The 115,343-nt window shown below is 68.6% G+C and carries 94 protein-coding genes and 1 tRNA gene (1 of these 95 running past the window's edge); 54 read left to right on the forward strand and 41 right to left on the reverse strand.

Features of this window, described 5'->3' with window-relative positions:
• Positions 1–307 precede the first annotated feature (307 nt).
• Positions 308–643 carry a hypothetical protein gene (locus ASE86_RS12650; RefSeq protein WP_056427550.1) on the forward strand — a complete coding sequence of 112 codons (336 nt, stop codon included), beginning with the start codon at positions 308–310 and terminating at the stop codon, positions 641–643.
• A gap of 44 nt (positions 644–687) precedes the next feature.
• Positions 688–2,490 carry a DUF885 domain-containing protein gene (locus ASE86_RS12655; protein WP_056427799.1) on the forward strand — a complete coding sequence of 601 codons (1,803 nt, stop codon included), beginning with the start codon at positions 688–690 and terminating at the stop codon, positions 2,488–2,490.
• Positions 2,491–2,766: 276 nt separating this feature from the next.
• On the opposite strand, the gene ASE86_RS12660 is transcribed toward ASE86_RS12655, so the two are convergent.
• The 4 genes from ASE86_RS12660 to ASE86_RS12675 form a co-directional block, all read right to left on the reverse strand.
• The gene (locus ASE86_RS12660) at positions 2,767–3,111 is read right to left on the reverse strand and encodes a PilZ domain-containing protein (RefSeq protein WP_056427553.1); all 345 of its coding nucleotides are present in this window, start codon (positions 3,109–3,111) and stop codon (positions 2,767–2,769) included.
• An 11-nt stretch (positions 3,112–3,122) separates the two neighbouring features.
• The gene (locus ASE86_RS12665; protein WP_056427556.1) at positions 3,123–4,754 is read right to left on the reverse strand and encodes a pilus assembly protein TadG-related protein; all 1,632 of its coding nucleotides are present in this window, start codon (positions 4,752–4,754) and stop codon (positions 3,123–3,125) included.
• On the reverse strand, positions 4,751–5,191 hold the full coding sequence (locus ASE86_RS12670) for a TadE/TadG family type IV pilus assembly protein (RefSeq protein ID WP_082441908.1): 441 nt from the start codon (positions 5,189–5,191) through the stop codon (positions 4,751–4,753). The genes ASE86_RS12665 and ASE86_RS12670 overlap by 4 nt, the downstream gene beginning before the upstream one ends.
• A gap of 101 nt (positions 5,192–5,292) precedes the next feature.
• Positions 5,293–5,949 (reverse strand): hypothetical protein, encoded by a 657-nt coding sequence (locus ASE86_RS12675; protein WP_056427562.1) that lies wholly within the window; start codon positions 5,947–5,949, stop codon positions 5,293–5,295.
• A 277-nt stretch (positions 5,950–6,226) separates the two neighbouring features.
• Between ASE86_RS12675 and ASE86_RS12680 the strand changes: the two genes are divergently transcribed.
• Positions 6,227–7,378 (forward strand): hypothetical protein, encoded by a 1,152-nt coding sequence (locus ASE86_RS12680; RefSeq protein ID WP_056427566.1) that lies wholly within the window; start codon positions 6,227–6,229, stop codon positions 7,376–7,378.
• Positions 7,379–7,504: 126 nt separating this feature from the next.
• Here the strand turns inward: ASE86_RS12680 and ASE86_RS12685 are convergent.
• The 3 genes from ASE86_RS12685 to ASE86_RS12695 form a co-directional block, all read right to left on the reverse strand.
• Positions 7,505–7,578 (reverse strand) — tRNA-Gly (locus ASE86_RS12685).
• A gap of 144 nt (positions 7,579–7,722) precedes the next feature.
• Positions 7,723–10,035: a putative bifunctional diguanylate cyclase/phosphodiesterase gene (locus tag ASE86_RS12690; RefSeq protein ID WP_082441909.1), complete on the reverse strand. Its 2,313-nt coding sequence runs from the start codon at positions 10,033–10,035 to the stop codon at positions 7,723–7,725.
• A gap of 5 nt (positions 10,036–10,040) precedes the next feature.
• Complete coding sequence (locus ASE86_RS12695) at positions 10,041–10,649, reverse strand: hypothetical protein (protein ID WP_056427569.1); 609 nt, start codon at positions 10,647–10,649, stop codon at positions 10,041–10,043.
• Between the two features lie 103 nt (positions 10,650–10,752).
• Between ASE86_RS12695 and ASE86_RS12700 the strand changes: the two genes are divergently transcribed.
• The 4 genes from ASE86_RS12700 to ASE86_RS12715 are packed head-to-tail and all read left to right on the forward strand — an operon-like array spanning position 10,753 to position 14,249.
• The gene (locus ASE86_RS12700) at positions 10,753–11,628 is read left to right on the forward strand and encodes a DUF3034 family protein (protein ID WP_056427572.1); all 876 of its coding nucleotides are present in this window, start codon (positions 10,753–10,755) and stop codon (positions 11,626–11,628) included.
• Positions 11,629–11,655: 27 nt separating this feature from the next.
• Positions 11,656–12,144 (forward strand): group I truncated hemoglobin, encoded by a 489-nt coding sequence (locus tag ASE86_RS12705; protein WP_056427575.1) that lies wholly within the window; start codon positions 11,656–11,658, stop codon positions 12,142–12,144.
• 51 nt (positions 12,145–12,195) lie between these two features.
• Entirely contained in the window at positions 12,196–13,485 is a 1,290-nt protein-coding gene (locus ASE86_RS12710) for a M20/M25/M40 family metallo-hydrolase (RefSeq protein WP_056427578.1), read from the forward strand.
• 38 nt (positions 13,486–13,523) lie between these two features.
• Positions 13,524–14,249: a metallophosphoesterase family protein gene (locus ASE86_RS12715; RefSeq protein WP_056427581.1), complete on the forward strand. Its 726-nt coding sequence runs from the start codon at positions 13,524–13,526 to the stop codon at positions 14,247–14,249.
• A gap of 72 nt (positions 14,250–14,321) precedes the next feature.
• Here the strand turns inward: ASE86_RS12715 and ASE86_RS15765 are convergent, their stop codons facing one another.
• The 4 genes from ASE86_RS15765 to ASE86_RS12730 form a co-directional block, all read right to left on the reverse strand.
• Positions 14,322–14,687, reverse strand: a complete 366-nt coding sequence (locus ASE86_RS15765) for a bleomycin resistance protein (RefSeq protein WP_082441910.1) — start codon at positions 14,685–14,687, stop codon at positions 14,322–14,324.
• A 351-nt stretch (positions 14,688–15,038) separates the two neighbouring features.
• The gene (locus tag ASE86_RS12720) at positions 15,039–16,460 is read right to left on the reverse strand and encodes a methyl-accepting chemotaxis protein (RefSeq protein ID WP_056427583.1); all 1,422 of its coding nucleotides are present in this window, start codon (positions 16,458–16,460) and stop codon (positions 15,039–15,041) included.
• A gap of 63 nt (positions 16,461–16,523) precedes the next feature.
• Entirely contained in the window at positions 16,524–17,585 is a 1,062-nt protein-coding gene (locus tag ASE86_RS12725) for a glycosyltransferase family 2 protein (protein ID WP_056427586.1), read from the reverse strand.
• The gene (locus tag ASE86_RS12730; protein ID WP_056427589.1) at positions 17,582–20,062 is read right to left on the reverse strand and encodes a DegT/DnrJ/EryC1/StrS family aminotransferase; all 2,481 of its coding nucleotides are present in this window, start codon (positions 20,060–20,062) and stop codon (positions 17,582–17,584) included. The genes ASE86_RS12725 and ASE86_RS12730 overlap by 4 nt, the downstream gene beginning before the upstream one ends.
• 131 nt (positions 20,063–20,193) lie before the next feature.
• On the opposite strand from ASE86_RS12730, the gene ASE86_RS12735 reads away from it, so the two are divergent.
• Positions 20,194–21,621: an amino acid permease gene (locus tag ASE86_RS12735; RefSeq protein ID WP_082441912.1), complete on the forward strand. Its 1,428-nt coding sequence runs from the start codon at positions 20,194–20,196 to the stop codon at positions 21,619–21,621.
• 16 nt (positions 21,622–21,637) lie between these two features.
• Here the strand turns inward: ASE86_RS12735 and ASE86_RS12740 are convergent, their stop codons facing one another.
• From ASE86_RS12740 to ASE86_RS12765, 6 genes are all read right to left on the reverse strand, one after another.
• Entirely contained in the window at positions 21,638–23,242 is a 1,605-nt protein-coding gene (locus ASE86_RS12740) for an ATP-binding protein (RefSeq protein WP_056427808.1), read from the reverse strand.
• Between the two features lie 173 nt (positions 23,243–23,415).
• Complete coding sequence (locus ASE86_RS12745) at positions 23,416–24,174, reverse strand: TIGR02186 family protein (protein ID WP_056427592.1); 759 nt, start codon at positions 24,172–24,174, stop codon at positions 23,416–23,418.
• A complete protein-coding gene (locus tag ASE86_RS12750; protein WP_056427594.1) occupies positions 24,171–25,085 on the reverse strand; it encodes a sulfite exporter TauE/SafE family protein in 915 nt (304 codons plus the stop codon). Before ASE86_RS12750 ends, ASE86_RS12745 begins: the two co-directional genes overlap by 4 nt.
• 48 nt (positions 25,086–25,133) lie before the next feature.
• The gene (locus ASE86_RS12755) at positions 25,134–26,084 is read right to left on the reverse strand and encodes a hypothetical protein (RefSeq protein ID WP_056427596.1); all 951 of its coding nucleotides are present in this window, start codon (positions 26,082–26,084) and stop codon (positions 25,134–25,136) included.
• A gap of 65 nt (positions 26,085–26,149) precedes the next feature.
• On the reverse strand, positions 26,150–27,529 hold the full coding sequence (locus ASE86_RS12760) for a glycosyl transferase family protein (RefSeq protein WP_056427598.1): 1,380 nt from the start codon (positions 27,527–27,529) through the stop codon (positions 26,150–26,152).
• A 253-nt stretch (positions 27,530–27,782) separates the two neighbouring features.
• Positions 27,783–28,241, reverse strand: coding sequence for an outer membrane protein assembly factor BamE (locus tag ASE86_RS12765; RefSeq protein WP_056427601.1), 459 nt, complete (start codon positions 28,239–28,241; stop codon positions 27,783–27,785).
• A 137-nt stretch (positions 28,242–28,378) separates the two neighbouring features.
• On the opposite strand from ASE86_RS12765, the gene ASE86_RS12770 reads away from it, so the two are divergent.
• From ASE86_RS12770 to ASE86_RS12780, 3 genes are read left to right on the forward strand one after another with little or no spacing between them, the layout of a single operon-like run.
• The gene (locus ASE86_RS12770; RefSeq protein WP_235524104.1) at positions 28,379–28,882 is read left to right on the forward strand and encodes a ubiquinol-cytochrome C chaperone family protein; all 504 of its coding nucleotides are present in this window, start codon (positions 28,379–28,381) and stop codon (positions 28,880–28,882) included.
• On the forward strand, positions 28,879–29,415 hold the full coding sequence (locus tag ASE86_RS12775; protein WP_056427603.1) for a YceD family protein: 537 nt from the start codon (positions 28,879–28,881) through the stop codon (positions 29,413–29,415). Before ASE86_RS12770 ends, ASE86_RS12775 begins: the two co-directional genes overlap by 4 nt.
• A complete protein-coding gene (locus tag ASE86_RS12780; RefSeq protein ID WP_056427606.1) occupies positions 29,412–30,002 on the forward strand; it encodes a hypothetical protein in 591 nt (196 codons plus the stop codon). Before ASE86_RS12775 ends, ASE86_RS12780 begins: the two co-directional genes overlap by 4 nt.
• Here ASE86_RS12780 and ASE86_RS12785 read toward each other — a convergent pair.
• On the reverse strand, positions 29,999–33,133 hold the full coding sequence (locus ASE86_RS12785) for a helicase-related protein (RefSeq protein ID WP_235524105.1): 3,135 nt from the start codon (positions 33,131–33,133) through the stop codon (positions 29,999–30,001). The genes ASE86_RS12780 and ASE86_RS12785 overlap by 4 nt on opposite strands.
• A gap of 124 nt (positions 33,134–33,257) precedes the next feature.
• Between ASE86_RS12785 and ASE86_RS12790 the strand changes: the two genes are divergently transcribed.
• Positions 33,258–33,500 (forward strand): DUF6894 family protein, encoded by a 243-nt coding sequence (locus tag ASE86_RS12790; RefSeq protein WP_056427609.1) that lies wholly within the window; start codon positions 33,258–33,260, stop codon positions 33,498–33,500.
• On the forward strand, positions 33,497–34,282 hold the full coding sequence (locus ASE86_RS12795; RefSeq protein WP_056427612.1) for a Crp/Fnr family transcriptional regulator: 786 nt from the start codon (positions 33,497–33,499) through the stop codon (positions 34,280–34,282). The genes ASE86_RS12790 and ASE86_RS12795 overlap by 4 nt, the downstream gene beginning before the upstream one ends.
• Positions 34,283–34,285: 3 nt before the next feature.
• Here ASE86_RS12795 and ASE86_RS12800 read toward each other — a convergent pair whose 3' ends face one another.
• From ASE86_RS12800 to ASE86_RS12845, 10 genes are all read right to left on the reverse strand, one after another.
• Entirely contained in the window at positions 34,286–34,621 is a 336-nt protein-coding gene (locus ASE86_RS12800) for an L-rhamnose mutarotase (protein WP_056427617.1), read from the reverse strand.
• Positions 34,622–34,715: 94 nt separating this feature from the next.
• A complete protein-coding gene (locus ASE86_RS12805) occupies positions 34,716–37,790 on the reverse strand; it encodes a TonB-dependent receptor plug domain-containing protein (protein ID WP_235524106.1) in 3,075 nt (1,024 codons plus the stop codon).
• Between the two features lie 65 nt (positions 37,791–37,855).
• On the reverse strand, positions 37,856–38,890 hold the full coding sequence (locus ASE86_RS12810; RefSeq protein ID WP_082441914.1) for a N(4)-(beta-N-acetylglucosaminyl)-L-asparaginase: 1,035 nt from the start codon (positions 38,888–38,890) through the stop codon (positions 37,856–37,858).
• Positions 38,891–39,025: 135 nt separating this feature from the next.
• A complete protein-coding gene (nagE, locus tag ASE86_RS12815; protein ID WP_235524107.1) occupies positions 39,026–40,717 on the reverse strand; it encodes an N-acetylglucosamine-specific PTS transporter subunit IIBC in 1,692 nt (563 codons plus the stop codon).
• Positions 40,714–43,182, reverse strand: coding sequence for a phosphoenolpyruvate--protein phosphotransferase (gene ptsP, locus ASE86_RS12820; RefSeq protein WP_056427619.1), 2,469 nt, complete (start codon positions 43,180–43,182; stop codon positions 40,714–40,716). The genes nagE and ptsP overlap by 4 nt, the downstream gene beginning before the upstream one ends.
• Positions 43,179–46,058: a beta-galactosidase GalA gene (galA, locus tag ASE86_RS12825; protein WP_414881287.1), complete on the reverse strand. Its 2,880-nt coding sequence runs from the start codon at positions 46,056–46,058 to the stop codon at positions 43,179–43,181. Before galA ends, ptsP begins: the two co-directional genes overlap by 4 nt.
• Positions 46,055–47,191 carry an N-acetylglucosamine-6-phosphate deacetylase gene (gene nagA, locus ASE86_RS12830; protein ID WP_056427622.1) on the reverse strand — a complete coding sequence of 379 codons (1,137 nt, stop codon included), beginning with the start codon at positions 47,189–47,191 and terminating at the stop codon, positions 46,055–46,057. Before nagA ends, galA begins: the two co-directional genes overlap by 4 nt.
• Positions 47,188–48,222: an SIS domain-containing protein gene (locus ASE86_RS12835; protein ID WP_056427625.1), complete on the reverse strand. Its 1,035-nt coding sequence runs from the start codon at positions 48,220–48,222 to the stop codon at positions 47,188–47,190. The genes nagA and ASE86_RS12835 overlap by 4 nt, the downstream gene beginning before the upstream one ends.
• A gap of 8 nt (positions 48,223–48,230) precedes the next feature.
• Positions 48,231–48,971 carry a GntR family transcriptional regulator gene (locus ASE86_RS12840; RefSeq protein WP_056427628.1) on the reverse strand — a complete coding sequence of 247 codons (741 nt, stop codon included), beginning with the start codon at positions 48,969–48,971 and terminating at the stop codon, positions 48,231–48,233.
• Positions 48,972–49,055: 84 nt separating this feature from the next.
• Positions 49,056–49,814 (reverse strand): copper homeostasis protein CutC, encoded by a 759-nt coding sequence (locus ASE86_RS12845; protein WP_056427633.1) that lies wholly within the window; start codon positions 49,812–49,814, stop codon positions 49,056–49,058.
• 249 nt (positions 49,815–50,063) lie between these two features.
• On the opposite strand from ASE86_RS12845, the gene ASE86_RS12850 reads away from it, so the two are divergent.
• The 9 genes from ASE86_RS12850 to ASE86_RS12890 all read left to right on the forward strand — a co-directional run bounded on the left by ASE86_RS12850 (position 50,064) and on the right by ASE86_RS12890 (position 68,972).
• The gene (locus tag ASE86_RS12850; protein WP_056427636.1) at positions 50,064–52,784 is read left to right on the forward strand and encodes a TonB-dependent receptor; all 2,721 of its coding nucleotides are present in this window, start codon (positions 50,064–50,066) and stop codon (positions 52,782–52,784) included.
• A 208-nt stretch (positions 52,785–52,992) separates the two neighbouring features.
• Complete coding sequence (locus ASE86_RS12855) at positions 52,993–55,338, forward strand: beta-N-acetylhexosaminidase (RefSeq protein WP_056427637.1); 2,346 nt, start codon at positions 52,993–52,995, stop codon at positions 55,336–55,338.
• Positions 55,335–57,902, forward strand: a complete 2,568-nt coding sequence (locus ASE86_RS12860) for a beta-mannosidase (RefSeq protein WP_056427641.1) — start codon at positions 55,335–55,337, stop codon at positions 57,900–57,902. Before ASE86_RS12855 ends, ASE86_RS12860 begins: the two co-directional genes overlap by 4 nt.
• Positions 57,899–60,415 carry a glycoside hydrolase family 3 C-terminal domain-containing protein gene (locus ASE86_RS12865; RefSeq protein ID WP_056427644.1) on the forward strand — a complete coding sequence of 839 codons (2,517 nt, stop codon included), beginning with the start codon at positions 57,899–57,901 and terminating at the stop codon, positions 60,413–60,415. Before ASE86_RS12860 ends, ASE86_RS12865 begins: the two co-directional genes overlap by 4 nt.
• Positions 60,412–61,842, forward strand: a complete 1,431-nt coding sequence (locus tag ASE86_RS12870; protein WP_056427647.1) for a glycoside hydrolase family 125 protein — start codon at positions 60,412–60,414, stop codon at positions 61,840–61,842. Before ASE86_RS12865 ends, ASE86_RS12870 begins: the two co-directional genes overlap by 4 nt.
• Positions 61,839–64,151 (forward strand): GH92 family glycosyl hydrolase, encoded by a 2,313-nt coding sequence (locus ASE86_RS12875; RefSeq protein WP_082441915.1) that lies wholly within the window; start codon positions 61,839–61,841, stop codon positions 64,149–64,151. The genes ASE86_RS12870 and ASE86_RS12875 overlap by 4 nt, the downstream gene beginning before the upstream one ends.
• Positions 64,148–66,244: a hypothetical protein gene (locus ASE86_RS12880; RefSeq protein ID WP_056427652.1), complete on the forward strand. Its 2,097-nt coding sequence runs from the start codon at positions 64,148–64,150 to the stop codon at positions 66,242–66,244. Before ASE86_RS12875 ends, ASE86_RS12880 begins: the two co-directional genes overlap by 4 nt.
• On the forward strand, positions 66,241–68,157 hold the full coding sequence (locus ASE86_RS12885) for an alpha-L-fucosidase (RefSeq protein ID WP_056427655.1): 1,917 nt from the start codon (positions 66,241–66,243) through the stop codon (positions 68,155–68,157). The genes ASE86_RS12880 and ASE86_RS12885 overlap by 4 nt, the downstream gene beginning before the upstream one ends.
• On the forward strand, positions 68,157–68,972 hold the full coding sequence (locus tag ASE86_RS12890) for a hypothetical protein (RefSeq protein ID WP_056427658.1): 816 nt from the start codon (positions 68,157–68,159) through the stop codon (positions 68,970–68,972). The genes ASE86_RS12885 and ASE86_RS12890 overlap by 1 nt, the downstream gene beginning before the upstream one ends.
• A gap of 7 nt (positions 68,973–68,979) precedes the next feature.
• Here ASE86_RS12890 and ASE86_RS12895 read toward each other — a convergent pair whose 3' ends face one another.
• Positions 68,980–69,996, reverse strand: a complete 1,017-nt coding sequence (locus ASE86_RS12895) for a DUF1176 domain-containing protein (protein ID WP_056427661.1) — start codon at positions 69,994–69,996, stop codon at positions 68,980–68,982.
• Between the two features lie 65 nt (positions 69,997–70,061).
• Between ASE86_RS12895 and ASE86_RS12900 the strand changes: the two genes are divergently transcribed.
• From ASE86_RS12900 to egtD, 5 genes are read left to right on the forward strand one after another with little or no spacing between them, the layout of a single operon-like run.
• On the forward strand, positions 70,062–71,021 hold the full coding sequence (locus ASE86_RS12900) for a glutamyl-Q tRNA(Asp) synthetase (RefSeq protein ID WP_056427664.1): 960 nt from the start codon (positions 70,062–70,064) through the stop codon (positions 71,019–71,021).
• A 9-nt stretch (positions 71,022–71,030) separates the two neighbouring features.
• Positions 71,031–71,264, forward strand: coding sequence for a twin transmembrane helix small protein (locus tag ASE86_RS12905; protein WP_056427667.1), 234 nt, complete (start codon positions 71,031–71,033; stop codon positions 71,262–71,264).
• Between the two features lie 40 nt (positions 71,265–71,304).
• Entirely contained in the window at positions 71,305–71,859 is a 555-nt protein-coding gene (locus ASE86_RS12910) for a cob(I)yrinic acid a,c-diamide adenosyltransferase (RefSeq protein WP_056427670.1), read from the forward strand.
• Positions 71,860–71,904: 45 nt separating this feature from the next.
• Positions 71,905–73,164, forward strand: a complete 1,260-nt coding sequence (gene egtB, locus ASE86_RS12915) for an ergothioneine biosynthesis protein EgtB (RefSeq protein ID WP_056427673.1) — start codon at positions 71,905–71,907, stop codon at positions 73,162–73,164.
• Position 73,165: 1 nt separating this feature from the next.
• The gene (gene egtD / locus ASE86_RS12920) at positions 73,166–74,143 is read left to right on the forward strand and encodes an L-histidine N(alpha)-methyltransferase (protein WP_056427676.1); all 978 of its coding nucleotides are present in this window, start codon (positions 73,166–73,168) and stop codon (positions 74,141–74,143) included.
• Positions 74,144–74,344: 201 nt separating this feature from the next.
• On the opposite strand, the gene ASE86_RS12925 is transcribed toward egtD, so the two are convergent.
• From ASE86_RS12925 to ASE86_RS12950, 6 genes are all read right to left on the reverse strand, one after another.
• Positions 74,345–75,196, reverse strand: coding sequence for an IclR family transcriptional regulator (locus tag ASE86_RS12925; protein WP_056427678.1), 852 nt, complete (start codon positions 75,194–75,196; stop codon positions 74,345–74,347).
• Between the two features lie 10 nt (positions 75,197–75,206).
• Positions 75,207–76,487 (reverse strand): L-fucose:H+ symporter permease, encoded by a 1,281-nt coding sequence (fucP, locus tag ASE86_RS12930; RefSeq protein ID WP_056427680.1) that lies wholly within the window; start codon positions 76,485–76,487, stop codon positions 75,207–75,209.
• A gap of 52 nt (positions 76,488–76,539) precedes the next feature.
• Positions 76,540–77,292, reverse strand: a complete 753-nt coding sequence (locus ASE86_RS12935; protein ID WP_056427683.1) for an SDR family oxidoreductase — start codon at positions 77,290–77,292, stop codon at positions 76,540–76,542.
• Positions 77,289–78,566: an L-fuconate dehydratase gene (locus tag ASE86_RS12940; protein ID WP_056427686.1), complete on the reverse strand. Its 1,278-nt coding sequence runs from the start codon at positions 78,564–78,566 to the stop codon at positions 77,289–77,291. Before ASE86_RS12940 ends, ASE86_RS12935 begins: the two co-directional genes overlap by 4 nt.
• Positions 78,567–78,568: 2 nt before the next feature.
• Entirely contained in the window at positions 78,569–79,309 is a 741-nt protein-coding gene (locus ASE86_RS12945; protein ID WP_056427688.1) for an SDR family oxidoreductase, read from the reverse strand.
• A 132-nt stretch (positions 79,310–79,441) separates the two neighbouring features.
• On the reverse strand, positions 79,442–80,788 hold the full coding sequence (locus ASE86_RS12950) for an MFS transporter (RefSeq protein ID WP_056427827.1): 1,347 nt from the start codon (positions 80,786–80,788) through the stop codon (positions 79,442–79,444).
• A 147-nt stretch (positions 80,789–80,935) separates the two neighbouring features.
• On the opposite strand from ASE86_RS12950, the gene cyoA reads away from it, so the two are divergent.
• The 14 genes from cyoA to ASE86_RS13020 all read left to right on the forward strand — a co-directional run bounded on the left by cyoA (position 80,936) and on the right by ASE86_RS13020 (position 98,436).
• Positions 80,936–82,081 carry a ubiquinol oxidase subunit II gene (cyoA, locus tag ASE86_RS12955; RefSeq protein ID WP_235524108.1) on the forward strand — a complete coding sequence of 382 codons (1,146 nt, stop codon included), beginning with the start codon at positions 80,936–80,938 and terminating at the stop codon, positions 82,079–82,081.
• Between the two features lie 9 nt (positions 82,082–82,090).
• Complete coding sequence (cyoB, locus tag ASE86_RS12960; RefSeq protein ID WP_056427693.1) at positions 82,091–84,097, forward strand: cytochrome o ubiquinol oxidase subunit I; 2,007 nt, start codon at positions 82,091–82,093, stop codon at positions 84,095–84,097.
• Positions 84,094–84,738 carry a cytochrome o ubiquinol oxidase subunit III gene (gene cyoC, locus ASE86_RS12965; RefSeq protein ID WP_082441916.1) on the forward strand — a complete coding sequence of 215 codons (645 nt, stop codon included), beginning with the start codon at positions 84,094–84,096 and terminating at the stop codon, positions 84,736–84,738. The genes cyoB and cyoC overlap by 4 nt, the downstream gene beginning before the upstream one ends.
• Positions 84,735–85,121 carry a cytochrome o ubiquinol oxidase subunit IV gene (cyoD, locus tag ASE86_RS12970; protein WP_056427696.1) on the forward strand — a complete coding sequence of 129 codons (387 nt, stop codon included), beginning with the start codon at positions 84,735–84,737 and terminating at the stop codon, positions 85,119–85,121. The genes cyoC and cyoD overlap by 4 nt, the downstream gene beginning before the upstream one ends.
• Positions 85,118–85,810 (forward strand): SURF1 family protein, encoded by a 693-nt coding sequence (locus ASE86_RS12975; RefSeq protein WP_056427832.1) that lies wholly within the window; start codon positions 85,118–85,120, stop codon positions 85,808–85,810. The genes cyoD and ASE86_RS12975 overlap by 4 nt, the downstream gene beginning before the upstream one ends.
• Positions 85,807–87,102 carry an ATP-binding protein gene (locus tag ASE86_RS12980; protein ID WP_056427699.1) on the forward strand — a complete coding sequence of 432 codons (1,296 nt, stop codon included), beginning with the start codon at positions 85,807–85,809 and terminating at the stop codon, positions 87,100–87,102. The genes ASE86_RS12975 and ASE86_RS12980 overlap by 4 nt, the downstream gene beginning before the upstream one ends.
• 2 nt (positions 87,103–87,104) lie before the next feature.
• On the forward strand, positions 87,105–87,635 hold the full coding sequence (locus ASE86_RS12985) for a response regulator transcription factor (RefSeq protein ID WP_200911550.1): 531 nt from the start codon (positions 87,105–87,107) through the stop codon (positions 87,633–87,635).
• Positions 87,636–87,848: 213 nt separating this feature from the next.
• The gene (locus ASE86_RS12990; protein WP_082441917.1) at positions 87,849–90,659 is read left to right on the forward strand and encodes a TonB-dependent receptor; all 2,811 of its coding nucleotides are present in this window, start codon (positions 87,849–87,851) and stop codon (positions 90,657–90,659) included.
• Positions 90,656–91,681, forward strand: a complete 1,026-nt coding sequence (locus tag ASE86_RS12995; protein ID WP_082441918.1) for a phytase — start codon at positions 90,656–90,658, stop codon at positions 91,679–91,681. Before ASE86_RS12990 ends, ASE86_RS12995 begins: the two co-directional genes overlap by 4 nt.
• Before the next feature lie 68 nt (positions 91,682–91,749).
• Positions 91,750–94,452 (forward strand): hypothetical protein, encoded by a 2,703-nt coding sequence (locus ASE86_RS13000; protein ID WP_056427705.1) that lies wholly within the window; start codon positions 91,750–91,752, stop codon positions 94,450–94,452.
• Positions 94,449–95,639 (forward strand): rhamnogalacturonan acetylesterase, encoded by a 1,191-nt coding sequence (locus tag ASE86_RS13005; protein WP_056427708.1) that lies wholly within the window; start codon positions 94,449–94,451, stop codon positions 95,637–95,639. The genes ASE86_RS13000 and ASE86_RS13005 overlap by 4 nt, the downstream gene beginning before the upstream one ends.
• On the forward strand, positions 95,629–96,585 hold the full coding sequence (locus ASE86_RS13010) for an alpha/beta hydrolase (protein WP_056427711.1): 957 nt from the start codon (positions 95,629–95,631) through the stop codon (positions 96,583–96,585). The genes ASE86_RS13005 and ASE86_RS13010 overlap by 11 nt, the downstream gene beginning before the upstream one ends.
• A 61-nt stretch (positions 96,586–96,646) precedes the next feature.
• Complete coding sequence (locus tag ASE86_RS13015) at positions 96,647–97,654, forward strand: aldo/keto reductase (protein ID WP_056427714.1); 1,008 nt, start codon at positions 96,647–96,649, stop codon at positions 97,652–97,654.
• Between the two features lie 32 nt (positions 97,655–97,686).
• Positions 97,687–98,436: a phosphatase PAP2 family protein gene (locus tag ASE86_RS13020; protein ID WP_082441919.1), complete on the forward strand. Its 750-nt coding sequence runs from the start codon at positions 97,687–97,689 to the stop codon at positions 98,434–98,436.
• Here ASE86_RS13020 and galE read toward each other — a convergent pair.
• On the reverse strand, positions 98,387–99,382 hold the full coding sequence (galE, locus tag ASE86_RS13025; RefSeq protein WP_056427717.1) for a UDP-glucose 4-epimerase GalE: 996 nt from the start codon (positions 99,380–99,382) through the stop codon (positions 98,387–98,389). The genes ASE86_RS13020 and galE overlap by 50 nt on opposite strands.
• A gap of 71 nt (positions 99,383–99,453) precedes the next feature.
• On the opposite strand from galE, the gene msrA reads away from it, so the two are divergent.
• The gene (gene msrA / locus ASE86_RS13030) at positions 99,454–99,996 is read left to right on the forward strand and encodes a peptide-methionine (S)-S-oxide reductase MsrA (protein WP_056427719.1); all 543 of its coding nucleotides are present in this window, start codon (positions 99,454–99,456) and stop codon (positions 99,994–99,996) included.
• Between the two features lie 78 nt (positions 99,997–100,074).
• A complete protein-coding gene (locus ASE86_RS13035; RefSeq protein ID WP_056427722.1) occupies positions 100,075–100,344 on the forward strand; it encodes a hypothetical protein in 270 nt (89 codons plus the stop codon).
• Between the two features lie 5 nt (positions 100,345–100,349).
• On the opposite strand, the gene ASE86_RS13040 is transcribed toward ASE86_RS13035, so the two are convergent.
• Positions 100,350–101,330, reverse strand: a complete 981-nt coding sequence (locus tag ASE86_RS13040) for an L-threonylcarbamoyladenylate synthase (protein ID WP_056427724.1) — start codon at positions 101,328–101,330, stop codon at positions 100,350–100,352.
• 53 nt (positions 101,331–101,383) lie between these two features.
• Between ASE86_RS13040 and ASE86_RS13045 the strand changes: the two genes are divergently transcribed.
• Complete coding sequence (locus tag ASE86_RS13045) at positions 101,384–103,081, forward strand: acyl-CoA dehydrogenase (RefSeq protein ID WP_056427727.1); 1,698 nt, start codon at positions 101,384–101,386, stop codon at positions 103,079–103,081.
• Between the two features lie 12 nt (positions 103,082–103,093).
• On the opposite strand, the gene ASE86_RS13050 is transcribed toward ASE86_RS13045, so the two are convergent.
• Positions 103,094–104,860, reverse strand: coding sequence for an ABC transporter transmembrane domain-containing protein (locus tag ASE86_RS13050; protein WP_056427730.1), 1,767 nt, complete (start codon positions 104,858–104,860; stop codon positions 103,094–103,096).
• 164 nt (positions 104,861–105,024) lie between these two features.
• On the opposite strand from ASE86_RS13050, the gene ASE86_RS13055 reads away from it, so the two are divergent.
• Both ASE86_RS13055 and ASE86_RS13060 read left to right on the forward strand, forming a co-directional pair.
• Positions 105,025–106,257 carry a polyhydroxyalkanoate depolymerase gene (locus ASE86_RS13055; protein ID WP_056427845.1) on the forward strand — a complete coding sequence of 411 codons (1,233 nt, stop codon included), beginning with the start codon at positions 105,025–105,027 and terminating at the stop codon, positions 106,255–106,257.
• 76 nt (positions 106,258–106,333) lie between these two features.
• The gene (locus tag ASE86_RS13060; protein WP_056427848.1) at positions 106,334–106,756 is read left to right on the forward strand and encodes an OsmC family protein; all 423 of its coding nucleotides are present in this window, start codon (positions 106,334–106,336) and stop codon (positions 106,754–106,756) included.
• Between the two features lie 147 nt (positions 106,757–106,903).
• Here ASE86_RS13060 and radC read toward each other — a convergent pair whose 3' ends face one another.
• Positions 106,904–107,596 carry a RadC family protein gene (gene radC / locus ASE86_RS13065; RefSeq protein ID WP_056427733.1) on the reverse strand — a complete coding sequence of 231 codons (693 nt, stop codon included), beginning with the start codon at positions 107,594–107,596 and terminating at the stop codon, positions 106,904–106,906.
• A gap of 59 nt (positions 107,597–107,655) precedes the next feature.
• Here radC and ASE86_RS13070 point away from each other — a divergent pair, with 59 nt between their 5' ends.
• The 8 genes from ASE86_RS13070 to ASE86_RS13100 all read left to right on the forward strand — a co-directional run bounded on the left by ASE86_RS13070 (position 107,656) and on the right by ASE86_RS13100 (position 114,152).
• On the forward strand, positions 107,656–110,796 hold the full coding sequence (locus ASE86_RS13070) for a YdbH domain-containing protein (protein WP_056427736.1): 3,141 nt from the start codon (positions 107,656–107,658) through the stop codon (positions 110,794–110,796).
• A gap of 56 nt (positions 110,797–110,852) precedes the next feature.
• Positions 110,853–111,023: a YnbE family lipoprotein gene (locus ASE86_RS15770; RefSeq protein ID WP_156347174.1), complete on the forward strand. Its 171-nt coding sequence runs from the start codon at positions 110,853–110,855 to the stop codon at positions 111,021–111,023.
• Position 111,024: 1 nt separating this feature from the next.
• Positions 111,025–111,405: a YdbL family protein gene (locus ASE86_RS13075; protein ID WP_056427739.1), complete on the forward strand. Its 381-nt coding sequence runs from the start codon at positions 111,025–111,027 to the stop codon at positions 111,403–111,405.
• Positions 111,406–111,571: 166 nt separating this feature from the next.
• The gene (locus ASE86_RS13080) at positions 111,572–111,889 is read left to right on the forward strand and encodes an AtpZ/AtpI family protein (protein ID WP_056427741.1); all 318 of its coding nucleotides are present in this window, start codon (positions 111,572–111,574) and stop codon (positions 111,887–111,889) included.
• Between the two features lie 70 nt (positions 111,890–111,959).
• Positions 111,960–112,721, forward strand: coding sequence for a F0F1 ATP synthase subunit A (locus tag ASE86_RS13085; protein ID WP_056427851.1), 762 nt, complete (start codon positions 111,960–111,962; stop codon positions 112,719–112,721).
• A 37-nt stretch (positions 112,722–112,758) separates the two neighbouring features.
• A complete protein-coding gene (locus ASE86_RS13090) occupies positions 112,759–112,986 on the forward strand; it encodes a F0F1 ATP synthase subunit C (RefSeq protein WP_056427744.1) in 228 nt (75 codons plus the stop codon).
• Between the two features lie 67 nt (positions 112,987–113,053).
• On the forward strand, positions 113,054–113,545 hold the full coding sequence (locus ASE86_RS13095) for an ATPase (RefSeq protein ID WP_056427746.1): 492 nt from the start codon (positions 113,054–113,056) through the stop codon (positions 113,543–113,545).
• Positions 113,538–114,152 carry a hypothetical protein gene (locus ASE86_RS13100; protein WP_056427749.1) on the forward strand — a complete coding sequence of 205 codons (615 nt, stop codon included), beginning with the start codon at positions 113,538–113,540 and terminating at the stop codon, positions 114,150–114,152. Before ASE86_RS13095 ends, ASE86_RS13100 begins: the two co-directional genes overlap by 8 nt.
• A gap of 87 nt (positions 114,153–114,239) precedes the next feature.
• On the opposite strand, the gene ASE86_RS13105 is transcribed toward ASE86_RS13100, so the two are convergent.
• Together ASE86_RS13105 and ASE86_RS13110 are read right to left on the reverse strand one after the other, a co-directional pair.
• Positions 114,240–114,416, reverse strand: a complete 177-nt coding sequence (locus ASE86_RS13105; RefSeq protein ID WP_200911548.1) for a hypothetical protein — start codon at positions 114,414–114,416, stop codon at positions 114,240–114,242.
• Positions 114,417–114,497: 81 nt separating this feature from the next.
• A protein-coding gene (locus tag ASE86_RS13110) for a hypothetical protein (protein WP_056427756.1) crosses the window boundary here: on the reverse strand, positions 114,498–115,343 show its 3' end. The gene runs 1,515 nt beyond the window's last position; only the last 846 of its 2,361 coding nucleotides appear in the window; its start codon lies off the right edge, out of view; the stop codon is at positions 114,498–114,500.

The raw sequence follows: 115,343 nt of genomic DNA on the forward strand, positions 1-115,343 counted from the left end.
CCCGGTAGCTCGTCAGGCTCATAACCTGAAGGTCACAGGTTCAAATCCTGTCCCCGCAACCAAACCAAAACATCACAAAAGCCCCGAACGCACCAGCGCTCGGGGCTTCTTTGCGTTTCCGACGCCGGGCGCTGCATCAATGGATGGCAACAGCACGCCGCATCGACCAGCCCGCTCCGGATGATCCACAAGCAGACGGCGATGACGATGATGCTGACCGGTTGCAACGCGTCGATCGGGCGTTACCCTCAACCCCGAGCCTCCCCGGCATCGGGCCGAGAGGAGGGCACTGCGAGGATTCCCTGCGATGACGCTCAGCCTTTCTCTGGTCGCTGCGACCGCCCTGTCGATGTCGGTGCCGACGCAGGACACGGCCACGCCGGCGGCCCCGACCGTTACCAGGGCGCCAGCCGCCGCGCCTGCGGCGGCAGCCCGATTTTCGCTCGACACACCGGTCGAAACGTTGGTGGCCGATGCCCGAGCGAAGGCGGTCATCGATGGCGCCGTGCCGGGCATCGCGGCGCATCCGATGTATGAGCAGTTCAAGGGCATGAGCTTCAACCAGCTTGCGCCGATGGCCCCGGGCCAGCTGACCGCGGAGACCATGGCGAAGCTGAAGACCGGCCTGGACGCGGTCAAGTGAGCGACGGACGCTCGGCAATGGCGGAGATGGCGGGCGCCGGTGGCATCGATCGTCGGTCGATGCTGAGGGCGGGCGGAGCGGTTGCCGCGACGGCGGTGGTGCCCGCCGCGGTGATCGCGCAGGCGCCGGCCGGGTCTGGCGATGCGGCGCTGCGGGCCCTGCTCGACCGGTTCTTCTACGACCGCTTGGCCGAGCGTCCCGAACAGGCCACCGCGCTCGGCCTCGATACGGGCGAGCGCGCGGGGCTGCGGTCGCGGTTGGGCGACGAGACGCGCGCCGGCGTGCAGCGCTCGCTCGCGCGTAGCCGCGCCGAACAGGCGGCCTTGCGGCGGATTGACCGCGCAACGCTCTCCGACAGCGCGGCGATCGATTACGACGTCGTCGATTACCAACTGAAGCTGGCGATCGCGCGCGGTGCGTTCGACTATGGATCGGGCAATTCGCCCTATGTCCTGTCGCAGCTGTCGGGACCGTACCGGTCGATCCCCGAATTCCTGGATGGCCAGCACCGCGTCGCGAGCCGTGCGGATGCCGACGCCTATCTTGCGCGCTTGTCCGCATTTCCGCGGGCGATCGACCAGAGCGTCGAGCGCGCCCGCGCCGATGCGGCGAAGGGCGTCGCGCCGCCCGATTTCGTGCTCGACCGCATGGTGCTGCTGCTTGCCGAGCTGCGCGACAAGCCAGCGGCGGAGACGACGCCGGTCAAGGGCTTCGTCGCCAAGCTGAAAGCGGCCGGGCTGCCGCCGGCGCTGGGCGTGCAGGCCGAGGCGATCATGACGAGCGCCGTGTTCCCCGCGCTCGACCGCCAGCGCGCTTTGGTCGGCGATCTGCGCGCAAAGGCGACGCACGAGGCGGGATGCTGGCGGTTGCCGCAGGGCGATGCGCTCTACGCCCATCTGGCCGAGGCCTCCAGCACGGTGCCGCTGTCCGGCGACGAGATACACCGCCTGGGGCTGGCGCAGGTCGCCGAGATCGGCGCGCGGATCGATACGATCCTGAAGGCGCAGGGGATGACGAGCGGGACCGTCGGCGAACGGCTGGTCGCGCTCAACCAGCGACCCGACCAGCTCTTCGCCAATACCGATGCGGGCAAGACCGCGCTGGTCGCTTTGCTCGACACGCAGATCGCGGCGATGGCCAGGCGCCTGCCCGAACAGTTCAGCTATGTGCCGAAGGCCGAGGTCGTCGCGCGTCGCGTGCCGCCGGCGATCGAGGCGGGCGCGCCGGGGGGGGATTACCAGGCGGCGACGCTCGATGGATCGCGCCCGGGCGTCTATTTCATCAACCTGAAGGACACGTTCGACCGGCCGAAGTTCGGGCTGGCGACGCTCAGCCATCACGAAGCGGTGCCGGGGCATCATCTGCAGGTGATGACCGCGCTGGAGAGCAAGGACATTCCGCTCATCCGCCGCCGCAGCGGATTCAGCGGCTATAGCGAGGGGTGGGCGCTGTATTCGGAGCAGCTGGCCGACGAGATGGGCATGTTCGACGGGGATCCGCTAGGGCGGGTCGGCTATCTGCAATCGCTGCTGTTCCGCGCCACGCGACTGGTCGTCGATTCCGGCCTGCACGCCAAGCGCTGGAGCCGCGAGAAAGCGACCGACTACCTGATGGCGACGACCGGCATCGCGCGCAACCGCAGCCAGAACGAGATCGATCGCTATGTCGTCTGGCCGGGGCAGGCGACCAGCTACAAGATCGGCCACACCAAATGGGTCGAGCTGCGCGACGCGGCGAAGGCGAAGGCCGGCGCCAACTGGGACCCGCGGCAGTTCCATTCGGTCCTGCTGCTGGGGGGGATGCCGCTCGCGGTGCTGGAGCGCGTGGTCAGGGCGCGGATTGCTTAGCGGCGCCTGAAGGACCTGTACTCAGTCAGGACGGGGTCGTGACGGAGCCGATTTCGGTTCGGGGCAAGAGGTGAGAAGCGGAGCGATGCTGATGCATCGTGACCTCAGGACTTTCTTGGCTCGCGACGCCGCCCCGGGGAAAAATCGGCCCGCGGCGGCAGGAAGGCGCTGGTCGTCATCGCTTGCTTGCAGGTAGCGCCCTACGCGCTGCGCTACACTCCTCGCCAGCGCCTTCCCGCGGGCGATCACGATCCCCGTCCTGACTGAGTCCAGACCCTAAGCCGCGTCGCTGCGTTTCGCGCGGTATCGGGCGGCGAGGTGGTAGAGCACCGATGGATGGATCGGGTGAGTGAAGCGCAGGCCGACGTGCCAGTCCTCGCTCCACTCGATCGTCGTCGCGACGGCCGCGAAGCCCGGCAGGCGCAGCTTTGCCGCCCGACCCGGTCGCACGCGGAAGCCGGTGTGCATCCGGCACCCGGCCGCCGACAGGTCGAGCACCGTGACCGGCAGCCAGCACGATCCCGCCTCGAACATCTCGGCGGCGATCTCGACCGGCCAGCGGACCGGTTCCCATTCTGCCGTGGCGGTCTGCCGGTGATCCCGGCGGCGATCGTTACCCACAGTCCCGTCCCTCATCCGACCAGTACCGGCACGCCGCAGCGCACGCCGTTCACGCGCACATCCGCCTCGCCCAGGCGCAGCCCCGCCAGCGACAGCGTCGCGTCCAGCAAGGTGTCGAGCGCCGGCGCCGCCAGCGACAGGGTCGTGCCGAGCGTCGCGGTCAGCAGGCCCGCGGACAGCCCGAGGCCCAGCACCGACACGCGGATGTCCGCAGTTCGCAGCAGCGATGCCGCGATTCCGCCGACGATGTCGTTGGTCTGCACCGACCTGACGCGCCCGGCCGCCACGTCGTCCGCGCTGAACCGCACCGATTGCGCGGCGACCCCGCCCAGCCGGATGTCGGCAAGCACCGTCGCGTTGACCAGCGGCAGGCTTGCGACGGTCGCGCGCCGCAGCGCCAGCGGTGTCGTGAAATCGGAAAAGTCGCTGCCGTCGATATCGGCGATCGCGACCCGCCCGAGGGACGGCAGCACGTCCAGCGTCGCCGCGGGCCCCATCGCGCGCGAACAGTCCACCCGCGTCAGCCGCGCCTCCGCCGATGCCAGTTCGGCGACGATCGGCACGCGGATGGTGCCGAGGCCCAGCGGCGCGCTCGCCAGTTTCGTATCGAGCAGGATTCGCGCCTGCGCGGTGCGGACGGTCACCTGTCCGGCACGGCCGACCGCAATCCACGGCGACGACGCGGGCCGCTCGCCGATCTCCACGCGATAGGTGGCCGCAGCCAGTCCGGCGATGCCCGGCGACAGCGCGATATCGACCTGTCGCGCCTGACCGCCGATCAGGATCGCCTCGCGCAACAGCGATAGCGTCCCGACGGTGATCGGCCGGGTCGGATCGGCGCTGGCGCTTTCGGCCAAGGGGCCTAGAGCGATGACATCGCGCAGCCGCACCGTGCGGTTCGCCAGACGCCCGACCAGCCCACGCAGGATGCGGGCGGCGTCCGGGCTGGACGTCGTATCGGCCAGCGCCCCGACCGCATCGGCCAGCTGGACGTCGGCGGCGGCAAGTTCGCCGAAGGTGCCGATACCGACACCCGCCCGGCTGTGCAGCGCTTCGAACCAGCGGAGCAGATCGACATCGGCGGCGGCAAGGGCATTATAGTCCATCACCGAGAGCGACAGGTCGCTGCCGCCCAGCGCCGACAGGACGGCATTGGCGATCCCGCCGTCGACGCCTGCCAGCCGCGACCCGACCGAGATGGCGGCGGTGTCGATCCGCGCGGCGGTGGCGGTCGCGGTGATCGCGACATTGGGACCGATGCCGAGCACACGGCCGAAGATCGTCTGGCTGCCTCCTTCGATCGTGACGCGCGCGGCGTCGGGCGCGATCCAGTCGGTCTGGAAGCGCGCCTCCACCGCCACGCGCGGATCGGCCAGGTATTTGCCGGGCGTGACCGACACCAGCGTCGCTCCGGCATTGGGCGGCAGCGCCAGTACCGCGCGAGCGCCCTCCTGCCCGGTCAGCGGCGCGGCGGCGGCGGCCATCGCGGCGGCATCCGCGATGCCCTGGACGCGGCGGCGTTCGAGGAACAGGTTGGCGGTGTCGATGCCCAGCGCGCCGACCGCAGTCAGCATCGTCAGCCCGCCGGCCATCAGGATCGAAATATTGCCGCGCGTGTCGCGCCAGACCCGCAGCCGCCTCACGGCCGGCTCACCAGGATGGCGGCGGTCCTCGCGATCCGCGTCGGCGGCTTGGGAATCAACGGCATCGCGAGCAGCGCGTTGCCGGTCGCATCATAGGCGACGGTGACGGCCAGCGTGCTGCCGTCGTCCGCCACGGCGACGGCGACGCGGCTGGCCGGGATTTCATAGCTGCGGCCGAGCGTCGTCGTCGCGGTCTGCTGCGCCAGCGTCGCGCGTTCGCCCGCGGTCAGCCCGGCAACCGCGGCGCGCGCGGCTTCGTTGGCGCTCTGCTGGACGACGTTGGCGAGCGAAAGCCACGACCCGTAGGAAACGATCGCGAACAGCAGCATCACCAGGATGGGCAGCGCCAGCGCCATCTCGATTACCGCGACGCCGCGCTGGTCACGCCACACATGCCGGATCGCTCCGCCGCCAAGCAAGGTTCTGGTCCCACCCATGACCGGCAGGATGACGAAACTTCGTAAGCAATCCGCGGATCGCAGCGGACCGTGGAAATGCGTATTTTGCGATAAGTTTCCGGAATTTATAATCGTGGTCGTCAGGCGCAGGCGAGGGGTTTGTCCCGCGATGCGTCGATGGCGCGGTCCAGCGCCTCGCGAAAGGCGGCAACGGCGATCATGCGGGTGTCGCCGAAGACACGGACGTCACCGCACCGGCGGCGGGTCGATCCGCGGTTCATCGCCCAGCGCAGGGCGACGCTGGAACCGTCGTTCAGGATGACGCCGTCGATCAGCGGCTGGTCGGCGCTGGTCATCGATGCGCGCATCTCGATCGCCAGATCGTCGGCGAGCGCCGCCGCGACCGGATCGCCGCCGCCACGGATCATCAGGTTGGCGGGCCGCGCGACCGATGTCGCCGTAACGACCGGCGCCGGTCCACCGGTTCCCGCCGATTGCGCCACCGACCGTTCGACCGACCGCAGGCCCAGCAGGTCCGTGGCCGCGACCACCGTCAACGTCGCGGTCAGCGTCGCCACCGCCAGCATCGCCTTGGCCGGCATCGGCATCTGCGCGCGCACGATCAGGGGCAGGGTGACGATCGCGATCACTCCCGCGCCCAGCGCCAGCGGCGTCCCCGCCGCGCCGTGGACCAGGATGGCGACTGCCAGCACCCCCTGCACGAAGACCGCTATCGCCAGCGCCTTGGCCGGCCCCGACCAGTCCGGTGCCGCATCGGGGGTGTAGGGCAGATACATGACGGACGGCCTTGCAGACGAGTGAGCCACCCATCTCTAGCTGTCCGCGATGATCGGCCCGCCTATGACCCGAAACCGCCGATCCGCGAAAATATGTAATTCGCATCGGCGGCTTTGGCTGTCCGCGAATAGAAGGAGATGCTGCTGAAGATATGCTGTTCCAGGTTGGACCGACGTCAGGTGGAGCCAGATCATGACAGCGGCGCGGTGTAGAGGCCGCTGAAGTGGACGGCGCGTCGGTCGTAGGGGATGGCGAAAGGATGCCTCGGACGCGTATATGGGCGGGTTGCTCGATCGGTTGCTGGATAACCATACCGCGGTCGGTGGGCACGCGCTGTTGCTGTCGGCGACACCCTATCCGGCGCTGTCGGGACGCGGAGCGCCTCCGCGTCCGGCGACGGGTGGCACGCGCGGTGACAAGCGCGTGCGGGTCGAGAGCGTCGGGCTGATCGCCGATCCGCAGGCGGTCGCCGACCGCGCGGTCGCCGCCGCGCGGGCCGGGGCCGCGGTACTGGTCGTGCGCAATACCGTGACCGACGCGGTGCCGGTCGCGCAGGCGGTGGCGGCGATGGCGCCCGACCTGGCGTTCGAGGTCGCCGGCGTGCCGACGCTCCACCATAGCCGGTTCGCGCGGGATGATCGCGAACGGCTCGACCGCCGGGTCGCGGCGCTGTTCGGCAAGGGACGCACCGCCGGCGGATGCGTGCTGGTGGGCACGCAGACGCTGGAACAGTCGCTCGACATCGATGCCGACCTGCTCCTCACCGACGTGGCGCCGATCGACGTGCTGCTCCAGCGCATCGGGCGGCTGCACCGGCACGCGCGCGCGGATCGCGGGGCGTTCGCCGACGCGCGCGTCGTTCTGCTGCGCCCGGCGGAGCGGGACCTGTCGGCGCTGCTCGGCCGGGCGGGACGCCACGGGCTGGGCCGCGTCTATCCGAACCTCGTCCGGATCGAGGCGACGCTGCGGCTGCTGGAGGCGACGCCCGACATCGCCATCCCGCGCGACAATCGCCGGCTGGTGGAAGGCGCGCTGCATCCCGATATCCTGGCCGCGATCGTGCGCGACCTGGGTCCGGACTGGGAGAATCACGCGAATCGGCACGCCGGGGCGGTGTTCGCCGAAGGCCAGTCCGCGCGCCAGGTCGCGCTCGACCTGTCCCGGCGCTTCACCGACCTGCTCTACGCCGACGACATGACGGCGGTGACGACCCGCCTCGGCGCGCGCGACCTGCTGATCGACCTCGACCCGCCGCTTGCCGGACCGTTCGGCCACGCCGTTCGCCGCATCGCGATCCCCGGCTGGATGGCGCATGATATCCCCGCCGACGCAAAGCCCGAACGGACCGGCGACCGCGACTTCCGACTCGGGTCACACCGCTTCCACTACGACCAATGGGGCCTGCGACGAGTGGCGGACGGCGCGTGATGTGCTCCGGGCCGCCGGCAAGGTTCTTGGAAGCGCTGGAGCGTGTGAAGGGAATCGAACCCCGAGCGCAGCCCGGCAGGGCGAAGCGCCATCAAATCAACGAGGGTTCGCCACTTACGGCAAAGGTGGAGCGGGTGAAGGGAATCGAACCCTCGTCGTAAGCTTGGGAAGCTTCTGCTCTGCCATTGAGCTACACCCGCATTTCAACGGCTTGGCGTCGAAACGGCATCTGCTGGCCGCCGGGCCGAACGGCGGGCGTCGAGCGTCTGCGAGGGGCGCAATGACACGGGGGCCGTCCCGTCGTCAACACTCATGGCGGCGGACCGGCGCGGCCGCGGTCCGGGTCAGGCCCGCAGGCGGGCGAAGTCGTCCTGCGTCGTGTTCAGCATCCGGTGGACTTCGGTGTTCGAGATCGGCTTGCTGAAATAATAGCCCTGGATGTGGCTGCAGCCCTGTTCGCGCAGGATGTCGAGCTGGTCGGAATTCTCGACCCCTTCGGCGGTCGTCTCCATGCCCAGCGCCTCAGCCAGCGTCGTGATCGACTTGATGATCGCGGTCGCGCCGCCGCCGCCGTTCAGCAGGTCGATGATGAAGCTGCGGTCGATCTTGATCTTGTCGAACGGGAACGCACGCAGATAGCTGAGCGAGGAATAGCCGGTGCCGAAGTCGTCGAGCGCCACGCGTACGCCCAGCGCGCGCAGGCTGTGCAGCGACGCCAGCGTCGATTCGGGATTGTCGATGAACAGGCTCTCGGTGATTTCCAGCTCCAGCCGCTGCGGCGGCAGGCCGCTTTCGGACAGGGCCTGGAGGATGACCGCGGACAGGCCGGGGTTGCGGAACTGCACGGGCGAGACGTTCACCGCGATGCGGACGTCGTCGGGCCAGTTGCGCGCGGTGCGGCACGCCTCGCGGATCACCCATTCGCCGATCGGCACGATCAGGCCGGTATCCTCGGCCAGCGGGATGAAATCGACCGGCGACACCATTCCGCGGGTCGGGTGGTTCCAGCGCAGCAGTGCCTCGAACGCCGAAATCCGCGTTTCCGCCAGGTCGAACAGCGGCTGGAACATCAGCGATAGCTGCCCCTCGGCGATGGCGTCGTGCAGGTCGAGCTCCATCTGCCGGCGCTTGCGGGCCTCCGCATCCATCGCGGCTTCGAAGAAGCGATAGCCGCCGCGCCCGTCGTGCTTGGCGCGGTAGAGCGCCAGGTCGGCGTTCTTGGCCAGCGTCACCGGGTCGCTGCCGTCTTCGCCCAGGATGGCGATGCCGACGCTGGTGCCCGGCACGATGCGGTGGCCGTTGACGATACAGGGTTCGGCGACGACGCGGATCAGCTCGTGCGCCATTCGGTCGAACGTGCGGTGATCCTCGAACAGGACGAGCGCGAATTCATCGCCGCCCAGCCGCGCGACGAAGCCTTCGCCGGCGAAGTCGGTCAGGCGGCGCGCGGTGTCGCAGAGCAGGGCATCGCCGGTCGGGTGGCCCAGCGTGTCGTTGACGACCTTGAACTGGTCCAGGTCGAGGCAGAACAGCGCCTGGCGCCGGGCGGTGCCGTCGCGGGCGAGGGCAGTGCCGAGATATTCGCGCAGCAGCACGCGGTTGGCGAGGCCGGTCAGGCCGTCGTGCAGCGCCATGTGGGTGATCTGCCGCTCGCGCGCGCCGATGTCCTCGACCATCCGGTTGAAGCTGGCGGCAAGCGCGCCGATCTCGTCGCGGGTCGTCACCTCGACCTGCGTATAGTCGCCCTTGGCCGCCGATCTGGCCGCCGCCTTCAGCGCGATGATCGGGCGGGTGATGCGCCGCGCCAGCAGGAAGCTGCCGGCGCCGGCCAGGCCGACGCCGACGATGCCGCAGCCGAGCAGCAGCCAGAGCATCGGGCGATAGTCGGCCAGCGCCCTGGTCACGCTGTGCTGGAGCAGCAGCATCTGGGGTTCGCCCGCGCGGAAGGACGCGATGGGCGACGCCTGGACCAGCATCCGCGTGCCGCCGACGACCTGTTCGGTGGCGATGCCGCTGCGCTGGGCGGCGGTCAGCGTCGTTGCGGGCACGATCCGCGGGGCGAGATCGATCGACGACAGTTTCGCCAGCCGCGCCATCTCGCCCGCATCCAGCGCGTTGCCGAATACGACCCAACCGATCGTGACCGGCGCCTTTACGGCGGACGCTGCGGCATTGAACTGCCGCGTGCCGATGCGCAGGACGCCGCGCGTGCGGCCGTCCTCCAGCGCCTCCAGCAGGTCGTTTGCGTCCCCCGCCGACAGCGCGCCGCGATAGCCGACGATCGTACCGTCCACGCCGACGAAGAATGCCTGGTCGAGGTTCAGCCGGCTGCGCAGCGATTCGAGCGCCGATCCGATCGTCGGCGCGTCATCGGTCGCGACCGCGCTGCGAAAGCCGAAATCGGCCGCCAGCACGGTGCTCGCATCGCCCAGTTGCGCGTAACGCATCGCCGCCACGCGATCGAAGACCTTGGCGCTGGCGGTCATCTCGCTGCGGATCATGTGTTCGGCGTAGCGGCTGATCCCCGCCTTCGCGCCCGTCAGGATCAGCCCGACCGCGACCGCGAACAGCGCGCTGTAGAACAGCGTCAGCTTGGCCGACAGCGATCCGCGGACCAGTGCTGCGACACGCGGCAGGGAGGGGCGACGCGGGACCATGGTGCTTACCGCAGCGTCACGGCGATGCGCTTGGCGATGTCGCCGGCCACAGGCACGTCGAGGGCAAAGGTTGCTTCGTTCAGCCGCGACTTGAGCCGCGGGTGCCAGACCGTCAGCACCGCCCGCCCGCCGGTCACGCCGGCGATGCGCGTGTCGCCGGCCGCCGCCGTCTTGCCGGCGAACGGCGTGTCGACGACGCGGATGAAGCCCGACATCGAATCATGGATGTTGCAGCCGAGCGCCACCGTGCCCGGCGTCGTGAAGGTATAGGTGCGGCTCTGGTCCTGGCCGAACAGCTTCAGCTCGAACTTCGCCGGCTTGGAAAAGCTGTAGACATGGTGGCGCACCTTGTCCTGGTTGGGGAAGGCGACGGTCGCGCCGACCGGCACGATCAGCGTGCCCGGATTGAACGCGATGTTCTTCTGCACCATCGCATTTGCCCAGGGAAAACGGATCGGGCCGGCGGGCACGCCTGTGCCCGGGTGGATGGTGACGACCGCGTCGGGCACCGGCTGGCCCGCGGCATCGACGATGCGGACGGCGACCGTCCCGGCCTCGGCCGACATCGGTGCCAGGACTGCGCTCGCCGCGATCAGGAAAGGGAGGGGCTTCATGCCGCCCGCTCTACGGCGTGATGCGTCAATTACGGGTTAAAGCCGGAATGGCAGCGATTCCGCCTTAGGGCGATATTTACCAGAACCGGGGGATAGGCGGGCCATGCGCTTCTCGACCGCCACCTCGCTCTACGTATTTTGCGCAACCCTGGTCGCGACGCCCGCCGCCGCACAGGATGTCGGCGCGCCCGGCAAGCTGTTGCTGACCAACGGGATCGGCACGATCGAGGGGGCGGCCGGCGGCGGGCTGACGCCTTGGGCGGTGATCGCCGGCAATGCGACCAAGGACGGTGTCGGCGGCCAGGCGAGCGCGACGATCGTGGCACTGCCCGATTACGACGTCGCCGCCCTGTCGGGTGCGATCGGCGGCTGGAACCGGATCGAGCTGAGCTTCGCGCGCCAGATCTTCGACACCAACCGCGTCGGCGGGGCGCTGGGTCTCGGCAACGACTTCAAGTTCGACCAGAATATCTTCGGCGCCAAGGTCCGGGTGGCCGGCGATGTCGTCTATGGTGCGACATGGATGCCGGCGATCGCGGTCGGTGTGCAGCACAAGGACAGCCTGGACGATGCCGTCGTCCGCGCAGTCGGGGCGAAACACGGCGCGGGCACCGATTATTATGCCAGCGCGACCAAGCTGTTCCTGAACTGGTCGCTGCTCGCCAACGTCACCGTCCGCGCGACCAAGGCCAACCAGAACGGCCTGCTGGGGCATGGCGGCACGCTGGGCGACACGCACCGCGTGCAGATGGAAGGATCGCTGGCGTACCAGCTGTCGCGCCGGCTGGTCGTCGGCGCCGAATATCGCAGCAAGCCGAGCAACCTGGCCATCGCGCGCGAGGACGACTGGGCCGACGCGTTCGTCGCTTACGGCGTCAATCGCCACGTCACCGCGACGGTCGCCTATACCGACCTGGGATCGATCGCGACGTTTGAAAAACAGCGCGGTGTGCTGTTCCAGTTACAGGGCGCGTTCTAGACTCATCGCTTTCGGAGCCGACTTTCCATGTTTCTCGCTATCGCCCTGGCCCTCGCCGCCGCCCCGCAGGACCTGCCCGCCCCGCACCACATGCCCGGCGAGGAATCGGTCGACCCGTATACGCCGTCGCCCGCCAATGCCGGGGCGACGCCGTTTTCGGGCGACGGCATGGCCCGCGCCTTCCACGGCCAAGACGGCATCCGCCGCATCGTCGACCGCTTCGTCGCGAGCAATTTCGCCGACCCGCGGATCGGCGAGATCTTCGCCAACCAGGACAAGGTCCGGCTGAAGCGGACGCTGTTCGAACAATTCTGCTACATCCTGAACGCCGGCTGTTCCTACACCGGCCGTGACATGAAATCGGCGCACAAGGACATGGGCGTGCAGCAGGCCGACATGAACCGGCTGGTCGAAAACCTGCAGGCGGCGATGCGCGCCGAGGACGTCGGCTTCGCCGCGCAGAACCGCTTTCTGGCGAAACTGGCGCCGATGCGCCGCGACGTGGTCGGGCGATAAGCCGGGCGGCCGGGGGTTGCCCGGCATCGCCGCGGTCGTCATCGTCGGGAGATGACATCCAGCACGATCGCCGCCCTCCGCCAATTGCCCCTCGTCGTCGCCCTGCTCGCCGCGCCCCATGCCGCCGCGCGTGAGGCGACCGTCGCCACGGTCGCCGGCGGCACACCCTATCGCACGGCGATGGCTGCGATCGATCGCGACCACGACCGCTTCGTCGCCGAACTGATCGAACTGACGCAAATTCCTGCGCCCCCGTTCAAGGAAGCAGTGCGAGCCCGGGCCTATGCCGAGAAATTCCGCGCGCTGGGTCTGAGCGATGTCGCCATCGATGCGGAGGGCAACGTTACCGGCCTGCGCCCCGGCACCGATCCGCGCGCGACGCTGGTCGTCATCTCCGCGCATCTCGACACGGTGTTTCCCGAAGGCACCGACGTGACCGTGCGGCGCGACGGCACGAAGCTGATGGCGCCCGGGGTCGGCGACGACACGCGGGGCCTGGCGACACTCCTCGCCTATATCCGCGCGCTCGATGCGGGCAAGGTCCGGACGACGCGGCCGATCCTGTTCGTCGGCACGGTGGGGGAGGAAGGGCGCGGCGACCTGCGCGGGGTCCGCCACCTGCTGACCAAGGGTGCCTACAAGGACCGGGTGGGCGCGTTCTTCTCGCTCGACGGAGCGGACCCGGCGCACGTCGTCAACGGCGGCGTGGGGTCGAAGCGCTACCGCGTCGTGTTCAGGGGGCCGGGCGGGCACAGCTACGGCGCGTTCGGCATCGTCAACCCGATGGCGGCGATGGGTGCGGCAATCGCCGAAATCTATCGCCTCCAGCCGCCGGCGTCGCCCAGGACGACCTATTCGGCGAGCGTCACCGGCGGCGGCACGTCGGTCAACGCGATCCCGTCCGAAGTGTTCGTAGACATCGATATGCGCTCGGAAGATGCCGGCGCGCTCGCGACGCTGGAAAAACAGGTGCTGGCGATCGTGGCGAAGGCGGTCGTCGATGAGAACGCCGCGCGCTCGACGCGGGTCGGACAGGTGACCGCCGACCCGCAACCGATCGGCGACCGCCCCGCCGGGCGCACGCCGGCCGATGCGCCGATCGTACGCGTCACGCAGGATGCGGTGCGTGCAGCGGGCTTCACCCCGACGCTGGATGCGTCGTCGACCGATGCCAACACCGCGATGAGTCTCGGCATCCCCGCCGTCACGATCGGTGCCGGGGGGTCGGGCGGGCGAGCGCATGCGCTCGACGAATGGACCGATGTGTCGAAGCCCGAAAGCGTGAAGGGGATGGGTGTCGGCCTGCTCGCGCTCATGACGATGGCGGGAACCGTGAAGTAGGCGCGAACCCGTCCGGCGTCTCGCGCGTTGGCCTGCCCATGATCCGCCTGTTCCACGTTAGCGACGTCCATTTTGGGGCCGAGGACCGCGAGGCCATCGCCTGGTTCGACGCCGCCGTCCATGCCGAGCGGCCCGACGCGATCATCATGACCGGCGACCTGACGATGCGCGCGCGCAGCGAGGAATTCGCCGCAGCGTCGGCCTGGCTGGAAGGGCTCGAACGACCGGTGACGGTCGAGGTCGGCAACCATGACCTGCCGCTGTTCAACCTCTTCGCCCGGCTGTTCCGCCCCTATCGCCGCTATCTGAAACTCGAGTCGATGATCGAGAAACCCCTGACGCTGCCCGGTGTCGCGATCGTGCCGCTGAAGACGACGACACGGTTCCAATGGCGCAACTGGTCGAAGGGCAGTGTCAGTGACGGTTCGCTCGGCCGCGCGCTGGCCGTGGCGCACGCGGCGGATCCGCACGCGCTGACGATCGTCGCCTGCCATCACCCGCTGATCGACATGGGCACGCACGCGACCGCGCGGACGCAGGGCGGGCAGGGCGCGCTGGCGGCATTGGCGGCGGCGGGCGCCGACGTCGTGCTGTCGGGCCATGTCCACGACCCGTTCGACGAAGTGCACCACGTGGGCGATCGCACGATCCGCCTGGTCGGTGCAGGAACGCTGTCGTGCCGCACGCGCGACACGCCGCCGGGCTTCAACGAACTGCGGATCGACGGGCCCACGCTGAAGGTCATCCACCGCACGATGGATTGAGCGTGATCCAGACCGTAAGCCCACAAACGACCGCTTACGGCGCGAGCGTGAATGGCTGATATTGGTGGACGTTCAGTCCGGGACTTGAACGAGACGAATCAATGTTCCGTCTGGATCGATCAGTGCTCCGACGACGCCTCCCCATGGCTCTGGTTTTGGCTTATGCGCTCGCGGCCAACCGCTTCGTTTCTCTGAGACGCCAGCGGCCAAGATAGCGGTATAGAACGCGCTGACGTCATCCAGTCGGAAGCAGCAGCTAAACGAACTGCTAGCGGGATCGAGGTCGGGATACGGAAAAAACTCTAGCGTTATTTCGCCGTGTTTCAGGATCATCCAGTTCGCGTCGCGCCATGTCTCGTTGAAGCCCAGCTTCCCGAAAAATGTAGCCGTCTCCTCGAAGTTTCGTGACGGCAGATTGGGGGTAGCGATGTCCGGCAAAGCACAGCACTCCGTTGGCGATGACGCGTGTCATCATACTACACAGGCGAATGTCCACAATTGGGCGATAGCGGACGCGCGTTCAGTCCTTTGTTGGAGTAATGTTGGAAAATATCGCGTAGGGGTCGAACGACCGGTTCTTTCCCATCGCTGATCTTCCCGCGGCTGCGCCAATCCGCCGGCGGGCCGCTGGGACGAGGAATTGCGGTCGTCATAGTGTGACCCTCGTGTGACCTTAGCCACGCCCGCTCGTATCGAGCAGGATCGACTCGACCGCGCCACGCTTGTGAAAACCGCGCCCACGCCTGCAACCGGGCGATTGCGGACCGACCGCTTTTCTCAGTCCACGCTTTAGTCGATGTAGCCGAGTTCGAAATTGCCCCAGCGTCGCCCGGTAATCCACAGCGGCACGAAGATGCTCTTGACCGTGCGGTACCGCCCCTGGCCCAGGTCCTGGCGGTAGGCGGCGAGCAGGTAGTCGCCTTCGAACGCCAGGGCGCGCGCGGTGATGTCGTCCATGAAGTTGCGGCGGTTGCGGCAATTGACCGCGTTCCACGCCGGATCGCCTGCCCGCTGCGGCAGCGATTTGGCCGACAGGTGGGTCGGCAGGTATCCGTTGCGATCGACGATCGCCGCGCCGATCACGCGCTGGCTGTCCATGTCGCGAAGCCGGTCGAGCAGCGGGCGGATGTGACGGTCGGCGAAATCGTTGAACCGCGTGCTGTGCTGCACCGGGTCGGTGCCGGGGATCGGCTGGTACGCCACGTCGAACACCGCGTCGCGGGAGACTTCGCCGCGGGCGATGCCGTCCTCGATCATCCGCTGGACGACCGTCACGTCGCGCAGCATCGCGTCGATAAAGCGGGTGTCGTCGATGGCGATGCCCGAGTGCGCCAGCTGGTCGAGCATGGTGTTCGACAGCAGCTCCAGCTTTTCCATCCGCTCGTGCGCGCTGGTCAGGGTCTGCCCGCTCTCGCGCGCCTGGGCACCGAACAGGTCGAGCGTCTCGCGCACCCGGCCCACGCCGTGGGTCGTCACTTCGGTCGATCGCGCGATCGTGTCGGTGATCGAATCGACGCTGGTGACCAGGTCGGATACCTCGGCGACGGTCTGGCTGATCTGTGCGACGCCGCGTTGGGCGCGCTCGCCGGCCTTCACGCCTTCGTCGATGTCGTGGATGACATGGCCGGCCTGCGCGACGAACGTCTCCATCGTCCGGTTGATCTCGTCGGTCGCCTGGCGGGTTTCGAGCGCCAGTTTCTTCACCTCGGCGGCGACGACGGCAAAGGTCCGGCCGGCGTCGCCCGCACGCTGCGCCTCGATCGTGGCGTTCAGCGCCAGCAGGTTGGTCTTGGCGGCGATCGCGTCGATCGCGCTCGATACGCGCTGGACCTGTTCCATCGCCGCGGCGAAATCGGTCATCCGGGTGCCGAGGGTCGCGACCAGGTCGGTCAGCGTGCCGCATTCGGCGACGGCGGAGGCGATCTGCGCGCTTTCGCGGGTGAGCGTGTGGCGTGCCTGTTCGGCCAGCCGGCGCGCCTCGCCGGTCGATCGCGCGACGCCGCTCTGGTCGGCGTGGAGTGCGGCGGTGACGGTTTCGAGATCGCCGAGCGCGGTCAGCTGGCGGGCGATACCGTCCGACACGCCCGCGACATAACCCGCCGCATCGCTGCACCCGACCGCCAGTTCGCCGCAGCGCCGCGCGACGGTGCGGATGGCGTCGTAGCCGCGTTCGGTCTGCGGTGTGGCGGCAGGAAAAGGCTGGGTGGCCAAGCGGCGGCTTTCGCTGTGGATCGATGACCGATCAGGGGTAGCCCACAAGGGCTTAAGAGGTCGCTAAGCTCGTTTGCGCCGCGCCAGCACCGACCGCGCGCCACCGACCAGGCCCGACATCATCAGGTCGTCGATCCCCGCATAGCCAAGACCCAGGTGATCGGGGCGGACCGTCATCGCATCGGTAACGGGGACCGCGCCCGATCGCACGGAATGACGCAGGATCCGCCACCACAGTCGCGCGGTTTCCCATTTGATCAGGCGGCGGCTCTCGCTGTCGTGCGCAATGGCCGCGAGGTAGGTCGATTGCAGCGCGCTGAGCGTCGCGCCGACGCGGACCAGCGTCGCGCGATCCTCGCACGCCTCGCCCGCGGTCACATATTGGGCGAGCAGCCGTGCCGCGTCGCCGGCATCGTCGCCCAGGTGCGGCGCCCACGCGCGCTCCAGCACCGCGCCACTGTTGGCCAGCATCGTGTCGCGGTAGCGGTTGGACGCGCCGCCGGGATGGTCGCGGTAGCGCAGCAGCGGCCGGTCGATCCGTGCCACGTCGCCGTGACCAAGCAGGCGGTGATAGAGGTCGAAATCCTCGGCATACAGGCAGTCGGGCCGGGTGAACGGCTCCAGCCGCTGCGCGACGCTCGCGCGCGTCATCGTCGTCGACCAGACCAGCGGGTTCTTGACGTGGAGCAGCCAGCGGATCAGCGCGGGCGTCGAATTGGTCGCCTGTTGCGACGCGCGTTCCCTGGCGCCTTCGAACGTGATCGCGGTGGCCGCGACCAGCACGGTCCGCGGGTGCGCGTCGAGATGGGCGACCTGGGTCGCGAAGCGGTCGGGCAGGCAGATGTCGTCCTGATCGAGTCCCGCGATATAGCGTCCGCGCGCCTGCGCAAACGCCAGGTTGCGCGCGCGCACCGGGCCGCCGTTGACCGGCGCCTCGATCAGGCGGACGCGGGGGTCCGACCAGCGCCGGACGACCGTGCGCGTGTCGTCGGTCGAGCAGTCGTCGACCACCAGCACTTCGAAATCGTCGAGCGTCTGGTCACGCACGCTCGCCAGCGTCTCCTCGATCAGGTGCGCGCCGTTGTAGGCGGCCATGACCACTGAAACGGCGGGAGCGGCACTCATGCCGCCAACGCCTTGGCCTCTCCCGTCAGCACGGCATCGACGATCAACTGGCCGACGTCGTTCTGCCACAGCCAAAGGCCATTGGCCTGTCCGCTGAAGCTCGCTTCGCCACCCAGCCGGCCTGAGGGAATGAAGCCCGCGGCCAGGCCGATGCCGAACAGCCCGGGGATCGGCGCGTCGTCGGCGCCCAGCACGCGGCAATAGCTGTCGACCATCGGCCGGTCGCGGTCGGCGGCAAGGGCGAGCGGGCGGCCTGCTGCGTCCTCCAGCGGCAGCACGCGCGGGCGGTAGCCGAGCGCGGCGATAACGAGGTCGGCACGGTCGAGCACGTCGAGCGCCTGGCCCTCGTCGTCGCCGATGCGGTGCATCCGCACGCGCGGATCGGGCTCGCGCCCGTCGACCGCGAGCATCCGCAGCACCAGCTCGCGCGCTTCCAGCCGGAACCCGGCCAGGCGATAGACGAAGCCGGTCACCGGGCAGATGTCGTCGGGTCCGAAGTCGGTGAAGCCTTCTGCGTGCGCCGCCTCGACCGAATGGTAGAACGGGCGCAAGGGGCGGCGGTGAAGCAACGTCACGCCGCCGGCACCAAACGGAATGCCGGGCCGCGAGCGCAGCAGCAACGCGACCGTGGTGAGTGCGCTGGTCGATCCGCCGATGACGGCGACGCGCGGGGACCGCTTGCCGGACAACAGGTCGGCGACGCGGTCGAGGCCGCCCAGCGCTAGCACTTCGTCCGATTGCAGCAGGCGATCGCCGACGCGGTGGGTCAGCCGTTCGCCCGCCACGCGCTGTTCGACCAGACGGTCGAGCGGCTGGTGGCCGCCGGTCGCAACGACCAGATTCTCGGCGCGCGCGTCGAATTCATGGCCGTCCGACAGGCGGCGCAGGCGCACGGTCCAGATGCCGTCGATGGCACGCACGGCCTTCAGGGCTTCGTGCCCCTTGAGAACCTCGCCGCCATAGCCCGAGACGAGTGTCGCCAGCCGCTCGCCGGTCGCGGCCAGGAACGGGCCTGCGGTCGCCAGCGGCACACCTAGCTTGTCGCGCCATTCGCCGACGGCCGTCGCGGTCGGATGACCGGCGAGCGCGGCGAGGGCGCTTTCCGGATTGTTCTCGACCGCCGACAGGAATGTCTGTGCGGTGCTGTCCGACGCGATGGCGTAGTTGCCGAGCCGTCCGTTGCCGAGTACGTCGCCGCGATCGACCAGGATCAGGCCTTGCGACAGGTCCCTGAGCTTGCCCGCCTTGGCCGCCGCGGTCAGCATCGCAGTGCCGGCCGGCCCGCCGCCGACGACCAATAGGCGAGCGATGGGCATGCTGCGCTGAGCAGGCGTGGCGCGCGACAGGCCGATCGTCTCGAGCAGGGCGTGCGCGATGGTGACGGCATCGGCTGCGGTCATCCCGTCGGTCGCGGGCAGCGAAAGGATGCGTGCGCCGATATCGTCGGCGACCGGCGTCGGCTCGATCCGGGCGTCGCGCTGGAACAGCGGCTGCTCGCCCAGATGCGGACTGAAATAGGTGGCCGCGCCGATCCCGCGTTCGGCGAGCGCGGCGATGACCTCTGCCCGGCGGGGCGCGAGATGCGGCGGCAGCAGCGCCGACATGAAGCCCATGGCGCGGCGCTTGCCATAGGGCGTCTGGAGCCCGAGCGGGGCGAGTGCCTCGCGATACGCCGCCTCGACGCCCGCACGGCGCTCGCTGACGCCCTCGATCTCGTCGAGCTTGGCCAGCGCCATCACCGCAAGCACTTCGGGCAGCTTGGCGTTGAAACCGGGCAGCGACGCGCTGCGTGGCGCTTCGAACCCGAAGCTTGCCATCGTGCGCAGCTTGGCCGCGAGTGCGGTGTCGCCGGTGTGGATCAGCCCGCCCTCGGCGACCGCGAAGGGCTTGGTCGCCTGCATCGAATAGACGACCGGAAATGGCGCGCCGGCACCGAAGCCGATGCCGTCGTCGTCCAGCGTGCCGAGTGACGCGGCCGCATCGATCACGATAGCGACGCCGTGGTCGCGCGCGTAACCTTCGTAGCGGGTCAGGTCGATCGCGTTGCCGAACGTCGCGTACGGCACGACGACCGCGATCTCTTGGCCATGGCGTGCCAGTAGCTCGGCCTCGTGCGTGGCCGATGCCGACCAGTCGCCGGGGTCGATATCGCAGACGAGCGGCGTCAGTCCGGCCCACATCGCGGCCTGCGCGGTCGCGGCAAAGGTGAAGGCGGGCATCAGCGCATAGCAGCGCGGGCGTCCGACCCGTTCCGCCGCCTCGCGGATCGCCAGCATCAGCCCCAGCGTCGCATTGGCCACCGTCACGCAGTCGCCGCGCCCGGCGAACAGCCGTTCGGTCGCGGCGGCCTCGAACCGGCAGACCTCGGGCCCGTTGTTGCTGTAGATGCCGGCCGCCTCGATCCGGGCAAGGCCTTCGCCAAGCAGGGTCGGGCGCGGCGGGCGCGGGGCGATCAGCGGATAGCGCAGCTTCGTCATCCGACGGGTGCTACGCCCGCAGGCGCTAAAAATAGGTTTAGCACCCCGCTAAGCCTTTTCCCGACCGCGCCCTTGGAGCGGAAGGACGTGCGCGCTACACGATCCGGTAACGAACGATACGGGGAGCGGGCATGAGCGACAGCGGAATCTTCAGGCGCAAGGCGATCGTGCCGCCGTCGCAGATGTCGGGCGAGCATCAATTGGCGCGCACGCTGTCCTGGCCACATCTGGTGGCGCTGGGCGTCGGCGCGATCGTCGGCACCGGCATCCTGACGCTGATCGGCGTCGGGGCCGACCGCGCAGGCCCGGCGGTCATCCTGTCGTTCGCCATCGCCGGCGCGATCTGTGCGTGCGCGGCACTCGCCTATGCCGAGATGTCGACGATGATGCCGGTGTCGGGCAGCGCCTACACCTATTCCTACGCGGTGCTGGGCGAAGTCATCGCGTGGGTCGTCGGCTGGTCGCTGCTTGCCGAATATACGCTGGTCGTCGCGACCGTCGCAGTCGGCTGGTCGGGCTATACGGTCGGCTTCCTGAGTGGCCTCGGCATCGCGCTGCCCGATGCGCTGACCCACGGTCCGACGATCGTCAACGGCGCGGTGGCGAACTGGGGCATCAACGTGCCCGCGCTGTTCATCGTCGCGGTCGTCGCAGGGCTGCTGACGCTCGGCACCAAGGAAAGCGCGACGTTGAACGCGATCCTGGTCGTCGTGAAGCTGATCGCGCTGGCGGTCTTCGTCGCCGTCGCGTTGCCCTATTTCGACGTCGCCAACCTCAAGCCCTTTTCCCCTTATGGTTTCGCCAAGCATCTGTCGGACGGCGGGGTCGAACGCGGCGTCATGGCGGCCGCCGCCATCATCTTCTTTGCCTTCTACGGCTTCGATGCGATCTCGACCGCGGCGGAAGAGGCGAAGAATCCCGGGCGTGACCTGTCGATCGGCATCGTCGGGTCGATGGTCGCCTGCGTCGTCATCTACATGGGTGTAGCGGTCGCGGCGGTCGGGGCGATTGGCTATGCGCGGTTCGCCGACAGCCCGGAACCGCTGGCACTGATCCTGCGCGATCTGGGGCAGGGCGGTGCAGCGGCGTTCCTCGCGGCCTCGGCGGTCGTCGCGCTGCCGACCGTCATCCTTGCCTTCCTCTACGGGCAGAGCCGCATCTTCTTCGTGATGGCGCGCGACGGGCTGCTGCCGGAGGGGCTGGCGAAGGTGTCGCGGCGCGGCGTGCCGGTGCGCATCACGATGTTCACCGCCGCCGTCGTGATGCTGTTCGCCGGCTTCCTGCCGATCGATGCGATCGCCGCGCTGGCGAATGCGGGCACGCTGACCGCGTTCATCGCGGTCGCCGTCTGCATGCTGGTCATGCGCCGCCGCGCGCCCGACCTGCACCGTCCGTTCCGCACGCCGGCGGCATGGGTGGTGGGCGCGGGCGCCGTGCTCGGCTGCCTGTATCTCTTCGCCAGCCTGCCGAGCACCACGCAACTGTGGTTCCTCGGCTGGAACGTCGTCGGGCTGGTCGCCTATTTCGTCGGCCTGGGCATTCGCCGCCGCGCCGCCTGACGCGGTTCCGGCGCGTTCAGCGACCCTGGGCGCGCCAGCGGCGGACGGTGCGGTTGATGATACCGTCCTCGCCGCCGGTCTCGCGCCACAGTTGCGAGAACATCGGATCGCCCGACGCCGGGCGCTTGCCCTCGTCCAGCGTGTCGAACAGCACGCGGATCGGGGTCGCGACACCTTCGCCGCAGACGATGCATTCGCGGTTGCGCAAGGCGGGGATCGAATCGAGGAAACCGCGCGCGCCTTCGGGCATGGCGGCCCGGACATAGGCCTGGTCGCGGTCGTTGTTCAGGCGCATCGACAGGATCGTGCCGCACTGCGACAGCACGCCTTCGGCCAGGTCGGACGGGCGCTGGGTGATGAGGCCGAGCGAGACGCCGTACTTGCGGCCTTCCTTGGCGATGCGGCTCAGGATGCGACCGACCGACGATCCGTCGGCATTGCGCTCGTTGGGCACGTAGCGGTGTGCTTCCTCGCAGACCAGCAGGACCGGGCGCTGCGGCTCGTTCCTTGACCAGATCGCGAAATCGAAGGTCATGCGGCTCAGCACCGCGACGACGACGGAGGTGATCTCGTTCGGCACGCCCGACACGTCGATGATCGAGATCGGGCGGCCATCGGCCGGCAGGCGGAAGATGCGGCCGAGGAACTGCGCCATCGTGTCGGCGACCAGCATCCCTGAGAACATGAAGGCGTAACGCGGGTCGCCCTTCACTTCCTCGATCTTGGTCTTGAGGCGCAGGTACGGCGCGGTATCGCCGGCGCGGTCGAGCTTGCCCATTTCGAGCTGGATGAAGTTCAGCAGATCGCTGAGGAGGTAGGGGATCGGCGAGTCGACGGTCAGCTTGCCGAAATCCTGCGCCAGCCGGCTCTTGGCCTTGGCCAGCAGCAGGCATTTGGCGAGGATGTCGCCATCGAACTGCCGTTCGGAGCCGGAGGTGCTGATGAACACCTCGCAATGCTCCTCGAAGTTCATCAGCCAGTACGGCATCTGCAGATTGGTGACGTCGTAGATCTCGCCCGTCGTCTTGAACGCGGCGCCATATTCGCCGTGCGGATCGATCATCACGATGTGGCCCTGCGGCGCGAGCTCGCAGATGCGGTGCAGGATCAGCGCGGCGGCAGTCGACTTGCCGGTGCCGGTCGATCCCAGCAACGCGAAATGCTTGCCGAGCATGGCATCGACATACAGCGCGGCGCGGATGTCCTTGGTCGGATAGACGGTACCGAATTCGACATGCGCGCGGTCGTCCGCGGCGTAGATCTGCTTCATGTCGGCGGTCGACACCGGGAAGACCGGCGTGCCGGGCGACGGATAGCGGGTGACGCCGCGGCGGAAGCGATAGAGCTTGCCGGTCAGCTTTTCCTCGTCGCCTTCGCCCAGGAAGTCGATCTGTGCGACGACGCGGTTGCCGTGCGTTTCCGACAGCCGCATCGAGCGGACGTTGGCGATCAGCCAGGTGTTGCCGACGCGCAGCTTGATCTGGCTGCCGACCTGGCCCGCACTGGCGATCGACGGATCGGGATCGTCGGCGAGCGCGTCCAGGCAGTCGAGGTCGATGATGACCTGGCTGGACGATCCAGAAATCTCGAAGACGGCGCCGATGCCGGCGGACGCGAGCATGGCGTCGCCCTGCCGCACACCGGTGCTTGGCCCCGGTTCGGCGCCTTCAAACCCGCGCCGTTCCCATGTGTCCGCCATTCGAAATCCCCTGATGGAGATCGGGACATGCCGCAGAGAGGGTTAACAGGCCGTTCGTCGCGCCGGCCAAGTGTCTGAAAAGCGTCGATCAGCGTCTAGACCCGCCGCGCGATGACGGCGGCGCCCCAGCCGAAACCCAGCGACAGCATGACCGCGACCAGACCGTAGAGCAGCGCGTGCCGGTCGGCGGCCTGTGCGACGAACCGCTCGAACCCCGACTTGCGGATGTCGATCTGTCGCACGGCAGCGGCGAGGACGCGACCGTCCTGGATCAGGAACGTCTCGGCGGTGAAGCGGCCGATCGGTACGCGTGCCGGGATGCGGACACGCGCGCGATAAAGGACGCCGTCCGTGATCTCGACCGCCTTCGCATCCTCGTAATACAGGCCGCTTCGCCGCAGCAGGTCGACTAGCCCGGCGTCGAAGCGAGCCTGATCGTCGGCGACCGCGCCGCTGGCGGGCGAAAGTTGCAGGCTTTCAAGTCCCAGTTCGTAGATCGCGCGGGTGCGTTCGTCGACCAAGGCGGCGATCGGCCTGGACGATGCGATGGCGTAGAAGCCGGGGGCCGAGCGATACCGCATCCGTTCCGCATTGACCCAGATGCCGGCGACCTTCTCCTTTTCACGCACCAGGATCGACTGCGCCGGGCCCTTCACGACGACGACGATGTCGGCCGGGCGCGCGGGGTCGGGTGCCTGGCCGCGCGGATAGAGGATGGCGCCGAACAGCAGGAGGTCGGCGCCGGTGAAGGAATAGGCGATCTCGATATCGCGCTGTGACACGTCGGGGACCAGCACCGGCTTGGTGGCGCCCAGCAGGAGCGGGGCGATAAGCAGGACGAGGAACGCCTTCACGACATCGCGATCGTGTAGATTTCGTCGGGCCGCCACGCCAGGCCCAGAAGCATCCGCACCGCGACCAGCAGCACCATGACGGCCAGCGCCAGGCGGAGATATTCAGGCTTCATCTTCTGCGCAAAGCGCGCGCCGACCTGTGCGCCGGCGACCGAGCCCAGTAGCAGCAGCGCGGCGAGTACCACGTCGACCGCCTTTGTCGTCAGCGCATGGACCAGGGTCGCGGCGGCGGTCACGAACACGATCTGGAACAGCGACGTGCCGACAACGACCTGCGTCGACATCCCCAGCAGGAACAGCATCGCCGGCACCAGGATGAACCCGCCGCCGACGCCCAGCAGGACGGTCAGCATCCCGACGACGAACCCCAGCAGCAGCGGCGCGAGCGGCGAGATGTAGAGCCCCGAGGCGTAGAAACGGTACCGCAGCGGGAGCGCGGCGACGAGCGGATGGTGGCGGCGCTTGCGCGGCTTGGGCGGGCGTCCGGCGCGCACCGCGCCGATCGCACCCAGCGCCTCGCGCAGCATCAGGGCGCCGATCGAGCCGAGCAGGACGACGTAGAGCACTGCGATGACGGTATCGATCTGGCCGCTCGCCTGAAGCACGCGGAAGACGCCTGCCCCCGCGATCGACCCCAGGATGCCGCCCGCGACCAGCACGGTCCCCATCTGCGTATCCACGCCGCCCCGCCGGAAATAGGCCATCGCGCCCGAGACGCTGGCGCCGGTCACCTGGCTGGCCGCCGATGCCGCGGCGACGGTCGGCGGGATGCCGTAGAAGATGAGGAGCGGAGTCGTCAGGAACCCGCCGCCGACCCCGAACATGCCCGACAACAGCCCGACGCCGCCGCCCAGCAGGACGATGACCAGGGCGTTCACCGACAGGTTGGCGATGGGCAGGTATAGGTCCACGCAGGCGGGGATAGCGCGAACGGGCCGCCACGCGAACCCTGTTTGGGCTCAGAAATCCAGTCCCATCGACAGCGCCGGCCCCGACCCCGGTCGCGCGTCGCCCGCGATCCGCTGCCGCCAGTCGAGTGCGACGCGCAGCCGCTGGCCCGCGACAGCCACGCGCGCGCCGAGCGACGGCCCGATATCGAGCCGCGACGCGCCCCGCTGTGCGCCGCCCCAGGCGCCGAGCCCGATGTCGAGATCGACCGCGCGTCCTTCACTCAGCGGGCGCGTCGCCCGTGCGCTGCCGTCGGCGAAGCGTTCGACGCCGTTGCGGACGATCACCCCGGCCTGGGCGTAGCCTTCCAACCGGAAGTTTGCGGGGAGCGGCACGGCGCTCACCCCGCCGCTGACACCGATCGATGGGCCACCGCGTCCGGCGTCCAGCGCTATCCGCTGCTCGACGACCACGCGCAGCGGCACGCCCGCCGGCCGCCAGGCGACGCCCAGCGCCATTTCACGCCCGATCCCGCGCGTCGGTGCCGTGAGGCGCACAGTCGCCGCGACCGCTTTCGACAGCGCATAGTCGATGCGGATGCCGGCCTGACTGCCACCGAGTTGCGGCGCGAACGGGCCGCTTCCCGTACCCCGACCGGGGCGAGCGATCAGCCAGCCGCTGACGCTGATCCGACGATTTTCCTGTGGATCGACATCCGGCAGCCGCGCCACCGCAAGTGGATCGCCGCCGATCGGCGCCGGCTCGGGGCGGCTCGGGGCGGTTGTTTCTCGCGATGGCTCGGGCTGCCGCTGCGATGGAAGCTGCGGCCATCCGGCAGCGTGGGACCGTTCGGGTCGGGAGAGGTTCAGGGGACGGGCCAGGACCGGAACCGCGCGGGGAACGGACGTCGTTTGGGGGGCGGCGGCGGGGGTGGGCAGGAAGGCTTGTGCCACGACCTGGGGTGGACGAACGTTGCGCGCGGCATCGATCGCCGGCGCGGCGCCCTGCATCGCGATCGCCACCCGCAGCGCAACCCAGCCGCCGCCAACGAGCCCAACGAAGCGCAGCGGTCGGCCGCTACCAGGTGTCATCGGCCGACGGGGGTGTCGGGGAACTGGTGCGCGGTCTTGTCCCAGCGCACGGGCGCGCCGCGCAGCATGGCGATGTAGTGCGCGATGGCATGGCGCGCGGCGGCCATTGCGACCATGTTGCCGATCAGCATCCGCGGCGTCGAGCGCAGCCCCTCCCGCCAGCCATACAGCCGCCAGACGAAGCCTGCACGTACCACGATGCGAATGACGAGCAGGACGGTGTTGATGCCGAGCAGCGCGAGCAGGAACGGCGGGAGGGCAGGGGTGGCGACTCCGGCCAGGGACAGGGAGAACCGTATCGCCATCAGCGCCAGGGCTGCATAGGCGGCAAGCAGCACGACGACATCGATCGGGGCACGCCGGTCGCGCATTCGCATCCACCATTCGCCGATGTGCGCCGCGCGGCCCCAGCCGGTACGATCCCAGCCGGCCAGCGCGATGCCGGTCATCCACCGGGCCTTTTGGCGCGCGGCGGCTGCGAACGCCTTGGGGAAGTATGCGCGGACGGCGACCGGTCGGCCATCGGCGTCCAGCACGCGCGCGAACTGCACGCGGCCGCCCATGGCGGCGATGGTCAGGCCCAGCTCGTAATCCTCGGTCAGGCTGTCGGCGTCGAACGGGCCGTAGCCGCGGATCGCCGCGATCTGCCCGAGCAGCGGCCGGCTGATCGCGCAGCCGACCCCCGCCAGCGGCAGTCCCGCCCCGACTGCGCCACGCACCAGCATCGCCTTGCCATGGGCTTCGGCGAATTCGTCCAGGTAGGTTCCACCGACCAACGGCGACCCGTCGTGCGGCAAAGGGACGACCGGCACCTGCACCGCATCCGCCATGGCCAGATAATGATCGATGACGGCCAGTTCGCCGGGGTGCACGAGATCTTCCGCATCATGCAGGATGACCGCATCGAACGACGTGCCGATCGCCCGTTCCTCGGCCAGCATCGTCCGCCAGATCGCGTTCAGGCAATCGGCCTTGGTCGTCGGGCCGGGATCGCGGTTGAGCGCAAGGCGGATCCGGGGATCGGTTTCGGCGACATCCACCACCGCATCGATGGTCGCGCGGTCGTTGGGATAGGCGCCGACGAAGACGGTCAGCCGCGGCGACGCGAGCGTGCGCGACAGCGTGGCGAGCATCCGGCCGATGACAGCTGCTTCGTCCCACGCCGCGATGAAGATCGCCATCTGGCGCGCGCGCGGCCGCATGTCGGCGAGCGACAGCGCGCGTTCGCCGCGTCGCCAGCGACCGAATCGATACCATAAATAGATGCCATCGACGATCAGGTCGTCGATCCCGCCGATCAGCATCCCGACCGCCGCGAACAAGGTCACTTCATAGGCGGTCGTTGCCAGCAGGCCCGCTGCGATACCCCAGTCCAAACCTGCCCCCCGGCACTAACCGGATGATAGTCCGATGTATATCAGACCCAGGCAAGGACCGTTGGGTTCATAGTGACCGGATCGACCATCCCGACGACACGATCGAACCAATCGACGCGCCGTGCGTTGCGCTTCCCGGTCCTTACCCCTTTCGGGACCAGTGCGTAACGGGCGCACTCGGCCGCGTCGGCGCTTATCTGCGGCGCGGCCGCTTGCACGCAGCGGTTGTCAGGCGTGGACGGTCATGGTCCGTTTATGGTCCGTTGCCACCGCCGCTAGGCGCACCGGCGGCACCGACCGTGCCGATATTGCCGAACAGATCCTGGAAGAAACCGCGCTCGCGGCCCAGCGTCGGCGTCTTCTTGCCCTCGGGACTGATCGAGGCGACCTGTTCCAGGCCCATCCGGTCGATCGCGGTCACGACGCCGGCGTCGTTGAAGCGGACCCGCAGCGTCGACTGCTGCACCGGGCGCGGGTTGCTGAAGGCGAAATTGCGCGTGTCGCGCGCGACATAATACCAGTCGCCCTGGCCGAATTGCGCCGAAATCGTCGGCTGGCCCATCACCTGCCGCACCGAATCGCGATTGTCGACGCCCGGCTGGATCGAATTGACCAAGTCGGCATCGATCACATAGCCTTGGTGGCCACGCAGCTGGGTGCAGCCCGACAGAGCGACGCCGCACAGGAGCGTCAGGGCAAGGGGTCGGAACATTAGGGTCTCCGGCGCATGAGCGCGTTGCTTACTGGGGCGCTAGCGTTGCAACCGCGCCCGATCGCCTCAATATGCGCGCCAGGCCCGCGCGACAAGCGCCGCGCGGCAATCTGATTTTCGAAGAAGGACGTGGAACCTTGGCATTTCTCGAACGCCTGTTCGGCCGCAAAGACGACGCTGCCGCCCTCTACCGGGCAGTGGTCGAGCGTGCGCGCGAGCCGCAGTGGTACCAGACAGGCGGCGTCGCCGACACGATCGATGGCCGGTTCGACATGATCGCGGCCGTTCTCAGCATCGTGCTGCTGCGCGTGGAGGCGGAGCCGGGCGCCGAGGCGCTGGGCGTGGCGCTGGCCGAGCGGTTCGTCGACGACATGGACCCGCAGCTGCGCGAGATCGGCATCGGCGACATCGTCGTCGGCAAGCATGTGGGCAAGATGATGTCGATGCTGGGCGGTCGGCTGGGTGCGTATCGTGCAGGCCTTGCCGCCGGGTCGATCGATGCCGCGCTGCTGCGCAACCTGTACCGCGACCGCGATTCCGGCGAGGCGGCGCTGGCGCATGTCCGCGGACGACTGATGGCGCTGCACGCGTCGCTTGCGAAGACGCCGCTCGATGCGCTGAAGGCGGGGCGGATCGCGTGACGGGCGCTCCCGAATTCTCGCGCCCGCGCCGGCTCGACACGATCGGCGAAGGCAGCGTCACGGTCCGGATCGAGGCGGACGGGAACGAACGGTGCAAGCTCGCCGGTCGGTTCGGTCTGCGTTCCCTCGATCGGCTGGAGGCGGACTACACGCTGCGCCGCGACGCTGCGGGCATCCTCGCCAAGGGCACGATGCAGGCCGATGTCGTCCAGTCCTGTATCGCGACCGGCGACGCCGTGCCGGCGCGCATCGTCGAGCCGTTCGACATCCGCTTCCTGCCCGAAGCCGAAGGCGACCTGACCGACGAGGTCGAGCTGGACGACGGCGACCTGGACACGATGTTCTATTCCGGCGCGGCGATCGACCTGGGCGAGGCGACCGCAGAGACGCTATCGCTGGCGCTTGATCCCTACCCCCGCGCGGCCGGTGCGGAGGCGGCGTTGCGCCAGGCGGGGGTGAAGACCGAGGATGAGGCCAAGCCCACCGGTGCGCTGGCCGGGCTGAAGAATCTGCTGGAGCGCAAGGGCGGATGATCGCGGCGATTTTCGTCGTCCTGCTTGCGGTGTCGACGATCATCGCGCTGTCGGCCGCGCCTTCGCGGATCATGGTCGCGGCCCCGACCGGCCTGATCGCCGCGCTGCTGATGATCGAGGAAGGCGGCGTGGCACCGCGCACCGCGATCGTCGTCGCGTTGCTGCTCGCCTTCCTGATCGCGGTGGTCGGGACCGGGGCGTCGGGGCAAGCGTCGTCTGCGCCGCCCGCCGGCACGCTGGCGTGGAACCGGCTGACGGGCGAGGCCGGCATCCTGACGCGCGGGCGGATCGCCGCACTGCGCCGTCGTTACGATGCGCTGCTGTCGCGCGACCCGACGGTCGATCCTTTCTCCACCTTCGGCGAGCTGCGGATCAAGCTGGAGCGGCGCGTGCCCGAGCTGATCGACAATTACCTGGACGAAGCCGCGACCGCGCCGACGCTGCGCCGCCACGCGCTGATGGCCGAGCTGCTCGGCGAAGTCGAAGGGCTGGTCGCGCGCGCCGAAGCGGTCGATCCGCACGCGTTGGCCCGCAGCGACCGCCGGGCAGCGCTCAAGAAACACCTGAAGGGCGACGAGCAGCCCTAACCGGCCTCGGCCAACGCCTCCAGCACCGAGCGCACGCGGTCGAGCCGCGCGTCGTCGTCGGGAATCGCGGTGGCATCGATCCAGCGGCCGTTCTTGGCGTTCAGGCCCGTCGCGGCCCAGTCCGCCGCGCGATCGACCGGTGTAAAAGCGATCGCCGCCGGCCCACCGGCGATGGCGGCGACGCCGGCGTCGTGCGCCAGCAGTCGGATGCGGAACCAGTCGATCAGCCGCGCGGCGGGCGGCGGCAGCGGGCCGAAGCGATCTTCCAGCTCCTCCTCGAACCCGTCGAGCAGGGGGGCGTCCGCAATCCGCACAAGCCGCATGTAGAGCGACAGGCGGACGCCCGCTTCGGGTATCCAGTCCTCGGGCAGATGGCCGACGTGGCCGAGCGTCAGGTCGGGCAGCGGGGTCGGTGCCGGCTCGCCGCGGGCTGTGCGCAGCGCGTGGGTCAGGAGATGCTGATACAGGTCGATACCGATCAGCTTGACGTGCCCGGCCTGATCCTCGCCCAGCAGGTCGCCCGCCCCGCGCATGTCGAGGTCCTGCGCGCTGATGGCAAAGCCCGCCCCCAGCCGATCGAAGGCCTGCAACGTCTCCAGCCGCTTCACCGTGCGAGCGGCCATCGCTTTACCCGCTTCGGTCGTCAGCAGAATCTGTCCGCGTCGGCCGCCGCGCCCCACCCGGCCGCGCAGTTGGTGGAGTTGCGCCAGGCCGAAGCGATCGGCGCGGTGGACGATCATCGTATTGGCGCGCGGCACGTCCAGCCCCGCCTCGATGATGTTTGTCGCCAGCAGGATCGACCCGTCTCCCGCAGCAAAGCCGGTCATCGCCTCGTCGGTCTCGGCGGCGGGCAGCTTGCCGTGCGCGACGACCAGGCCGAGTTCGGGGACCAGCGCGCGGAGCTTGCTCTCCAGCGGCGCGATGTCCTCGATCCGGGGAACGACGACGAAGCTCTGTCCGCCGCGTGCCTCCTCGCGCAACAGTGCGGCGCGGACGGTCTTGTCGTCGAACGTGCCGACGACGGTGCGGATCGGCTGGCGCCGCGCCGGGGGCGTGGCGATGACCGACACCGCCTGCAATCCGATCAGCGCGCTTTGCAGCGTCCGCGGGATCGGTGTCGCGCTGAGCAGCAAATTGTGCCCGGCGCCGAGCGCGGCGAGCTTCGCCTTCTGCGCCGCGCCGAACCGTTGCTCCTCATCGATCGCGACCAGCGCCAGGTCGACGAAGCGCACGCCCTTGCCGGCTACCGCGGACGTGCCGACGACGATGCGGATCGACCCGTCGGTCAGGCCCGCCTTCACCCGCTTCGCCTCGGCCGGGGAGGACAGGCGGGACAGCGATGCGACTTCGATATCGGTCCCGGCAAAGCGCTTGCGGAAGGTGTCGAGATGCTGGCGGACCAGCACCGTGGTCGGTGCCGCGACCACGACCTGCCGCCCGGCGAGCGCGACCATCGCCGCTGCCCGCAGCGCGACTTCGGTCTTGCCGTACCCGACGTCGCCGACGACCAGCCGGTCCATCGGCGTGCCCGATGCCAGGTCGTCGCGGATCGCGGCGATGGCGCGGGCCTGGTCGGGCGTCTCGGTAAACGGGAAGGCCGCCGCGAACGATTCGTAAGCCGCCGCGTCGGGGACGATCGGATCGGTCGTCCGGGTGGCGCGCGCCATCGCGATTTCCGCCAGCGCCCGTGCGCTTTCGGCGATCGAACGGTCGATGTCGGCGCGGCGCTTGTCCCAGCTCGATCCGTCCAGGCTGTCGAGCGTCACCGCATCGCCGTCCGCTCCGTAGCGCCACAGCCGGTCGGCCTCCGCCAGCGAGACCACGCGCCGTCCGCCGCGCGCGTATTCGAGGACGATGCCTTCGTCGTCGCCGTCCAGCCGCTCCAGCCCGGTCACGCGGCCGATGCCGTAGCGTTCGTGGACGACCAGATCGCCGATCGCCACTTCGCCGACCGACAGCGCGTCGAGCGCCCCCGCGTGGCGGTCGTCGCGACCGGCCCGCCCACCAAGCAGGTCGGCGGCGGCGACGATGGTGACGGCCCCCGCGACGACGCCGCGCGGCAGGGCGAGCGGCACCGCGACGACCTGGCCCGCCTTGGCCGCAGCGATATCCGACCAGTCGGCGGCATCGGCAATGTCGATTTTAAGTCGCTTCGCCAGCCGCGGTTTCAGGAAGCGCAGGTCGCGTGGCGTCCCGGCGAGGACCAGCGGCCCTTCCGCCAGCGTGGCGCGGGCGAAGCGGGCAAAGGCCGCCATCGGGTCCTTGCGCTCGACGAAGCGCGGCGGCGGCGGGGCCGGATCGGCGGCAAGCGGCAGCGACCGTCGATCGGACAGTGCGGTGGTCCAGTCCTCGTTGCTGACGGGTGTCGCCTGTCCGCCCGTGGTTTCGCACGCCAGCGCGGCCAGCCGCTCGCGACGCTCCTCGCCGCCGGCGTCGACCATCACCGCGGCGTCGGGCAGGTGGTCGAGGATCGTCGTCGTCCGCTGGGCGTCGGGCTCCGCGGCGCGGCCGATCGCAAGGCGCACGCACGTATCGGTGCTGCGCTGGGTCAAGGGATCGTAGAGATCGAGCGTGGCGATCCGGCCGTTATCGTCGATCGTGATCCGCACCGGTCCGCCCGCATCGACCGGATAGACATCGATCGCCCGACCGCGGACGACATATTCGCCGGGCTCGTCGACCCGGTCGTCGTCGTGGTAGCCGATGTTTTCTGCCAGCGTGCGAAACGCATCGCCGTCGATCGGGTCGCCGACGCGCAGGAGCGGCGGAGCGGCGACGAAGGCGTCGGGCGGCGCGATCCGCTCCAGCGTCGCGGCGACGGGGGCGATCAGGATCGGTGCGGCCTTTGCCGTCCGTGTTTGCAGAGCATGGAGCGCAGACACTCGCGCGCCGATATTGGCGGCCGATGCGCCCGTCGCTTCGCCCGGCAGTGCGTCGCTCGCCGGATACAGCACGACCAGCCGCCCCGGCGCGAGTGTGCGGACGATCGCGGCGATGGCCTCCGCCCGGCCATGATCGCGCGCGACGAAGACGACGCCGTTCGGCGCCTTGGCCGCGATCAGCTGGATGGCGACGGCTGCCGGGGCCGGGGGCGCCAGGGTCGTGGGTGGAGCAGGCGGCGGCTGGAGCAAGGGCGGTGTCCCGATGCCGGCGGAGCTGCCGGGACTCTGGCGAACGTCGCGTCGTCAGCGCCGTTCCGCAAAACGCCCGCACGATTGATCGGGATCATAGCATCGCTTTGCACGTTGCCGATGGATGCAAAGATACCGTTTTCAGTTCGGTGATGTCGGCGGTTTCGCCGGCGAAACGCTAGAATCCGATCATTCGTCGGGGGAGGACGCGATGTGCGATGCGGCGCGGACCGCGGCGGAGATGCTGAAGGAACAGGCGCAGGCCGGACCGGGGCTGAACGGTTTCACCATCACGATCGTCGGCCCGGACGGACAGGCGGTCGGCGGGATCGAAGTGCTGATCCGCGGGCCATCGGATCGCCTATGATGTCGATCAATCACGATCCCGTAACGTTCGGTTATCGCGAGGCCATGACCGAGGGGCATGAGGCATTGGCGCTGTGGCTGCGCCGTCTGGAGATGCGCTCTCCGTTGACCGATTTCGACCGCGAGACGGTAATGGGGCTGCCCGGGCAGGTGCGCCGCTATGCCTCGTCGCGCGACGTCGTGCGGCTGGGCGAGCGCACGCACAGCAGCTGCCTGGTGGTCGACGGCATCGTCGCGCGGTTCGGCCAGACATCGGAGGGGCATCGCCAGCTGACCGCGCTCTACATCCCCGGCGACATGGCCGATCTCCATTCGGCGGTGCTGCCCGTCGTCTCCGCACCGCTGCAATCGACGGTCAGTGCGACGATCTACACCGTGTCGCACGACATCCTGCGCCGCGCCGCCGAACGCTCGCCGACGCTGGCGCGCGCGTTCTGGCGCGACTGCGTGGCGGATGCGCAGATCGCGTCGGAATGGTTGCTGAATGTCGGCCGCCGCGGTGCGCTGGCGAAGCTCGCGCACCTGCTGTGCGAACTGTCGTGCCGCTACGGCGCGATCGGCCTGCCCAACCGGGAATTCTCGCTCAACCTGACGCAGACGCATATCGGCGAGTCATTGGGTCTGACCGGCGTGCACGTGAACCGGATGATGCGTGCGCTGCGCGACCGCGGGCTGGTCGAAACCGAAGGCACCGTGCTGCGCATCCTGGACTGGCACGGTCTGGTCGGCGTCGGTGATTTCGACCCCGGCTACCTCCACCTCCGGCGCGAGGCCGAGCAGTAGTTTCTATTGCTCGGCGAGCGTGAAAATCCGTTCCATCGGCAGCCACTTGTCGGGCCCTGCGCGGATCGGGCGCTGATAGGCATCCATCTCGGCCTCCCACCGCGCGACCGTCGGTTGCAGCGCAGGGTCGGCCGGGAGAGGAAAGTCGGGCGCGACATCGGCGATCATCACCAGCCGGTCCGCGACCTGCCAGATTTCCATGTCCAGGAACCCGCGGTCGCGGATATCGCGGATGACGGCGCTCCAGACGGCACCCGCCGCATGTCGATCGCGATAGGCCGCGATCAGCGCGGCATCGTCGACGAGGTCGAGGGCGAAGACGAGGCGGCGCGAAGTCATTGCCGATCCCTAGCAAAGGAAACGGCCCGCCGCTCGTGGGAGAGCGACGGGCCGCGAAAAGATATGGGTCGCGCCGGTCGCCCGGCGCGCCACATCAGAAGTTGACGGTCACGCCGGCGACGAACTGGCGACCCAGCAGGTCGTAGCCCATCAGCGTGTTGTTGCGCAGCAGGCCGAGCACGTTGCGGGCGTTCGGCAGCAGCGGCGGATCGGTGTCGAACACGTTGTTCACCGCCAGGCGCAGCGAATACTGCTTGGCGATGTCGAACCCGACCGACAGGTCGATGTAGTCGTATGCACCGGTCCGGGCGTAGGTCGCCCGGCGATCCGCGGCCGTGAACGGGATGCCGGTGCCGGTCGGATCGGTCACGTTGTACGTGATCGTCGTGTTCGAGCGGTGGCGCCAGTTGACCGACACGTTGGCGACGCGGTCCGCCGTCGTCCACGTGGTGCGCAGCGTGTGCGACCAGCGTGGCAGGCTTTCGCCGCAGAACGGACCGAAGTAACCGACGCAGTTGCGGTCGGCGAGTTCCGGTGCGTCCTGGTTGCCGACCTTCGTCGCCAGCGACCCGTTGAACGACGTGTCGAGACGGCCGAGCTTGCCGATGCCGACGCCGTACTGGCCCTGGAAGTCCCAGCTGTGGAACGACGACTTGAAGCCGTTGGTCAGGCCTTGCGCGAAGAACCCGGTGGTCGGGTTGGTGTTCGCTGCGCTGAACAGCGTGAAGGTGCCCGGATTACGCACCACGCCACGGCAGTAGAAGTCGGTCTGGATGGTCAGGCAGCCGTTCAGGAAGTCGGCGGCGGCGTAGTAGTTGATCGAGTCCTTCAGGTCGACGAGGATGCGATCGATCGACACGGTCAGGCCGGGGACGAAGCGCGGGCGCAGGATCACGCCGAAGGTCTTCGTATAGGCCGTCTCCGGCGTCAGCCCGAATCCGCCGTTGCGGATCGTGCAGGCGCCGTCCGGACAGCTGAGCGTCGCGCTGCCGTAGAGGTTGTCGGGCAGGCCGGTCGCGCGGCACTGCGCGATCGTCGCGGTCGGCGCGACCAGCACGTTCGGGTTGGTCGGGCTCGGCGTCGAGGCGCACGGATCGTTGCGCGACCCGATGCTGTTGTATTCGATCAGCGATGCCGACGCCGCCTGGGTGACGCTGGGCGCGCGCTGCGCCTTGTTGTACGCACCACGGAAGCCGATGTCCTCGATCGGCGACCAGATTCCCTCGACCTTCCAGGTGTTGAAGGTGCCCTGCAGGCGGTTGTATTTGGACACGCGGTAGCCGGCGTTCAGCTGCAACAGCTTCGTCCAGCTCTTGTCCTCGACCAGCGGGGCCTGGACTTCGACGTTGCCTTCGATGACGTTCTGCGTGAACACACCGTTCGAACCGCCGTAGAACGACCGGTACTGCGCGTCGGCGCTGTTGGTCTGCTTCTCGTCCCGATATTCGCCGCCGAACGCGATCGCGATGCCCTGCGTCGCCAGCGGCGAGGTGATGCCGTACTTGCCGAGATCGCCGCCGATCGTGACCAGACCCTGGAACATGCGCGCGGCATTGTTCGATGCCGAATTGCCCAGGTCGAACGCGCCGCCGCCGAACAGGTACGACTGGAGCGCCGGGCTGCCGTTGAAGGGCAGGAACGCGTTGAAGGGGACGCACGCCGGATCGGTGCCGTTCACGACCGAACGGCAGGTCGGGACGCCGTTGACCGATACCACGTCGACCGCACGGCTGACCTTGGTGAAGTCGGCAAAGGTCTGGCCCTGCGACGTGATCTCGTTGCGCGACAGCACCGCGACCGCGTCATAGTTCCACACGTCGCCGAACACGCGACCGCGCGCACCTGCGGTGAATCGATAGCCCTTGTTGATGAAGCGGCTGTCGGTCGGGCCGTTGTCGTCGAACCGGTAGCGGACGTCGATCGGGACGATCGTCGCCGTGCCGGCCTGTGCACCGCACAACGTGGTCGCCTGCGACGCCGACAGGTAGGGATTGTTGCAGCCGACCTGGTACGGCGTGCTGCCATACGCGCCGAAGTTCAGCGTGCGCGCGAGCTGCGGGTTGCGCGATTCGTCGCGGTACACCAGCGCAGTGCCATAGAGTTCCAGCCCCTGCGCGACCTTGGCCGTCAGGAAGCCGCCGTAATTGACGCGTTCGAATTCGCGCTGGAAGGCGAAGCCGTCATACGGATTGGCCGCGGTGTTCGGGCCGGAATTGATCGGCACGAAGGTGCGCGAGCCGTTCGGGTTGTTGACCAGCTGGCGGTTCTGGTTGGCACCGGCGAGCGGCGACAGCGGAATGATCGTGCCGGCGGGCGTGAAGCTGGCGACCGAGCAGGCCAGCGGCCCGTCGCGGGTCGGCTGCGTCACTTCGCAGGCCGAATAGGACCGGTTGCGCAGCGGGATCAGGTCCGACTTGCGATAGTTGACGAACGCGCTGATGTTCACCGCATTGTCGAACAGGTTCTTGCCCGCCGCCAGCGTGACGTTGGTGCGACCACCGTCATTGACCATGCTGGTGCTGGCCGGGAAGAACGCGCGGTTCGCCGCGTCGGTCACGGGCCCGGCGCGGTTGTTGTGGTTGTAGAAGCTGTAGTTGCCGTCCAGCCGGATGCCGTCGAAATTCTTCTTCAGCACGAAATTGACGACGCCCGAGACCGCGTCCGACCCGTAGACCGACGATGCGCCGCCCGACAGCACGTCGATGCGCTCGACCAGCGCGTTCGGGATCAGGCTGGTGTCCTGCTGGTTGACCAGGCCCAGGCGCGTGCCGTCGACCAGGACCAGCGTGCGTTCGAAGCCCAGGCTGCGCAGCTTGATGCGCTGGGCGCCGCTCGAATCGGCGTAGTTCTGCTCGGCATTCGCCTGGATCTGCGGCAGGCGGTTCAGCACCTCCTCGATCGTCGTCGCGCCCTGCGCGGCGATCTCGGCGGTGGTCACCGTCGTGATCGGCGCGGCCGATGTGTTGTTCGGGCGAAGGATGCGCGTGCCGGTGACGACGACGTCGCCCGCGCGATTCAACGTGTCGGTACGCGTGTCGTCGTCGGCCAGCTTCGCGTCGGCGACGGGATCGCCGGTCTGGCCGGCGGTGGTGGTCTGTGCCGCAGCCGGCAGGGCAAGGCCCGTCGCCAGCACGGTCGTCATCAGCAGATGCGTCAGTGTCGTTTTCATGTTGTCCCCTTTTGTCCTCCTCGCAGACGCGCTCTAGCCGGCGCGTTTCACGAATATTCCGGTTCTCAGCCGCGCAGCGACGGCGCCGCGCGCACGTCGGTGCGGCCGGCGGCATCGGTAACGGCGTACGTGAAGCCCTTTTGCAGCGCGAAGGCGCCGACACGACCGGCGCGGTCGAGCGCCAGGAAGCCGACCTGCGCATCCTTCACCGCGTCGCCGCGCAACCGCACGATATGTTCGACCGCCTCGCGGCACGCCGCGTCCGCCGACAGGCCGCCGCGCATCGATGCGACGACGCGCGCGGTGCCGGCTATGCGGGTCACTTCCTCGCCCACGCCGGTCGCGGTCGCGGCGCCGACGCCGGCCTCCACGAACAGGCCCGATCCGACCTGTGGTGAATCGCCGACGCGGCCGTGCATCTTGAACGCCATACCCGACGTCGTGCAGGCGCCCGCGAAGCGTCCGTCCGCGCCGCGGCCGATGATGCCGATGGTGTCGTGGTTGCGCGCGTCGCCGCGGATGCCGGTGCCGCCGATGCGGTTCTCGATATTCGCCTCGGGCGTGTACTTGGCGGTCTTCAGCCAGTCCTGCCATGCTTGGCGCGCCTCGGGCGTCAGCAGGTTGCGCTTGGGAAAGCCGTTGGCGAGCGCAAAGCGGGTCGCGCCGTCGCCGACCAGGAAGGTGTGCGGCGTCCGCTCCATCACCGCGCGCGCGACCGACACGGCGTGCATCACGTCCTGAAGTGCTGCGACCGCGCCGACCTGGCCCGCGTCATCCATGATGACCGCATCCAGCGTCACGATGCCGTCGCGATCGGGATAGCCGGAATAGCCGACCGAATGATTGGTCGGATCCGCCTCCGGCACGCGGGCGCCGGCTTCGATCGCGTCGAGCAGGCTGCCGCCCGCGGCGAGTTTAGCCACGGCTGCAGCGTTGGCGGCGGCACCGAAATCCCAGGTGGAGACCATAATCGCGCCGGCAGGAGCCGCAGCGCGGGCCGGGGCGAGGCCGCCGGCCAGCGTCAATCCGGCGCCGGCAGCCAGCACGCGACGGCGCTGCGGCGACACTAGCGGATCGATGGGCTTGCTCTCCACGGGCATCACGAACCTTTCAACGTCTGGGCCGCAGCAACGCAGGTTAAACGTTGGCTTTCAAGAGCGAAAACATATTTCACTTGCGCGATGCTTCGGATCGCGGGGCAGGTGTGGCTTTCCGGCACCGGGTGCCGGTGGGTTTCAGCCGAAGCGGGTGTCGTCGATCAGCAGGTGCACGATGTCGGGTGCGATCTGCGCGACGCCGCGGATGCCGGGGGCATTCACATCGCCCACGCGCGCTTCCTGCCGCAGCACAACGCGGATTCGGCCGGGCTTGCGGACGATTTCGGCGATGTTGCCGGCGCCACCCAATGCGGCCACGATGATCGCGGGCAGGTCGCCCCCGACGGGTGTCGCCGCGGGAGTTGCCGGTGTCGGCGATACGGTTCCGCCGTCGATCGCCGCGCGCATATCCATCGCCAGCCCATCGGCGATACCGCCCACGACCACCTGCACCGCGGTTGCGGAGGGGCGCAGCACGCCGCGCGCGCCGAGCGCCTTCAGCGCGGCGTCGTCGACCTTCGACTGATCGGCGACCTGCAACCGCAGCCGCGTCGTGCATGCATCGATGCTGCGCAGGTTCGCGCCTCCGCCCAGCGCCGCGAGATAAGCGGCCGCGCGCGCATCGGCGGTCCTGGGCGCGGCAGCCGGAGCGGGGGCCTCGCCGGGCTCGCGCCCCGGAGTCGGCAGGTTGAAGCGCACGATCGCCCAGCGGAACAGGCCGTAGTAGATCGCGGCATAGGCCGCACCCACCGGCAGCAGCAGCAGCGGCCTGGTCGCGCGGCCGTAGTTCAGGACATAGTCGAACAGCCCGGCCGAGAAGCCATAGCCCAGCCGCACGCCCAGCGCGTTCATGATCGCCTCCGCCGCGCCCGTCAGCACCGCGTGGATCGCGTAGAGCAGGGGCGCCAGGAACATGAAGCTGAATTCGATCGGCTCGGTCACACCGGTCAGGAACGACGTCAGCGCCAGGCTGAACAACAGGCCACCGACCGCTTTCCGCCGGTCGGGCAGTGCGGTGTGGTACATCGCCAGACATGCGGCGGGCAGGCCGAACATCATGACCGGGAAGAACCCCGACATGAACCCGCCCGCGGTCGGATCCCCCGCAAAGAAGCGGCTGAGATCGCCGGTCTTGCCCGCATATTCGCCGACGACGAAATAGGCGACGTTGTTCAGGATGTGGTGCAGGCCCGTCACCAGCAGCAGTCGGTTGAGCACGCCGAACGCGAACAGTCCCCAGCCGCCGGCCGCGACGACCCCGGTGCTGAGCGCATCGACGCCCGCATTCACGCTGGCATAGGAGAGGCCCAGCACCAGCGCGATGACGAGGCCGGCGACCCCGGCGATGATCGGCACGAACCGCCGCCCGCCGAAGAAGGCGAGGTAATCGGGCAGCTTGAACGTCGCAAAGCGGTTGTAGAACAGCCCGCCGATCAGCCCCGCGGCGATGCCGATCGGCACCTGCAGCTTGGCGATGGCGGCGGACTTCCATGCGGCGGTGACCAGGCCTTGCGCGCCCTCGGGCACGCCTGCCAGCACATCGGCAGGGACGGTCAGGAACACCTGCGCGCCGTTGTCACTCACGAGGTAGCAGGTGACGCCGGCGAGTGCTGCGGCGCCGTTGCCGTCGCGTGCGAAGCCGGTCGCGACGCCGACCGCGAAAAGCAATCCCAGATGTGCAAAGATCGCATCGCCCGCCGCGCTCAGGAAGGCGATGTCGAGCAGGTCGGGCTGGCCGAGGCGCAGCATCAGCCCCGCGACCGGCAGCACCGCGATCGGCAGCATCAGCGCGCGGCCGAGCGGCTGGAGAAAGGCCATCGGCGAGGTCATGCGGCGTCTCCGGATGCGAAAGTGCGGGCCAGCGCGCGAACCTCTGCGGCCGAGGCCAGGCGTTGCGCCGCTTGCGCATGGGCCCTTGCCTGCGCGTGCGACAGGCCGGCGACCAGCGCACGAGTGGCGGCGACGCGCGAAGGCGGCACCGAAAGCGAGGTGACGCCCAGCCCGACCAGGATCGGCGCAGCCAGCGGATCGGCGGCCATCCCGCCGCACACCCCGACCGGCACCCCGCGAGCGGCGGCGCCTTCGCAGGTCGCGGCGACCAGGCGCAGGACGGCCGGATGCAGCCCGTCGATCCCTCCGGCAACGGCTGCGTTCCCTCGGTCCATGGCGAGGGCATATTGGGTCAGGTCGTTGGTGCCGATCGACAGGAAGTCGCAGGCCTCGCTTATGAGGTCCGCGCCGATCGCGGCGGCGGGCGTCTCGACCATCGCGCCGACCGATATCGCGCGGTCGCCGCACAGCCGGTCGACGACATCGCGCACCGCGGTGATCTCGGCCAGGCTCGCGACCATTGGCACCATGATCCTGCACGGACCGGCGTCGCTTGCGTCCAGGATCGCAGCGACCTGCGCCTCCAGCACGTCCGGGTGCGCCAGCGATACGCGGATGCCGCGCAGGCCCAGCGCCGGGTTTTCCTCGGCGGGAATGCTGAGGTAGGGCGCGGGCTTGTCGCCGCCGATGTCGAGCAGGCGGATGGTCAGCGGGCGGCCGGCCATGGCGGTGGCGATGGCGCGATAGGTCGCGGCCTGTTCGTCGCGGGTCGGCGGCGTCGGGCGGTCGAGGAACAGCAGTTCGGTGCGCAGCAGCCCGCAGCCTTCCGCCCCATCGGCGACGGCGGCGGCGGCCTCGGTCGCGTCGCCCAGATTGACGCAGACCGCGACCTTGCGCCCGTCGCGTGTGGTCGCGGGGCGACCATCCGCACCGGCACGCGCGGCGGCGATCGCTTCGGCCGCGATGGCGATGCGGCTGCGCGCGCGGGCCTGCGCAGCGGCATCCGGGTTCGGGTGGACGGTGCCTGCGTCGCCATCGACGATCAGCGTCGCGCCATCGGTCAGGTCGGTGACGCCCGCGCCCAGCGCGACGACCATCGGGATACCTCGGGCGGCGGCCATGATCGCAACGTGCGAGGTCGGCCCGCCGCGGACCACGGCGATGCCGGCGGGCGTCCCCTCCAGCGCGGCCAGCTGCGACGGCAGCAGGTCGTCGGCGAGCAGAACCGCATCGTCAGCGACCGCGAATGCCGGGGGCGTCGTGCCAAGAACGGCGTGCGCCAGCCGCTGACCGATATCGCGCAGGTCGTCGCCCCGCTCGGCCAGACGCGCGTCGGGGCTCGCCGCCAGTGTCGCGGCCTGCGCGCGGGTAACCGAGAGCGCGGCCTGCGCGGCGCCATGACCGTCACCGACCGCGGTTTCCAGCGCGAGCAGCAGGTCGGGATCGTCGAGCATCGCCCGGTGCGCGGCCATCACGCCGTGCCCGCCGTCGAGCGCTTGCTGCAACCGGGCGAGCCCGGTGGCGAGCGCGGCACGTTCGGTCGCGACATCGCCGCTGCCCAGCGGGGCGACCATCTCGGTCGCTCGCAGCCAGCGTACCGTACCGATCGCGACGCCCGGCACCGCGCCGACTCCGGCGACGACGCCCGGCTCCAGCGCGGCGACTGCGACGCGCGGGCGGGCCGGCGGGGCGGGGGGCGCGCTGTCGGGTTCGGTCGTGGCGGTCAGGATCGCGACGATTGCGGCGGCAGCTAGATCCGCGTCAGGCCCTGCCGCCTCGATCGCGACGCGCGCGCCGTGGACCGCGCCCAGGCCAAGCAGGCCGGTCATGCTGAGCGCCGACGCGCGGGCATCGCCGCACACCAGTGTCACGCGGGCATCGCGTCCGCGCACGGCCGCGGCGATCCGCGCCGCAGGGCGCGCGTGCAGGCCGTGCGGCAACGCCACCGTCAGCGCTTCCCACTGGCCCGCCGTCGCCGGGGCGGGCGGGGCAGGGGGCGCACCGGCAGCGATCGGTGCAATCGTCAATACGGCGTCGCCGACCGCAACCATCCGCCCGGTTTCCAGCGGTGTCGCGACGAAGCCGTCGCCGACCACCAGTATCGGCGTGGCGGTGGCACTCGCGCGGCGCGCGAGCAGGTCGAGATCGAAGCGGATCAGCGGTGTGCCCTTGGCGACACGCGTGCCGGGCTCGACCAGTGCTTCGAAGCCATCGCCACCCATCGCGACGCTGTCGATGCCGATATGCAGCAACAGCTCGGCGCCGTCGTCGGTCGTCAGCGCGACGGCGTGGCGCGCGGCATGGACGCTGGCGACGGTCGCGTCGCAGGGCGCGTGGAGCACGTCCGCGACCGGGTCGATCGCGATGCCGGTGCCCATCATCCCTCCGGCAAAGACCGCGTCGGGCACCTGTGCCAGCGGCATCGCCCAGCCCGCCAGCGGCGCGCCCAGGACCGTCTTCGTCATGCCTCTACCCCTACGCGCCCGATGATACCCGATGCCGCACCGCCGGTCGCGTCGATGAGGACGACGACCGTCCGTGGTCCCGCGCCGGCAGCGATCCGGCCGACGAGCGGACCGGGCGGCGCCGTCGCCTTGTCCGCGACCTTCACGCCGTCGATCCACAGTTCGGCGCGGCCCGCGATGCTGTCGAACCGGATCGTGCCGCCCTGCGCGGCGATGCGGCGGCGCGGTTGCAGGCGCGCACGATAGGCCCGCCAGGTCGCGCCGGGCTCGGCCGGTGTCGGCGTGCCGGCGCGGACGAAGGCCCACAGGTTGTTGTCGCCGGCGGCCGGCGCCGCGGCAGGATCGGGCCGCGTGGCAGACGCCGGCGAGCGACGCCACCCCTCGATCGACTGGGTCGCGGCGACTGCCGGTTCGGCGGCGCGGGCGGGCGCGGCGATGGCGTCGATGCGGACCTTGGCCGGCGTCACCCCGGGCGCCGTCGCGGTCAGCGTGATGGGTCCGCGCGTCGTGCCGGATTGCACGATGACCTGCGCCAGCCCGTTGAACAGCGACCGCGCGTCGCCCTTTTCGGGCTCGTGGCTGTTGGGGTCGCCATTGCCCAGACCGATGATCTGCGCGCCCTGCACGGTGAAGCGGACGGCCAGGTTTGCGGTCGGTACGTGCCGTCCTTGCGCGTCGATCGCCTCGACCGTCACCGGTTGCACGTCGATGCCGTCCGCCGCCATCACGCGGCGTGCCGGCGTGAGGCGCAAGCCGACCGGCGCTCCCGCCGTCTCGTGCGCGGTGCGCGCGACCACGCGATTGCCGCGATATGCAATCGCCTCGATCCGGCCAGGTGCGTAAGCCACCGACCAGTCGTTCCCCATCACCCGGTCGGCCGGCTGCCGCCCGAGCGAGCGGCCGTTCAGCCGCAGTTCGACCGCGTCTGCATTCGACGACACATGGACCGCGATCGCCTCGCCCTCGCGACCGGCCCAGGTCCAGTGCGGCGCGAGTGCCACGACGGCGTGCGTGTCGATCCACTGCGCGCGACGGATGCTGGCGGCGGTCTTGGGGAAGCCACACAGGTCGAGGATGCCGAAGAAGCTGGAGATCGTCGGCCAGGCGTGCGGCGTCGGTTCGCCGTGATAGTCGAACCCGGTCCAGACGAACCCGCCGGCGACGAACGGGCGAGCGACGATCGCGGCCCAGGCCTTGCGGTGCGTCGCGCCCCAGTCTGCGGCCTCCACGTCATAACTGGTGATGACATGGGTTGCCGGGTCGGTGCGGTATGCGCCGCGCGTCTCGAACGCGCTGGTGTCCTCCGAACTCGTCATCGGCCTGGCCGGGTTCAGACGGTGGAACTTGTCGTAGTCGCCCTGATAATAGTTGAACCCGGTCACATCGACCACGCTCGACACGTTGACCGGATCGAAGAATGCGCCGTTCATCGCCGCGGTCACCGGCCGCGATGCGTCGAGCCGGCGGACGGCGGCGGCCATGCGGCGGACCATCTCGACCCCGGCCTCGGTCCCCTGCATCGGCTCCTCGTTGAACACCGACCACAGGATGACGCTCGGGTGATTGCGGTCGCGCCGCACCATCCATTCGAGCTGCGCGAGATAATCGGGCGAGGGGTTAAACACGCGGTTCTCGCCCATCACCAGGAAGCCCATGCGGTCGGCATGATCGAGCAGTTCGGCAGCGGGCGCATGGTGCGAACACCGGATGGCGTTGCAGCCCAGCGCCTTCAACTGTTCCAGCCGCCAGCGGAGCAGCGCATCGGGCACCGCGACGCCGACGCCGGCGTGGTCCTGGTGGATGCACACGCCCTTCAACTTCACCGGACGGTCGTTCAGGAAGAACCCCCGGTCGGCGTCGAAGCGGATGTCACGGAAACCGATCGTGGTGCGACGCTCGTCGACCACCGCGCCGCGGCGCAGTACGCGGGTGACGACGGTGTAGAGCGTCGGCCGCTCGACCGACCAGAGTTGCGGGTCCGGGGCGGGGAGGGTCAGGCTGGCGACGACCTCCGCCAGCGCGCCGACCGTCGCATCTACCCGGCCCTGCGCCACCGTACGGCCGGCAGGGTCCAGCAGCAGCGCTTCGCACATCACGCCCGCATCGGCGCGCTCGATGCTGGCCAGCGTCACCGCGACCGGAACGCTCCAGCCGGCGTCGCCCTTGCGAGGATCGCAATGCACCCCGTCCTCGGCGATCGATACGCCCGCGCGGCGCGACAGCCATGCGTGGCGATACAGCCCGGCGCCTTCGTACCACCACCCCTCCATCGCGGTCGCATCGACGCGGATGGCGATGACGTTGTCCTGCGCACCGAAGCGGGCGAACGGAGTCAGGTCGATCAGGATGCTCGAATAGCCCGACCAGCTGTGCGCGGCGATCGTGCCGTTGACCCATATGGTCGCGTTGGTCGCGATACCGTCGAATTGCAGCGCGATGCGCTTGCCGCGGTCGGCGGTGTTCAGGCGCAGCGTGCGGCGATACCAGCCGATCCCGCGCGGCCGATAGCCCTGGCTGGGGTTGGCGGTCGCGACAAACGGCTGGTGCGATGCCCAGTCGTGCGGCAGCGTCACACTCTGCCAGTCGCTGTCGTCATAGTCCACGCCCGCGGCACCGGCGGCATTGCCCGCCTTCGTGCTGAGATAGGTCTCGTGGTGCGTCGCCGGCGGGGCGACGACGATATCGCCTTCGTGGAACAGCCAGCCGGCGTCGAGCGAGGACCGGCCGGGATCGGTGAGCGGCAGACGCGGCGGCAGCGTATCCTGGACCGGCGCGGGCAGCGCCGGGCTGAAGGGACGGGGGGCGGCAGCGCGGGCGGCGGGGATCAGGGCGCTGGCCCCGACCCCGGCCAGCAGCGCGCGCCGCGCGATCCTCACGCCACCACGCTCCCGCCGATGAAGGTCGCGTGCGGTTCGAAATCGGCGTCCAGCTGGACCAGGTCGGCGCGCAGGCCCGGGGCGATCGCCCCGCGCTCGTGGCCAAGGCCCAGGAACGCCGCCGGGCTCGCCGATGCCATACGCGATGCGGTCGCCGGGCTGACGCCGACGTCGCGGATCGCGTTGCGCACGGCCGCCGCCATGTCGAGGTCGGAGCCCGCTAGCGTCCCGTCGGCGAACCGGCAGATGCCGTCCGCGACCTGGATATGGCGATCCTGGAGGACGAAGTCCTTGTCCGTCGCGCCGACCGACGACATCGCATCGGTGACCAGCATCATGCGCTCGGGCCCGCGCGCAGCAATGGCGATGCGCAGGACGACGGGATCGACATGGACACCGTCGACGATGAGGCCACACCACGGCCGCGGATCATCGAGTGCTGCGCCGACGATGCCGGGCGCGCGCTGCTGCATCGCCGGCATCGCGTTGAACAGGTGGGTTATGCCCGAGAGGCCGGCGTCGAAGGCGGCGACCGCTTCGTCGTGGGTTGCCTCGGTATGGCCCGCGCTGACGATGACGCCGCCGGCGACCAGTGCCGCGATGGTGTCGGGATGCGTGCGCTCCGGCGCCAGCGTCACCATGACCCGCCCGGCGTGCGGGCGGGTCAGGATCGCCAGCATCTCGTCGTCCAGCGCGCGGAAGCGGCCGGCGTCGTGGATGCCCTTGCGCTCCGGATTCAGCACCGGGCCTTCGATATGCACGCCGACGATTCCGGCGACGCCCGCGCGGATCGCGGCATCGGTCACGTCCATCGCCCGTGCCACCAGCTCCGGCGTTTCGCTGATCAGCGTCGGCAGCAGCGCAGTCGTGCCATAGGCGGCGTGCGCCCGCGCGATCGTCGCGCAGGCATCGACGCTCAGGTCGTTGTTCAGTAGCACACCGCCGCCGCCGTTGACCTGCGTATCGATGAACCCGGGCATCAGCCAGCCACCCGCCAGGTCGATGCCGCCATCGGCATCGCCCTCGACCGGCGTGACCGATGCGATGCGGTCGCTCGCGACCACGATCTCGCAGCCCGTCCACACCGTGTGCGGGGCGAGGACATGGCCGCCGGTGAAGCGCAACGTCGTCATCGTGTCCGCGTCACTTTCGACAGGAACGGCGGCTGGTCCGGATTGCGGCCACGCGCGCGGGCGAGCTGTTCGACCAGGCCGTAGAAGCTGGCGAGCATCAGGATCGGCTCGATCGCGGGGTGGGCAGCCTCGGCCGGAAGGCCCTTGCCCGACCCGGCGTGCGCGAGCAGCACCGACGCGCCGCGCCCGGCGAATTCGCTCGCGACCGCGACGACATCGTCCCCTGCGCTGTCCGACGTCGCGAGTGCCAGCACCGGGAAGCCGTCGCGCACGATCGCCATCGGGCCGTGGCGCACCTCGGCCGAACTGAACGGTTCGGCCTGGATCGCGCAGGTTTCCTTGAACTTCAGCGCACATTCCTGCGCGATGCCGAAGCCGTAACCGCGGCCGATCACGAACATCTGGCTGACGTTTGTCAGCGGGGCGACCGCGGCGCTCCAGTCGGCTTTCACCGCGCGCTCCAGCGCGTCCGGCAGCGCGGCGAGCGCATCGCTTAGCGCCTGGTCCTCGCTCCACGCGGCGGCGATCGCGGCCAGCCCGACCATCGCGGCAATGCAGGACTTGGTCGCCGCGACCGACTTTTCGGCGCCCGACGCAAGCGGCAGCGCCACGTCGGCACGCTCGGCCAGCGGCGAGGCTTCGTCGTTGACCAGCGCCGCGACCAGCGCGCCCGATCCGGCATAGGCATCGACGCTGGCCAGCAGGTCGGGACTGCGGCCCGATTGCGACACCGCCAGCACCAGCGCGCGGGCGGCCGATACGTCGGCGTCGAACACCGACGCGATCGACGGCGCGGCCGACGCGACCGGCACGCCGACCAGCGTTTCGATCAGATATTTGCCGTATGTCGCGGCATGGTCCGACGATCCGCGTGCGCAGGTGACGACGACCGGCGGCGGACTGGCGCGCAGGCGGGCACCGAGAGCGGCATAGGCCGCGGCGTTGCGGGCCAGCATCTCGGCAACCCGTGTCGGCGCTTCCTGCGTCTCGCAGGCCATCAGCGTCGGCATGTCGATCGTGTCGGTGGTCATGAAGCCTCTCAGAGGTCGGACAGTTCGGCGACGAAGTCGTAGCTGTCGCCGCGGTAATAGGACCGGGTGATCTCGACCGCGCGACCGTCGCGCAGGAAGCCGCGACGTTCGATCAGCAAACCGGGATGCCCCGTGTCCACATTCAGCATCCGGGCGTGTTCGGTGCTGAACGGAACGGCGCGCAGCCGCTGGAGCGCGCGCACCGGGCGGTTGCCCGCGGCATCGAGTGCGGCGTAGAGCGAATCGCCGACCGCATCGACCGACGGCAGGCAATAGCCCGCGATCGTCGTCGCCTCGAACGCCATCGGCACGTCGTCGGCATAGCGGATGCGGTTGAAGCGCAGCACAGGCTCGCCCGGCGACATGCCCAGCGCCATGGCTTCTTCGGGATCGACCGTGCCGGCGGCGCGGGACACCCAGCTGCTGCTCGGCACGCGACCGCGCGCGATCATGTCTTCGCTGAACGACGACAGTTTGGAAAAGCTCTTCTCGACGCGGCCGGTGCCGGCGACGAAGGTGCCCATGCCGCGGCGGCGCGTCAGCAGGCCTTCCTCGACCAGCCCCTCGATCGCCTTGCGCACGGTGATGCGCGACACACCATATTCCTGCGCCAGATCGCGTTCGGCCGGAATCGCGTCGCCACGGCGGATCAGTCCGCTCTCGATGCCGTGCCGGATCAGCAGTTGCAGTTGCAGGTACAGCGGCGCGCTGTCGCCGTTCCGGAACCTGCCGATCGTGTCAGAGAACATCGTGCCCCGCCCTCTCCCGCCAAGCCCCCGCCCGCGGTGATGGTGCGATTGATGCCTGACGATAATACCAATGTAAAGCCAATGTCATCGACTGGTCGCATTTGTCGCGGCGCGAAGCGCAGCGACCAGCGTGGCGTCGGTGACCCGCGACGGGCCCGACGCGAAGCCGAGCGCCGCGACGCGCGGGTCGAGCGCGCCCGATGGCCGGCTGGCGGACGCGTGGAATTCCCGTACGCCGGCGGCAGCCAGCACAGGTATCGTATCGGGCCGCACACCGGACCCGGCCATGACGCGAATCGCGGAGCCGGCGCTCGCGACCATCCGGGCGATTGTCGCGGCGCCCTCGTCCGCGCGGATTGCACCGCCCGATGTCAGAATGCGATCGAAGCCGAGCTGCGCGGCAATCTCCACGCTCGCCACCGGGTCGTCGGTCAGGTCGATCGCGCGGTGGAAGGTGCAGGGAACGGTGCGTCCGGCGGCGTCCCGCACCGCGGACATCCACGCCTGCGCGGTCGCCGTATCCACGCGCCCGCCCGCGCAGGTGCCGAAGACCAGGCCATCGACGCCCGTGGAAAGCAGGGCACGCGCCTCGCCGATGGCGACCGCCAGCTCGCCGCGATCATAGGTGAAGTCGCCGGGTCGCGGCCGGACCATCGCGAACACGGGAATACCGGTCTGCCTGACGGCGGCAAGCGCAGCCTCGGCCAAGCCGGCGGACGGAGTCAGACCGCCGACCGCAAGGGCCGAGCAGAGCTCGATCCGGTCCGCGCCGCCTGCGATCGCCGCCGCAACTCCGGCAGGCGACTCGACGCAGATTTCCAGTGTTGCGTTGGTTACGGGCATCGGTTCCTCGCGTGATGCGGGTGGCTGGGCGTGGGGCCGTCTCCCCGCAACCCTACGGAATTCACAAGAATTTCATATCTGAAATCTGTTTGTAATTTTTCGTTTCGCGGATTGGGCTATATTGGTTATAGAGTTGGTACCACCGGTTGGAACCTGCCGCGGGGGACAGGTCGATCGGGGAGCCGCTAGCAGAGACGGCATTCGGGGATTACGCGGCGTTCGCTGGGCGCGCGAGGGAGGGGTAGGCGCATGTCGCTTCGCAAGACCATTTTGTTCACGACGGCGCTGACCGGCGCGCTCATCGGCTTTGGCGGTACCGCCGTCGCGCAGACCGCGCCAGCGCCGCAGGATGATGCGAACGAAGTCGTCGTCACCGGTATCCGCCGTTCGATCGCCGATGCGATCGAGACGAAGCGTGAGGCCAATTCGATCGTCGACGTGATCTCGGCCGAAGACGTGGGCAAGCTGCCCGACAGCAACATCGCCGATTCGCTCGCCCGCCTGCCCGGCGTGACGGTCGACCGCCAGTTCGGCGAGGGCGAGCAGCTGTCGATCGCGGGCACCGAGCCGGCGCTGAACCGCGTGACCATCGACGGCCATTCGGTCGCGTCGGCCGATTGGGGCGGCAATCCGTCCGACCGCTCGAGCCGCACGTTCAACTATTCGCTGCTGTCGCCGACGCTCATCAAGCAGGCGGTCGTCTACAAGACGCCGGAAGCGCGCCTCCAGGAAGGCGCCATCGGCGGCACTGTCGACATCGTCACGCGCAAGCCGCTCGACCGCGACCTGAAGTCGGGTGCGCTCGCGATCAACGCGGGTGGCGAGTACAACGACCGTGCGAACCGCGGCAGCTTCCGCGGCTCGGCACTGGTCAACTGGAAGAACGAGGCCGAGACGGTCGGCGTCACCCTGTCGGGCAATTATGACAAGGAACAGCTGAGCCGTGCCGGCGTCGCCGTCTACTGGTACCGCACCGGCCAGGCACTGCTCGACAATGCGCCGACCACCGCGACCGTCAACGGAAAGGTGATCAGCGCGCTGACCGCGACCGAGCGCACGCAGTTCTCGAATTCGCGCTTCGCCTCGTTCCTGGCGCACGAATTCTTCCGTCAGGAGCGCCAGCGCATCGGCCTGAACGGCGCGGTGTCGGTGCGTCCGGTCGACGACCTGACGCTGACCGCCACGGGCATGATGATCCGCGGCAACTACGACAACGTCTCGAACTCCGAATACACCTACGGGTTCGAAGGCTCGCGCCTGATTTCGGCGACGTACATCCCGGGCGGCAACGGCCAGACCGGCGTCGTCAATTCGGCAAGCTTCGCCGGCATCACGTCGGGCACCGGTGCGACCGGCCAACTCGACACCTATTACCGCCGCACGCGCCTGAAGAACGACTCGATCGCACTGCTGTTCGATTACACGCCGGGCGACTGGGCGATCACCGGCAACCTCGGCTGGACCAAGGCGTCGGGCGGCAAGGATCCCGAGTATCTGCTCGATTTCCGCACGCAGATGGGCTTCACCGCCGGGGCCAACGGCCGCGACACCGTCGTCAACTGGACGTCGGCGGCCAGCGATCCGACCAAGTGGCTGAGCAACTTCACCGCCAGCGGCGGCGAGAACATCACCGCGCCGGACGGGCGTCGCTTTTTCGGTCGCCAGATCGGCGGCATCCCGCTCCAGTCGGGCTTCACGACCGACAGCGAGCGTTACGGCGAGGTCAATTTCAAGCATCCGGTCAACATCGGCCCGGTGACCGAAATCCTGTTCGGCGGCCGCTACGTCAGCCACAGGAACGGCAACACGACGTTCAGCAACGCGGTCTACACCAACCAGAACTTCACGCTGGCCGACCTCGATTACTTCGTTCACCCGAACGACCTGTATGACGGGCTGGGCACGACCGGCAACGGCACGCCCTACGCCACGCTCGGCCAGGCGGGCATCCTGGCGGCACTGCAGAACTACGGCAACTTCACCGTCGACCGCGGGCTGTCGACCGGCGATTACTGGCGCGTCCGCGAAAAGATCGCCGCCGGCTACATCCAGGCGAACTTCCGCTTCGGCGACAGCATCCGCGGCAACGTGGGCGGTCGCCTGGTCAATACCGAGGATCGCTCGACCTTCTACGTGTCGAGCAACGGGCGCACCGCGCTGACCACGGTCAAGAACGACGAAACCCGCTTCCTGCCGTCGGCCAACGTGATCTTCCAGGCCGGCAAGGATGTCGTCCTGCGCGCCGCGGCCGCCAAGGTCATCGCCCGTCCGCGCTACAGCGACCTTGCCGGTTCGCTGTCGCTCGACGATACGACCCGCACCGGCGGCGGCGGCAATCCGGATCTGAAGCCCTATGCGGCGACCAACTTCGGCCTGTCGGCGGAATGGTATTTCGCCCCCGCCAGCTTCCTGTCGGGCGAAGTGTTCTACCGCGACATTTCGAACTATGTCGGCAACGAAGTGCAGGATGGCGTGTCGCTGACCAATACGGTCACCGGCCAGACGCTCAGCTATTCGATCTCGCGGCCGGTCAACGGCGGCAAGGCGTCGGTCACCGGCTTCTCGCTGTCGGGCAACACCGCGCTGATGTGGGGCTTCGGCATCCAGGCGAGCTACACCTTTGCCGACGCCGACACGCCGTTCGCCACCGGCCTGCCGTTCCTGTCGCGCAACACGGTGACAATCCAGCCCTATTATGAGCGCGGGCCGTTCCAGGCGCGTGTCAGCTACAACCGCCGGTCGAAGTATTTCTACCGCTTCGGCCGCCAGTCGAGCCAGGACTACACCGACGCCTATCGCCAGCTGGACGCCCAGATCTCGTATGCGATCACCGACCAGGTGCAGGTGTCGGCGAACGCATCGAACCTGCTGGACGAGACCTACTACCAGTTCAGCAGTGACGAGCGGTATCCAACCTCGCTCTACAAGAACGGCCGGGTGTTCTCGATCGGCGCGACGCTGCGGATGTGATCTCCATGTCGTCCGGACGGTTCGTGCCGGCCGGACGACAGGACGCGAATACGGAGTTTTCAAGGTTACTCGATGCCGGCATTTTTCTCCTCGGCTGGTCTCGATTCTCTGCCGCCTGCGGGTTCCGGCCCGCAGGCGGCTTTTTTGTTTTCGGTATCGCGTGCGCCCTGACACACATGGGTGACGTGCAAGCGTAAAGGGAGCGGGTATGGCGGGCTGGTCGAAGCAGGCGATGGTGGCGACAACGGTGGCGATGGCGCTGCCGGGGGGCGCGGCGATCGCGCAGACGGGGGCTGCGCTGCTACCGATGCCGGCACGGATCGCGCCGGCCGCCGGGCCCGGCTTCACGCTGGCGAGCGGTGCCGGCATCACCGTTCCGGCCGGCGACTCCGGGGCCGCCGCGGCGGCGCGAATCCTGAGCGATGTCGTTCGCGTCCAGCGCGGCCTGACGCTGGCGCGCGATACGGGCGGGGCGATCCGCTTCGTCCGGGATGCGTCGATCGCCGGGGACGAGGCGTACCGCCTGACCGCGACCCTGAGCGGCGTCACCATCGCCGCCTCGGGCGACCGCGGGATGCTGTACGGCGCGATGACGCTCGCGCAGCTCGCCAGCCCGGACCGCAACATCGGCAAGCCCGTCCTGATCGCTGCGCAGACGATCGACGACGCGCCCCGGTTCAAGTGGCGCGGGCTGATGCTCGACGTCGCGCGGCATTTCCAGCCGATCGCCGTCGTCAAGACGATGGTCGACCAGATGGCGGTGGTGAAGCTCAACACGCTCCACCTCCACCTGACCGACGACCAGGGCTGGCGCGTCGAGATCCGGAAATACCCCAAGCTGACGCAGGTTGGCGGCTGGCGCCTGCCGCCGTGGACCGGCGGCCCCAGGCCCATCGATAAGGTCGGCGGCAGCTACACGCAGGCGGAATTGAAGGACCTGGTTGCCTATGCCGCCGAGCGTGGCATCACCATCGTGCCCGAGATCGACCTGCCCGGCCACGCGACCGCGCTGGTCGCCGCCTATCCGGAGCTCGGCATCCTCGGCGACGCGCCGGTCGTCAGCAACAACTGGGGAATCGAGCCCTATCTGTTCAACCCCGGCCCCAAGGGCATCCAGTTCGTCAAGGACGTGCTGGACGAGCTGATGGCGATCTTCCCCGGCACCTACATCCATCTGGGCGGGGACGAGGCGATCAAGGACCAGTGGCAGCGCAGCCCGGAGGTCCAGGCGCAGATGAAGGCGCTGGGGCTGAAGGACGAGGAAGCGCTGCAAAGCTGGATGATCGACCAGTTCGGCCTCTATCTTCAGTCGAAGGGCCGCCGCCTGATCGGCTGGGACGAGATCCTGGAGGGCGGCCTGCCGCAATCGGCCGCGGTCATGTCGTGGCGCGGCGAGAAGGGTGGGATCGAGGCGGCGAATGCCGGTCACGACGTCGTCATGTCGCCGGGCGGGCCGCTCTACCTCAACCAGACGCAGACGCTGCGCAGCGACGAGCCGCCCGGGCGTTACGACATCAACTCGTTGGAATCGGTCTACAAATACGACCCGATGCCCGCCGCGATCGCGCCCGATCGCGCGCATCATGTGCTCGGCGCGCAGGGCAATCTGTGGAGCGAGTATATCGTCACGCCGTACCAGTTGCAGCACCATGCCTTCCCGCGCGCAGGGGCTTTGGCGGAGATCGCGTGGTCGCCCAGGGGAGACAAGAACTTCGCCGCCTTCCTGCCGCGGCTGATGCGCCAGGCCGATCGCTGGCGGGCGAACGGCGTGCAGGTCGCGGACACGCCGTTCGCCGTCGACTTCACAATTCCCGGCGGGCGGGGCGCGGCGCTGCGCAAGAACGCCGTTCCGCTGACGTTGTCCGCCCAGGTCGCCTATGGCACGATCCGCTACACCACCGATGGCAGCACCCCGACCGCGCGGTCGAAGGCGTACGGCGCGCCGTTCACGGTCAAGCCGGGCATGATCGTCCGCGCCGTGGCGTTCGACGCGAGCGGTTTCGCAACCTCGGCCCCGCGCGCCTTCGATACGTCGCGGGTCAGCCTGCTCACCCGGATCAACCCGGAATTGAAGGCGTGCCCGGCCGGCAGCCTGGGTCTGCGCCCGCCGCTCCGGTCGGAAGCGACCGAGAACGCGCCGGTGTACAACATCAACCTGTTCGATACCTGCATCCTCGACCCGGACGTGCCGATGGACGTGGCGAAGGGGTACACGGTCGAGGTCGTCCGGCTGGCGCGCCACTACGGCCTGGCGCACGAGGCACGGATGGTGCGCGAGCATTACAACGTGTCCGCGCACGGCGAATTGCTGGTCCAGGTCGGCTGCATCGCGGCGGCCGAGAAGCGCAAGGCCGGCGACAAGACGGCCCGCCCGATCGCGGCCGGCGCCTTCCCGTTGCCCGATCCGAAGACCGCACCGCAGACGTTCAGCTTCTCCGGCACCTTCCCCAAAGGTCTGAAGGGTGACCAGGACGTCTGCTTCCAGTTCACCTCGCCGATCGCCGACCCCTATTACACGGTCGGCAAGATCACGCTGACGGAAGCGGCCAAGTGAAGCGCGCCCTCGCCGCCGCCCTGCTGCTCTGTTCGACGTCTGCATTCGCGGCCGAGAAGTCCGTCGTCCAGCTCGACCGCGGCTGGCAGGTGCGGATCGATCCGGCCGATGCGAATGCAAAGACGCATCCCAGGGAAGCCGCATGGCTCCCCGCGACCGTGCCCGGCAGCGTGCAGCAGGATCTGATCGCGGCCAAACGCGTGCCCGATCCTTTCCTCGCGCAGAACGAAGCCGCGATTCAATGGGCGGGGCTGACCGACTGGCAGTGGCGGACGGTCATCGACGTGACGCCCGCGATGCTGGCGCGCGATCATCTGGACCTCGTGTTCGACGGGCTCGACACCTTTGCGGTCGTCAGCGTCAACGGGCAAAAACTGCTCACTGCCGACAACGCGCATCGCCGCTGGCGGGCGGATGCGAAGCCGCTGCTCAAGGTGGGGCGCAACGAGATCACCGTAAGCATCGCCTCGCCGATCAAGCGCCTGCAACCGATGGTTCTGGCCGAGGCGAACCCGCTGCCCGGCGAGTATGACAGCGCGTTCGGCGACGAGCCCAAGGCCAAGCAGACCTCACCCAATATCCGCAAGCCGAAGTACCAATATGGTTGGGACTGGGGTCCACGGATCGTGACCCTGGGGTTGTGGCGTCCTGCCCGGATCGAGGCGTGGGACGACGCGCGGATCGACAGTATGCGGATCGACCAGGACGCGCTGACCGAGAACGAAGCGCGGGTCACCGCGATCCTCACCGTCGTCGCCGACGCCGCCGTCCGCCGCACCGTCCGAGCGGTGGTGACTGCCCCCGATGGCCGCCAGGTGCCCGTCGAGCGCGATGTCGACCTCGCGCCCGGCGAGAACCGCGTGACCCTGCCGGTGACGATCGTCCAGCCGCAGCGCTGGCAGCCGGTCGGCTATGGCGCGCAGCCGATGTACCGCATCGCCGCCGATCTGGGCGGTGACGACCGGGCAGAACGCCGCTTCGGGCTGCGCACGGTCGATCTGATCCGGGACAAGGGCAGCTTCGGATTCAGGATCAACGGGACGGAAGTGTTTGCCAAGGGCGCGAACCTGATCCCGTTCGACAATTTCCCCTCGCGCGTCACGCCCGCCCAGATACGCACCGTGCTCCAGGGCGCGCGCGATGCTAACATGAACATGATCCGCGTGTGGGGCGGCGGATACTATCTCGACGACGCCTTCTACGACATCGCCGACGAAATGGGGCTGATGGTGTGGCAGGACTTCATGTTCGGCGGCGCGGTGACGCCACCGGATGCGGCGTTCCGGCACAATGTCGCGGCCGAAGCCGAAGAACAGGTCGCGCGGCTGCAGGCGCACCCATCGATCGTCATCTGGGCCGGCAACAACGAAGTGCTGTCGGGCTGGGAAAACTGGTCCGATCGCAAGGCGTTCAAGAAGGCGGTCGGCGCGGACGAGCAGGAGCGGATCGGCGTCGGTATGGCCGTGCTGTTCGACCGCGTATTGCGCGACGCCGTGACGCGGATGTCGCCGGGCACGCCCTATTGGCCGGGGTCGCCCTCGACCGACTACGAAGGGCCGACCGATACCGACCGCGATGGCGACCGGCATTTCTGGGACGTGTGGTCGGGATCTAAGCCGGTCGAACGCTATCTGGACAGCTGCCCGCGCTTCATGAGCGAATACGGGTTTCAGGCGATGCCGAACCTGGCGACGATCCGGCAGTTCGCGGGGGCAGGCGAGTTGAAGCCCGATAGCCCGGTGCTGAAGGCGCACCAGAAGTTCCTGGCCGGTGAAGGCAACGCGCGCCTGGAATTCTACCTGCGCGAACGGTTGCGGCCGGCGAAGGACTTCGCCGATTTCGTGTACCTGACCCAGGTCAACCAGGCGCAGGCGATCGGCATGGCCGCGCGCCACCACCGCGCGTGCCGGCCGGTGACGCTGGGGTCGCTCTACTGGCAGCTCAACGACACGTGGCCCGCGATCAGCTGGGCGAGCATCGACTGGTATGGCCGGTGGAAGCTGCTGAACTTCGAGGCGAAGCGGTTCTTCGCACCCCAGGCGATCGTCGCGGAGCACAAGGGTGGAGCGACGCATGTGTCGGTCGTGTCCGACGCGACGACGCCGATGCCCGCGACGTGGCGACTGAGCGTGCGCGACATGGCGGGCGCCGTCCTGTCGACACGCGAGGAAGCGGTGACGCTCGCCCCGCTGTCGGCGACCGAAATCGCGCGGATCGACGACGCGGCGCTGTTCACGACCGCGCCGGCCAACGCCAGCTATGCCGTCGCCGAACTGATCGTCGCGGGTGCGCCGGTCAGCCGGACGATCGTGGAGCGCGCACCGCCCAAGGATATGGCTTATCCTGACCCGCAGCTGGCTGCGACCTGGGCGGGCAAGCGCGTGACGGTCCGCGCAGGCGCCTTGGCGCGGGCGGTGATGCTCGATTTCCGCGACGTCGTGGCCCAGCCGGGCGACAACGGCTTCGACCTGCTGCCCGGCGAAAGCGTGACGCTGGACGTTGCGTCCGATGCCTCGGCCACGACGCTGGCCAAGGCGCTTACGCTCCGGAGCCTCAACCGATGATCCTGGCGATCCTGCTGCAAGCCACCGACCCGGTCGGGGCCGCCATCGCGACGATGACGCTGGAGGAAAAGGCCGCTCAGCTCCAGTCGAGCGCGCCCGCCGACCGGGAAGCCGGGTTGCCGGCCTATGACTGGTGGAACGAGGGGCTCCATGGGCTTGCCCGCAGCGGGCCGTCGACCGTGTTCCCGCAAGCGATCGGCATGGCGGCGACATGGGACACCGTGCTGGTCGGCCGCATCGGCGACGTCGTCGCGACCGAGGCGCGGGCAAAGTTCAACCGCAAGCCCGTCGGTGCGGACCGCCGCATCTACGAAGGGCTGACGATCTGGTCGCCCAACATCAACATCTTCCGCGACCCGCGCTGGGGGCGGGGGCAGGAGACGTACGGCGAGGACCCGTATCTGACGGGCCGCATCGGCACCGCCTTCGTGCGCGGGTTACAGGGTCCGGATCCCGCGCATCCCAAAGTCATCGCGACGCCGAAGCATTTTGCGGTCCACAGCGGGCCGGAAGCGGGGCGCGACGGCTTCGCCGTCATGCCCTCCGCCCGCGACAGGGAGGCGACGTACCTGCCCGCCTTCCGCATGACGGTGACCGAAGGCGGCGCGCGCTCGCTGATGTGCGCGTACAACTCGATCCACGGCGTGCCGGCGTGCGCGGCGTCGGGCCTGCTGGTCGACCGGCTCCGCAAGGACTGGGGGTTCAGGGGCTTCACCGTGTCGGATTGCGATGCGGTGTCCAATATCCACCTGTTCCAGCATTACCGGCTGGACGCCGCGGGTGCGGCAGCAGCCGCGGTGCGGGGTGGCAACGATCTGAATTGCGGCACGGCCTACGGCGCGTTGCCGGCCGCGGTGAAGCGCGGCCTCATTACCGAGGCCGAGATCGACACCGCGCTCCGCCGGGCGCTGACCGCGCGGCTCGATCTGGGTATCGCGTTCGGCGCGAGCTCGCCATGGTCGCGCATCCGCGGCGATCAGGTCGCGACACCGGCCCACGCTGCGCTCGCGCTGGAGGCGGCGCGCAAGAGCATCGTGCTGCTGAAGAACGATGCCGATCGCCTGCCGCTGAAAGCCGGCGCGCGGATCGCGGTCATCGGGGCGAATGCCGACGATCTCGGCGTGCTCCAGGGCAATTACCATGGCACCGCGGTCGCGCCGGTGACGCCGCTGGAGGGGCTGCGCAAGCGCTTCGCGGTGACCTTCGCGCAAGGATCGGTGCTCGCCGACGGCGCGCCGGTCGTCGTGCCCGAAACTGCCTTCCGCGACCTGACGGCGGAATATTCGACCGGCGGCAAGGTGGTCGCGCGCCGGCCGGAGCGCCGGATCGATCACGACTTCAACCGCGCCGCCCCGCTGCCGGGCCTGCCCGCGGAGGGGCCGTTCGCAGTGCGCTGGACCGGGCAGTTCGTGCCGCCCGCACCCGGCACCTATGCGCTCGCGATCGACGTCCCGGCGTGCTGGAAATACTGCAAGTCGCACGATGCGGTGCGACTGTGGATCGACGGCAAGCCGCTCGCCGATGGCGAAGTGAAGAAGGGCCGCGTCGAGGTCACCGTGCAGAGCGACGGCCGCCCCGTGCCGTTCCGGCTGGAGCTCGATCACGCGTCCGAGGACGAAGGCATTCGCCTGCTCTGGAGCCCGCCTGCCGATCCGCTGATCGCCGAGGCCGTCGCGGCGGCGAAAGCGTCGGATATCGCGGTGGTCTTCGCCGGGCTCTCGCCCGATCTGGAGGGCGAAGCTTTGCAGGTGCAGGTCCCCGGCTTCGTCGGCGGCGACCGCACCGACATCGGCCTGCCCGACGCGCAAGTACGGCTGCTCAAGGCCGTCCGCGCCACCGGCAAGCCGGTCGTATTGGTACTGGCGAGCGGCAGTGCAGTGGCGGTCGATCCTGCACTCGCCGACGCCATCCTGACGATGTGGTATCCGGGCGAAGCCGGCGGCACCGCGCTCGCCGAGACGCTGGCGGGCCTCAGCAACCCGAGCGGGCGCCTGCCGGTGACCTTCTACAAGGCGACCACCGACCTGCCCGCCTTTGTCGACTACGGCATGAAGGAGCGGACATACCGCTACTTCTCGGGCGAGCCGCTGTGGGGCTTCGGCCATGGCCTGAGCTACACGCGCTTTGCCTATCAGAACGTCCGGGCGGTCGGGGATCTGGCGAAGGGTATCGCCATCACCGCGCGCCTCGCCAACACCGGCGCGCGTACTGGCGAGGAAGTCCTCCAGGCCTACGTCGTTCCGCCCGCGACCGACGAGCGGCCCAACTTCACCGACCCGGTCCTGCGCCACCAGCTCGCCGGGTTCACCCGCACGACTTTGAGCCCCGGCCAGGCGGGCGACGTGTCGCTGACGCTCGACCCCCGGTTCCTGAGCGTCGTGCTGCGCGACGGCACCCGCCGCGTGCTGCCCGGCACCTATCGCATCTGGATCGGCGGCGGCCAGCCCGATAAGTCCGCAGGTGCCTGGACCGAGATCAATCTGGCAGGCGCAGCACGGGACTTGCCGAAATGACCATCACGCGTCGCACCTTCGTCGGAGCCACAGCCGCGCTCGCCGCGCTGCCCGCGCACGCGAAGGACGACGCACCCCCGGCGACCCCGACCAAACGCCCGCCCGTCACCGAGCGCAAGTTCGTCAGCAAGGCGATCGAGCGCGAGATCGTGCGGGTGAAGGCGAAGATCGCCGACCCGAAACTCGCCTGGATGTTCGAGAATGCGTATCCCAATACGCTCGACACCACGGTCAGGATGAGCACGGTCGCCGGACGCCCGGACAGCTTCGTCATCACTGGCGACATCCCCTGCCTGTGGCTGCGGGATTCGGCCGCGCAGGTGAAGCCGTACCTGCACCTCATCAAGAAGGACCCCAAGCTCGACGAGCTGTTCCGGGGCCTCATTGCCCGCCACGCGCGCTCGATCCTGATCGACCCGTATGCCAACGCCTTCATGGAAGACCCGACGGCGAAGACAAATCTCGGCTGGGCGCTGAAGGACGAAACCGAGATGCGCCCCGGCGTCGCGGAGCGGAAGTGGGAGATCGATTCGCTCTGCTACGCGCTGCGCCTGGCGTACCTCTACTGGCGCGAGATGCGCGACCCGCGGCCGTTCGACGTGACCTGGGCGAAGTCGGCGCGGCTGATCGTCCAGACCTTTCGCGAGCAGCAGCGCAAGGACGGCCCCGGCCCCTACAGTTTCCGCCGCACCGCCAACCAGCCGTCAGAAACCTTGTTGTGGGGCCATGGCAACCCGACCAGGCCGGTCGGGCTGATCCACTCGGGTTTCCGCCCGTCGGACGATGCCTGCCTCTACCCCTTCCTGATTCCGGCCAACATGTTCGCGGTCATCACGCTACGCGAACTCGCGGTCGTCGCGGCCGAAGCGGCGGGCGACATGAAGCTCGCGATGGACGCCAAGGCGCTGTCGGACGAGGTCGAAACCGCGATCCAGCAGTACGGCAAGATGCGGTTGCGCGATGGGCGCGAGGTATGGGCCTACGAGGTCGACGGCTTCGGCAACGCGGTCTTCATGGACGACGCGAACGTGCCGTCGCTCTCGGGGCTGGGCTATCTCGGCTGCGTAAAGCCCGAGGATCCGCTGTGGCGCCGCACCGAAGCCGCCGCCTGGAGCGATGCCAACCCCTGGTTCTTCCGCGGCAAGGCGGTGGAGGGGATCGGCGGCCCCCACGTCGGTCCCGGCCAGGTCTGGCCGATGTCGCTGACCATCCGCGCGCTGTCCGCGGTCGACGACACGACCGTGCGCCAGTGCCTGAAGTGGTTGCGCGACACCGACGGCGGCACCGGCTTCATCCACGAAGCGGTGGACCAGGATAACCCGGCGAAGTTCACGCGCGACTGGTTCGCCTGGGCGAACGGCCTGTTCGGCGAACTGATCGTGAAGCTGGCCGACGAACGCCCGCACATATTGGGGACCGAATTATGAAGATCAGCCGTCGTGCCCTGCTCGGCTCCAGCGCCGTCGCCTTCACGCTGCCGGTGTCGGCGAAGCTGCCGCAAGGGGAGGCGCGGCCGAACCTGTTCATCGGTACCGGCGGGCACGGCCACACCTATCCCGGCGCGACGCTGCCGTTCGGCATGGTCCAGCTGTCCCCGGACACCGATGTCGAGCGCTGGGATGCGTGCTCGGGCTACCACCGCACCGACACCTCGATCATGGGGTTCAGCCATACCCATCTGTCGGGCACCGGCATCGGCGACATGCTCGACGTGCTGGTCGTTCCGACCCGCGGCCCTGTCCAGCTGACGCCCGGCACGCTGAAGGACCCGGACGCCGGGTACCGCCAGCGCTTCTCGGGCGAACATGCCGAGCCCGGCTACTACCGCGTGGCGCTGGAAAGCGGTGTCCAGTCCGAATTGACGGTCACCGAACGCGTCGGCTGGCACCGCCACCGCTTTCCCGCCGGGCCGGGGCATATCCTGGTCGACCTGTCGCATTTGATCCTCGACACGTCCGATACGAAGCCACTGGTCGACGAGGCACATATCGCGATCGACGCGAATGGAACGCTGACCGGCAGCCGCCGGGTGTTCCGCTGGGCAAAGGGGCGGCGCATCCATTTCGCGATGCAGCTGTCGCGGCGGCCCGACCGCATCACGTTCTATGGCGACGGCGACACTGGGCAGGCGGCGGGCAGCACGCGCGTTGCCGGCAAGCGGGTAAAGGCGGTGCTGCACTACGACGACGCCGGCGCGGCGCCCATCCTGATCCGCTGCGGCATCTCCGGCGTCGATGTCGCGGGCGCGCGCGCCAATCTGGCGAAGGAGGCGCGAGACTGGGATTTCGACCGCGTCCGCCGCACCGCGGCGACGACGTGGCGCACGGCGCTGGGCGACCTGAAGGTGTCGGGAGGGACGGCGGACCAGCGCGTCATCCTGTCGTCGGCGCTTTACCACGCACAGCTGGCACCGACGCTCTTCTCCGATGTCGACGGGCGCTATGTCGGGATGGATGGCCAGGTCCACACCGTTTCGCCAAGCGGCGCGGCGTACAGCACCTATTCGCTGTGGGACACGTATCGCGCGCTCCACCCGCTGCTGACATTGGTCGCACCGGATCGGGTGAAGAGCCTGGTCGACGACATGATCCGCCAGAGCGCCCAGTCGCCCTATGGCCCGCTGGTCTGGCCGCTCCAGGCCAAGGAAACCGGCACGATGATCGGCTGGCACGGCGTCGTGCCGCTGGCCGAGGCGCAGGCGAAGGGCATCCCTGCCGACTATGCCGCGGCCTGGCCGGCGATCCGCCGCCGCAGTTTCGATTTCACCGCGCCCGACAAGGACAATTCGCTTGGGCGCGACCTGTACGACCGGTTGGGCTATGTGCCCGCCGACAAGGTGTTCGAAAGCGTCAGCCGGACGCAGGAATATGCGTACGACGACTGGGCTTCGGCGCACATTGCCCGCGCGATCGGGCAGGGGGCGGACGCCGACCGGCTGCTCAAGCGATCGGGCAACTGGAAGAACGTACTCGACGCGTCGATCGGCTTCGCGCGGCCCCGGTTTGCCGATGGCAGCTGGTGGACGCCCTACGACCCGATCCAGCTCGGCCACATGCCCAAGCCCTGGTGGCGCGACTACACCGAGGCGAACGGCTGGCAGGCGACCTTCCTGAACCAGCACGACATCTACGGCCAGATCGCGCATTTCGGCGGCGATGCGGCGTTCGAGGCAAAGGTCGACGCCCTGTTCGCCGCGCCCTCGACCCTGCCCGATAACGCCCCGCCCGACATCTCGGGGCTGGTCGGCCAGTACGCGCACGGCAACGAACCCGACCAGCATGTGCCGTACCTCTATGCCTACGTCGGCGCGCCCTGGAAGACGCAAGGAATGGTCCGGCGCCTGTGCGTGGAGATGTACAGGAACGACCCCGACGGCATCATCGGCAACGACGATTGCGGGCAGATGAGTGCGTGGTTCGTGCTCTCGGCGCTCGGCTTCTACCCGGTCGATCCGGTCGAGGCAGTGTACGTCTTTGGCTCGCCGCTGTTCGAACGCGCCGAGCTGCGGGTCGGCGCGGGCAAGCGGCTGGTGATCGAGGCGCCGGGCAACGGCCCGACCACGCCCTATGTCACTGCAGTCACGTGGAACGGGCGGCCGTGGACCAGAAGCTGGATTGCGCACGCCGACCTGATCCGCGGCGGGCATCTGCGCTTCACGATGAGCGCGACGCCGAACCGCGATTTCGGTCGTGCGCTGGCCGATCGCCCGCCATCGAACGGCCGCCGTCCGAGGTGAAATCGCTCGCGATCGCCCTGGCCCTGCTGGCGACGACGCCGGCTGCGGCGCGCGACATCGCGCGGGCGTGCGTGACGGGCGATGCCGTCGCGGCGCCGCTGCTTGCGCGGCGTCTGGCCGAGGGGACGGGTATCGCGACCTGCGATCCGAAGGTCGCGCCGATCCGGTTCGCGATGGACGTCACCGCGCCGGGCTTCGTCATCCGCGAGGGGCGCGGCGGCACGCGAGTCAGCGCGCGCGATACGCTGGGGCTGGTGCAGGGCGCCGGCTGGCTGTTGCGCAAGGCCGATGTCGCGCCCGGCCGCGCCGTCGTCACCATTCCGCGCCGGCTGGCTGAGGCACCGACGACCGACGTGCGAATGACGCAGATCGGCTACCGCGCGAAGAACAACAGCCTGGACGCCTGGACCGTGCCCATGTTCGAGCGCCGGATCGAGGACATGGCGCTGTGGGGTGCGAGCGGGGTGCAGGTGATCGCGCCCGTCAGCGACGACGCGCCGAACAGCCCGCTGTTCCCGCAAGCTCCGATCCCGACGCTGCGCGCGATCGGCGAAGCGGCGCATCGGTTGGGGATGCGGTTCGCGCTCTATTACCCGATGCTCGGCGACTATGCCGACGCGGGACGGATCACGAAGGAAACCGTGGCGCTCGATACGCTGCTTGGGCAACTGCCGCGGGTCGACGATCTTTACGTGCCGGGCGGCGACCCCGGCCACACCGCCCCTGCGCGACTGTTCCCGTTGATGAAGGCTGCGGCCGATGTTGCGCGGCGGCGGAACCCGGCGGCGACGGTGTGGCTATCGACACAAGGGTTCGACGCGAAGGGGCTGGAAGCGTTCTACGCCGAACTGGCGAAGCAGCCGACGTGGCTGACCGGCGTGTTTGCAGGGCCGCAGACGCGTGACCCGGTCGCGATTCAGCGCCGGCGGGTGCCGGCACGCTATCGCTTGCTGCTCTACCCCGACATCGCGCACACGATGCACGCGCAGTTCCCGATTCCCGAATGGGCGCCGGAATTCGCGCTGACGCAGGGGCGCGAGCCGATCAATCCGCAGCCCGGCGCACAGACGCGCATCTGGCGGCATTTCGCGGGACTGCACTCGGGCTTCGTCACCTATTCCGAAGGTGTGGCGGATGATTTCAACCAGCTGCTCTGGTTTCGTCTCGGCTGGGGGCACGATGGGCAGGACGCTGCGGCCGACTATGCGCGGATGTTCGTCGGCGACGCGCGTGCCGCGGCGATCCCGACGCGGCTGGAGGCGAACTGGGTCGGCGATCCGGCCGCCAATGCGGGCATCGACGCGACACTCACCGCAGTCGATGCGGTGTGGCCGGGCCGAGCGGCGGACTGGCGGCTGGACAGTTTCCGGTACCGCGCTGTCTATGACGCGCTCGTTCGCCATCGCACGATTGCCGGGCGAGCAGGGCGGCCGGAGGGTGCGCAGATTGCCGCGCTCCGCCAGCGGCTCGACGACCTCGCCGCCCGCCTGTTCGCGACGGCGCGACTGCAACTGAGCGTGACCAAGTTCGGCGCCTCGCACATCGAGCGCGGCGCGAACCTGGACCGCGCCGACACGCCGCTTGCCGACCGCGGCCCCGATCGCAGCCGCTCGGCCGAGGGTGCGCTCTACGACGATTTCGGCAACCCGCAGGCCGAGCCGCACCTCGTTCGCGGCACCAACGGCGTCAACGACCCGGCGATGTTCGGCGCCGCGATCGACGGCATCGCCGACCGCACCATGGCGGACGGTTGGCGGATGGCGCAGCTGACCTATGCCGAGGCGCTGTACGATGCCCCGCTTCGCCTGCTCTACACCGGCCTCGACGCCAAGCGTTGCTATCGCATCGCGGTGACCTATGCGGGCGAGGACTATACGCTGCCCATCCGCCTGGTCGCCGATGGCGTTCACGAAATCCACCCGCCCCGCCAACGCCGCAGCAATCCGGAGACGGCGGAATTCGCCGTCCCCGCCGCCGCGACCGCGGACGGCACGCTGGAGCTCGCCTTCACCCGCCCGCCGGGCATGGGCGGCAGCGGGCGGGGCGCGCAGATCGCCGAAACCTGGCTTATCCCCGTAAAGGACGCACGATGACGCTCGACCGCCGTACCCTGATCGCCTCCGGTCTCGCCGCGGGCGCGATGCCTGCGTTGCCCGTCACCGCGCAGACCGGCGCCCCCAGGCCCCGGGGCGCGACCCCGTCGAAGCGCCAGCTCGCCTGGCATGGCCATGAGCAATACGCGTTCATCCATTTTTCGATCAACACCTTCACCGACAAGGAATGGGGCTATGGCGACGAAAGCCCGACCCTGTTCGCGCCCACCGACTTCGACCCCGACCAGATCGTCGCAGCGGCGAAATCGGCCAACATGCGCGGGATCATCCTGACCGCGAAGCACCACGACGGCTTCTGCCTGTGGCCGACGCAGCTGACTGAGCATTGCATCCGCAATTCGCCCTACAAGAACGGCAAGGGCGACATCGTCGGTGAGATGGAACAGGCCGCACGCCGCGCGGGGCTGAAGTTCGGCGTCTACCTGTCGCCGTGGGACCGCAATCACCCCGAATACGGCCGCCCAGCGTATATCGACTATTTCCGCAAGCAGATCGTCGAGCTCTGCACCCGCTATGGCGAGTTGTTCGAATTCTGGTTCGACGGCGCGAACGGCGGCGACGGCTATTACGGCGGCGCGCGCGAAACGCGAAAGATTGATGCGCCGGCGTACTACGACTGGCCGAGCATGATCGCGCTGGTCCACCAGTATCAGCCGATGGCCTGCACCTTCGACCCGCTCGGCGCCGATATCCGCTGGGTCGGGAACGAGGACGGCGTGGCCGGCGATCCGTGCTGGCCGACGATGCCGAACCATCCGTACGTCCAGTCCGAAGGCAATTCGGGTGTGCGCGGGGGTGCCCTGTGGTGGCCGGCGGAAACCAACACGTCGATCCGTCCGGGCTGGTTCTATCATTCGGACGAGGATTCGAAGGTGCGCTCGCCGGAAAACCTCATCCGCTACTATGACACCTCGGTCGCGCGCGGCACCAACATGCACCTGAACCTCCCGCCCGATCGCCGAGGTCGGATCCCGGATCAGGACGCCAAGATCCTGAAAAGCTTCGGCGACGCGATCCGGGCGAGCTTCGCGACCGACCTGACGCGCGGCGCCGTGGCCCACGCCAGCAGCGAGCGCGGGGTCGCCTTTGCGGCAGGCAAGGTGCTCGACGGGAAGCGCGAGACCTATTGGACCACGCCCGACGAGGTCACCACCGCCAGTCTGGTGCTCGACCTGCCGCCGGGTCGCGCCTTCGACCTGATCCGCATCCGCGAACACCTGCCGCTCGGCATCCGCGTGACGAAGTTCGCGGTCGATGCCGAGGTCGCGGGCACGTGGCGGGAACTGGCGGCGCACGAATGCATCTCGGCGCAGCGGATCATCCGACTGGAGACGCCGATCATCGCGCGCCGCGTGCGACTGCGCATCATCGAGGGTACTGCCGGTCCTGCGATCAGCGAACTGTCGCTGTTCCGGTCGGTCGCGCCGGTGCCGGTGCCGGCGATCGTTTCCAGCGACCCGACCGTGCTGTCGACCGCTGCTTGGCGGATCGTCTCGGCGACCACGGCCGGGGCGGACAAGCTGCTCGACAATGATGCCAAGACGATCTGGGTCACCCCCGCACCGACCGCGGCTCGGCCGGTCGTCGTCACCGTCGACATGGGGGCCGAACGGTCGGTGGCGGGCTTCAGCCTGACGCCGTCGCGCCAGGTCATGACCGGCGCCGCGCCGCCCAAGGGCTATCTGGTCGAGGTCAGCCGCGACGGCCGGGTCTGGCAGCCGGCGGGCGGCGGGGAACTGCCCAACATCGCCTATGCCCTGTCGACGCAGCGGCTGAATTTCACCGGCGGCGCCCGGCCCGTGCGTTACCTGCGGCTGAGTTTCGGCGAGACCGCGGTACCCGCGGCCAGGCTTGCCATCGCCGGCATCGGCGCGTTCAGCCGGCCGCGCTGATGCTTGCCCTGTTCCTCGCGCTTGCGTTGCCGCAGCAGGACGTCGTCGTCACCGCCGAGAGGGAAAAGGCGGCAAAGACGGTCGGACGGCAGGTCGACGCGATCCTGCCGCCGCTGACGATGGACCAGCCGGTCGCGCGCTTCACCGATCCGGTATGCGCGGGCGTCGTCGGGCTGTCGGCGAAGAGCGGGCAGGCGGTGATCGATCGCATCGGCATCGTCGCCGATGACGTGGGGCTGAGCGTCGGCGAACCCGGCTGCAACCCGAACCTGCTGGTCATCGTGACGCAGGACGGCCGCGCTGCGGTCGAGCGCATCCTGCACCGCCGCGCCGGCGTCATGGCCGCGCAGTCGCGTGCCGATTATCGCCGCATCCTAGGCGAGCCGGGCGGCGCACGCGGCTGGGTCGAGAGCGAAGTGCGCAGCCGCGACGGCGATCGTCCGCAACCGGGTGCCCCGGGCGAACCGCCGACGCTAACGGTCCAGGGATCGAGCCGCCTGATCCCCGGCTTCCGCCGCGACATCGTCAGCGCGGTCGTCATCATCGACAGTGCCGCCGCGGCGACGCGCGACACCGGCCAGATCGCCGACTATGCCGCGATGCGCGCGCTGGCCGACGCCCGGCCGGGGCGGGCGGGGCAGGGGCGGACCATCCTTCAGATCTTCGCGCCCGGTGCCGGCGACGACGTCCCCAAGACGCTGACCGACACCGATCGCGGCATCCTGCGCGGGCTGTATTCCGGGCAGGGCAACGTGCCGTGGGGCATGAAGCGTGGGTCGGTGGTGCGCGCGATCCTGGACGCCGGCGCGAAATAGAGCCGCGCTACCGGCGCCGCACGTCTGCGCGCCAGGTCGTGGCAAGCCCGGTGTTGCCGCGGCATTCGATCATCTGCGCCTGCTCGACCAGGCGTAGTCGCGCGCCGTCCCATACGAAGTTCTGCGAAATGCCGCAGTCACCGACGCCGCGACCCTTCGAATAGCTGGACAGCACGCCGTTCTCGAATGCGGCGTTGACCAGCACCGCCGGTCCGGCGGTCGATGCGTCCTCGCCATAGCCGGTCGGAACATCGGCGCGGGCCGGGGCGACCTTGCCCCCGCGCAGCACAAATGCGGCAGAGGCGAGATTATAGGCACCTGCCGAACAGGGCACGAGTACCAGCGTCGCGCCGCCACCCAGCGCGTGCTGCTCCGGTGTGCTATCGCCGGCCAAGCCATTCGGGTCGCAGTCGGCGGCCTTGCGCATCGCTGCGACCTGCGCGGCGCTCGGGCGCGCGGCGGTGCCCGATGGCCGGAGCGCAATGACGACCGGCGGTGCCGGCGGCGCGGGCACCCGCGCGGCCGGGGCCGATCCCCTGGCGACCGCGGCCGTGACCGTCCCGACCCGGTGCTGCACGGCGTCGATGTAGCGGAGTGCTGCCGACGCGCCGGTCAGGCTGAGCGTGGATTGAGCGGTGCCGGATGTGGCCAGGATCTGGAGCTTGCGCCCCGTCGCCATCGCCGCGCCGATCGCGTCGGCCGCCGCGCCGTCATAGGTCATGCGACCCGTGGCCAGTCGCCGGCCATCTACCGCGATGCCGCGCGGACGGTCGTCGTCCGGCTGCACCGTCACGCAAAAATCGCTGGCGCCGCCGCCCGCGCGTTCGATCAACAGAGTCGTCGGCGGCGCCTCGCCCGGGTCCTCGGTCCCGAGCGACAGCATCATGCAGGCGTTGGTATTGTCGCAGCCGACCGTCCAGTCGCCGAACGTCTTCATCGCGCCCGGCTTCGGCACGCCTTGCGCCATCGCTGCGGCTGGCAGGAGGGCGAGCGTCATGGCGAGCGGGGCAGCGATCCGGATCATGACGCGAGGCTAACCGGCGCGGCGCGCATCGACAAGCGGGTGTCGCGGCGCCATCTCTGCCGGCCATGTCCGTATCCGTCGTCACGCGCTTCGCTCCCAGCCCTACGGGTCGGCTGCACCTGGGTCATGCCTGGTCGGCAGCACTGGCACACCGGTTCGCGCGCGACCGCGGCGGCAGGTTCCTGCTCAGGATCGAGGACATCGACGGCACCCGCAGTCGCGAGGACCATGTCGCCGGGATCGTCGAGGATCTCGCGTGGCTCGGGCTCGATTGGGACGGGCCGGTGGTGCGCCAGTCGGCGCGTCTAGGGCTGTACGACGCCGCGCTCGATCGGTTGCGCGCGATTGGATTGCTGTATCGCTGCGTGTGTACCCGCGCGGACATTGCCGCGAGCCTGTCGGCCCCGCACGGTCCCGCCGGCGCGGTGTACCCGGGGACATGCCGGACGCGCGATATCGATCCGAGCCTGCCGCATTGCTGGCGGCTGGATGTGGGAAAGGCCCTGAAAATCCTCCCCGGCACGGGGAGGGGGACCGCTCGCGAAGCGAGTGGTGGAGGGGGCGTGCCCCAAGCGATGTCCCTCGCGGCGCCCCCCCTCCACCGTCCTGCGGACGGTCCCCCTCTCCGTGCCGGGGAGGATTTGTGGTGGCATGATGCGTCCGTCGGCTGGATCCGTGCCGATCCGGCCGCGCACGGCGACGTCGTCCTCGCGCGCAAGGATGCGCCGGCCAGCTATCACCTCGCGGTCACCATCGACGACGCCGCGCAGGGCGTCACCGACATCGTCCGCGGCATCGACCTGTTCGACAGCACGCACGTCCACCGCCTGCTCCAGGCGCTGCTCGACCTGCCGACGCCCGCCTATCATCACCACCCGCTACTGACCGATGCCGCGGGCGAGCGCCTCGCCAAGCGCACCGGCGCGCCGACGCTGGCGGCGCTGCGCGATGGGGGCACGGACGGTCCGGCGCTGGTCGTCGATCTGCTGGCCGGACGCCTTCCCAACGCAGGTGCGACGCACTAGATAAGATCCATGAACACGTTTCTCGCCCTGGCCCTGATCGCGGCGATGATCGCCACGGTCGTCGCGCTGATCCGCGGCATCGTCACCTTCCTCCAGACGACGGAGGAAGAGTTGAAAGCCGGGCCGGACGGTCCGACCACGTCGCAGACCAAGTCGAACAAGATGATGCAGTTCCGCATCTTCTTCCAGGCGATCGCGGTGCTGATCGTTGTCGTGATCCTGTTCGCCGCCGGTCGCACCTGACCGGTTTCGCGCCGGCCCGCCCCGGACTTCAAGCGCCACGATGGTAAAGCTCAACCGTATCTATACGCGAACCGGCGATGCCGGGACGACGGGGCTGGTCGACGGCAGCCGCGTGTCGAAGGCGGATACGCGGATGGCGGCGATCGGCGATGTGGACGAGGCGAACTCGGCGATCGGCGTCGCGCGCACCGCGCTCGAAGACGGCGCCGTGGCGAACGAACTCGCGCGCATCCAGAACGATCTGTTCGATCTCGGCGCCGATCTGGCGACGCCCGGCGACATCCCCGGCGCGCTGCGGGTGACGCCCGCGCAGGTCGAGCGGCTGGAGCAGGCGATCGATGCGCTCAACGCCGATCTGGAGCCGCTGACCAGCTTCATCCTGCCCGGCGGTATGCCGGCGGCGGCGCACCTGCACCTGGCCCGCGCCATCGTCCGTCGCGCCGAGCGCGCGGCGGTGGCATTGGCGGACCACGCCGCTGTCGGCGCGCCGGCGCTCGCCTATGTCAACCGGCTGTCGGATTATCTGTTCGTTGCCGGACGTTACGTGAACCAAAAAGGCCATGCCGACGTTCTGTGGGTGCCCGGGGGTTCGTAACCCGGACCGCAAATCCGGCGGTCTGCCCGCGGGCGAAGGATCGCCATGCCCCTCGCCCCTGTGCCGGCGCCGTTCGCCGATGACGCATTGGCCCTCTTTTCCGACGTCCGCGCCTTGAGTGAAGCGTTGGTCGCGCCGCTGAGCGACGCCGATGCGACCGTCCAGTCGATGCCCGATGCGTCGCCCGCCAAATGGCATCTGGCGCATACCAGCTGGTTCTTCGAGACGTTCGTGTTGCGCGATCATGTCGCGGACTACCCGTTGTTCGATCCGCGCTTCCCGTTCCTGTTCAACAGCTATTACGAGGCCGAAGGCGTCCGGCACGCGCGGGATCGCCGCGGGATGATCACGCGGCCGACGCTCGACGACGTGCTTGCCTATCGCGCCGCGGTAACGCAGGCGGTGGTCGCGGCGTGGCCGATGCTGAATGACGACGCTCGCGCGCTGGTGACGCTGGGGTGCCATCACGAACAGCAGCATCAGGAACTGCTGCTGACCGATATCCTGCATCTCTTCTCGTGCAACCCGTGCGAGCCCGCGATGTGGGCGCCCGAACGCAAGGTGCCCGTTGCGGTGCCGGGGCCGATCGGCTGGATCGAGAGCGAGGAGCGGATCGTCGAGATCGGCCACGACGGCACCGGCTTTGCGTTTGACTGCGAAGGCCCGCACCACCGTGCGCTGGTGCCCGCCCATGCCATCGCCGACCGCACCGTCACCAACGGCGAGTGGGCCGCCTTCATCGCCGATGGCGGCTATTCGGATGCGCGGTTGTGGCTGAGCGACGGCTGGGCGTGGGTGAAGAGCGAGGGCATCATCGCGCCGCTCTACTGGGAATCGCGCGATGGCGTCTGGACCCGCTTCGGACTCGACGGACACCGCGCGATCGATCCCGCCGCGCCGGTGACGCATGTCAGCTTCTATGAAGCGGACGCCTACGCCACCTGGGCCGGTGCGCGCCTGCCGACCGAGGCGGAGTGGGAAGCCGTCGCCGCGCCACACGCGGCCGACGCCGGCAACTTCCTCGACATCGCCGGCCCGGTCGAACCGCGCCCGGCGGCATCCGCGCCGGGCTTCTTCGGCGACGTCTGGGAATGGACCGGCAGCGCGTACCGTCCCTATCCCGGTTTCGCCGCGGCAGAAGGGGCTGTCGGCGAATACAACGGCAAGTTCATGAACGGGCAGTTCGTCCTGCGCGGCGGGTCGTGCGCGACCCCGCGCGGGCACGTCAGGTCGTGCTACCGCAATTTCTTCCCCCCCCATCAACGCTGGCAATTCACCGGCGTGCGCCTAGCGAAAGACCTCTGAGATGCTGAAGCAGGAAATCGAGGACGGCCAGGTGTCGCTCGCCGATCCGCAGTTCCGCCACGACGTGCTGACCGGCCTGGCGCTGCGCCCGCGCGCGATCCCCGCGCGCTGGTTCTACGACCGTCGCGGGTCGGAACTGTTCGAGGAAATCACCGAGCTTCCCGAATATTATCCGACGCGCACCGAAATCGCGATCCTGGCCGACTCCTGCGCCGATCTGGCGCAGCGCGTGCCGGCAGGATGCGCGGTCGTCGAATTCGGTTCGGGATCGTCGACCAAAACGCCGACGCTGCTCGATTGCGTCAGGCCGGCGGCCTATGTGCCGATCGACATCTCGGGCGATTTCCTGCGAGATAGCGCCAACGTCATCGCGCAGAACTTCCCCGACATCGTGGTCGCTCCGCTGGAGGGCGACTTCACCAAGCCGCTGAAGATGCCGTCGGGGGTCGCCGGTCTGACGAAGCTCGGCTTCTTCCCCGGCTCGACCATCGGCAACATGTTGGCGGCCGGCGCGGTCGACCTGCTGCGATCGATGCGTGCGACGCTGGGTGAAAGGTCGCTGCTGCTGATCGGGATCGACCGGATCAAGGACGAGGACGTGCTGGTGCCGGCCTATGACGATGCGGCCGGCGTGACCGCGGCGTTTAATCTGAACCTGCTGTGCCGGATCAACCGCGAGCTGGACGGCACGATCCCGGTCGAGGACTTCCGCCACCGCGCGATCTGGAACGACGACCGTGCGCGGATCGAGATGCATCTGGAAGCGATCCGCGATGTCGAGTTCACGGTCGAGGGCCGGCCGTTCTCGATTGCGGCGGGCGAGACGATCCACACCGAGAACAGCCACAAATACGGGCCCCGCGATGCCCGCCTGCTGCTGCGCGGCGGTGGCTGGACGCCGGTGGCGGAATGGACCGATGCGGATGGCAAGTTCGCGCTGATCCTGGCGGAGGCACAGGTCGAGCGGCGGGCGCCGTAAGTTTTCCGTTCGTCCCGGAAAAAGTCGACGGGCGGGTGGCCGGGCACCTCGCTCGCGACGAACGGGGCAAGGTGGGAACTCATCCCGTTCCGTTCGCCCTGCGCTTGTCGAAGGGCCGTTCTGCGATACACCCGCCATCCGCTCGCGGCACGAAGGATGCTGCTTCGACAAGCTCAGCACGAACGGGGGAGGGGCCTGCTCTTACCCCGCCAACGACCTCCGCTTCTTCGTCGGGGCAGCGACGGATAGCGTCGGTACGATGTCCTCGTCCGCGCGGTCGTACCAGCCGAGCGCGGTCGAGATGGCCTCGGCGGTCGCCTTCAGCGCGTCGAGCGCCTCGGCCTGCGTGCAGTGCGGGGCGCCGTCGATCGCTTCCAGGAACGGGATGGTCAGCGCGGCGACGACATGGCCATCGAAGCCGAAGACCGGGCAGCTGATGTCCGACACGCCCGCCATCCGCGCGCTGGGGATCGATTCATTGCCCTGGTCGCGCACCTGTTCCAGCCGCGCGTCGAGCGTCGCCGACGTCCCCACGTCCTGCAGCAGCACCGCCCGCGCCGCGTCGGTCGCGAAGGCGAGCAGCACGTGGCCCGAACAGCTCGACGCCAGATCGACCGAAGTGCCCAGACGCACGGCGAAGCCGGTCTGCCCCGGACTTTCCTGACGCAGCACGACCAGCCCCTGCGCGCCGTTGACGACCACCAGATGGCAGGACTGTTCGACCTGCGCGGCCAGCGCGTGCATCAGCGGGCCCGCAACATGCGTCAGTTCCTGCGCCGGCGTCGCGCGGTGGGCGACCTCCAGCAGCTTGTAGGTGACGCGGTAGCGGTCGCTCGCCGGGTCCTTGCGCAGCCAGCCGCGCCGGTCGAGCACGACCACCACGCGAAACAGCTCGCTGATCGATCGGCCCATGCGGGTCGCCATTTCGCTGATCGACAGGCCGGACGGCTCGCTGCCGAGCAGTTCGATCACGTCGATGCCCTTTTCCAGCGCGGGGGCGGAGTAGGCCGGGCTCTTGGCGTCGTCGCTTTTCGGGGGCTTGGGGAGGGCCATCGCCAGAAGGCTAGTGGATCGGCACGGGGTTGTCATCGCCGATCGCGCGCCCGCCGGCCCGTGCGGCCGACCGCGCGAAGAGCAGCACGACGATGAACGCGATCGCCGGAACCAGCATCGCGGTGTTGATGCCCGCGACATCGGACAGATGGCCCATCGCGGCGGTAATCGCCGCCCCGCCGATGATCGCCATGACGATCAGCGACGCGCCCGCCTTGCGCAACGGGCCAAGCCCGTCGACGCCAAGTGCGAAGATCGTCGGGAACTGGATCGACAGGAAGAAGCTGGCCGCAACCAGCATCATCAGCCCGGCCAGGCCGCCGACCAGCGCGGCGCCGATCGCCAGCACCAGCGCACCGGCGGCGAAGGCCGTCAGCAGGCGAGTCGGCGCGATCCGGCTCATCATCGCGGTGCCGACGAAGCGGCCGATGCTGAACAGCACCAGGCTGGCGAACAGGTAATCCGCCGCGGTCCGCTCGATCATGCCGGGCACGTTGAACTGCGCGTAGCGGATCGTGTAGCTCCACAAGCCCACCTGCGCGCCGACGTAGAAGAACTGCGCGACCGCGGCGAACAGCAGGCGGGGGTGGCGAAAGACGCGCGAAAAGGGTGGCGTGGCGTCTTCGCCGGCTTCGGCGCGGGCGTCGGGAAAGCGGATCAGCGCGGCGGCAAGCGCGAAGCCCAGCACGACCAGGCCGATCACCAGATACGGCGTCTGCACCGCCTGCGTCTCTGCGCGGTAAAAGGCTGCGCGTGCGGTCGGGGCCATTGCCGCGATCGCAGTATCGTCATGCGCGATTTCGGACAGGATGAAATATTTGCCGATCAGCACGCCGGCAAGCGTCCCCACCGGGTTGGCCGCCTGCGCCCAGTTGAGCCGCCGCGTCGCGGTCGCCGGATCGCCCAGTTCGGTCATCAGCGGATTGGCCGAGGTCTCCAGGAACGCGAGGCCCGAGGCGATGACGAACAGCGCGGCGAGGAAATAGCGATACTCCCCGAAATGCGCGGCCGGATAGAAGAGCAGCGCGCCTGTGGCATACAGCAGTAACCCGGTGACGATCGCTGCCTTGTAGCCCTTCGCCCGCACGACCATCGCGGCGGGCACGGCCAGGCAGAAATAGCCGAGGTAGAACGCCTGCTGGACGAAGCTCGTCTCGAAATCGGAGAGGGTGAACGCCTTCTTGAACTGCGCGATCAGGATGTCGTTCAGGTTGTTCGCCATCCCCCACAGGAAGAACAGCGACACCGTCAGGATGATCGCCGGTGCATAGCTGCGCGCCTTGCCGGTCATTGCCCTCTCCCGTATTTTTTACGTTGTCATCCCCGCGCAAGCGGGCCGGTGTCTAATCCAGCGCCCGGTCGAGGTGGACATAGCCGCCATCGACGAACAGCCATTGCCCCGTCGTATGCCCCGAGCGCGCCGACAGCACGAACAGCACCGTGTCGGCAATTTCCTCGGCCGTCGTCATGCGTTTGCCCAGCGGTATCCGTGCCTCGATCGCGTCGCGCTTCATGTCCGGATCGTCGAACGTGTCGAGCCAGTCGCGGTACAGCGGCGTCATCACTTCCGCCGGCACTACCGCGTTGACGCGGATGCCGTCGGGGGCAAGGGCGGCGGCCCATTCGCGGGTCAGGGCCAACTGCGCGCCCTTGGCGGCGGCGTAGGCGCTGGTGTTGCCCTGTCCGGTCAGCGCGGTCTTGGACGAGATGTTGACGATGCTGCCCCTGGCGGCACGCAAGCTGGGCAGCGCGTGATGCGCCATCGTGAAATAATGCACGAGGTTCTGGTCGAGCGAGGCGCGGAAGTCGGTGGGTGAGCGGTCCAGCCCCACGCCGTCGTTGGCGCCCGCATTGTTCACCAGCGCATCGATCCGGCCGAAGGTCGCGACGACCTGCGCGACTGCCGCTTCGCACGCCGCATCGTCGGACAGATCGGCCTTGACGAACAGTGCCTCGCCAAGCGAGTCCCCGGGTGCCGAGCGCGAAACGATGACCGGCCGCGCGCCTTCCGCGACAAGTCCGGCGGTGATCGCGGCACCAATGCCGGAGCCGCCCCCGGTGACGATGACGACCGCGTCCACCAGCCCCAGCTTCACGCGCCGAACCGGAATTGCTCGAGCGTCGCGGGCTTCATCTCGATCGAATAGCCGGCTCGCGTCGGCGGCATGTACGCCGCGTCGCGGATGACGCACGGGTCGAGGAAATGCTCATGCAGATGATCGACATATTCGGTCACGCGCCCCTCCATCGTTCCAGAGAAGCACAGATAGTCGATCATCGACAGATGCTGGACATATTCGCACAGGCCGACGCCGCCCGCGTGTGGACAGACCGGCAGGTCGAAGCGAGCGGCCAGCAGCATCACCGCAAGCGCCTCGTTCACCCCGCCGATGCGGCAGGCGTCGAGTTGCACGACGTCGCAGGCGCCGGCGGCCATGAACTGTTTGAACAGGATGCGGTTCTGGCACATCTCGCCGGTCGCGACCTTGACCGCGCCGATGCCGTCCCGGATCGCCTTGTGGCCCAGCACGTCGTCGGGGCTGGTCGGTTCCTCGATGAACCAGGGGTTCGCAAACGCCAGTGCGTTGACCCAATCGATCGCCTGGCCGACTTCCCACACCTGGTTGGCGTCGATCATCAGCTTGCGTGTCGGGCCGAGGACGTCGCGGGCGATCGTCACGCGGCGGATGTCGTCTTCGAGATCGCGGCCGACCTTCAGCTTGACGTGGTCGAAGCCGGCATCGACCGCCTCCTGCGTCAGGCGCCGCAGCTTCTCGTCCGGGTAGCCGAGCCAGCCTGCAGAGGTCGTGTAGCAGGGATAGCCGGTCGCCATCAGTCGCTCGATCCGCTCCGCCTTGCCGGCCGCCCGTTCGGTCAGCAGCGCCAGCGCCTGGGCAGGGGTGATCGCGTCGGTCAGATAGCGGAAATCGATCGCGCGGACGAGGTCTTCGGGCGTCATGTCGGCGACCAGCCGCCACACGGGTTTGCCCTCCGCCTTGGCCCACAGGTCCCAGATCGCGTTGACGACCGCGCCGGTCGCCAGGTGCATCGCGCCCTTGTCGGGGCCGATCCAGCGCAACTGGCTGTCACCGGTCAGCCGCCGCCACATCGCGCCGGCATCGGCGGCGATCTCCTCCAGCGTCAGGCCGATGACCAGATGCCGCATCGCCTCTATCGCCGCGACGCAGACGTCGTTGCCGCGACCGATGGTAAAGGTCAGGCCGTGGCCTTCCAGGCCCGGCGTATCCGTTTCCAGCACGACATAGGCGGCCGAATAATCCGGGTCGGGGTTCATCGCGTCCGACCCGTCGAGCGACAGGCTGGTCGGGAAACGCAGGTCGACGGTGCGCAGGCCAGTGATGGTCGTCATCGTCAGTTGACCCAGCCGCCGTCGATCACATGGACCGCACCGGTGGTGAAACTCGCCTCGTCGCTCATCAGATAGGCGACCAGCGCAGCGATTTCCTCCGCCTTACCCAGTCGCCCCATCGGCTGGCGGGCGACGAAGGCGGCGTCGGCATCCGATACGCTGACGCCCTGCGCGCTGGCCTGTTCGGTCACGCGCTGGCGCAGCGACGGCGTGGATACGGTGCCGGGGCAGATGCAGTTGCAGCGCACGTTGGCCCCTGCGAAGTCGGCCGCGACGGCTTTGGTCAGCCCGATCACCGCCGCCTTCGACGCGCCATAGGCATAACGGTTGGGGATGCCCTTCACGCTCGATGCAATGCTGCTCATGTTGACGATCGATCCGTGCCGACGCTCCAGCATCGCGGGCAGATACGCGCGGATCATGTGGTGCATGGCGTGGACGTTCAGGTCGAAGCTCAGCGCCCAGTCGGCGTCGCTGCACTCCAGGATGTTTCCCGCCGCGACGAAGCCGGCGATGTTGGCCAGCGCGTCGATCGGGCCGGTCTGCGCAGGGAGCGCGGCGACGGCGGCCGGGTCGGTCAGGTCGATGGTGATCGCCTTCACGCCGGCGATCGATGCCAGCGCATCGGCATCGCGATCCGCGGCCCATACGGTAGCGCCCTCGTCCCGCAGCCGCTCCGCCGCCGCACGCCCGATGCCCTGCGCCGCTGCCGTCACCAGCACGGCTTTGCCCCTGAACCGCATTCTTCCGCCCCTCCCGATTAGACTTTTATTAGTCAAAATCGGTTTTCAGGCAAGCGGGATGTGGGATCGGCCTGGCACCCAAAGAGGCACATCGGTGCCCCGCTCTCGCCGACGTGAGGGGGAAGGGCCAGATCAGCGGTCGGAGCGACCCCAATCCTTGTTGATCGCCAGCGCCGCGAGCGTGCAGATCGCGCCCGAGAGCAGGTAGGCGCCGACCGACCACAGACCGAGTTTGCTCGCCAGCGTCAGTGCGACGAGCGGCGCGAAGCCGGCGCCGATCAGCCAGGCGAGGTTGGCGACCGTCGCCGCGCCGGTGTAGCGCCGTGCGGGCGAGAAGCGGCCGTTGACCGCGCCCGACGACTGGCCGAAGGCGATGCCGAGCAGCGCGAAGCCGGTCATCATGTAGACGATCTCGCCACCCGCGCCGGCGTTGAGCAGTTGCGGCGCGAAACCGCTGTACGCACCGATCAGCACCGCCGACACGCCCAGCACGGCACGCCGCCCGACGCGGTCGGCGATGATACCGCTTGCCAGCATCGCGAGCACGCAGACGACCGCGCCGATCATCTCGATGATCAGGAACCGCTCCGCCGACTCGCCGGTGTACAGCGTTACCCACGACAGCGGAAACACGGTGACCAGATGGAACAGCGCGAAGCTGGCGAGGGGAGCGAAGGCGCCGAGCGCGATCGTGCGCCATTCGACGCGGACGGTTTCCCAGAAGGGTGCGGCCTGGAGCTCGCGGTTCTCGAACAGCTTCTGGAAATCGGGCGTCGCGACCAGGCGCAGGCGCGCGAACAGGGCGACGACGTTGATCGCAAAGGCGACGAAGAACGGGTAGCGCCACCCCCAGCTGATGAAATCGGCATCCGACAGCGTGCTGAGGAAGAAGGCGAACAGGCCGCCCGCGACGATCAGGCCGAGCGGGGCGCCCAGTTGCGGGATCATCGCGTACCACCCGCGGCGGTCCTGCGGCGCGTTGAGCGACAGCAGCGACGGCAGCCCGTCCCACGCCCCGCCCAGCGCCATGCCTTGGCCGATCCGGCACAGCGCCAGCAGCCAGGCGGCGGCGATGCCGACCGAGGCGTAGCTCGGCAGGAACGCCATCGCCATCGTCGAACCGCCGAGCAGGAACAGCGAGATCGTGAGCTTCACCCCGCGGCCGTGGTTGCGGTCGATCCACATGAACAGCGCCGAGCCGAGCGGCCGGAACATGAAGGCGAGCGCGAACAGCGCGAAGGAATAGAGCGTGCCGGTGGTCTTATCGACGAAGGGGAAGATCAGCGACGGGAAGACGAGGACCGAGGCGATGGCGTAGACGAAGAAGTCGAAGAACTCGCTCGTCCGCCCGATGACGACGCCGATCGCGATCTCCCCCGGCGCGATCTTGCCGCCGTGCGCATGGATCGCGGCGGCGTCGCGTTCCAGCGAGGTCGAGTCGGCTCCGCCATGCCCGTGGGCAGCGGGGTCCATCGTCATCGACGGTGCACTCATTGGTTGTTTCGCTCCCGCAACCCCAGCAGGGGTGATCCGTTACAACGCTTCTTGCCCTATAAAGTGCAAACCGGGGGATAGGACAAAATGTCCACTGTCGGAAATGGGGGGCGAAGGGATAGGCGCAGCATCATGTCCGATACCTCTTTTTCCGAGATGCGGCGCCGGTTGAAGGCGATGGTCCTGTTGCCCGCGCTGGCGGTGCTGGCCGCCTGCAACATGCAGGTGCTCGACCCCGCGGGCGACATCGCGCTGCAACAGCGCGACATCATCTACATCTCGACCGCGCTGATGCTGGTCATCATCGTGCCCGTGCTGGCGCTGATCTGCGTGTTCGCGTGGCGGTATCGCAAGGGCAATACGGACGCGACCTACGATCCCGATTTCCACCACTCGACCTCGCTCGAACTGGTCATCTGGTCGGCGCCGCTGCTGATCATCATCTGCCTGGGCGCCCTCACGTGGTGGAGCACGCACCTGCTCGACCCCTTCCGGCCGGTGAACCGCATTTCGGCGACGAAGGCGGTCGACCCCAAGGTGAAGCCGCTCGACATCCAGGTCGTGTCGCTCGACTGGAAATGGCTGTTCATCTACCCCGAACAGGGCATCGCGACGGTCAACGAACTGGCGCTGCCGGTCGATCGGCCCGTGCGGTTCCACCTGACGTCGACCAACATGATGAACACCTTCTATGCGCCGACGCTGGCGGGCATGATCTACACCATGCCGGGGATGCGCAGCACGCTGCACGCGGTGCTCAACCGGCCGGGCAAGTTCGCAGGAATGTCGGCCAATTATTCGGGTGCCGGTTTCTCCGACATGCACTTCACGCTGTACGGCGTGAACGATCGCGACTTCAACGCGTGGGTGGGTCGCGTGAAGCGGGCGCAGCTCGTGCTCGACACGCCGACGTATCTCGAGCTCGAAAAGCCGACCGACAAGGTGCCGGCGATGTATTTCGCCCGCGTCCAGCCGGGCCTGTTCGACCGTGTCTATCAGCGCTGCGTGCGGCCGGGTACGCCCTGCATGAGCGACATGATGCGCCACGACCAGGACGGCGGCGCGATGCCGTCGATGCACGGCAGCCAGCCGCCGGGCGGCAAGAAACCCGAAGGCGGAATCTTCAAGGGCGGCAGCGAGATGGACGTGTCGCCCAACCGCGGCAAGGAACCGACGAAGCCCTCGGGCAACGCCGACCCCAGCGACCCGCGCAACCGGGACATGTCCCGCATCGACATCCCCGCCCCGACCGGTGCCCCGCGCACCGCCGCGGCATAGGAACCCGACATGTTCGACCAACCCCTGTCCAAGATCCTCTTCGGGCGCCTCGGTTTCGAATCGTTTCCGATCCACGAGCCGATCCTGCTGATCACCTTCGCCGGCGTGATGCTCGGCGGCCTCGGCCTGCTGTTCGTCGTCACCAAATACCGGCTGTGGGGCTGGCTGTGGCGCGAGTGGTTCACCTCCGTCGATCACAAGAAGATCGGGATCATGTACATGATCCTGGGGATCATCATGCTGCTGCGCGGCTTTGCCGACGCGCTGATGATGCGTACGCAACAGGCGATCGCGTTCGGCGCGAACGAAGGCTATCTGCCGCCGCACCATTATGATCAGGTCTTCACCGCGCACGGGACGATCATGATATTCTTCGTCGCGATTCCCTTGGTCGTCGGCCTGATCAACTATGTCATGCCGCTCCAGATCGGCGCGCGCGACGTGGCGTTCCCCTACCTCAACAACCTCAGCTTCTGGCTGACGGTCGCAGGCGCGCTGCTGGTTATGGCATCGCTGTTCATCGGCGAGTTCAGCCGCGCGGGGTGGCTGAACTACGTGCCGGTCTCAAACCTGCAGAATTCGCCCGACGTGGGGCCGGACTATTACCTCTGGGCGCTCCAGATCGCCGGTGTCGGCACGACACTCAGCGCGATCAACATGGTGACGACGATCATCAAGATGCGCGCGCCCGGCATGTCGATGATGAAGATGCCGGTGTTCTGCTGGACGGCGCTGTGCAGCAACGTGCTGGCGGTCGCGATCTTCCCGATCCTGACCGCGGCGTTCGCGATGCTGATGCTCGACCGCTACATCGGCACCAACTTCTTCACCAACGATCTTGGCGGCAACGCCATGATGTACTGGAACCTGGTGTGGATCTGGGGCCACCCGGAAGTGTACGTGCTGGTCCTGCCGGTGTTCGGCATCTTCTCCGAGATCACCTCGACCTTCTCCGGCAAGAGACTGTTCGGCTATTCGTCGATGGTCTACGCGAGCGTCGTCATCACCATCCTCGCGTTCCTCGTCTGGCTGCACCACTTCTTCACCATGGGGTCGGGGGCGAGCGTCAACAGCTTCTTCGGCATCGCCACGATGGTCATCTCGATCCCGACCGGCGCCAAGATCTTCAACTGGCTGTTCACGATGTACCGCGGCAACATCCGCTTCGAACTGCCGATGATGTGGACGGTCGCGTTCCTGCTGACCTTCACGGTCGGCGGCATGACGGGCGTGCTGCTGGCGGTGCCGCCGGCCGATTTCGTGCTGCACAATTCGCTGTTCCTGGTCGCGCACTTCCATAACGTCATCATCGGCGGCGTGGTGTTCGGACTGTTCGCGGGCATGACCTACTGGTTCCCCAAGGCGTTCGGCTTCCGGCTCGACCCGTTCTGGGGCAAGGTCAGCTTCTGGGGCTGGGTCATCGGCTACTGGGTCGCGTGGACGCCGATCTACATCGTCGGCCTGATGGGCACGACGCGGCGCGTGAACCATTTCAGCGACCCGTCGCTCCAGCCCTGGTTCATCATCGCGGCGATCGGCGCGGTCATCATCCTGATCGGTATCGTCGCCTTCCTGATCCAGATCGCGGTCAGCGTGATGCGGCGCGACCAGTTGCGCGACACGACCGGCGATCCGTGGGACGGCCGCACGCTCGAATGGGCGACCAGCTCGCCGCCGCCGGCGTACAACTTCGCGCACACCCCGGTCGTCCATGACCTGGATGCCTGGTGGGACATGAAGTCGCGCCATGCGAAGCGGCCCGAGACGGGCTTTGCGCCGATCCACATGCCGCGCAACACCGGCACCGGCGTCATCGTCTCCGCGCTGTCGCTCACCCTCGGCTTCGGGATGGTCTGGTATATGTGGTGGCTGGCGATACTGTCGTTCGTCGGCATCGTGGTCGTGACCATCGTCCATACGTTCAACTACGACCGCGATTATCACATCCCGGTCGAGGAGGTGACGGACGTCGAGGACGCCCGCACCGCCCTGCTGGCCAAGGGAGCCGCGGCATGAGCACGACCACGACCGCATCGGGCGAGACGGTGTTCTACCTCGACGAGAGCGACGGGCACGGCGACGGCCATGCCCACACCGGCCCCGGCGGCAGCACGATGCTGGGGTTCTGGATCTACCTGATGAGCGACGCGCTGATCTTCGCGACGCTGTTCGCGACGTACGGCGTCGTCGGCACCAGCTATGCCGGGGGTCCGGGCCCGCGCGAGCTGTTCGAACTGCCGCTGGTCGCGATCAATACCGCGATCCTGCTGACCTCGTCGATCACCTACGGTTTCGCGATGATCGCGATGCAGGAGGGGCGGCTGTCCGGCACGCGTGCCTGGCTGGCGCTGACCGGGCTGCTGGGCGCCGCCTTCGTCGGCGTCGAGCTCTATGAATTCTCGAAGCTCGCGCACGAAGGCGCGACGCCGCAGACCAGCGCGTTCCTGTCGGCCTTCTTCACGCTGGTCGCGACCCACGGCCTGCACGTGACGGTCGGCATCGTCTGGGTCGGCGTGATGCTGGTCCAGCTGACCCAGCGTGGCCTCACCGCCGACAACAAGCGCCGCGTCATGTGCCTCAGCATGTTCTGGCACTTCCTGGACGTCGTCTGGATCGGCGTCTTCACCTTCGTCTACCTGCTGGGATCCCTGCGATGACCGATACCCCCGTTGCCGCCACGCACGGCCACCACGAGGTGCCGACGCACGAGGACGAACACCTCCACGTCTCGCGCCGCGGTTACCTGACCGGGTTCGCGCTGTCGGTCGTCCTCACCGCTATCCCGTTCTGGGTGGTGATGGCGGGCGCCTTGTCGCCGAACTGGACGGTCGCCGTCGTCGTCGCCGCGGCGGTGGCGCAGATCGTCGTCCACACCATCTACTTCCTGCACGTCAGTTCGCAGTCGGAGGGCGGCTGGACGCTGATGGCCTATGTCTTCGCCGCGGTCATCGTGCTGATCGTGATCGCCGGGTCGCTGTGGATCATGTACCATCTCAACACCAACATGATGCCGATGTCCGGCATGGACGGGACGCCCTGACCACACGCCGCCCCGTCCTCGCGCTGGTCGCCGCGCTGGTGACGGCGGGGCTGATCGCGCTGGGCGTGTGGCAACTGGAGCGGCGGGCGTGGAAGCTCGACCTGATCGCCAGGGTCGATGCGCGCATCCACGCCGCGTCTGCCGCCTTCCCGTGGAGCGGGGGCGCGCCGCAGGACCTCGAGTATCGCCGCGTTCGCGTGACGGGTATTTTCGACCATGCGCGCGAGACTTTGGTGCAGGCCCTGACGACACGCGGGGCAGGCTTCTGGGTGATGACGCCGCTGCGGACCGCGGACGGCACCATCCTCGTCAACCGCGGCTTCGTGCCTGAGGATCGTCGCGACCCCGCCCGCCGCGCGGCTGGACAGGTTGCCGGAGCTACAGGCGTCATTGGCCTGATCCGCCTGAGCGAGCCCGGCGGGGGTTTCCTGCGCAACAACGATCCGGCCGCCGGTCGCTGGTATTCGCGCGACGTCGGCGCGATCGCGGCGACCAAGGGGCTGGGGCGGGTCGCGCCGCAGTTCGTCGATGCCGATGCGACCCCCAACCCCGGCGGCTATCCGATCGGCGGTCTGACCATCGTCGCGTTCCGCAACACGCACCTGGTCTATGCGCTGACGTGGTTCGCGCTGGCCGCACTTGCCGCCTTCGGCACCTGGCTGCTCTGGCTTGGGGGACGGCGGGCATGATCGAGCCGCCGCTGCTTGCGCTCACCCGCCAGCGTGGCGATGCACCCGATGACGGTGCCGCCGCGCAGAACATGCGCCAGCTGGTCCAGCTGCGCTGGATCGCGGTGGCCGGGCAGACCGCGACGATCCTGCTCATGCATTTCGGGCTCGGCGTGCCGCTGCCGGTCGTGCAGATGCTGGGCGTCGCGCTCGCGCTGGCGCTCGTCAACCTGGCGACGACGCTCGCCGCCCCGCGCCACCGGGTGCGCACGATCGAGATCATGCTGGCGCTGCTGCTCGACATGGCGGCGCTGACGCTCCAGCTGTATTTCAGCGGTGGCGCGGGCAATCCGTTCATCTCGCTCTACCTGCTCCAGGTCGTGCTCGGTGCGATCCTGCTGCCGACGCCGGCCGCGGTCGTGCTGACAGCGGCGGCGGGTGCGAGCTATGCGCTGCTGACGCTGCGCGCGCTGCCGCTGATCCTGCCGAGCGGGCTGATCGCCGACAGTGCCGATCTGTTCGCGATCGGACGCTGGATCGCGTTCGTCATGGTCGCCGGGCTGCTGGTGATGTTCATCGCGCGCATCAGCCGCAACCTGCGCGCCCGCGACGCCGCCGTCGCCGACCTACGCCAGCACGCGGCGGAACAGGACGGCATCGTCCGCATGGGCCTGTTCGCCAGCGGCGCGGCGCACGAACTCGGCACGCCGCTCGGCACGTTATCGGTGATCCTGGCCGACTGGCGGCGGATGCCGGGAATCGCCGACGACCCCGCTCTGGTCGCCGACGTCGTCGAGATGCAGGGCGAAGTCGGCCGCTGCAAGGCGATCGTCAGCGACATTCTGCAATCCGCCGGCCAGCCGCGCGGGGAGGCGATGGAGCGGGCGAGCGCGCGCGCGTTCCTGGACGATTGCGTGGCGACGTGGGGCCGGCTGCGTCCGGATGTGGCGCTGCTCTATATCCCGCGCGCGCTTGGCGAGACATCGGTCGCGATCGATCCGGCGCTCAGGCAAGCGATCTGGAACCTGCTCGACAATGCCGCCGAGGTGTCGCCGCACGCGGTCGAACTGGAAGCACGGGTCGAGACCGAGCATCTGGTGATCGCGGTCGCCGACGATGGCCCGGGGTTCGCGCCGGACGTCCTCGCCGGGCTCGGCGGACTGTATCGATCGACCAAAGGTGAGGGGCATGGCCTGGGCCTGTTTCTCGCGACCAACCTCGCCCGTCGTCTCGGCGGACGACTGGAGGCGCGCAACCTGACCCACGGGGCCGAAGTCCGCCTGATCCTGCCGGTGGTGGGCAAGGGATCGTGACCATCGACGGCCCCAGCCTGATCCTCGTCGAGGACGACGCGACCTTTGCCCGGACGCTCGGCCGGTCGTTCGAACGCCGCGGCTACCGCGTGCGGATCGCTGCCGATGCGGGCGAGCTCGACGCGCTGCTTGCCGAGGAGGTGCCCGACCATGCCGTGGTCGACCTGAAGCTCGGTACCGGTTCCGGCCTGCCCTGCGTCGCGCGGCTTCACGCACTCGATCCGGCGATGCTGATCGTCGTACTGACCGGCTATGCCAGCATCGCGACCGCGGTGGAGGCGATCAAGCTGGGCGCGTGCCAGTATCTGGTGAAGCCGTCGAATACCGACGACATCGAAGCCGCGTTCAGCAAGGCGGTCGGCGACCCCGACATCGACATCACCGCACGCCCGTCGTCGATCAAGACGCACGAATGGGAGATGATCAACCAAACGCTGGCGGAAACGGGCTTCAACATCTCCGAGACCGCGCGACGCCTGGGGATGCACCGGCGGACCCTGGCACGAAAGCTGGAGAAGCGGCCGGTGAAGTAAGGGATGCCTCATCCCGGTTCGTGCTTCAACGGGCTCGAGGCGAACGGATGTCGGGCGTGTCGACGAACTCCCGCCGATTTGTGACAGTGCACGTCGCGATATCGTCACGTCCCCGTAACCAAACCCCCACGCCCGCGTAACAATCCTGCGCCAAGGCCGGCCAATCGCAGGCGTGAACCGCGCCGCGACCGCCATTCGCTCAGGGGGAGCATCATGACCACCGTCCTCACCGGCGCCCGCAAGCTTGCGGGCGTCTCTCTAGTCGCACTCGCCGTCGCTGTGTCGTCCACGCCGGCGCGCGCGAACGACCCCGTTGCGCCGAGCGCCAGCACGCCGACCGCCGGCCCGACCGTCTCGGGCCGCGTGTATGACGCGACCGGCGCTGCGCTGCCGGGCGCGCGCATCGTCGTCGAAGGGACGGGGGCGGAGGCCACCACCAACCTGCAGGGCGAATTCGCCGTCGCCGCACCGAGCGCGGACGGGGATATCGCCTTGCGCATCGACTATCTCGGCCGCGACGTGCTGCCCTACACCGTCACGGCGGCCGAGCGTGGTCGCCCGGCGATCATCACGCTGCCGGCCGCAGGCGCGCCGGGCGATATCGTCGTTACGGGCCAGTCGCTGCTCGACAACACCGCCCGCGCCCTCAACCAGATGCGCCAGGCCGACAACACCGTCACCATCCTGTCGTCGGACGCGATCGGCCGCTTCCCAGATCCGAACATCGCCGAGGCATTGCAGCGCGTCGCCGGCGTCGGCATCGAACGCGACCAGGGCGAGGGCCGCTACATCAACGTCCGCGGCGCGCCGAGCGAGTTCTCGGCCGTCTCGGTTGACGGCATCCAGATCCCCTCGGTCGATCCGACCACCCGCGCGGTCGATCTGGACACGCTGCCCTCCGACATCGTCGGCAACATCGAAGTGACCAAGTCGCTGCTGCCCTACCAGGACGCGGATTCGATCTCGGGCGCGGTCAATATCACGACCCGCTCGGCCTTCGACCGCAAGGGCTTCGCGCTGACCGGCATGGGCGGCATGAGCTACAACCAGTTCGGCAAGGGTAACGATTACCGCGCGTCGGGGTCGATCAGCGACCGCTTCGGCGGCGACCGCCAGTTCGGCATCCTGCTGTCGGGCAGCTATTCGAAGACCGACCGCCAGCCCGACAATGTCGAGAACACCTGGGCCCAGACCGCGGCGGGCCTGCGCGTCACCGAAACGCTGTTCAAGGACTACCGCACCCGCCGTACCCGTGTCGCCGGGTCGGGCGCGTTCGAATGGCACCCGACCGATCGCACTCAGCTGTGGGTCCGCGGCACCTATGCCCGGTTCAAGGACAACGAATTCCGCGACCGCATCGGCATCCTGTGGAGCGAAGGCACGCTCGCGGCGGGATCGACCGATACCGCGGCGACCTACACCAACACGCGCGTCGAAAAGCAGATCCGCCACCGCGCGCAGGTGAACGAGATCTGGACCGCGACCGCAGGCATCGAACAGCGGCTGGGCGACGGCACCGTCCGCCTGGACGGCGCGTACAGCGAATCGTCGCAGACCTATCCGCGCCGCGACGAGCTTCTGTTCCGCTCGACGCTGCGCCCGACGCTCAGCTACGACTTCGGCACCAGCAGCGACCTGCCGGTCTATTCGCTGTTCACCGGCAACCCGCACCTCCAGACCGGCACCTATGCCTTCCGCGAGAATGCGTACCGGTCGAACACGACCAAGAACGACGAGCTGACCGCCGCCCTGCGTATCGACCTGCCGGTTACTACAGGCAGCGGCACGATCACCTTCTCGAGCGGCGGCAAGTACCGCGAACGCAACATCCTGGCCGATGAGGAGCGCTTCCGCGACCGTCGCGCCACCGCGGCACCGACCCGCACGCTTGCGGGTTTCCTGTCGGACGAGGAATCGCGCAACTTCGACTATGCGCTGGGTAACCGCATCGACGGCAGCCTGGCCGATGCGTATTTCGATGCGACCAAGGCGGCGTCCGAACGCCGCCTGCCGCAGTCGCTGACCGCCGACTATACCGCGAACGAAAAGGTGCTGGGCATCTTCGGCATGGGCAAGGCGGAACTCGGTCGCCTGACGCTGATCGCCGGCCTGCGCGTCGAGACGACCGATTTCCGCGGGACCGCGCCCAGCGTGTCGCGGACCGGCGCGATCACCACCGCGCTCGCCAAGTCGGGCTACACCGAATTCTTCCCGAACCTGACGGTGCGCCAGGCGTTCACGCCCAACCTGATCGGTCGTTTTGCGCTGAGCCGTGCGATCAACCGCCCCAACTTCCCGCAGATCGCCCCGCGCGTGCTGGAGACGACGGAGGGTAACACCGTCCGCGCCGAATTCGGCAATCCGGACCTGCAACCGACGCTGTCCAACAACATCGATGCGGGCCTGGAATATTACATCCGCCCGCTCGGGCTGATCGCGGTCAACGGCTTCTACAAGGACCTGACCGACTATCGCTACACGTTGACCAGCACCGGAACCTACCTGGGCGTCGCCGGCGCGATCCTCAGCCGTCCGGTCAACGCGCCCGAGGGCAAGCTGTACGGCGTCGAGGTGAACTGGCAGCAGCAGCTGAGTTTCCTGCCCGGCGCGCTGGGCGGGTTCGGCGTATTCGCGAACTATACCTACACGCAAGGTGACGCGCGGTTCGATGACGCGTTCGTCGGCCGCCGCGACTTCGTCCTGCCGGGACAGTCGAAGCATATGTGGAACGCGTCGCTGTTCTACGAGCGCGGGCCGGTCAACGTCCGCGTCGCCTATACCAAGCGGTCGGACTATCTCGACGAGATCAACGCCGACAACGCCACGCTCGACCTGTATTGGGAAGGCCGCGGGCAGCTGGACGCGACCGCCAGCCTGCAGGTGCTGCGTGGCATCAACCTGTTCTTCGAGGGCAAAAACCTGACGAATTCGGCGGGCGTCCGCTACTTCGGTCAGCGTACCCGTGTCTACGAATATGAGAAGTTCGGCTACACGTTGTTCGGTGGCGTGCGGGTGAAGCTGTGAGGGCGCTGCTCCTCGCTCTGCTGCTCGGCGGCTGCGCGGCGACCTCGGTCGCGCCGCCGTCCGGCCAGGCGCCGCAGGTGGCCGCGCTTGCGGAAACCGACCCTGTCGATACCGCCAACGACGCCGCGGACGATCCTGCGATCTGGCGCAACCGGCGCGATCCAGCCGCCAGCCTGGTGATCGGGACCGACAAGAAGGCCGGGATTCACGTCTATGATCTCGCCGGCAAGCGGGTGTCGTTCACGCCGGCCGCGCGGCTGAACAACGTCGACCTGCGCGACATGGGGGCCAAGGGCGTGATCGTCGCGGCGAGCGACCGCGCGGACGTGACGCAGGCGCATGTGTCGATGTTCACGCTCGACACCGCGGCGCGCACTTTGCTGCCGACCGGGCGCTTCCCGGTGGGAACGGGCGAGGCCTATGGCATGTGCCTGTGGCGCCGCACGAAGGACGCTGCGCTGTTCGGCTTCGTCGTGCTGAAGGACGGCCGGATCGATCAGGTCGCGATCGACCTGTCGGGTACGGCGCCCAGGGTGACGACAGTCCGCAGCATGAAGCTCGGCACCCAGGCCGAGGGGTGCGTCGTCGACGATCGTACGGGGCTGTTGTATGTCGCCGAGGAGGACGTGGGTCTCTGGCGCTTCGACGCCGATCCGTCCGCGCCGACCACCGCGACCTCGATCGCAAAGGTCGATCGCCGTATCCTGTTCGACGATGCGGAGGGGTTGGCGCTCGCGCCGAAGGGACGGGACGGCGGCTATCTGGTCGTGTCGAGCCAGGGCGACAACGCCTACACGCTCTACCGCCTGCCGGGCGTGACCTATGCCGGCCGCTTCCGCATCGGCGGCGGCGCGGTCGACGGGACCAGCGATACCGACGGGATCGAACTGCTGCTCGGCAACTTCGGCCCGAAATACCGCCGCGGGCTGTTCGTGGCGCAGGACGGCGACAATGCGCCAGACACGCAGAACTTCAAATATGTCAGCTGGGCCGACTCGCTGAAGGCGCTGCGATTACGGTAGCTTGACAACTTCCTCCACTTGTCGGACCAGATCGTAAGATACGGTTCGACAATGTGGGACGGAGAGGTATGTTCACCCGCCGCGAGGCCATCCGCACGACGGCGCTGACCGGCGCTGGCGCCGCCCTGTCGACCAACGCCGTCGCCGCGACGCGCGGGTCGGGTTTTCAGCCCGCGTCCGTGCGGTGGATCGACGGCACCGGACCGGTGACCCATTTCGGACAGACCTTCGGTGTCGCCTGGCCCCGCGGTGCCGTGTCGAAACGAACGGCGCTAGCACTCGCATCGGCCGACGGCGCTCGCCTAGCGGGACAGAGCTGGACCGTCGCGACCTGGCCCGACGGCTCGGTAAAGTGGAGCGCCCATGCGTTGCCCGCCGACGTCGCCCTGGCCGGCCTGACCGTCGTCCAGGGCAGGCCACGTACACCGGCCGATCCGGTGACGGTTCGCGACACCGCCGATGCCGTTATCGTGTCGAGCGGCGACCTGCGCTGGGAATTTCCCCGCGCCGGTACGGTCGTCATCCGCGGCGCATGGCAGGGCGATCGTCAGCTCGTCGGCCCGGTGCGGCTGGTCGGCAGCCTCCGCAGCGCGGCAGAGGACGGCACGCTGACCCCGTTCGAGGGCACGATCATCAGCGTGACCGTTGAACAGACCGGCCCGGTCCGCGCGGTCGTCCGCGTCGAGGGCACGCATCGCGCAGGGCTGCGCGATTGGTTGCCGTTCACCGTCCGCTTCTACGCCTATGCCGGTACGCCGTCGCTGCGCATCGTCCACAGCTTTGTCTACGATGGCGATCCGGCACGGGATTTCCTCGCATCGCTGGGGCTCAGCGCCGAGGTACCGATGCGCGGCGCCTTGCATGATCGGCACGTCCGTATCGCCCACGACCGCCAGACCTTCGTCGAGGCCGTCCGTCCGCTGACGGGCCTGCGTCGCGATCCCGGTGCGGCGTACCGCGAGGCGCAGGTGGCGGGCCGGGCAGTGCCGCCGCTTGCCGGAATGGCGGCCAGCGTCCGCGACAGCCTGGACCTCATCCCGGCCTGGGGCGATTTCCGCCTGGAACAGGCCAATGCCAACGGCTTCACGCTGACCAAGCGCACGGCGCCGGGCCATGCGTGGATCGACAGCGACGAAGGCCGTCGCGCGCCGGGCCTCGCCTATGTCGGCAGTCCGACAGGCGGCGCGGCGATCGGCGTGCGCTATTTCTGGGAACGCCACCCGAGCGCGATCGACATCGACGGCGCGACCGGCGACACGGCGCGGCTGACCGCCTGGCTCTGGTCGCCGCGCGCGCCGGCGATGGACCTGCGCCCCTATCACGGCACGATGGGGATGGAGGATTACCCGGCCCAGATCCGCGGTCTGAACATCACCTACGAGGATTACGAGCCCGGCTGGGATACGCCGACCGGCATCGCGCGGACTAGCGAACTGACGCTCTGGGCGCTGCCGGCAACCCCCGAAACGCCACGGTTCGAGGCGATGGCAAAGGCCGTCGCGACGCCGCCGCAGCTGATGACCTCCCCCGAGCACCTCCACCGCGCCGGCATATTCGGCGACTGGAACCTGCCCGACCGCACCAGACCCAATCGCACGGCGCTGGAAAACCAGCTCGCCAACATGCTCGATTTCTACGAACGCGAGGTCGATCAGCGGTCGTGGTACGGCTTTTGGGATCACGGCGACGTGATGCACACCTACGACGCCGACCGGCATCAGTGGCGCTACGACATCGGCGGGTTCGCCTGGGCGAACAGCGAACTCTCGCCCGATCTGTGGTTGTGGTATCAGGTCCTGCGCACCGGTGACGCGCGTGCGTTTCGCTTCGCCGAGGCGATGACGCGGCATACCGGCGAAGTCGATGTGTATCACCTGGGCCGCTTCGCTGGCCTCGGCACGCGGCACGGCGTCCAGCATTTCTCCGACAGTTCGAAGCAGACACGCGTCAGCAACGCCGCCTATCGCCGGATGTTCTTCTACCTGACCGGCGGGGACGAACGGGTCGGCGACCTGATGCGCGCGCTGGTCACATCGGACCGGTCGCTTGCGGGCGTCGAGATCGGGCGCAAGACGCCGTCCGCGCAGGCGCGTCCGCCGGCCGGCATGATCGACATGACCTTCGGCACGACGTGGTGCACGATCGCTGCGGCCTGGCTGACCGAATGGGAGCGGACCGGCGACACCCGCTGGCGCAACCGGATCGTCGCGGGGATGGACAGCATCGGCCGCCTGCCGAACGGCTGGCTGGAGGGGAGCGCGTGGTACGACCTCGCCTCCGGCCGGTTCATGGCGCAGGGCAAGGGCATCCGGATCAGCCACCTGAACGCGGCGTTCGGCGCGCCCGAAATCAGTGCGGAGCTGATCGCGCTGGTCGATGTGCCGCGCTACAAGACAGCGTGGCTCGACTATTGCCGCTGGTACAATGCGCCCAAGGCCGAATTCGAGACGCAGTTCAAGACGCGCTGGACCAACCGCAACCTGCGCGCCAGCCATGCGCGGCTGACGGCCTATGCGGCGAAGATGACCGGCGATGCGGCGCTCGCGACCCGCGCGGTCGAGGAGTTCTACAGCGCCGATGCCGGGCTGATGGTCGAGCCGAGCGATCCGCGGCGGACGGTGAACGGCGTCACCGAATGGCCGGGGATTTCGACCAACGCCGCGTCGCAATTCGGGCTGACCGCGATCCAGATGCTCGACCTCGTTCCCGCAGCGCTTGATCGCTTGCCGTTTCCGCCCCCGCGCGCCCGTCGTCCGGGGGAGGGCGAATGAGGATCGTCCTGATGATCGCCGCATGTCTCGGCCTCGCCACGCCGGCCGTCGCGCAGGTCCGCAGCTTCGCCCTCGATACGGCAAAGGCCTATGACGGCGACGCGGGGTTCGAGGCACCGGGGCTGTTCTCGGTCAAGGTGCCGCCCGGCAACTACCGGGTGACGGTGACGCTCGGCCAGCCGAAGCAGGCGACCGACACGACGGTAAAGGCCGAGGCACGGCGCCTGATGCTCGATGCGGTGAAGGTGCCAGCCGGCAAGCGGATCGAGCGCAGCTTCATCGTCAACGTCCGCACCGCGGCGATCACGCCGCCGGAGGTCAACGCCCCCGGCGCGACGATGGTCGAGCTGAAGCCGCGCGAGAAGGGCAGCTTCACCTGGGACAACCGGCTGACGCTGGAATTCGCCGGACCCAGGCCCGGCGTGACCGCCGTCAGGATCGAGCCGGTGCAGGTGCCGACGCTGTTCCTGCTCGGCGATTCGACCGTCACCGACCAGCAGTTCGAGCCGGCCGCGAGCTGGGGCCAGATGCTGACCGTCTTCTTGCACCCCGACATCGCCGTCGCAAACCACGCCGAATCGGGCGAATCGATGAAATCGTTCGTGATGGCCAAGCGCCTCGCCAAGGTTCTCGAAAGTGTGAAACCGGGCGACACCGCGATGATCCAGTTCGGCCACAACGACCAGAAGGCCAACTGGCCGCAGACCTATGCTGCCGCCGGCACGACGTACCGCAGCTGGCTGCGCGTCTTCATCGACGAATTCCGCCGCCGCGGGGTCGGCGTGATCCTGGTCACCTCGCCGGAGCGGCGTAACTGGACCGCGGACGGGCGTATCCGATCGACGCTGAGCGATTACGCCGCTGCGGTGAAAGCCGTCGGGGCAGACGAGGCGGTGCCGGTCATCGATCTGAACGCCGCCAGCACGCGCATCTACGAGGCGCTGGGTCGGACCCGTGCGCCACTTGCGTTCAACGATGGCGGCAAGGATGCGACGCACCACAACAACTACGGCGCCTGGGTGCTGGCGCGTGCGGTCGCGCAAGGATTCACGGACGCGAAGCTGCCGATCGCAGCGCATCTCCAGCCCGGTTTGGCGCCCTTCGATCCGGCGCGACCGCCCGCGCCTGAAACCTTCGTGCTCGCGTCCAGCGCGCGCACCAGCGGAGTCCGTCCCGATGGCAATTGACCGCCGCACATTGCTCGGTGCCGGTGCCGCGACCCTTGTCACCGCGCCTGCGCTCGCTCAGGTCACGGCCGCGCCCGAACGTATCCCGCTCTGGCCCGGCCGCCCGCCCGGCGAGCCGGATGCGGGCGTGAGGAACGTCGTCATCCAGCGATCGAAGACGCCGGGCGATCTTGCCTGGACCAGCGTCGGCGATCCGGTGCTGGTCGTCGCGCGGCCGACGCGGCCGAATGGCGCGGCGATCCTGCTGATCCCCGGCGGCGGCTATACGCGCGTCGCCACCCGGCGGGAGCCCGGCGGCATCGCCCGCGACCTCGCTGCCAAGGGCTACACGGCGTTCGAGCTCCTCTACCGCTTGCCCCATGACGGCTGGGCGGCCGGCCCCGATACGCCACTCCAGGATGCACAGCGTGCGATGCGGCTGATCCGGGCGGGCGCCGGCACGCGCTGGGCGATCGACCCGGCGAGGATCGGCGTCATGGGTTTCTCCGCCGGCGGGCATCTCGCCGCGCGGATTGCGACCAGGTTCGCGCTCAAGACCTATGATCCGGTCGATGCCGCCGACACGCAGTCGCCGCGCCCGATGGTCGCGGGGCTGTTCTATCCGGTCGTGACGATGCTCGACGAGAGCGTCCACGCTGCGTCGCGCAAGGAACTGCTCGGCGCGCGGTTGGCGGACGCCGGGTGGCAACGGCGTTACTCCGCGCAGATCGACATCCCGGCCGACGCCGCGCCGTGCTTCGTCACGACCAACACCGACGACCGGACCGTGCCCGCCGCCAACAGCCTGCTGATGTACGCAGGGCTGGCCGCGGCGAAAATCCCGGCCGAGCTGCACATCTTCGACCGCGGCGGCCACGGCCCGCCGACGTCGCGCAGGAACGGCGCGGTGATAGACTGGCTGGGCATGTATCTCGCCTTTGCCGCCGACCATGGTCTTGCCGGATAAGGATATTCCGCCGGCCTGACGGGTTATCCGCGCTTCCCCTTTCGCGCGCAGGATTTTCGCCATGGCCCAACAGCAGTACCGCCCGCCCTACGACTTCGGCCTGGGCGGCGTCGCCATCGGCAACGAATTCGAATTCGCTACCGACGAGCAGGCGGAGGAAACGCTGTCCGCCGCGTGGGACGCGGGCGTGCGGTACTTCGATGTCGCACCCTGGTATGGATTGGGCCTGGCGGAGCGGCGGATGGGCCGGTTCCTGGCGCGCAAGCCGCGTGACGAATTCGTGCTGTCGTCGAAGGTCGGCAAGCTGCTCCACGCCAGCCGCGATCACCGGGGCCGAGAGTATTTCCCGTTCAGCCCGTCGCCCAATACCCCGCATTTCGACTACACCGCCGACGGCGTGCTGCGCTCGATCGAGGACAGCCTGCAGCGCATGGGGCTCGACCGGCTGGACGTGGTGTTCGTCCACGACCTGTCGCCCGACAACACCTATCTGCCCGCCGACTGGGAAGCGCTGTGGCCGGTCGCCGAGAAGGGCGCGTTCCCCGCGCTTACCCGGTTGCGCGACGAAGGCGTGATCGACGGCTGGGGCATGGGCGTGAATTGCCCGCAGCCGATCCTGCGCTGCCTGGAGGTCGCCGACAGCGATATCCACCTGCTCGCCAGTCAATATTCGCTGATCGACCATGCGACCGCGGTCGAGCAGGTGTTCCCGAAGGCGCGCGCCGCCGGGGTCAGCTTCGTCGTCGGTTCCGCACTCAACGCCGGCTTTCTGGGGGGCGCGCCGCGCTACAACTACGGTCCGGACAACACGGTCATCGCCGACGACAAGCGCGAGACGCTGGCGACGCTGAAGGCGGTCGCGGCGACGCACGGCGTCGATCTGGTCGCGGCCGCACTGCAATTCAGCAAGGCGCCGGATGTCGTCTCGGTCCTGACCGTCGGCACGGCCAAGCCGCTCAACCTGCTGAAGGACCATGCCGCGCTCCAGGCGAAGATTCCGGCGGCGTTCTGGGACGACCTGCGCGATCGCGGGATCATCCATCCCGATGCGGCCACGCCGGCGTCGTGACGCGGGGCGCGGGACGGGATAGGTCGACAGCGATGCACACCCAAGACCTGACGCCGCCGACCCTGTCCCCGGAGGAAACCATCGCCCGCGGCGTGCGCCATCCCCCGGCGCTGCTATGGGCTGCGGTGTGCGGGGCGGTGGCGATCGCGCTGCTGCTGGCGGTCGGCGCGGTCATCGGGCGCAGTGGGGGCTTTGCGTTCGACCCGCGGATCATCACTGCACTGCGCGTTCCCGGCGATCTGGCCCAGCCGATCGGCCCGCGCTGGTTCCACGGCGCGATGGTCGATATCACCGCGACCGGCGGCGCGACCGTGCTGACGCTGGTCGTCATCGCCACGCTCGCGCTGCTCGCCTCGCGTCGCCTGTGGCTGACGGCAGGCCTGACCGCCGCCGCCACGATCAGCGGATCATGGGCGGTGACCCAGATCAAGCTCTACATCGGGCGCCCGCGGCCGGAGGTCGTCGATCATCTGGTCCAGGTCACCGGGAACAGCTTCCCTAGCGGTCACGCGGCCAACAGCGCGATCGTGTACCTGACCATCGCCGCGCTGGCGACGCAGGTGACGAAGGGCGCTGCCACCCGCAATGTGCTGCTGGCCGGCGCGATCGTGCTGGTCGGCGCGATCGGGTTCAGCCGCGTCTATCTGGGCGTCCACTGGCCGAGCGACGTGCTGGCCGGGTGGAGCTTCGGCACGCTGTGGGCCGGCATGTGGTGGCTGCTTGGCGCGTGGCTCAGGCGCCGCGTTCCGCCAGCTGCCGTTCCCACGCCAGCGCGTCCCTGACGATCCCGTCCAGGTCGGCGTGCTGCGGTCGCCACGGCAGCGTGGCGAGGATGGCGCTGTTGTCGGCGATCAGCGCGGCGGGATCGCCCGCACGGCGCCCCTCCATCCGCCGCTCGATCGTCCGGTTGGTGACCCGATCGACCGCGTCGAGCACTTCGAGAACCGAGAAGCCCTTGCCGTAGCCGGCGTTCAGGAAGTGGCTCTCGCCCGGGTTCGCGATCAGCAGTTCCAGCGCATGGACGTGCGCGGCGGCCAGATCGGTGACGTGGATGTAGTCGCGCACGCCCGTCCCGTCCGGGGTCGCGAAGTCGGTGCCGTAGACGCCGACCTGCGCGCGCTTGCCGGTCGCCGCCTCGACCGCGACCTTGATCAGATGCGTCGCACCCGCGGTCGACTGGCCCGACCGGCCCTGCGGATCGGCACCCGCGACGTTGAAGTAGCGGAGCGCTGCAAAGTTCATCGGGTGCGCCGCCGCGACATCGCGCAGCATCGCCTCCGTCATCAACTTCGACATGCCGTAGGGATTGATCGGCCGCTGCGGATCGCTTTCCGCCACCGGCACCTTGTCGGGCGTGCCGTACGTCGCGGCGGTCGAGGAAAAGATGAAATGCTTGACGCCGCCAGCCACCGCGGTTTCGATCAGCGTGCGCGAGGCGGCGGTGTTGTTGCGATAATATTTTAGCGGGTCGCTGACCGATTCGGGTACGACGACCGAACCGGCGAAGTGCAGGATCGCGCGCACGTCATGCGCGGCGATGACGTCCGCGACGCCTGTGTCCTCCACCGCCATCGCCACGAAGGTCGCGCGGGGATCGACCGCCCAGTCGAACCCGGTGACCAGGTTGTCGATCACCACCACCCGGTAACCGGCATCGAGCAGCGCCAGCACCGCATGGCTGCCGATGTAGCCGGCGCCGCCCGTCACCATCACGCTGCCGTCGATCATTCGCGCATCCCTCGCATTGTCCATGCCCGCCACAATCCTATCTTAGCAGGCAAAGCAAGGAGATAGGTTTAATGGAAACGGCAACCTTCGCCGGCGGGTGCTTCTGGTGCACCGAAGCGGTATTCAAGGATGTGATCGGCGTGGACGGCGTCGAAAGCGGCTATATCGGCGGCCATCTGCCGAACCCGACCTACAAGCAGGTCTGCGGCGGCGATACCGGCCACGCCGAGGCGATCCGCATCACCTTCGATCCCGCACAGGTCAGCTACGGCGACCTGCTCGACATCTTTTTCGCGACGCACGATCCGACGCAGCTGAACCGGCAGGGCAACGATGTCGGCACGCAGTATCGCTCGGCGATCTTCCCGCACGACGACGGTCAGCGCGCCGAAGCCGAAGCGGCGATCGAGCGTAACGCGGCGAACTGGCCGGCACGGATCGTGACGACCATCGAACCGCTAGGCGAATGGTATACGGCGGAGGACTATCACCAGGAATATTGGGATGGCGAGGGCCAGCGCAATCCATACTGCCTGGCTGTCATCCCGCCCAAGCTCCAGAAGCTGCGCAAGTCGTTTGCCGCGCGGTCTAAAGCAGTGACCGCCGACGCCTAACGGGGAACCGACCGCCCGGTTGTCGGTTTTGCCGCGACCGGGCGGTCTGCCCCGGAAGTCTTAACGGGGATTAATATCATGAAGAAATTTGCCGCGACCGCCCTGCTCGTCGTCCTGGCCGCGCCGCTCGCCGCTTGCGGTGGCAACGGCGACGACAAGCTGGCCACGCAGGCCGAGGACCGCGCCGAGGCGAAGGCCGACGAGGTCCGCGCGATGGGCGGCAACGAAGCCACCGCCGAGCGGATCGAGAAGGACGGCGAGCGCCGCGCCGACGCGATCGATGATTCGGATGTCGATGCCGACGAACTGACCCAGGGTCAGAAGAACGCGATGACCGCCCCGCAGTAAGCGGATCAACGATGGGCGGCGCGCCGCAACCGATCGTTGATCGCGTCGCCCAGACCCGCCATCGGCACCGGTGCCACCGCGATCGCCGTGCGATCGCTGGCATCGGCGCGGTGAAGCGCGTTGAACAGGCGTGCAGCGGCTTCGGTCAAGTCGCCGGTGGCGGACAGCGTGTCGTCGCCGGAGATTGCGCCAAAGCCGATCAGCCATTCGTTCAGTTGGGCCGACATTGCGTTCAGCCGGACGGGCTTTGACGGCGCATAGTGCAATTCCAGCTGCCCCGGCGACGTCACCCCCGCCGTGCTCCCGCGCAGGCGGGAGCCCAGAGTTTCAGAGGACGTCTCTGGCGGCCCTAGGCTCCCGCCTGCGCGGGAGCACAAGAGGAGCTGTTCGGCCGTTATCGGCCCCGGCCGCAGGACTTCCCGCGTCCGCGCATCGACGATCGTCGATTCCACCCCCGCACTCGTCGGCCCGTCGTCGATCACCAGTGCGATCCGTCCATCTAGCGTCGCCAGCACATGCTCCGCCCGTGTCGGGCTGATCCGATTGCTGGCGTTGGCCGACGGCGCCGCCAGCGGCTTGTCCGTCGCCTTCAACAGCGCCTGCATCGCCCGGTGCGCAGGCACGCGGATCGCGACCGTGCCGAGTCCCGCGGTCACCAGCGACGACACCGCCCCGGGCCGAACCGGCACGACCAACGTCAGCGGCCCCGGCCAGAACCGTGTTGCCAGTGCGCGCGCGGTATCGTCGAACACCGCCAGTGCTTCCGCTGCCGCCAGGTCCGGTACATGGACGATCAGCGGATTGAAGCTGGGACGCCCCTTGGCGGCGTAAATCCCCGCCACAGCATCCGAATCGGTCGCGTCGGCGGCCAGGCCATAGACCGTCTCGGTCGGCACCGCGACGCATCCGCCGCCTGCGATCACGCGTGCGGCCTCCGCTATCGCGGCCTCGCCGTAGGGTAAGGTTTTCGTGCCCGTTGCGCTCACTTTTTCGCGGCTATAGGCGGTTGGCGAACAGCACAAGCGAGAGGATCTGCCCCATGCCCTTCACCGCGCCCGTCGCCGAGCAGAAATTCGTGCTGCAACACATCGCCGGCATCGCCGATCTGGGGGTCGACGACGACATTCTCGACGCGGTCCTTGAGGGCGCCGGGGAATTCGCGGCCGGCGAATGGGCGCCGCTTGCCCGCGCCGGCGACACCGACGGGCCGAAGTGGACCGACGATGGCGTCAAGATGCCCGCCGGCTACCCGGAGGCCTACAGGGCCTATGTCGAGGGTGGCTGGGGCACGATCGGCTCGCCCGAGGGCTTCGGCGGACAGGGGCTGCCCTTCGTCCTGTCGGCGGCGGTGCTGGAGACGCTGGGTGCGGCCAACATGGGCTTCGCGCTCGCCCCCACGCTGACCGTTGGCGCGATCGAGGCGTTGCTCCACCACGGGTCACCTGAGCAGCAGGCGCTCTACCTGCCGAAGCTGTCGAGCGGGGAATGGACCGGCACCATGAACCTGACCGAACCGCAGGCGGGCAGCGATGTCGGGGCGCTGCGCAGCCGGGCGACGCCGCGCGGCGACGGGACGTTCACGATCCAGGGAACGAAGATCTTCATCTCGTTCGGCGACCACGACATGGCGGACAATATCGTCCACCTCGTCCTTGCGCGCACGCCCGATGCGCCGGCGGGGACCAAGGGGCTGAGCCTGTTCCTGGTGCCCAAGTACCGGCTCGACGCCGATGGCAATCCGGGCGAGCCCAACGACATCCGCGTCGTGTCGATCGAGCACAAGATGGGGCTCCATGCGTCCCCCACCTGCGTGCTGAGCTTTGGCGACCAGGGCGCCTGCGTCGGCGAGCTGATCGGACCCGAATTCGGCGGCATCCGCGCGATGTTCACGATGATGAACAACGCGCGCCTGAATGTCGGCCTGCAGGGCGTGCAGGTCGCGGAAGCCGCCACCCAGCGCGCGATCGCCTTCGCCCGCGACCGCGTGCAGTCGCCGCGTGCCTCGGCACCCGGCGCAGGACCGGTCGCGATCGTCGAGCATCCCGATGTTCGCCGGATGTTGCTCAGGATGAAGGCGCAGACGATGGCGGCGCGCGCGCTGGTCTATCTCGCCTGCGGTCAGGTCGATCGCGCGAATGCGGGCGATGCGGAGGCCAAGGCTCGGCTCGACCTGCTGACCCCGCTGGCCAAGGCGCATGGCACCGACATCGGCTGCGAAGTCGCCTCGATCGGGATCCAGGTGCATGGCGGGATGGGCTTCATCGAGGAAACGGGTGCCGCGCAGCATTACCGCGATGCGCGGATCACGCCGATCTACGAAGGCACCAACGGCATCCAGGCGGCCGATCTGGTCGGGCGCAAGCTGGGCCTCGACAACGGCGGCGTGCTGGCGCGGCTGGTCGCGGAGATGCGCGGCGACGTGGCGGACGCAGGCCTCGTGCGGCTGATCGACGACTGCGAGGATGTCGTGCGGTCGCTGATGGCTGCGGACGCGGACGACCGGCTGGCGGCGAGCTATCCATTCCTGACGATGCTCTCGATCGCGGTGTGCGGCTGGCTGATGGAGAAGCAGGGGCGGATCGCCGCCGAAGGCGACACGCCGTTCCTCAAAATGAAGGCCGCCGCATGCCGCTTTTATGTCGAACAGATCGTGCCCGAGGCGTTCGGGCTGAAGGCGGCGGCGACGGCCACGGCGGACGCGCTGTATGCAGTGGATGCCGAAACGCTGGCGGCGTGACTTGTTAAAACCCTAGCCGAACTGCAATCCTGCCAACCGCGCGTAAAGCCCGCCGGCCTGCTCCAGTATGCCGTGCGGGCCTTCCTCGACGATTCTGCCGCCGTCCATCACCACGATCCGATCCGCCGCGCGGACCGTCGCCAGGCGGTGGGCGATGACCAGGGTCGTTCGGCTCCGCATCAAGCGTTCGAGCGCCGACTGCACCAGCCGCTCGCTCTCCGCATCCAGCGCGCTGGTCGCTTCGTCGAGCAGCAGGATCGGCGCATCGCGCAGGAGCGCGCGTGCGATGGCAACGCGCTGGCGCTGGCCGCCCGACAGACGTGCACCGCCTTCGCCCAGGAAGGTGTCGAGGCCGTCGGGCAGATCGCGCAGGAAGTCGGCGGCGTTGGCGGCAGCGGCAGCGTCCCACAGCGCGGCGTCGTCCGCATCCCAGCGGCCGTAGCGCAGGTTGTCGCGAGCCGACGCGGCGAAGATCACCGTTTCCTGAGGCACGACTGCGATTCGACGGCGCAAGGCTTCGGGATCGACGGTGCGCACGTCCAGCCCGTCGACCGCGACCGATCCGGCGGCGGGGTCGTAGAAACGCTGGACCAGCTGGAACACGGTCGTCTTGCCTGCACCCGACGGGCCGACCAGCGCCACCGTCTCGCCCGGCGAAACCGTCAGCGAGAAATCGACGAGCGCGCTGACCTCGGGCCGCGTCGGATAGCGGAATTCGACGCCCGTGAACACGATCTCGCCGCGCGCCGGCTCCGGCAGCGTCGCGGGGTGCGCCGGGGCGGCGATGCCCGGCGTCTCGGCCAGCAATTCGGACAGCCGTTGCGCCGCGCCCGATCCGCGCAGGATGTCGCCCCACACTTCGGTCAGCGCGCCGAACGCGCCGGCGACGAAGATGCCGGTCAGCACGAAGGCCGCGATCGACCCGCCGGTCATCCGCCCCGCCGCGACATCGAGCGCGCCCTGCCACATGACCGCGGTGATCGCCGAAAAGATCAGGCCGATGACCGCCGCGGTCATGATCGCGCGCAGCAGGATGCGGCGCCTGGCGGTCGCCAGCACGCTCTCCACCGCGCCTGAGAAGCGCTGCCCCTCGCGGTCCTGCTGGCCGAACGCCTGGACGATCTTCATCGCGCCCAGCACTTCGCTGACCATCGCGCCGACATCCGCCACCCGGTCCTGGCTGGCGCGCGAAACCGCGCGGACGCGGCGCCCGAGGATCATGATCGGCAGGATGACGACCGGGATGCCCAAAACCAGCAGCCCGGTCAGCTTCGGCGACAGCGTGAACAGATACAGGATGCCACCCACGCCGATAACCAGATTGCGCGTGGCGATCGAGATGGTGCCACCGACCAGTTGTTCGATGATCGTCGTGTCCGACGTCATCCGGCTGGCGATCTCGGACGGGCGGTTTTCCTCGAAGAAGCTGGGGGACAGGCGCAGCAGGTTTGCCTGCACCGCGATGCGCAGGTCGGCGACGACGCGCTCGCCCAGCCACGACACGAAATAGAAGCGGAACGCGGTGGCGACCGCCATGATGACGACCAGCATCAGCAGATACTGGAACCAGCGGCCGATGTCCCCGCCGCCGCTGGCGGCGAACCCGCGGTCGATGATCAGCTTGAAGCTGGAGGGGATGGCGAGCGTCGCCAGCGCCGCGACCAGCATCGCGGTCAGTGCCGCGGCGATCCGCCAGGGATAGCGCGCCGCCATGCGCCAGATGACGCGCAGATTGTCGATTCTAGCCTTTTGTGGCGCGGGAGTCGGGGCGGTGGCCATGGCTGTGCCGGTTAGGCCGTCCGCGACCTGTGGGCAACGGCGGCGCGGAACTTCCATGGACGAGAACCGCTTCGCTTGGTAATTGCGCCTTCACCCGCGTCGGCTATACCGCTGATCGATTGGCGGGCGTCCGCGGCAGCGCGCGCCGGAAAGGTCCACATCCGATGCTCTACAACGCATATGAAATGCAGCGATCGATGCTCGCCGGGGCGAGCGCGCTGGCGAATTTTTCGGCCGGCTGGCTGAGCAACCCGGTCAACCCGTTCTCCTATTTCGGTGGCGGTCCCGTGCTGTCGTCCGCGCTGGAGGTTTTCGCCCACGCCAGCGCTCCGCGCGGCAAGCCAGCGTTCGGCCTGACGACCACCACGGTCGACGGCCGCGCGGTCGCGGTGCGCGAGGAGATCGTATTGCGCAAGCCGTTCGGCCAGCTGAAGCGCTTCGTCCGCGAGGGTGTCGAGGGCGGGCCAAAGCTGCTGATCGTCGCGCCGATGTCGGGTCACTACGCGACGCTGCTGCGCGGTACTGTGGAGCGGATGCTGCCGGCGCACGACGTCTATATCACCGACTGGCGCGATGCGAAGCTGGTGCCGCTGTCGGACGGGCGCTTCGACCTGGACGACTACGTCGATTACGTCGTCGATTTCCTGGCCGCGATGGGCGAGCAGGGCGATGCACGCTCGCACATGCTGGCGGTCTGCCAGCCGTCCGTACCCGCCTATGCCGCGACGTGCCTGATGGCGGCGGACAAGCACCCCAACCGCCCGCTGACCGTGACGCTGATGGGTGGCCCGGTCGATACGCGCGAGGCGCCGACCGCAGTCAACACGCTGGCGACCGAGCGGCCGTACGCGTGGTTCGAACAGAATGTCATCGCGACGATCCCTGCGACCTATCCGGGTGCCGGCCGCCGCGTCTATCCGGGCTTCCTCCAACTCGCCGGGTTCATGACCATGAACCTGGGCAACCACATGATGTCGCACTGGGAGCTGTTTAAGCATCTGGTCGCCGGCGACGGCGAGAGCAGCCAGGCGACGATGTCCTTTTACGACGAATATCGCGCGGTGTGCGACATGACCGCCGAATTCTACCTTCAGACCATCCACACCGTGTTCCAGGATCATTCGTTGCCCAAGGGCACGATGATGCACCGCGGCCGCCGCGTCGATCCGGGTGCGATCCGCGACATCGCGCTACTGGCGATCGAGGGCGAGCGCGACGATATCTCCGGGCTCGGCCAGACCAAGGCCGCGCTGACCATCGCGACTGCGCTGCCGGACGCGATGAAGCAGTATCACATGGCGCCCGAAGTCGGGCACTACGGCATCTTCAACGGATCGAAATGGCGCAACCGCATCGCGCCGGTCGTCGAGGACTGGATCGCCATCCACGTCGGCTAATCCCGACCGTCATGGAGCCGAACGCATGGCCCGCGCGTTCGGCGGGGCGTTCCTGATCTACGTTGGAGAAGTCCCCATGACGACCCGTTCCGCATCCGCCCGCTACGAGGGCCTCGGCAAGGACGGCAAGGGCCATGTCTCGACCCAGTCGGGCGTGCTGTCCGACAACCCCTATGGCTTCAACACGCGCTTTGAGAACGAGCCCGGCACGAACCCGGAAGAACTGGTCGCCGCTGCGCACGCGAGCTGCTTCACCATGGCGCTGAGCTTTGCGCTGGCGAAGGAAGGCTACACCGCCGGCACGCTGGAGACGGATGCTGCGGTGACGCTCGACAAGGACGGCGACGGGTTCAAGGTGACCAAGTCGGCGTTGAAGCTGAAGGGCAAGGTCGAGGGCATCGATCCCGAAGAGTTCAAGCGCATCGCCGAGGAAGCCAAGAAGAGCTGCCCGATCTCCAAGCTGCTGAACGCCGAGATCACGCTGGAGCACGTGGGCTAAGTCCAATTCCTCCCCCAGCTTGCTGGGGGAGGGGGACCGCGCCCGCAGGGCGTGGTGGAGGGGCGGCGCGGCACGCGCCGGACGCCACTAACCCCCCACCACCGCTACGCGATGATCCCCTCCCCGAGGCGAATCCGGGGAGGACGTTCAGATCAGTCCCTGCGCCCTGAGACTCGTATGCCCGCCCCGCGCCATCACGATATGATCGTGCAGGGAAATTCCCAGCGGTTTCAACGCGGTCGCAACCTGCCGGGTAATCTCGATATCCGCCTTGCTCGGCGACGCATCGCCCGAGGGGTGGTTGTGGACCAGGATCACCGCCGCCGACCCCAGTTGCAGGGCGCGCCGGACGATCTCGCGGGCGTAGACCGGCGCTTCGTCGACAGTGCCTTCGTTCATCACTTCGTCGCGGACGAGCCGGTTGCGGCTGTCGAGATGCAGCACGCGCACGCGTTCGGTCTTGCCGTGCGCCATGTCGGCGCGCAGATAATCGAGCAGGGCCTGCCAGTTGCCCAGCACCGGCCTTGCGCTCGTCTCGGTCTTCAACAGGCGCAGCGCGACGCCGTGCGCGGCCTTGATCGCCGCGACCGACGTCTCGCCCATGCCCTTGATCCGGGCGATATCCTCGGGTGCCGCGGTCATGACGCCCGACAGGCCACCGAATTCGCGCATCAAGGCTTTCGCCAGCGGCTTGGTGTCGCGCCGCGGGATGGCGAGCGCCAGCAGATATTCGAGCAGTTCGTAATCCTGCAGCGCGTCTGCTCCACCGACGAACAATCGGTCGCGTAACCGGGCACGATGGCCGGCGGCATCTTCGGCAGCGGTTGCGGGAACGGTCATCTGCGACCAAGGTTAAGCGCGTGCGCCGATGATGCAACCGGGCACTGTAGGAGTGATGCGTGACGGCGGACGCCGCGGAGACGGGCACGGAGCGGCGGCGACGCTGGCACCAGCGCAAGCGCTGGCGCACGCTATTCGCGTTGCTGCTGGTGTTCGCGGTGGCGATCGGCGTGCTGTGGCACCAGCGGCGCAGCGTCGCGACCGGCTTCATCGACGACGAGCTTGCCAGGCGCGGCGTGCCTGCGCGCTACACCGTCGCCGACATCGGCTTCGCGCGCCAGCGGCTGACTAACGTCGTCATCGGCGATCCGAAGGATCCGGATCTGGTCGCGGATGCGATCGTCGTCCACACGCGGATCGGCAGCGGCGGACCCGAAGTGACGGGGATCGACGCCGGCCATGTCCGCTTGCGCGCACGCTGGCGGAACGGCGCGCTGTCGCTCGGCGCGCTCGATCGCCTGCTGCCCAAGGGCGATGGCAAGACACCGTTTGCGCTGCCCGGGCTGCGGGCGGACATCGCGGATGCGCGCGTCCGCCTGGAATTGCCCGACAGTGTTGTCGGGCTGCGGCTGAGCGGGGCGGGGCGGCTGAACGATGGCTTCGCCGGACGGCTGGCGCTGGTCAGCGAACGCCAGGCTGCGGCGGGATGCGCCGCGACCGAAATTGGCGGGGCTTTCGCACTGAAGGTCGAAAAGTCCCGGCCGGGCCTGACCGGGCCGCTTCGGGTCGGCGCGGTCCGCTGCGGCGACATGGCGGCGCGGGCTTTGCGGGCCGACATCGACGTGACGCTGGGTGCGGCGCTCGATCGCTGGTCGGGACAGGTGCGTGCGGTAATCGCGACCATGGTTGCGCCAGGCGTGACGGCAGGGCCGCTGTCGGCCAGCATCGGTTTCGACGGCAGCGCCCGCGGTACCGTCGGCGCAGCCCAGATCGCGGCGAGCGACGTGACCGTGGCGCAGGGGCGGGTCGCGCGGGCGGCAATCGACGGCCGCTACCGCATCGCACCTGCCGGGATGGAATTCGCCGGCGAAGCGCGCGTGGCCAGCGCCCGCCTGTCCGATGGCATGCCGCGACAGGTGGCGGGACTGGCGCAGGGTGCCGCCGGTACGCCGGTCGGCCCGCTCGCCGCGGCGCTGGCGAAAGCGGCCACGGGGGCGGCACGGGATGTCTCGGGCACGGCACGGGTCGAGGCCGTGCGGCGCGGCGCGGCGCAGGCGGTGCGGGTGACCGACGTGGCGCTGCGATCGGCGAGCGGCGCGGTGGCGACGGTCGACGGCGATCCCGTCCGCATCGGTCCGGTCGAGATCGGTGGGCGCATCGCCCTGCGCGGCGGTGGCTTGCCGACCACGACGGTGGCGGTGCGCCGCGGCGTCGGCGGCGGGCTGGCCGGACGCGCGGTGGTCGAACCTTATGCCGCCGGCACCGCCCGGCTGGCACTGGCGCCGGTGACGTTCCAGGCGCTCGGCGGGGCGGTGACCCGGATCACGACCGAAGCCACCCTGTCGGGCCCGCTGGCCGATGGCCGGATTGAGGGGCTGCGCCTGCCGATCGATGCGCGCTGGCGCGGCGGCACGATGGTCGCAAATCCGGGGTGTACGCCGGTCGCGTGGCAGCGGCTGGCGATATCGGGGCTGACGCTCGACCCGACGCGGATGCGCGTGTGCGCCGGCGGGGCGGGTCTGGTGACGCTCGACCGGGGCGGGGTCGGCGGCACCGCGCGCCTGGCGGCGACGCGGCTGACCGGGCGGATCGGATCGACTCCGCTCGACCTGGCGGTAGCAGGCGCACAGATGCGCCTCGATAACCTGGCGTTCGCGCTCGACGGCGTGAAGACGCGGCTGGGATCGCCCGATCGGGTTACCCGGATCGACGCCGTGCGGCTGACGGGGCGCGTCGCGAACGGTCGGGTGACCGGCACCTTTGCCGATGGCGGCGGACAGATCGGCAACGTCCCGCTGATCCTGTCGGCGGCGAGCGGCGACTGGACTTTCGCCGCCGGCAAGCTGACGCTCGGCGGGCGGTTGATGGTCGCCGATGCCGCGACGGATCGTCGGTTCGAGCCGCTGGCGAGCGACAATGTGACGCTGGGCCTGGTCGGCAACCGCATCGATGCAGACGCCACGCTGATCCACCCGACCAAGCGGGTCAAGGTCGCCGATGTCGCGATCGTGCATGACCTGGCAAGCGGGGCGGGCTCGGCCGACCTGACCGTCCCCGGCATCGCGTTCGGCAAGGCGTTCCAGCCAAACGAGCTGACGCCGCTGACCTTCGGAGTGATCGCCGATGTCGTCGGTAGCGTGTCGGGCGCGGGACGGATCGTCTGGTCGCCCGAGGGCGTCACCAGCACCGGCCGCTTCGGCACGCGCGGCATGGACTTGGCCGCCGCCTTCGGCCCCGTGACCGGCATAACCGGCGAAATCGTCTTCACCGACCTGCTGGGCCTGGTCAGCGCGCCCGATCAGGTCGCGACGATCGGCACCGTCAATCCGGGCATCGCAGTCGAGAACGGCACGGTCCGCTATCGCCTGACGGGTAACAACCGGGTGCAGGTGGCCGGCGGCGAATGGCCGTTCGCCGGGGGCAAGCTGACGCTTGACCCGACGCTGCTCGATTTCGACGGCAACCGGGAACGGCGGATGACCTTTCGGGTGGTCGGGGCCGATGCGGCGACGTTCCTCCAGCAGTTCGACTTCGACAATCTGAACGCGACCGGCACCTTCGACGGCGTGCTGCCGATGGTCTTCGACGAATCGGGCGGCCGGATCGTCGACGGCAAGCTCGCCGCGCGCGCCGGTGGCAGCATCGCCTACATCGGCACGATTACCGAAAAGGACGTCGGCATATGGGGCAACATGGCGTTTCAGGCGCTGCGCGCGCTCGACTATCGCAGCCTCAACATCACGCTCAGCGGTCCGCTGTCGGGCGAGATGGTGACCGCGATCCGCTTCGCCGGGGTCAGCCAGGGCAAGGGGACGAAGACCAACTTCATCATCCGGCGTCTCGCAAAACTGCCGTTCGTCTTCAACATCACGATCCGTGCGCCGTTCCGGCAGTTGCTCGATTCGGTCCGCAGCTATTACGACCCGTCGCGCCTCATCGAGCGCAACCTGCCCGCGCTGATCGAGGCGCAGCGCCGCGAAGGGCCGCAGCCGCCCGTACCCCCCGTCATTCAGCCTCCGGTAAGCGAGAAACGTCCATGACAGTTGCAGGATTGAGGTTCGTGCGCATTTGTACGAACATTGGGCGCGTGAAGAGGATGGGTATCTTCGGGGTCGCGATGGCCGGCATGACCAGCGGGTGCGTGACCGTGAACGCGCCCGACAAGCCGATCGTCATCAACCTCAACATCTCGATCACGCAGGAAGTCGTCTACCGCCTCGATGGGGAGGCGAAGTCGCTCATCCAGCAGAATCCGGGGATTTTCTAAGATGAAGACGCTTCACATCACCGCCCTGATCGCCGTTGCCGCCGCCGGCGCGTTCGTCGCGACTGCGGCTCGAGCCCAGCGCGACCCGGCCTATGCCGCCGCGCGCTCGGCCGGGCAGGTCGGCGAGCAGCCGGACGGCTATCTCGGCATCGTCGGCAACCCGACGCCGGAGCTGCGCGCGACGGTCAACAACATCAACATCCAGCGCAAGGCGGCCTACACCCGCCAGGCCGGCAACGGCGCCACCGTGGAACAGATGGCGTTCGTCGCCGGCTGCAACCTGATCGCCAAGACGTCGCCGGGCGAGAAATACCAGTCGCCCTCGGGTGAGTGGCTGACCCGCGGCGCCGACGCCCCGACGCGCGACCCGCGCTGCGTGTGACGCTTTCGTGTCGCGTTGGCGGGCGCACGACGGTCTGCGACGGACCATAGACCCCTGCCCGAACGGGCTTTTGGTTGACTCGCCGGTTTCCGCTTCCTAAAGCGCGCCTGCCTTGGCGGGCTTGCCGCTCGGCCGTTTGTCCTGCCCGCTCTGGCGGAGAGAACAGATGGTGGAGAGAGAGCCCGGACTGGACCCAATCTCGGAGGATACTCGCCTGAGCGCGCTCGATGAGCGGCTGAACCGGGCGAAGACCGACGAGGCGATCCGAAGCGGTGAGGCACGTGTGGAGAGCGGAGACGGCTATCGTCTCGGCAACCGCGTGCTGGCCGAACTGATCGGGGGAATGGTCGGAGGTGCCCTGATCGGGTGGGTGCTCGATCGTTTGCTGGGCACGTCGCCTTGGTGCCTGCTCGGGCTGCTGTTCCTCGGAACCGCGGCCGCGTTCAGGAACATCATCCGGATTTCCAGCGGGCGTTCGAAGTGACCTTCGGGCGCCTGTCGTAATATTTGCGGGAAGCAGAAACGTGTCGGCAGGTTCGGGCAAGATCGATCCGATGCACCAGTTCGAGGTGCAGACCATCTGGAACGGGTTCCAGCTGGGCGGTCATCAGATCGCCTTCACGAACTCGGCCATGTGGATGTGCATCGCGCTGGTCGCGTTGTGGCTGTTCATGCTGGGCGGGATGAAGGGCGCGCAGGTGCCCGGTCGCTGGCAGATGGCGGTGGAAGGCTTCACTGGCTTCATCGACAAGCTGCTGAAGCAGAACATCGGCAAGGAAGGCCGCGCCTTCCTGCCGTACGTCTTCACGCTGTTCATGTTCATCCTGTTCGCCAACGTCCTCGGCCTGATGCCGCTGGGCGTCGTCGGCGTGCACCCGTTCACTTTCACCAGCCACTTCACCGCGACCGGCGTTCTGGCGATCGCCAGCTTCCTGATCGTGCTGGGTGTCGGCTTCGCGCGGCATGGCCTGCGCTTCTTCTCGCTGTTCGTGCCCAAGGGTACGCCGATCCCGGTGCTGCTGCTGGTGACGCCGATCGAGTTCGTCTCGTTCATGGTGCGCCCCTTCAGCCTGGCGCTGCGACTGTTCGTCGCGATGACCGCGGGCCACATCCTGCTGAAGGTGCTGGCGGGCTTCATCATTAACGCAGGCAACGTTGGTGCAGGGCTCGGCGTCCTTGTCGGCCTGCCGAGCTTCGCGCTGATGGTCGGTGTCTCGGCGCTCGAACTGCTGGTCGCGGGTGTGCAGGCGTACGTCTTCGCGCTGCTGACCTCGCTCTACATCAACGATGCCGTGCATCTGCACGACCATCACTGATTTTCCTTACACACTAATTTCTTACGGGAGTTGAACAATGGACGGTGATTCGATCAAGCTGCTGGGTGCCGGTCTGGCTGCCATCGGTGCGGGCCTCGCGGCGCTGGGCGTGGGCAACGTGTTCGCGGCGTTCCTCGAAGGTGCGCTGCGCAATCCGGGTGCGGCATCGAGCCAGCAGGGCAACATGTTCATCGGCTTCGCCGCTGCCGAGCTTCTCGGCCTGCTGGCGTTCGTCGTTGCCGTCCTGCTGATCTTCGTCGCGTAATCGTGCTTCCCGGCCGGTGGGCTTGCCGGCGGCCGGGAATGCGCATTGCTAGACGAGCGGAGTAGAGATGCCTCAGATCGAACAATTGGCGGCCACCTGGGCGTCGCAGCTGTTCTGGCTGGCGCTCACCTTCGGCATCGCCTTCCTCATCGTGGGCCGGGGCATGGTCCCCAAGGTCCAGGGTACGATCGACGCGCGTGACGCGTCGGTCGCGTCCGATCTTGCCGCCGCGGAAAGCGCGCGCGCCGAGGCCGATGCCCAGGAAGAGCGCTGGCGCGGGATCGAGAATGCCGCGCGCGAACAGGCCCGCCAGACGATCGCCGCCGCGCGCGCTCGCTCGCAGGCTGCCAGTGAAGCGACGCTTGCCACGGCAGGCGAGGCGACGGCAGTGCAGGTGAGCGCGGCCGAGGCACGGATCGCGTCGGCGGCCCAGGCTGCGATGGCCGAGATCGAAACCGTCGCGACCGACGCCGCGCGGGACATCGTCACGCGCCTGTCGGGTGCGTCGGTGACGCGCGAGGAAGCGCAGGCAGCGACGAAGGCGGTGCTCCATGGCTAATGCGACCACCTCCCCGACGCTCGAACAGGCGATCCATGAGGAAGGTGTGCCCAAGACGGGCGGCGAGGCGCTGACCACCGAACATGGTGGCACGGGCCCGGCCAATCATCCCGACCCGGCGCTGTTCGGACTGGATGCGACCGTCTGGGTAAGCCTGGCGATGGCGGTCTTCCTGGCCGTACTGGTCGTGAAGGGTGTGCCTAGGCTGATCGGCGGCCTGCTCGACAAGCAGATCGCCGGCATCCGCCAGCGTCTGGACGAAGCCAGGCAGCTGCGTGCCGAGGCGGAAGCGCTGCGCGACGAATATGCGCGCAAGCTGGCCGACGTGGAGACGCAGACGCGCGACATCGTGGCGCACGCCGAGGACGAGGCCAAGGCACTGATCGCCAAGGCCGAAGCCGATGCCGTCGATCTGGTATCGCGCCGCGCCAAGATGGCCGAGGACAAGATCGCCGCGGCCGAGCGTACGGCACTGGCCGAGGTTCGCGCAAAGACTGCCGACGCCGCGACCAAGGCGGCAGCGGCACTGATCGCGGCCAAGCATGGTGCGGATACCGACCAGGCGCTGGTCGACCGCACGATCGCCGGGCTCGGCCGTCTGAACTGATCCGGGGCGTTTTTCCCACTCAAACAGAAAACGGCGGGCCTTGCGGTCCGCCGTTTTCGTTTGGGTCGACAATCAGGAAGCCATTGGTCAACGCGACCGATGCCGGTTGGTCGGCTGCTGCACCGGCGGGATATGATCCAGCCGGGCAACGAGATCGGCAAAGACATCATCCTGCCGGACCGCGAACGCACGTTCGAATCCGCTACCCAGCAGGTCGAGGTCGCGTTGCGTCAGCAGTCCGATCGCAACGATCTTGTCTGTCACAGGCGCCTCCTTTCGAAACCTCTCAACAGACGCCGCGCCGGATAGTGCCCGCTGTTTCGCCTGCGTATCGACCAGCTTCGACTAAAACGTCGTCTCGACGACCGCGTCGGGCGCATCCCGGAGGCGCAGGAACAGGCGCTTGGCGGACAGGCCGGGCAGGTCGATACGACCCCCGACGAAGCCGGCCGGCAGAGCCACCGCATTCGCCAGGTCTGCCGTGGCGCCGACCGCGGCGATAGTGAACAGGTCGCGACCGACCAGCGTGCAGCCTTTGTTTGCGGGCGCGCAGTCGAGTGCGGTGAGCGCGGGCAGGCGGACGATTTGCCCGAGCGGTTGCCAATCGCCGGAGACATCGCCGCGCGTCAGGCGGAAGCGGATGGCACCGGTAACTGAGGGGCCAAATGCGGTCACGGGGGACAGGCGCGCGACGGCGATGTCGTCGCCGATTCGCTGGATCGCGCCCGAGGCGACGGTCAGGCGCGTCGCCGCGCCGTCGTCGCCGGCGGCGATCTCTATGGCGTCGGTGACGGTCAGGCCGCCGGGGGTACGCAGCGAAAAGGTCAAGGAGGCGTCGCGCGGGATCAAGCCGGCGGGTAGCGAGATCGGGCGGGTATCCGGAACCGGTGCGAGCGCCACGTCGCGGCTGACGAGCGTGACGGCCGGGCGGGGCGGGGCAACGCGCGCGGCAACTGTGGCGGTTCGGCCATCACGCAGCCTGACCCGAGCCTCGGTCGCATCGCGGGCAATCTCTCCGCCGTCGTCGCGCGTCAGCTCCAGCCGGTCGCCGTCACCCCCGCGGGTCAGAGTTGCGGGAACGAAGCGCCGTCCGGCCAGATCGAGCGTGGCGACCTGATCGAGTCGGGCGCCCGCCAGCACGCCCGTCCGGTCGCCGTCATAAATGACGAACCGGTCTAGCCGGCTCGCTTC

This window comes from Sphingomonas sp. Leaf33 (assembly GCF_001421785.1).
Taxonomy (GTDB): Bacteria; Pseudomonadota; Alphaproteobacteria; order Sphingomonadales; family Sphingomonadaceae; genus Sphingomonas.

Bases quoted from the DNA above. Each gene is read 5' to 3' on its own strand.
- ASE86_RS12650 (WP_056427550.1), top strand. From the start codon at position 308: ATGACGCTCAGCCTTTCTCTGGTCGCTGCGACCGCCCTGTCGATGTCG.
- ASE86_RS12670 (WP_082441908.1), bottom strand. From the start codon at position 5,191: ATGGGTGGGACCAGAACCTTGCTTGGCGGCGGAGCGATCCGGCATGTG.
- ASE86_RS12675 (WP_056427562.1), bottom strand. From the start codon at position 5,949: ATGTATCTGCCCTACACCCCCGATGCGGCACCGGACTGGTCGGGGCCG.
- ASE86_RS12680 (WP_056427566.1), top strand. From the start codon at position 6,227: ATGGGCGGGTTGCTCGATCGGTTGCTGGATAACCATACCGCGGTCGGT.
- ASE86_RS12690 (WP_082441909.1), bottom strand. From the start codon at position 10,035: ATGGTCCCGCGTCGCCCCTCCCTGCCGCGTGTCGCAGCACTGGTCCGC.
- ASE86_RS12695 (WP_056427569.1), bottom strand. From the start codon at position 10,649: ATGAAGCCCCTCCCTTTCCTGATCGCGGCGAGCGCAGTCCTGGCACCG.
- ASE86_RS12700 (WP_056427572.1), top strand. From the start codon at position 10,753: ATGCGCTTCTCGACCGCCACCTCGCTCTACGTATTTTGCGCAACCCTG.
- ASE86_RS12705 (WP_056427575.1), top strand. From the start codon at position 11,656: ATGTTTCTCGCTATCGCCCTGGCCCTCGCCGCCGCCCCGCAGGACCTG.
- ASE86_RS12710 (WP_056427578.1), top strand. From the start codon at position 12,196: ATGACATCCAGCACGATCGCCGCCCTCCGCCAATTGCCCCTCGTCGTC.
- ASE86_RS12715 (WP_056427581.1), top strand. From the start codon at position 13,524: ATGATCCGCCTGTTCCACGTTAGCGACGTCCATTTTGGGGCCGAGGAC.
- ASE86_RS12725 (WP_056427586.1), bottom strand. From the start codon at position 17,585: ATGAGTGCCGCTCCCGCCGTTTCAGTGGTCATGGCCGCCTACAACGGC.
- ASE86_RS12730 (WP_056427589.1), bottom strand. From the start codon at position 20,062: ATGACGAAGCTGCGCTATCCGCTGATCGCCCCGCGCCCGCCGCGCCCG.
- ASE86_RS12735 (WP_082441912.1), top strand. From the start codon at position 20,194: ATGAGCGACAGCGGAATCTTCAGGCGCAAGGCGATCGTGCCGCCGTCG.
- ASE86_RS12740 (WP_056427808.1), bottom strand. From the start codon at position 23,242: ATGCTCGCGTCCGCCGGCATCGGCGCCGTCTTCGAGATTTCTGGATCG.
- ASE86_RS12765 (WP_056427601.1), bottom strand. From the start codon at position 28,241: ATGTTCCGACCCCTTGCCCTGACGCTCCTGTGCGGCGTCGCTCTGTCG.
- ASE86_RS12780 (WP_056427606.1), top strand. From the start codon at position 29,412: ATGATCGCGGCGATTTTCGTCGTCCTGCTTGCGGTGTCGACGATCATC.
- ASE86_RS12790 (WP_056427609.1), top strand. From the start codon at position 33,258: ATGCAAAGATACCGTTTTCAGTTCGGTGATGTCGGCGGTTTCGCCGGC.
- ASE86_RS12795 (WP_056427612.1), top strand. From the start codon at position 33,497: ATGATGTCGATCAATCACGATCCCGTAACGTTCGGTTATCGCGAGGCC.
- ASE86_RS12800 (WP_056427617.1), bottom strand. From the start codon at position 34,621: ATGACTTCGCGCCGCCTCGTCTTCGCCCTCGACCTCGTCGACGATGCC.
- ASE86_RS12805 (WP_235524106.1), bottom strand. From the start codon at position 37,790: ATGAAAACGACACTGACGCATCTGCTGATGACGACCGTGCTGGCGACG.
- ASE86_RS12810 (WP_082441914.1), bottom strand. From the start codon at position 38,890: ATGCCCGTGGAGAGCAAGCCCATCGATCCGCTAGTGTCGCCGCAGCGC.
- nagE (WP_235524107.1), bottom strand. From the start codon at position 40,717: ATGACCTCGCCGATGGCCTTTCTCCAGCCGCTCGGCCGCGCGCTGATG.
- ptsP (WP_056427619.1), bottom strand. From the start codon at position 43,182: ATGACGAAGACGGTCCTGGGCGCGCCGCTGGCGGGCTGGGCGATGCCG.
- nagA (WP_056427622.1), bottom strand. From the start codon at position 47,191: ATGACGACGTTGCGCTTCACCGGCGGCCATGTCCTCGCCCCGCACACG.
- ASE86_RS12835 (WP_056427625.1), bottom strand. From the start codon at position 48,222: ATGACCACCGACACGATCGACATGCCGACGCTGATGGCCTGCGAGACG.
- ASE86_RS12840 (WP_056427628.1), bottom strand. From the start codon at position 48,971: ATGTTCTCTGACACGATCGGCAGGTTCCGGAACGGCGACAGCGCGCCG.
- ASE86_RS12845 (WP_056427633.1), bottom strand. From the start codon at position 49,814: ATGCCCGTAACCAACGCAACACTGGAAATCTGCGTCGAGTCGCCTGCC.
- ASE86_RS12850 (WP_056427636.1), top strand. From the start codon at position 50,064: ATGTCGCTTCGCAAGACCATTTTGTTCACGACGGCGCTGACCGGCGCG.
- ASE86_RS12855 (WP_056427637.1), top strand. From the start codon at position 52,993: ATGGCGGGCTGGTCGAAGCAGGCGATGGTGGCGACAACGGTGGCGATG.
- ASE86_RS12865 (WP_056427644.1), top strand. From the start codon at position 57,899: ATGATCCTGGCGATCCTGCTGCAAGCCACCGACCCGGTCGGGGCCGCC.
- ASE86_RS12870 (WP_056427647.1), top strand. From the start codon at position 60,412: ATGACCATCACGCGTCGCACCTTCGTCGGAGCCACAGCCGCGCTCGCC.
- ASE86_RS12875 (WP_082441915.1), top strand. From the start codon at position 61,839: ATGAAGATCAGCCGTCGTGCCCTGCTCGGCTCCAGCGCCGTCGCCTTC.
- ASE86_RS12885 (WP_056427655.1), top strand. From the start codon at position 66,241: ATGACGCTCGACCGCCGTACCCTGATCGCCTCCGGTCTCGCCGCGGGC.
- ASE86_RS12890 (WP_056427658.1), top strand. From the start codon at position 68,157: ATGCTTGCCCTGTTCCTCGCGCTTGCGTTGCCGCAGCAGGACGTCGTC.
- ASE86_RS12895 (WP_056427661.1), bottom strand. From the start codon at position 69,996: ATGATCCGGATCGCTGCCCCGCTCGCCATGACGCTCGCCCTCCTGCCA.
- ASE86_RS12900 (WP_056427664.1), top strand. From the start codon at position 70,062: ATGTCCGTATCCGTCGTCACGCGCTTCGCTCCCAGCCCTACGGGTCGG.
- ASE86_RS12905 (WP_056427667.1), top strand. From the start codon at position 71,031: ATGAACACGTTTCTCGCCCTGGCCCTGATCGCGGCGATGATCGCCACG.
- ASE86_RS12910 (WP_056427670.1), top strand. From the start codon at position 71,305: ATGGTAAAGCTCAACCGTATCTATACGCGAACCGGCGATGCCGGGACG.
- egtB (WP_056427673.1), top strand. From the start codon at position 71,905: ATGCCCCTCGCCCCTGTGCCGGCGCCGTTCGCCGATGACGCATTGGCC.
- egtD (WP_056427676.1), top strand. From the start codon at position 73,166: ATGCTGAAGCAGGAAATCGAGGACGGCCAGGTGTCGCTCGCCGATCCG.
- ASE86_RS12925 (WP_056427678.1), bottom strand. From the start codon at position 75,196: ATGGCCCTCCCCAAGCCCCCGAAAAGCGACGACGCCAAGAGCCCGGCC.
- fucP (WP_056427680.1), bottom strand. From the start codon at position 76,487: ATGACCGGCAAGGCGCGCAGCTATGCACCGGCGATCATCCTGACGGTG.
- ASE86_RS12940 (WP_056427686.1), bottom strand. From the start codon at position 78,566: ATGACGACCATCACTGGCCTGCGCACCGTCGACCTGCGTTTCCCGACC.
- ASE86_RS12945 (WP_056427688.1), bottom strand. From the start codon at position 79,309: ATGCGGTTCAGGGGCAAAGCCGTGCTGGTGACGGCAGCGGCGCAGGGC.
- ASE86_RS12950 (WP_056427827.1), bottom strand. From the start codon at position 80,788: ATGACGATGGACCCCGCTGCCCACGGGCATGGCGGAGCCGACTCGACC.
- cyoA (WP_235524108.1), top strand. From the start codon at position 80,936: ATGTCCGATACCTCTTTTTCCGAGATGCGGCGCCGGTTGAAGGCGATG.
- cyoB (WP_056427693.1), top strand. From the start codon at position 82,091: ATGTTCGACCAACCCCTGTCCAAGATCCTCTTCGGGCGCCTCGGTTTC.
- cyoC (WP_082441916.1), top strand. From the start codon at position 84,094: ATGAGCACGACCACGACCGCATCGGGCGAGACGGTGTTCTACCTCGAC.
- cyoD (WP_056427696.1), top strand. From the start codon at position 84,735: ATGACCGATACCCCCGTTGCCGCCACGCACGGCCACCACGAGGTGCCG.
- ASE86_RS12980 (WP_056427699.1), top strand. From the start codon at position 85,807: ATGATCGAGCCGCCGCTGCTTGCGCTCACCCGCCAGCGTGGCGATGCA.
- ASE86_RS12990 (WP_082441917.1), top strand. From the start codon at position 87,849: ATGACCACCGTCCTCACCGGCGCCCGCAAGCTTGCGGGCGTCTCTCTA.
- ASE86_RS13000 (WP_056427705.1), top strand. From the start codon at position 91,750: ATGTTCACCCGCCGCGAGGCCATCCGCACGACGGCGCTGACCGGCGCT.
- ASE86_RS13005 (WP_056427708.1), top strand. From the start codon at position 94,449: ATGAGGATCGTCCTGATGATCGCCGCATGTCTCGGCCTCGCCACGCCG.
- ASE86_RS13010 (WP_056427711.1), top strand. From the start codon at position 95,629: ATGGCAATTGACCGCCGCACATTGCTCGGTGCCGGTGCCGCGACCCTT.
- ASE86_RS13015 (WP_056427714.1), top strand. From the start codon at position 96,647: ATGGCCCAACAGCAGTACCGCCCGCCCTACGACTTCGGCCTGGGCGGC.
- ASE86_RS13020 (WP_082441919.1), top strand. From the start codon at position 97,687: ATGCACACCCAAGACCTGACGCCGCCGACCCTGTCCCCGGAGGAAACC.
- galE (WP_056427717.1), bottom strand. From the start codon at position 99,382: ATGATCGACGGCAGCGTGATGGTGACGGGCGGCGCCGGCTACATCGGC.
- msrA (WP_056427719.1), top strand. From the start codon at position 99,454: ATGGAAACGGCAACCTTCGCCGGCGGGTGCTTCTGGTGCACCGAAGCG.
- ASE86_RS13035 (WP_056427722.1), top strand. From the start codon at position 100,075: ATGAAGAAATTTGCCGCGACCGCCCTGCTCGTCGTCCTGGCCGCGCCG.
- ASE86_RS13045 (WP_056427727.1), top strand. From the start codon at position 101,384: ATGCCCTTCACCGCGCCCGTCGCCGAGCAGAAATTCGTGCTGCAACAC.
- ASE86_RS13050 (WP_056427730.1), bottom strand. From the start codon at position 104,860: ATGGCCACCGCCCCGACTCCCGCGCCACAAAAGGCTAGAATCGACAAT.
- ASE86_RS13055 (WP_056427845.1), top strand. From the start codon at position 105,025: ATGCTCTACAACGCATATGAAATGCAGCGATCGATGCTCGCCGGGGCG.
- ASE86_RS13060 (WP_056427848.1), top strand. From the start codon at position 106,334: ATGACGACCCGTTCCGCATCCGCCCGCTACGAGGGCCTCGGCAAGGAC.
- radC (WP_056427733.1), bottom strand. From the start codon at position 107,596: ATGACCGTTCCCGCAACCGCTGCCGAAGATGCCGCCGGCCATCGTGCC.
- ASE86_RS15770 (WP_156347174.1), top strand. From the start codon at position 110,853: ATGGGTATCTTCGGGGTCGCGATGGCCGGCATGACCAGCGGGTGCGTG.
- ASE86_RS13075 (WP_056427739.1), top strand. From the start codon at position 111,025: ATGAAGACGCTTCACATCACCGCCCTGATCGCCGTTGCCGCCGCCGGC.
- ASE86_RS13080 (WP_056427741.1), top strand. From the start codon at position 111,572: ATGGTGGAGAGAGAGCCCGGACTGGACCCAATCTCGGAGGATACTCGC.
- ASE86_RS13085 (WP_056427851.1), top strand. From the start codon at position 111,960: ATGCACCAGTTCGAGGTGCAGACCATCTGGAACGGGTTCCAGCTGGGC.
- ASE86_RS13090 (WP_056427744.1), top strand. From the start codon at position 112,759: ATGGACGGTGATTCGATCAAGCTGCTGGGTGCCGGTCTGGCTGCCATC.
- ASE86_RS13095 (WP_056427746.1), top strand. From the start codon at position 113,054: ATGCCTCAGATCGAACAATTGGCGGCCACCTGGGCGTCGCAGCTGTTC.
- ASE86_RS13100 (WP_056427749.1), top strand. From the start codon at position 113,538: ATGGCTAATGCGACCACCTCCCCGACGCTCGAACAGGCGATCCATGAG.